The organism is Citrobacter sp. Colony219, assembly GCF_019382635.1.
Lineage (GTDB): Bacteria > Pseudomonadota > Gammaproteobacteria > Enterobacterales > Enterobacteriaceae > Citrobacter > Citrobacter youngae.
This window is the reverse complement of record NZ_CP080033.1, coordinates 2,228,244-2,318,260: the sequence shown is the minus strand read 5'-3', so window position 1 is coordinate 2,318,260 and position 90,017 is coordinate 2,228,244. Positions and strand designations below refer to the sequence as shown.

Sequence of the window (90,017 nt, the reverse complement as noted above, 5' to 3'; positions counted from 1 at the left end):
CTGACTGCATTTACCACGCTCGATCAGCATGCTCTTGAGAATTTTATTCGTTCTTACGGAACTCAGGCGGCGGTCGTTTCATTCTTCCTGATGATCTTGCAGGCCATCGTCGCCCCGCTTCCCGCTTTTGTGATCACCTTTGCCAACGCCTCGCTGTTTGGCGCATTTTGGGGCGGCATACTGTCCTGGAGCAGTGCGATGGCAGGTGCGGCGCTGTGCTTTTTTATTGCCCGTATTTTAGGTCGCGGTGCGGTAGAAAAGCTGACCGGAAAAACGGTGCTGAACAATATGGACGCTTTTTTCGAGCGCTATGGCAAGCACACCATTCTGGTCTGTCGCCTGTTACCTTTTGTACCGTTCGATCCAGTAAGCTACGCGGCAGGCCTGACCTCGATTCGGTTTCGCCATTTTTTCATCGCCACCGGCATCGGACAGTTACCCGCCACTATCGTCTATTCATGGGCGGGTAGCCTGTTAACCGGCGGTACATTTTGGTTTGTAACCGGCCTGTTCATCCTGTTCGCTCTGAGCGTAATAATTTCAGTGGCGAGAAGCCTTTATCTTGAACATCAACGAAAAAAAACCTGAGACTTCCCCCATTTTTAGCCATGGAGATACTATGCGTTACTGCTTATTGTGCCTGAGTTTAATGCTCTGTCCGCTGGCGACGTTTGCCCAGAACGACGGCTGGCAGCAAATCAAAAATGATGCCCGCGGTCAGACGGTGTGGTTCAACGCCTGGGGTGGCGACAATGCAGTTAACCAGTATCTCGACTGGGTTAGCGGTGAGATGAAAACGCACTACGCCATTAACCTGAAAATCGTACGCCTGGCAGATGCCGCCGACGCAGTAAAACGCATCCAGACGGAAGCGGCATCCGGGCGAAAAACCGGAGGCTCTGTCGATTTACTGTGGGTAAACGGCGAAAATTTCCGCACCCTGAAAGAAGCCGGGCTGCTGCAAACCCAATGGGCGCAAACGTTGCCTAACTGGCGCTATGTTGATACCCAAAAACCGGTGAGCGAGGATTTCTCCGTGCCAACGGAGGGGGCTGAATCCCCGTGGGGCGGTGCCCAACTCACCTTTATTGCCCGGCGCGATCTCACCGCGCAGGCGCCGCAATCTCCGCAAGCACTGCTTGAATTTGCGCAGGCGCACCCCGGCACGGTGACCTATCCGCGCCCGCCTGACTTTACCGGTACGGCGTTTCTGGAGCAGTTGTTAATTTCGCTCACCACGCAACCACAAGCGCTAAAACTCGCGCCAGATACAGCCACATTCGCCGACGTTACCGCGCCGTTGTGGCATTATCTTGATACACTGCACCCTGTACTGTGGCGCGAAGGCAAAGACTTTCCGCCCACACCTGCGCGAATGGATGCGCTGCTCAATTCTGGAACCCTGCGTTTATCCTTGACCTTTAACCCTGCCCACGCGCAGCAAAAAGTGACCAGCGGCGAATTACCCAAAAGCAGCTACAGTTTTGGTTTTTCACAGGGCATGCTCGGCAACGTGCATTTTGTCGCTATTCCGGCGAATGCGCGCGCCAGCGCCGGAGCGAAAGTGGTGGCAAACTTTCTGCTCTCACCTGAAGCGCAGCTGCGCAAAGCTGACCCGAGCGTCTGGGGAGATCCTTCGGTGCTTGATCCACAAAAATTACCTGTCGAACAGCGTGATGCGCTGCTGGCACGGATCCCACAAGGACTCCCTGCCGTTCTGCCGGAACCGCATGCTGCCTGGGTAAACGCTCTGGAACAAGAATGGCTACGCCGCTACGGTACGCATTAATTTTGCTACTCTGGGCCATCATGGCGGCAGTTTATCTGCCGCTGGCGCCAGCGGCTTTCTCTCTGATAGCGCCAGCCCTTAGCCTAACCCATTGGCTGGCTCTCTTTGCCGACCCTCAACTTCCGCAGGCATTACTGGCGACGCTGGTTTCCACAGGGCTGGCTGCCAGCGGCGCGCTAATCATCGCGCTGCTGGCGATCCTCGCTTTATGGCCCGGCGCAGGCTGGGCGCGACTAAGCACCCGTCTTCCGTGGCTGCTGGCGATCCCGCATGTTGCCTTCGCCACCAGCGTGCTGTTGGTTTTTGCCGAAGGCGGTAAAATCTGGCAATGGCTTCCGTTCCTCAGCCCACAACCAGACCGTTACGGCATTGGGCTTGGCGTGACGCTGGCGGTGAAAGAGAGCGCTTTTTTGTTATGGATCCTCTTGGCTCTACTGAGTGAAAAACAACTTTCGCAGCAGGTTATCGTGCTGGATTCGCTGGGTTACAGCCGACTGCAATGCCTGAACTGGCTGGTACTGCCCGCTATCGGCCCGGCATTAGGCAAAGTTATGCTGGCGATTGTTGCCTGGTCACTCTCCGTTGTGGATGTGGCAATCGTTCTTGGCCCCGGAAATCCGCCAACGCTTGCCGTGTTGAGCTGGCAATGGCTCAGTCAGGGCGATGCCGGGCAGCAGGCTAAAGGCGCGCTCGCCAGCCTGTTGCTGGTGCTGTTGCTCTTCATCATCGCGCTGGCAGGGTATCTGTTATGGCGCGCCTGGCGCCACACCATTCCTGCGGCAACCGGTGAACGCCTGCGTTTTCCATCCTGTACAATCGAACGTTCATTAGTACAACTTTTGCCCCTTAACGGTGTGCTATGCGCACTGGTTCTGGCGCTGCTCGCCAACTATTCATCGCTAAATAGCGAGGCGCTCGGCAATAGTCTGCAACTGGGACTCGTCTCCAGCCTGCTGGCGCTGCTGATACTTTTTGCCTGGCTGGAATGGGGACCGCAAACCGGACACCGTTGGGTCTGGCTACCGCTGATTTTGCCTGCACTGCCGCTGGTAACCGGCCAGTATTTGCTGGCGTTATATGCCGGGCAAGATGGACTGATGAGGACCATTGTCTGGGGACACCTGCTATGGGTGATGCCCTGGATGCTATTTGTGCTTAAACCGGCCTGGCAGCGCATTGACCCGCGATTGATTTTGATTGCGCAAACGCTGGGCTGGACGCGGGGCCGCATATTCTGGCAGGTAAAATGCCCGCTACTGGCTCGCTCGGCTCTGATTGCCTTCGCGGTCGGATTCTCTGTCAGTATCGCCCAGTATATGCCGACGCTGTGGTTAGGCGCTGGACGCTTTCCCACGTTGACCACCGAAGCGGTGGCATTAAGCAGCGGCGGTAGCACTGCGATTCTGGCAACTCAGGCGCTATGGCAGCTTCTGTTACCGCTGTTAGTTTTCGCACTCACGGCGTTTCTCGCTGCGTGGATTGGCCGCTTTCGACAAGGACTCCGCTAATGCTCATTGTGCAAAACCTTTCGTTGTACCAGGGTGCGACTGCGCTGCTGAAGAACGTTACCTTTCAGGTTAATAAAAGTGACATTGTCACGATTATGGGTTCCTCCGGCAGTGGAAAGTCTTCGCTGTTTTCGTGGATGGTCGGGGCGTTGTCACCTCAATTTCAGGCATCAGGCGAGCTGTGGCTCAACGCACGACGCGTTGACGCGCTGCCTACGGCGCAGCGCCAGATTGGCATTCTGTTCCAGGATGCGTTGTTGTTTGACCATTTCAGCGTTGGGCAGAATTTACTGCTGGCCCTACCTGCCAGCCTGCAAGGTCCCGCCAGAAGCCATGCGGTGGAAAGTGCTCTCGCACGCGCTGACCTGGCCGGTTTTTATTCGCGCGATCCGGCATCGCTCTCCGGCGGACAACGCTCGCGTGTCGCCCTGCTCCGCGCACTGCTGGCGCAGCCCCAGGCACTGTTACTTGATGAACCCTTTAGTCGGCTGGATGCGTCGCTACGCGACACCTTTCGCCAATGGGTCTTCACCGAGGTGCGTAAGCTGGGTATCCCAGTGGTACAGGTTACCCATGACGCGCAGGATGTCCCGCCAGCAGGCCGTGTATTTCAGATGGAAAACTGGGCGTGAATGTGGCGATATGCTGCGTTAACGCAAGGTTTTTACGTAACCGGCGGCACAGAATGTCGTCCTCTTTTTTTCAACGTCGGGCTATTCGATGAAACGTGTTTCTCAAATGACCGCGCTGGCACTGGCTTTAGGGCTCGCTTGCGCTTCTTCCTGGGCTGCTGAAACAGCACAGACGCTCACCCTCGACCAGTTACAGCAAAAGCAAGGCGCGGCGATCGATACCCGTCAGAGCGCTTTTTACAACGGCTGGCCGCAGTCGCTTAATGGTCCTTCAGGACACGAACCTTCCGCACTGAACCTGTCTGCCGCCTGGCTCGACAAGATGAATGATGAACAACTCAGCGCCTGGGTTAAGTCACATCAACTCAACACCGACGCGCCGGTGGCGCTGTATGGCAACGATAACGACATACAGGCTGTCAAAACCCGCCTGCAAAAAGTGGGCTTTAACCATATCTCCACCCTCAGCGATGCGCTTACGGACCCTGCCCGCCTGCAACGTCTGCCGCACTTCGAACAGCTGGTGTACCCGCAGTGGCTGCACGACCTGCAGCAGGGTAAAAACGTAACCGCTAAACCGGCGGGTGACTGGAAAGTGATTGAGGCCGCCTGGGGCGCGCCGAAGTTGTATCTGCTGAGCCACATCCCTGGTGCGGGCTACATTGATACCAACGAAGTTGAAAGCGAACCGCTGTGGAATAAAGTTTCCGACGCGCAGCTCAAAGCGATGCTGGCGAAGCACGGTATCCGCCATGACACCACGGTGATTTTATACGGTCGCGATGTCTATGCCGCCGCTCGCGTGGCGCAAATTATGCTGTACGCAGGCGTGAAAGATGTTCGTCTGCTCGACGGCGGTTGGCAAACCTGGTCCGACTCAGGTTTACCGGTCGAACGCGGCACTCCGCCAACGGTGAAACCAGAACCAGATTTCGGCGTGACCATTCCTGCCCAGCCGCAGCTGATGCTCGATATGGAACAGGCTCGCGGTCTGCTGCATCGCCAGGATGCGTCTTTGGTGAGCATTCGTTCATGGCCAGAATTTGTCGGTACCACCAGTGGCTACAGCTACATTAAGCCAAAAGGTGAGATTGCAGGCGCACGTTGGGGCCACGCAGGCAGCGACTCCACGCATATGGAAGATTTTCATAACCCGGATGGCACCATGCGCAGCGCGGATGACATCGCCGCCATGTGGAAGCAATGGAATATCCTGCCGAATCAACAGGTCTCTTTCTATTGCGGTACCGGCTGGCGCGCTTCAGAAACGTTTATGTATTCCCGTGCGATGGGCTGGAAAAACGTCTCCGTCTACGACGGCGGCTGGTATGAGTGGAGCAGCAATCCAAAAAATCCGGTTGCCAGCGGTGAACGGGGTCCGGACAGCAGCAAGTAATCTCTGATTATTCCTGGCGCTGAACTGTTTTCAGCGTCAGGTATCCGCTCCAGATCCGGGTAAACGTCGTCATCCAGCACAGCGCGCCAAAGACCCACGCCATCACGGCAAAATAGTCCGGGAACAGACACCCCAACACAAACAGCAAAATCGTCTCGGTACCTTCGGTCAGTCCCCCCAGATAATAAAACGATTTATGCGCGTAGCCCGGGTTATCAATTTGATGTTTCGCTGCCAGCGCGGCAAAGGCCAGAAAGCTGCTGCCGGTTCCCATAAAGGCGAACAGCAGCCAGCCACCAGCCAGCGAGTTAGCCACCGGATCGGCGAGCATAAAACCAAACGGCACTAAGGCGTAAAACAGAAAATCGAGCGAGATATCAATAAATCCGCCTGCGTCGGTTAGCCCTCTGCGCCGCGCCAGCGCCCCATCCAACCCATCAAAAAGCCGATTGAGCACAATGGCCGCCAGCGCTGCCAGATACCAGCCTAACGCCAGAAATGGCAAGGCCAACACGCCAATGGCAAAACCGACCAGCGTAAGCCCGTCCGGGGTAATCGCCGGTTTATCAATAATGCTTACGCAGCGATGCAAAAGCGGTTTTAATCGCGGATGAATATGACGATCAAGCATGCGGGCGTCCTATAAAGCTGTCGCACAGCCCCTGGGAAGGAATATCGAGAGCAGCATTAAAACGCGCCGAGAGATTTTGAAACGCAATCAACGCGGTCATTTCCGTAATGGCGTCCTCGGTAAAATGCTGCTTCATCTGCGCTTTCAGCGCAGCATCAACCTGTGGAGGCGTGGCAGTGACCGCATCGGCATAGGCCAGCGCTACTCGCTCTTCTGCGCTAAATAGCGCCGATTCTTGCCAGTTGGCAACCTGTAAGACTTTATCCAGCGCGCCACAGCGTTCAGCCAACCGTAAACTGTTGGCATCAACGCAGAAAGCGCAGTGGCACACCTGAGAAACGCGGGTCATCAACAGCGCGCGCATCACCGGCGTTAAGCGCGCCTTTTTACGCTCCAGAAACCCGACAAACAGCGCCACCAGCCAGAACAGAAACGGCATCCGCCCCCACCAGCGCGTGGGATGCAGCACATCACCATAATGTTTTTTCTGCGTAGCAACGAGCGGTTTTAGACTGGAAGGGGTACGCGTTAACGGCTTTACCCACGACTGAGGTTCGTTCAACGGTGGCTCCTGAATACTTTAGATAAAACAAAGATAACGATAGTATGTCATTTTCTGTCGTTAGATCTTGATGAATATAATGAAAACCCTCGACGTGGTCGCCGCTATTATTGAACGTGATGGCAAAATTTTACTGGCTCAGCGTCCGCAGCATGCGGATCAGTCAGGCATGTGGGAGTTTGCCGGCGGTAAGGTTGAGCTGGGCGAAAGTCAGCCAGATGCGCTGGCCCGAGAACTGCGTGAAGAGTTGGGCATTGAGGCAGTCGTGGGGCGCTACATTGCCAGCCATCAACGCGAGGTTTCGGGCCGACTGATTCACTTACATGCCTGGCATGTACCGTCATATCAGGGAGAACTGAAGGCGTATGAGCATCAGGATATCGTCTGGTGTTCACCCGAAGAGGCGCTGCGTTATCCGCTGGCGCCTGCCGATATCCCGCTACTGGAAGCGTTTATTCTTTTACGCGACGCCAGACCAGCGGATTCGTGCTGATGGTTTTTTCATCGCGCTGGCACTGTAGCAGCACGCCATCGGCTTTAATCACCGCCCCTTCTGAATAGTTTTGATCCTGATAAATGCAGCACTGATTACATGGCTGCGCGCGCTGGCCGCTGGAACTAAACACTTCCGGCGGCACATTCACCTGCACGTCCGGGCGATAAAGCTGATTTGCCAGCGTCGCGCTGGACATCAGTGCCAACGCACCTGCCATGATTAAACGGCGCATATTCTTTCCTTTTTAACTGACATCTATGCTCAGTATAACGGTATAAACCGGCAGAAACTTTAGCCTCTTCGATCATCGTTTTTGGTTATGACCCACGACGCAATATTAATTTACTTAGCGGGATTAATTTTTTCTTGCGTCTCGTCACAGTGCTGGTGGTATAGTCAAAAACTGCAAAACACTTAACACAAATATCAAAAATATAACCATATCAATACATAAGAGGTTCTTATATCTATGGATCAGACATGTTCTCTGGAGTCATTTCTTAACCATGTGCAAAAGCGCGACCCGAATCAGACCGAGTTCGCGCAAGCCGTTCGTGAGGTAATGACCACGCTGTGGCCCTTCCTCGAGCAAAACCCACGTTATCGTCAGATGTCATTGCTGGAACGTCTGGTTGAACCGGAGCGCGTGATCCAGTTCCGCGTAGTCTGGCTGGACGACCGCAATCAGGTGCAAGTCAACCGCGCATGGCGCGTGCAGTTTAGCTCTGCCATTGGCCCATACAAAGGCGGTATGCGTTTCCATCCGTCCGTGAACCTGTCGATCCTGAAATTCCTCGGCTTCGAGCAGACGTTTAAAAATGCCCTCACCACCCTGCCAATGGGCGGGGGTAAAGGCGGGAGCGATTTCGATCCGAAAGGGAAAAGCGAAGGCGAAATCATGCGTTTCTGCCAGGCGCTGATGACCGAACTGTTCCGCCATTTAGGTCCCGATACCGACGTTCCGGCGGGCGATATCGGCGTGGGTGGCCGTGAAGTCGGCTTTATGGCCGGGATGATGAAAAAACTCTCCAACAACAGCGCCTGCGTCTTTACCGGTAAAGGTCTCTCTTTCGGCGGCAGTCTGATCCGCCCGGAAGCGACCGGCTACGGTTTGGTGTATTTCACCGAAGCGATGCTCAAACGCCATGGTCTGGGCTTTGAAGGCATGCGCGTGGCGGTTTCTGGCTCCGGTAACGTGGCGCAATTCGCCATTGAGAAAGCCATGGAGTTTGGCGCGCGGGTGGTTACCGCCTCCGATTCCAGCGGAACCGTAGTCGACGAAAGCGGATTTACCAAAGAAAAATTGGCGCGTCTGTGTGCAATCAAAGACAGCCGTGACGGTCGCGTAGCGGATTATGCCCGTGAGTTTGGCCTGACCTACCTGGAAGGCAAACAACCGTGGTCAGTTCCGGTCGATATCGCCCTGCCGTGTGCCACGCAGAACGAACTCGATGTGGAAGCCGCGCAAATGCTGATCGCCAACGGCGTCAAGGCCGTGGCTGAAGGCGCGAACATGCCGACCACCATCGAAGCCACCGACCTGTTCCTCGAAGCTGGCGTACTGTTTGCACCAGGTAAAGCCGCCAACGCCGGTGGCGTCGCCACATCCGGTCTGGAAATGGCGCAGAACGCCGCACGTCTGGGCTGGAAAGCGGAGAAAGTGGATGCGCGTCTGCACCACATCATGCTGGATATTCACCATGCCTGTGTTGAATACGGCGGCGAAAGCAAGCAGACCAACTACGTACGTGGTGCCAACATCGCGGGCTTCGTGAAAGTTGCCGACGCGATGCTGGGCCAGGGTGTGATTTAATATCGTCTCTATAGACCCGTAGGCCGGATAAAGCACGGTTGCCGCATCCGGCAAAGCCTGATGCGCTACGCTTATCAGGCCTACAGACTTACACGCCCGCCTCTTCAGATGGCGGGCTTTTTTTCGCCGGACGTTTACGCGGCGCACTCTTTTTCTTATCACCACTACCGCCAGGTGCAGCAATTCCACGAAAGCGTCGTACCGGTGTGCTGCGCGCCTGATCGATAAGCTGATACAGCGTTCCCACCAGCGGCTGCATGAAATCCTGATAGCGACATTGCTTTTCACTGATTTGGGTCAGGACAGATTCCCAGTGCGCGGTCATATCCGGACGCGTCGCCATTTCTGGCAGCGAGTGAAAGAGCGCTTTTCCGGCATCGGTGGAATGGATATAACGCCCTTTTTTCACCAGAAATCCGCGTTTAAATAGCAGCTCGATAATCCCGGCGCGCGTCGCTTCCGTTCCCAGGCCATCCGTTGCGCGCAGGATCTTTTTCAGATCTTTATCCTGCACGAAACGCGCAATTCCGGTCATCGCTGACAGCAGCGTGGCATCGGTAAAGTGTCGTGGCGGCTGGGTCTGGCGTTCGACGACCTCTCCTTTTTCGCACAGCAGCTCGTCATCTTTTGCCACCACCGGCAACGGCGTTCCGTCGTTATCTTCGTCGCGCTCTTTATTGCCGAGCAGCGTGCGCCATCCGGCTTCCGCCAGAAAACGCGCTTTGGCAACAAACTTACCTTTGGCAATATCCAGCTCAATAACGCACTTCCTGAATACCGCATCTGCGCAAAATTGCATCAGATACTGACGGGCAATCAGGTTGTAAATTTTCGCTTCGTTGTCGTTCAGGTTAATGGATGAACTGCGCGCGGTAGGAATGATGGCGTGGTGCGCATCCACTTTTTTATCGTCCCAACAGCGGTTGCGCGTATCGGGATTGACCGCCGGTTGCGGGAGCAGATCCGGGGCATGGACGCTAATCGCGTTCAACACCGCGTGACGTCCGGCAAAGTGCTCTTCCGGCAGATAACGGCTATCCGAACGCGGATAGGTAATCAGTTTGTGGGTTTCATACAGCTTCTGGCAGATATCCAGAACGTTTTGCGCACTTAAACCGAAGCGCTTCGCCGCCTCAATCTGCAACGCCGACAGCGAGAACGGCAACGGCGCGGATTCTGATTCCCGTTTATCGTTATAGCTGGTGACTATCGCTGGTTGACCGTTAATGCGGTTCACCACGTGTTCAGCCAGCGTGCGATTCAGCAAGCGCCCTTCTTCATCCTGATACGGCTCACACGCTTCGCTCGGCTGCCAGATAGCGGTAAACCGCTCATCGGCGGGCGTTACGATATGCGCTTTCACTTCGAAGAAGTCTTTGGCGACGAAGTTCTCAATCTCTTCATCGCGACGCACAACCAGCCCAAGCACCGGCGTTTGTACGCGCCCGACCGAAAGTACGCCCTGATAGCCCGCGTTACGTCCGAGAATGGTGTAAGCGCGCGTCATATTGATACCGTACAACCAGTCCGCACGCGCTCGCGCCAGTGCCGACACGCACAGCGGAATAAACTCACTGTTGGCGCGCAGCCGCTCAATAGCCCGCTCAACGGCCTGCGGGTTGAGGTCGTTAATCAGGCAACGTTGCACCTGTTGGCGCTTTTCAGGCGCCAGTTGCAGGTAATCCAGCACTTCATCCACCAGCAGTTGCCCTTCACGATCGGGGTCACCGGCGTGAATAACTTCGCTGGCCTCATGCAAAAAGCGCTTAATGACGTTAAGTTGTTTGGTCACCGAGGGGCGCGGTTGCAGTTGCCACTTTTCCGGGACAATCGGCAGATCGACCAAACTCCAGCGAGCATAACGACTGTCGTAGGCGTCCGGCTGCGCCTGTTCAAGCAGGTGACCAATACACCAGGTCACCACTTGTCCATTTCCGCATTCAATAAAGCCGTCACCTTTGCGATGCGGCTTGGGTAGCACATCGGCGATGGCGCGCGCCAGACTTGGTTTTTCGGCAATAAACAACCGCATCGGGTTAACGGATCTCAACCATGGCGCGACCGCCACGAGCTTCCACTAACTCACCAATGGCGGTGAGATCGATACCGAACTGCGCCGCTGCCGCTTTCACTTCGGCTTCAGCTTCCGGCGTTACCGCCAGCAGTAGGCCACCGGAAGTTTGCGGATCGCAGAGCAGATCGCGTACCGACTGCGGCATTTCACCCATCAGGTGGCCGTAGCTGGCAAAGTTACGCTGGGTACCGCCGGGTACCGCACCCTGCGCGATGTACTCTTCAACGCCAGGCAGCTTAGGAATAGCCTGGTAGACAATCTGCGCCTGAACGCCTGCGCCCTGACACATCTCACTCAGGTGTCCGAGCAGACCAAAACCGGTGACGTCGGTCATGGCTTTCACGCCATCGATTTCGGCGAATGCCGCGCCGGCAATGTTCATCTGGCACATCACTTCCGTCGCCAGTCCTTTGTGTTCGTCCTTCAGCAGCGATTTTTTCTCTGCTGTCGTCAGAACGCCAATCCCCAGAGGCTTGGTCAGGAATAACTTACACCCTGCCTCTGCGGTGCTGTTTTTCTTCACGCGTTCGGTCGGCACAACGCCGGTTACCGCAAGGCCAAAGATAGGCTCAGGGGCATCAATAGAGTGACCACCCGCCAGCGCGATACCCGCCTGACGGCAGGCAAAACGTCCACCTTCGGTGACTTCGCGGGCGATTTCCGGCGCCAGCTTATCCAGCGGCCAGCCCAGAATAGCAATTGCCATAATCGGTTTGCCGCCCATAGCGAATATATCGCTGATGGCGTTAGTCGCGGCGATGCGGCCAAAATCAAACGGATTATCGACAATCGGCATAAAGAAATCGGTGGTGCTGATAACGCTGGTGCCGTTCCCCAGATCGTATACCGCCGCGTCGTCGCGAGTTTCATTACCCACCAGTAAGTTCGGATCAACAAACTTCGCCTGCTCACTGTGCAGGATGGTTTCCAGTACTTTGGGGGAAATCTTACAACCGCAACCGGCTCCGTGGCTGTATTGCGTTAAACGAATAGCGTGCTCGCTCATGGACATCTCCTGTCATTGCAATCCGGATATGGTAGCGCTCATTCCATGATGTGGTAAGAGTGACTGTCTGAATTCGGGTGTCTTTGCTCATAATCCAGACAGTTTTGCCGTTGATATCAGAAATAACGGACGAATGCGCTCGGATCGGCAAGGTTGATCGTCGTGGATGCTTTTAGCTGCGGTGTGCCCAAATAGAGGAAACCGACGATTTTATCTTGCGGGCGACAGTCGAATGCTTCACGAACGACCGCACTTTCGGTTAATGCACCACTGCGCCAGATACCGCCAAAGCCCTGGGCAATTGCGGCCATCTGCATAGCCATCACAGCACAACCGGCAGACATTTCCTGTTCCCACTGCGGAACCTTGTCGCTTTCTTCACATTTCGCCACCACGGTAATAATCAGCGGCGCGCGAAACGGTGCGCTGCGCGCTTTTTCCTGAGCTTTCTCATCGCTACCTGCGGCGATTGCGCCTTTTTCAAGCACGGCACTAAAGCGTTCGCGTCCTTCACCTTCAATCACAAAAAATTGCCACGGTTGTAGCGACTTGTGGTCTGGCGCACGCATACCAGCGCGCAGAATATTTTGCAGCTGTTCTCCCACCGGGGCCGGTTCGACAAGACGAGAAGCGCTACGACGGGTGATAAGTAATTCGAGTGCATCCATTTGCTTAACTCCAACAATGATATTTGTTCACAAAATTAACACGTGGGCGGATTTTGTTACAGCACAGGCGGCGATTCCTGCTGACAAGTGCCTGCCGGGTCATTACGATAGCCTCATCTTAACGCCTTTCTCCGGAATTTCGGGTGGCGTGTTGTTAATCGGTAGGGAGAATACATGCGAACCCTGTGGCGATTTATTGCCGGATTTTTTAAATGGACATGGCGATTACTCAATTTCGTCCGTGAATTTGTGCTTAACCTGTTCTTCATCTTGTTGGTGCTGGTGGGCGTGGGCATCTGGATGCAGGTCAGTAGCAGCAATACCAGTGAACACGCTGAGCGAGGCGCACTGCTGCTGGATATCTCGGGGGTGATTGTCGATAAGCCGTCGAGCACCAGTCGCTTAAGCGTTATTGGTCGTCAACTGTTTGGCGCCAGTTCCGATCGCCTGCAGGAAAACTCCCTGTTCGATATCGTGAATACTATTCGCCAGGCAAAAGATGATCGCAACATCACCGGCATCGTGATGGATCTGAAAAATTTTGCCGGGGCCGACCAGCCTTCCATGCAGTATATCGGTAAAGCGCTGCGGGAATTCCGCGACAGCGGTAAACCGGTCTTTGCCGTAGGCGATAACTTCAGCCAGGGGCAGTATTATCTCGCCAGTTTTGCCAACAAAATTTACCTCTCTCCACAGGGTTCCGTTGATCTGCACGGCTTTGCCACCAACGGTTTGTACTACAAGTCCCTGCTCGACAAGCTGAAAGTTTCCACGCACGTGTTCCGTGTCGGGACTTATAAGTCTGCCGTAGAACCGTTTATCCGTGATGATATGTCTCCTGCCGCGCGTGAAGCCGACAGCCGCTGGATAGGCGAGCTGTGGCAGAACTATCTCGACACGGTCGCTGCCAATCGCCAGATCCCTGCGCAGCAGGTGTTCCCGGGCGCACAGGCCATGCTGGACGGTTTGACGAAAGTCGATGGTGATACCGCGAAATATGCGCTCGACAACAAACTGGTGGATGCACTGGCCTCCAGCGCCGAAGTCGAAAAAATGCTGACCAAACAGTTTGGCTGGAGTAAAGCGGATAAAAACTACCGCTCTGTCAGCTACTACGATTACACGCTGAAAACCCCGGCAGATACCGGCGACAGCATTGGCGTTATCTTCGCCAATGGCGCGATTATGGACGGCGAAGAAACCCCTGGGAATGTGGGCGGCGACACCACTGCCGCACAGATCCGCGAAGCGCGTCTTGATCCGAAAGTGAAAGCCATTGTTCTGCGCGTTAACAGCCCTGGCGGCAGCGTCAGCGCCTCGGAAGTAATCCGTTCTGAGCTGGCAGCGGCAAAAGCGGCGGGCAAACCGGTTGTCGTTTCCATGGGTGGCATGGCGGCCTCTGGTGGGTACTGGATCTCTACGCCTGCCAGCTACATCGTGGCAAACCCCAGCACCCTGACCGGCTCCATCGGCATCTTTGGTGTTATCAACACGGTAGAAAACAGCCTGGATTCAATTGGCGTGCATACTGACGGTGTTGCAACGTCCCCACTGGCGGATATCTCCATCACCAAAGCGTTACCGCCGGAAGTGCAGCAGATGATGCAACTGAGCATTGAGAACGGCTACAAACGCTTTATCACGCTGGTTGCGGATGCGCGTAAGACAACGCCTGAGCAGATTGACAAAATCGCGCAGGGCCACGTCTGGACCGGTCAGGATGCGAAAGCCAACGGTCTGGTAGACAGCCTCGGTGATTTTGACGACGCCGTCGCGAAAGCGGCTGAGCTTGGCAAACTGAAACAGTGGCACATTGAGTATTATCAGGACGAACCAACATTCGTTGATATGGTGATGGACAGCATGTCTGGCTCCGTTCGTGCCATGCTGCCTGACGCCATTCAGGCTATGCTCCCGCCACCGCTGGCCTCTGCGGCCAGTGCAGTAAAAGCCGAAAGCGATAAGCTGGCCGCATTCAACGATCCGCAAAACCGCTATGCGTTTTGCCTGACCTGCGCCAACGTTCGCTAACTATTGACCCCTCTTCGGGATGAAGAGGGGTTTTCTTTGAGACAGAAGAAAAGTCATGCAGAAAAAATCAATTTACGTTGCCTATACCGGCGGTACCATTGGTATGCAGCGCTCAGAACAGGGTTATATTCCCGTTTCCGGTCACCTGCAGCGCCAGCTGGCATTGATGCCAGAATTCCACCGTCCGGAGATGCCAGACTTCACCATCCACGAATACGCCCCGCTGATGGATTCCTCCGATATGACGCCGGAAGACTGGCAGCATATTGCGGAAGACATTAAAGCGCACTACGACGATTACGATGGTTTTGTCATTCTGCACGGCACCGATACCATGGCGTTTACGGCTTCGGCGCTCTCTTTTATGCTGGAGAATCTGGGCAAGCCGGTCATTGTGACAGGGTCACAAATCCCATTAGCCGAGCTACGCTCAGACGGGCAAATCAACCTGCTCAATGCGCTGTACGTTGCCGCAAATTACCCGATTAATGAAGTGACTCTGTTTTTCAACAATCGATTGTTTCGCGGCAACCGGACCACTAAAGCGCACGCCGATGGTTTTGACGCCTTTGCCTCACCTAACCTTGCGCCGCTGCTGGAAGCGGGGATCCACATTCGTCGGCTGGGGACACCGCCTGCGCCACATGGCGCTGGCGAACTGGTTGTGCATCCTATTACGCCACAACCGATCGGTGTGGTCACCATTTACCCCGGCATCTCCGCTGACGTGGTGCGCAACTTCCTGCGCCAACCTGTAAAAGCATTAATTTTGCGCTCCTACGGCGTGGGGAATGCACCGCAGAATAAAGAGTTCCTGAAAGAACTTGAAGATGCGAGTTCGCGTGGCATTGTGGTGGTGAACCTTACGCAGTGTATGTCCGGCAAGGTAAATATGGGGGGCTATGCGACGGGGAATGCACTGGCGCATGCTGGCGTGATTGGCGGCGCGGATATGACCGTCGAAGCCACACTCACCAAACTACACTATTTGCTGAGTCAGGGACTGGATACGCAGACGATCCGTGAAGCAATGACGCAAAATCTGCGCGGCGAGCTTACCCCGGACGAATAAAGGAGTCTATGCCCATGGCCCGAGCCTTACTGTTGGTCGATTTACAAAATGACTTTTGTGCCGGTGGTGCCCTCGCGGTCCCACAAGGTGACAGCACAATCGATATTGCCAACCGTCTGATTGACTGGTGTGCCGTACGCGGTGACACCGTCGTTGCCAGCCTGGACTGGCACCCGGCTAATCACGGCAGCTTTGCCAGCCAGCATCAGGTTGCCCCCTACAGCCAGGGACAACTCGATGGCCTGGCGCAAACCTTCTGGCCCGATCATTGCGTACAGCACAGTGAAGGAGCAAGCCTACATCCACTGCTGAAACAGCGGGCGATATCTCAAACCTTTACCAAGGGCGAGAACCCGCTGGTCGACAGTTACAGTGCGTTTTTTGATAACGGTCGTCGCCAGGCTACTGCACTGAATGCGTGGCTTCAGCAACATCATGTTACCGACCTCATCATTATGGGACTGGCAACTGATTATTGCGTCAAATTTACCGTTCTGGATGCGCTCGATTTGGGTTATACCGTCAGCGTTATTACCGATGGCTGCCGTGGCGTCAATATTCACCCCCAGGACAGTGCAAACGCCTTTATGGACATGGCGGCGGCGGGCGCAACGCTGTATACGTTGGACGACTGGCTGGAAACCCAGCGCTAATTGATGCCGACAGGATCTCCCCTGTCGGCACGTTATCTCAGGCCAGCGTTGAAATCTCTTCCAGCGAAACTTTGCGTGTTTCGATGCCAAAGCAAAAAAGAATCAGGGCGCACAGCACCAGCATTATGCCTAGCACGATAAAGACCGTAATCGAGCCGTAGCGGGTCAACAAGATAGCGACGCCATAGGGCGTAAATACTGCGACAATTCTTCCCACGGCATTCACAAAGCCCGATCCCCGCAATCTAAGGTGTGTGGGCCACAGTTCGGGGACATATACCGCAGAGGCAAAGCACACATACATATACAAAAAAAAGATCATCACCAACCCGTAGCTCAAAATAGCCCACTCTTCGGTTTGAATCGAATAGAAATAGCCGAGCAGCGCGATAATAATCAACAAGAATGAACCAAACAATCGTCGTGGAAAACGGTCGATAATCAGTGTGGCAATAAATATCCCAACGGGTGCGCCAATCATAATTATCGCGGTCATAAAAATAGATTTCGTCACATCGATTCCCGAATTAACAAAAATCGTCGGGATCCATACCGTAATGGTATAGAGCGAAATATTCATCGCAATAAGCACAGTGATTGCCACCAGCGTACAACGCAGCATCGGTCCTTTGAACAAGAGCCAAAATGAATCACTTTCCGTGCTTATATCCGCCGTCAGGCAATCGCTATGACAGGAAGGTAAAGTAATGTTTTTTTCTTTCTCAATTTGCAGTTCCACCTGTAGAAGATGTTTTTCAGCTTCGTTTCTCTGTCCTTTGCCAGCCAACCAACGAGGAGATTCAATATAGTACTTTCCCGACAGATACCATGCTAAGAGCATTGCCATGCCACCGAGTAAAAACATCATCCGCCAGCTTAGAAAGGCGATAATTACAACGCCAATTGCCGCCGACAGCATCGGCGACCAATTGCCGACAAACGACAGGCGAGCAGACCACTTCCCACGCACCCCGGGCGGAATAAATTCAGTAAATGAGGCATAGCCCACCATAATTAGCGCTCCCATTCCGCTCCCCATCAGGAAGCGGAAAAAGATAAGCCAGTACATGTTAGGCACAAACGTTGCCGCACAGGCAGAGACCCCGACGATCAGCAAATTGAAGCGAAACGCCTTGCGTCGGCCAAGATAATCACCAATAAAGCCACCGGTTAGTGAGCCAATAAAATAGCCAAACATCAGAGCCGAGGTAAACACGGCGTTGAGGTAATTATTTGACCAACCGGTACTGACTAATTTTGCCAATACCACATTCCCGGAATAGCTGAGAAAACCGGTGACTAATAAACTAAAACTGATAATGCCGAAAATACGAAAATGAAATCGAGATAAAGGTAAGCGATCTAATCTTGCACCGATAGGGTCACATTGTTCCATCTGGATGCCTCAAATTAAGCTAAATAGAAAGTATGGCGATCGCGGCAGAATAAATTTCGCCGCGCCATCCATCATCATTAGGTTCTTATGGCATTGTCCAGGTGCAAACTAAAATAATATCGACACGCCCTACGTTAAAATTAATATACGAGTTGAATATTATTCTCTTTGCAAAATGCAATCCACTCTGCACCCGGTGCCTTATTGGTTATAAGGTAATTAATATGGCTAAAGTCCACGAGCTGGACGAACGCTTTACGATCGAACTTCGAATGATCAACTAACAGAGCTACTTCGGTCGCCTGGCGGATCATCGTCTTTTTGATTTCAGCTTCCGCTTCGTTAGAATCAAGCGCCCCGCTCTGCATATCCAGACCTTTGCAGCTCATCACCAGGATATCAACATGATAGCGGCTGATAATCTCCTTGGTGATCCTTCCCTGAAGCGACAGCGTATTTTTATTTAATTCACCGCCAGTAGAAACAACGTTAATCTCTGACTGTGCCAGCTCATGAAAAGCTTCGGCCGAGTTGGTCAGGAGCGTCAGATCGTTTCTTTCCTTCAACAGTTTTAATAATTCCATCGCGGTACTGCTGGAGTCGGCAGCCATGGTGGTCTTATTTTTAATAAACGGTAATGCATTACGGGCAATGATCTGCTTTTCTTCAAAAAAAGATTTTGCACGCTTATAAAAATGGATATTGTCGGACAACGCGGTGGTATTGAGCACTGCACCGCCATATGTTCGGGTCAAAAAACCTTCATCTTCCAGTTTTTCCAGATCGCGGCGAATCGTTTCTTCAGTCACCTGAAAGATCGAACTTAAATTAGATACCGCTACTTTCTTATCATTCGCCACCATTTGCTTAATGGCCTGAATCCTGTCTTTTGCCGCCACGATGACACCTCTGTTTCCTGCAAAGTAATAATAAGACCCAAGTATCTCACAGGCTATGTTTATTTTCAAAAGAACATGTCTGAATCACAGATTTTAATACTATTTTACACAGAAACAGAGGTAACTCCCATTTGGCTTATTTTGTATCCAACGCCTCAGCCATTCGCCTCATCAATGAAGAATCATCATCGGTTAGGGAAATCGTTAACGCCTGAACATTATCACGAACCTGTTCAGGCGCGGTTGCGCCGCTCAGCAAGGTGATTAAATTGCTTTGCTTCAAAATCCACGCCAGTGCCAACGCGGGGATTGTGCAGCGGTATTTTTCGCACAACGGCCGCCATTGCTCAAGCATGTCAATCACCCGTAGCATATTGTCCCGTTGGAACCAGACTTTGTTGGCCCGCGCCCCGCCCGGGACATAATCTCTGGCGATAGTACCGGTCAACAACCCCTGCTCGAGCGGTGAATAGACCTGCACCACGATGCCATGCTGCTGGCATAACGGCAGCAGTTCAGCCTCCAGTGCCCGGTCAAGGATGCTGTACTTGGCCTGGATGATATCCAGCTCACCGTGTTTGAGATACTCCCTGATATGTTCCGCATCGACGTTCGCCGCACCGATAGAACGAATTTTCCCCTCTTTCTTGAGTGCGTTTAGTGTATCGACGGTTTCTGCAATCGGCGTAAAACAGGGTTCGACCGACTGCCAGTGGGTCATGTAGATATCAATGCTCTCAATACCCAGTCTTTGCAGGCTGGCATCCACCTCTTCGCGAATCGACTCGGGCGTGAGGTTTTTATACAACTGCCGGTCGCCCACTTTGTTAAACAGGCTGCCTGTTCGTTCCCAGACGATGCCGCATTTGGTTTCAACAACGATATCGTTACGCGGTAGCTTTTTCAGTGCCTGTCCGACAATCACTTCACTGTTGCCAAAGTTGTAGCCTGGCGCGGTATCAATCAGATTAATACCGCAGCGATGCGCCTCAACAATGGTATCAATACATACCTGCAGATCGAGATCGCCGTTCCACGCCGGACCGCCACCAATCGCCCAGGTGCCTAATCCCATGCGGGAAAGCGTAATATCCGTACTGCCTAAAGGAATCATTTTCATCTGCCGCTATTATCCTTCATATTCATCGAGAAGTTGTTCAACCAGCTTTCTGTTCTTCACACCCGTCGTGGCCCCTACGCTCAAAACCGATATGGCTGCCGTTGCATTAGCAAACAGCGCGCACTCACGCAGGGTTTTGCCTTCAAGCAGCGCTGAAATAAATCCCGAGGCAAAATTGTCTCCCGCGCCGATAGTGTCGATGGCGGTAATTCCCGAAACGGCTGGAACCTCGATTTTCATATCGACACGCTTGATAAAGCAGCCTCTCTTGCCGGTCTTAATCACGACGGTTTTCACGCCACAGTTCAGGAAACTGTCGGCAATGTCATCCAGCGTCTCTTTCCCGGTGAGCAGTTTTGCCTCCTCAAAATTAGGAAACAGATAATCCACGTAGCTCAATGCCTGGCGAATATCTTCCAGTGTTTCATTAAGCCGCGGTTTGATCATATCCGCGCAGATAATTAACCGATGCGCTTTCGCCTGAGTGAAAATTGCCGTCAGTGCATCGCCGTCCAGTAACGGGCTATTAAAAATACTCGCCAGCGACAGCAGCTTTGCTTGAGAGAAACGGTCAAAATCAACATCGCTGATATTCAGCTTCCACAGGCTGCCGTTACGGTTAGTCACAAAAGTACGCTCGCCATCGGCGGTGACTAATCCCACGTTAATAGATGTATCAATTGCGGCATCCTGCTTCAGGCTCTGAATATCTATATTCTCTCGACGACAGTGGTCGAGAATAAAATGACCTGCTGCATCAGCCCCAACCCGGCTCATTAACGCTGTACGATGACCGAGACGAGAAATAATTGTCGCTTCGTTAATTGCGTCACCGCCGGTTGTCATCGCTATTCGTTCTAACGGATAAGAGTCAACATCAAAGATATTTTTACTCACAGGCTGTAAAGGAATATCAACAATAGCAGCCCCTATACAAATAACCTCGATATTATCCATGTTGTCATTCCGCTTTACCGTCTGAACCAAACAATTTGATTTTCTCCAGCGCGCGCGCTTTTACGGCTTTACGTACTTCACGTTCAACGTGCAGGAACGGCTGGTCCTGGTTCTCCTGCACCGCCACCATCGCAGCCTGGCACAGTTCGGTGTGAATGTTGATTTTAGAGATACCTAATGAAATGGCTTTTTTGATATCCGCATCGCTGATACCTGACGCACCATGCAACACCAGTGGAACGGATACGGCTTCGCGCACGCGTTTAACCACGTCGAAATTCAGTTTCGGCTCTGAGGTATAGACGCCGTGCTGGTTACCAATCGCCACCGCCAGCGAATCGCAGCCGGTACGCTCGACAAATTCCGCCGCCTGGTTCGGATCGGTATAGTGATAACCCGCCAGTGCTTCTTCGTACACCGTTTCATTGCCCACATGGCCCAGTTCAGCTTCGACCGGCACACCCAGTGGATGGAAAAAATCCACGGCCTCTTTTGTCAGACGAATATTCTCTTCGAAATCAAAGGCAGAGGCATCACGCATCAGCGAATTCATGCCATGAGTCCAGGCGTTATGGATAATCTCCATGCTGCGGCCGTGATCCCAGTGGGTAATAACTGGAACCGAGGCCTTTTTAGCCATTGAAACCATCATGTACGAAAAATCTTCGAACGAGGTATTCCCCACAAAACCAGTACCGAAGGAGATAATCACCGGCGATTTCGACTCTTCCGCCGCATCAATCACCCCCATTAGCATTTCTGCATTCCACACGTTAAAGTGAGCAATCGCATAATGTTTATTTTGGGCATCATTTTCCCAATATTTAATATCTGCCAGCATAGTTATTTCTCCCTTTGCGATAAATTAATGATTTACTTTAATTACGCCTTTAATAATTTCGTTTTTGTTATTAACGGATTCATCAAACGCGCGCTGAACATCTGCATAATCGTAAATATGCGTCACCATCGACTTCACATCAAAACGCCCTGAGGATATGGCTTCAATAGTAACCGGATAGCGGTTGGCGTAACGGAAAACGGTCTGAATAGACACTTCACGGTTAATTTTGAGGAAATTAATTGCGGAATCACCAGGTACTGTACCGACGATCATTATTTTCCCGCCGCGCATCACCAGATACGGCGCCTGCTTAACGGTGATGGCTGAACCGGCGGTTTCGAAAACAATGTCCGCGCCCATATCGCCAGAGAACTGTTGGCAGCGGACAATGGTGTCCTCTTTTGCAGCGTTGATCACGGTTGTCGCCCCGAGTTGTTCGGCCATAGCCAGACGTTTGTCCAGCACATCAACCACCGCGATCTCGGTTGCTCCCAAACATTTACACGCTTGCAGAGTCATTAAACCAATACACCCCGCCCCGAGAATGACGATTTTCTTACCCGGTTTAACGTCTGCCAGCATTGCAGCATGCATACCCACCGCCGCAGGTTCCACCAACGCACCTTCCAGGGTGTCCATATTATCGGGCAACTTGTAAGTGAAGCTCTCCGGATGGCACAGATAGTGGGTTAGCGCACCGCGGTAGTTGGGCTGCGTAGCCATAAAATCGACGTCCGGGCAGATGTTGTATTTCCCTTCCAGGCAGTAGCGGCAGTGACCACACGGTACACCGGGTTCAATATTCACCCGATCACCCGGTTTAAATTTGGTTACACGGTTCCCTACCGCCACCACCGTACCGGCGCATTCATGCCCCAGACCAATTTCCTGATTGGGATCTTTTGGCGGAATAAAAGGACCTGATTCAAATCCATGAACATCTGAACCGCAAATACCAACGTATTCAACTTTGATCAGCACTTCGTGCTCTTTTGGCACCGGGATATCGGCGGCAATAATTTTCATCGTGCCCGGCGTTTTTAATATCGCTTTTGAATTTTTCATTTTATTTCCCATCAATATTATTTGCTGGTAACTGCATCAATACCGAGACTTTCGACAGAGACGCCTTTGGTTTCAATTCCGATGGTAGCAATGGCGACAGCGACAATAATGGAGACCGCCCCCAGCAGTACAAATACACCCGTCACTCCATAACCGTTAAGCAATACCGCGACCGCATAAGGCGCGGCGATACCACTAATACGCCCTACCGCATTCGCCAGACCAGAACCGCGAAGTTTCGCTTCGGTTGGCCATATTTCCGGAACATACACAGCGGAGGCATAACAAACATACATATAAACAAAGGTAATCAGGAAAAAACCGATTAATGTAATTAACAGCATACTGGTTTGCAGCGAATAGATATAACCCAGTACAGCAATTAACACTAATAACCCCACTCCCATTGTCTTTCTCGGAATTTTATCCATGACCAGCATGGCGATAAAAATCCCAAACGGCGCACCGAACATGCTCATGGTATTTAAGACAATGGAGTCTTTCAGATTAATACCCTGAGTCATAAATATTGTCGGTAGCCAGTTAATTAAGGTGTACTGAACGACGTTCATGGCAATCAGAACAAAAGAACCCAAAATAACCCGCTTCAGCAATACACCTGTTAATAAGGCGGAGTACGGTACAGAACGCGGTTGTTTGCCATCATCCTTTATCACGACTGGCGGCAGTGGCTTACCGGTCTGTCGAATGACACCTTCTTCAATTGCCCGCATCACCTTTTCGGCTTCCTGGTAGCGCCCGCGAGACTCCAGCCAGCGAGGCGACTCAGGGAAACTGCGCCAGGCAATAACAGTAGCTATGAGCGACAGCACCGCAGGAATCAACAGCTGTACGCGCCAGTTCCATTCCGCGCTGATAAGTGGCGTCAGCCCCATCGCAATCAGCGAACAGAGTGGATAAGACCAGTTGCCGATAAACGAGACCCGACTCGACCATGTACCACGATTTCTGCCAGGCATATATTCGGTAAACCCGGCAAATAAGGTGACCAGCAGCGCGCCTAATCCAACTCCCATTACAAAACGGCAGGCGATCAGAAAGGTCATATTGGGTGAAAACGCACCCACGATCATAGAAATAATATGAATCGCTTCATACAGAATAAATGCGTTTTTACGCCCGATTTTATCGCCAATAATTCCCCCGCCGAGCGCACCGAGAAACATTCCAGCCGTCGTAATGGCAGAGAACGTGGCGGTGGTGGAATTATCAGTCCAGCCAAGTTCTTTTAACTGCGCGAGAATTAATCCGCCGACGGCATTACTCCAGCAAACCAGTAATCCGAAGGCAACCATGGCAAACATTGACGTATGCCAGCGACAGTCAGGCAGCCTGTCCAACCTCGCGCCGCAGTGCGGTTTTGCTATTTGTTCCATCCGGGAACCTTCCTTTAATAAATGGAGTTATTCATCAAAGTCGTAGGTCATGATGACCTTAATCGCAGTCTTATCGACCATCGCGTCAAAACCTTCTCGCCATTGCGATAAGCCGATACGGTGAGTGATCATCGGTTTGACTTTTATCGCACCGCTAGCGAGCAGGCGAATAGCATTGCGCCAGGAAGTGGAATCGTAGGCCATATGACCAATGATGCTTTTATTCCACGCAGTGATGTCGTTAATAGAAAAATCGAGAGGTTTGAAGCCCATCCCCACGCGGACGACTTCACCGTTAGGACGCAGCATTTCGATAGATTGTTTCAGGGCAATATTGGCACCGGAACATTCGATGACCAGTCCCAGATTATCTTTCCCGCAGATCTCCTGACAACGTGCAACCACATCTTCGGTCGAACCGTTGACGACAGCCGTGGCCCCCATTTCTTTGGCTATCGGGAAACGCACTGCGACATCGTCTTCCAGCCCGACCATCACGATATTAACGGCCCCCATAATGCGCGCCATTTGTACCGAAAAAAGTCCCAGCGGGCCGGTACCAAAAACCACCACATCCTGACCCGGAAGAAATTTGGATTGCTGAGCGATAGATTTGTAGGCATTGCAGATGGGGTCGAGTACAGCCGCCTCTTCATAATCAACGCCTGTTGGGATTTCCCACAGCGCATGACGGTGAATTTTGAGGATCTCCCCAGGAACCAGACAATATTTCGAAAACCCACCTCCCCAGGTATTGTTATCCAGACCTAAATTCACTTTTTCTGTACAACAAAGAAAATCACCTTGTTCGCAAGCCGGACAAACACCGCAGACATGCCCGCTGTTGTCAGAAACCACTCGCTGACCGATTTTCCAGTCCTTAACCTTATCGCCAACCTGCACAATTTGGCCGGCAAATTCGTGACCACGAATCGAATTGAACTGGTCGGATCCACTGTCGACATTGTAGTGTTTCATGTCCGCGCCGCAGATAGCTGCAGCTTTGATTTCAATCACTACGTCATCCGGGCCGCATACCGGTTCCGGGACATCAATCATTTTGTAGCCGCCAAAGGCCTTGCCAAATCTTGCCAGTGCTTTCATTGAATTTTCCTTTGTGTTTAGTTTTGCATCACCTGGCATCATACTTATCCATATAATTTTTGAGGTCAACACAAAATCTTTAAAACACAGATTGTGATCTGCATTTCACAACTTAGATCACAAATAAGTGCCAGATTGAGTCGAAAGCCAACGGCACATTGCAGCCGCTTGGCTAAAATGCCGTGAACCCCTTCGCATTTTTTCTGTTATGAAACTGTTAACCTGCAAGTGCTGTTTTTTTCGCCACGCCATTTCCGTGGCGTGTTTGCTTGTTTAAATGTCAAAGAGGAACACCGATGAAACTTTTGCCTTTGTTGGCAGCATTACCCCTGCTCTGCGCGAGCGTTGTTTCCGCCAGTTCGCTGATGTCTGTTGGCTACTTCAATGGCGGTGGTGACGTCACCGCGGGTCCTGGTGGCGATATCAATAAACTGGATGTTCGCCAGATAACCCATCTCAACTATTCGTTTGGCCTTGTCTATAACAATGAAAAAGACGAGACCAATGACGCCTTAAAAGATGCCAGCAAGCTCCACCAAATTTGGCTTTCACAGAAAGTGCAGGATGATTTGCTGAAAATTCCACAGCTGCGTAAACAGAATCCGAACCTGAAAGTTCTGCTTTCCGTCGGCGGCTGGGGCGCACGCGGATTCTCTGGGGCTGCAGCAACGAAAGAATCGCGCGCGGTGTTTATTCAGTCTGCGCAGGAGATAATTGCGAAATATGGACTGGATGGCATCGACCTTGACTGGGAATATCCGGTCAACGGCGCCTGGGGACTGGTTGAAAGCCAGCCAGCCGACCGCGCGAACTTTACCGTGCTGTTAACAGAGCTGCGTGCCGCGTTGGGTCATAAAAAACTGCTAACCATCGCCGTGGGTGCGAATGCGGAAAGTCCGAAAAGCTGGGTGGATGTGAAAGCCATTGCGCCATCGCTCGATTACATCAACCTGATGACCTATGACATGGCCTACGGTACTCAGTATTTCAACTCGAATCTGTACGATTCGACACAATGGCCAACGGTCGCCGCAGCGGATAGGTACAGCGCCAATTTTGTCGTCGACAACTACCTTGCTGCCGGTCTAAAAGCGAGTCAAATGAACCTGGGCATCGGTTTTTATGGACGCGTACCAAAACGCGCCGTTGAGCCAGGTATTGACTGGAGCAAACCTGACGCGCAGAAAAATCCTGTTACCCAGCCCTATTTCGAGCCTGCGCAAATTGAGTTGTTCAAATCACTGGGCGTCGATCTGAGTAAAGATACCTATGTGAAGTACAACGATATTGTGGCGAAGTTGATCAACGATCCGCAGAAGCGCTTTAGCCAGCATTGGGATGATGAAGCAAAAGTGCCGTGGCTATCGGTGCAGTCTGCAGATGGAAAAGCACTTTTTGCCCTCTCTTATGAAAACCCGCGCTCGGTAGCGATCAAGGCTGACTACATCAAGAGCAAGGGACTGGGAGGCGCCATGTTCTGGGAATACGGTGCAGATGACCAAAACCAGTTGGCGAAGCAGTTAGCCGATTCGTTAGGCATCAAACACTGATCCCAACGCCTGACACAATAGGTTATGATTAGCCCATTCTGCTGCGCCAGCCTTTGGCGCAGCTCTTCATTTTCTACTGGAGGCATGCGCTTTTATGGCTTTTATCCCTAAAAATTACGCCCGTCTGGAAGTCGGATACCGGGAAAAGGCGCTAAAGCTCTTCCCCTGGGTTTGTGGACGTTGTTCCCGTGAGTTCGTGTATTCAAATTTGCGCGAGCTGACGGTACATCACATCGATCACGATCACTCCAATAACCCGGAAGACGGTAGCAACTGGGAGATGTTATGCCTGTACTGTCACGATCATGAGCATTCGAAATACACTGAGGTGGATCAGTATGGTTCCACTGTAGTGGCGGGGGAAGATGCGCAGAAAGACGTCGGCGAGGCGAAATACAATCCGTTTGCCGATCTGAAGGCGATGATGAACAAGAAATAACATCAACTGCAGGCCCGACACCGATGTTTGCCGGGCCAGGTTAATCAGGATTTAAACGTCGCAATCGGTTCGGGCGTAATCCCAAATTCCATTTTAAGCTGCTGCTTACTCTTCATCACCATCTCACCGTTGGTATCGATCGTCATATGCTGTGCGTCAATATTGTTTCGCGCTTGCCATAACATCACCAGCTGTAAGCTGTTCTCTTTTTGTTCTGCCGTTAGCGCCACGCCATCCGGCCATTTTCCGAGTTCAACGGCAGTCGATAAGCGCTGATAAACTTCCGGCGTCATGCTGTTGATCATCTCATCAAGATTCATGTTAAATCCACTCTCCGTAGAATAATTTGCTGAATCGTTTCTTTAGCCCTTGGTTTGCTCGCCGTTTTCACCATCGGTGAAGTTCAAAGACGCTGAGTTAACGCAGTAACGTTCACCGGTAGGTTTCGGACCATCCGGAAAAACGTGTCCGAGGTGCGCATCACAGTTACCACAGCGAATTTCAATGCGCTGCATGCCATGTGAAGTATCTTTTATGTAACGGATAGCCTCTTCACTGACGGGCTCGTAAAAGCTGGGCCAGCCGCAGCCAGAGTCATATTTTGTCTCGGAACGAAATAGCGGTTTGTCGCAGATCAGACAGTGGTAGATGCCGTCACGCTTGTTATGCAGCAAACGCCCGGTAAATGGCGGTTCTGTCCCGTGATTCTGCGTCACGTAGAACTGCATTTCGGTTAAATTTTTTTTCAGTTCTTCTGGAGAAGGTTGATTAGCCATTTGCTCACATCTCACTTTATCTAAACTCACATTGCGAGACAGATTCTAACAAAACATTAACACCGGAGTGCGAACTTTTGTTCTAAACTTGATCCTTGCGAAATGGCAGCCTGCAATTCGTGATAAGAATCACGTTTTTATCTTAATTGCCCTTTAAAATTCGGGCCGCCGACCCCATGTGGTTTCAAGCCCAAAGGAAGAGTGAGGCGAGTCAGTTGCGCAAAGCTTAGGCAGCAGATTGATTTGTCGCAATGATTGACACGATTCCGCTTGACGCTGCGTAAGGTTTTTGTAATTTTACAGGCAACCTTTTATTCACTAACAAATAGCTGGTGGAATATATGACTATCAAAGTAGGTATCAACGGTTTTGGCCGTATCGGTCGCATTGTTTTCCGTGCTGCTCAAGAACGCTCTGACATCGAGATCGTTGCAATCAACGACCTGTTAGACGCTGACTACATGGCTTACATGCTGAAATATGACTCCACTCACGGCCGTTTCAACGGTACCGTTGAAGTGAAAGACGGTCATCTGATCGTAAACGGTAAAAAAATCCGTGTTACCGCTGAACGTGATCCGGCTAACCTGAAATGGGACGAAGTTGGTGTTGACGTAGTTGCTGAAGCTACTGGCCTGTTCCTGACAGACGAAACTGCTCGTAAGCACATCACTGCTGGCGCGAAAAAAGTGGTTCTGACTGGTCCGTCCAAAGATAACACTCCGATGTTTGTTAAAGGCGCAAACTTTGACAAATACGAAGGTCAGGACATCGTTTCTAACGCTTCCTGCACCACTAACTGCCTGGCTCCGCTGGCTAAAGTTATCAACGACAACTTCGGCATCATCGAAGGTCTGATGACCACTGTTCACGCGACCACCGCTACTCAGAAAACCGTTGATGGCCCGTCTCACAAAGACTGGCGCGGCGGCCGCGGCGCATCCCAGAACATCATCCCGTCCTCTACCGGTGCTGCTAAAGCTGTAGGTAAAGTACTGCCAGAACTGAACGGCAAACTGACCGGTATGGCGTTCCGCGTTCCTACCCCGAACGTATCCGTTGTTGACCTGACCGTTCGTCTGGAAAAAGCTGCTTCTTATGAAGAAATTAAGAAAGCAATCAAAGCTGCTTCCGAAGGCCCGATGAAAGGCGTTCTGGGTTACACCGAAGACGACGTAGTATCTACCGATTTCAACGGTGAAGTTTGCACTTCCGTGTTCGATGCTAAAGCTGGTATCGCACTGAACGACAACTTCGTGAAACTGGTATCCTGGTACGACAACGAAACCGGCTACTCCAACAAAGTTCTGGACCTGATTGCTCACATCTCCAAATAAGTTGAGATGAGTATCTGATCCAAAAAGGCGACTTCGGTCGCCTTTTTTTATGACCAAAATATTTACATACCAAGGATTGCATCATGATTAACAAAATTTTCGCTCTCCCGGTCATTGAACAGCTTACCCCTGTCCTCTCCCGCCGTCAGCTTGATGAACTTGAGGTTCTTGTTGTCGATCACCCACAGGTTAAAGCTTCTTTCGCGCTGCAGGGCGCACATCTTCTTTCCTGGAAACCAAACGGCGAAGAGGAAGTCCTGTGGCTAAGTAACAATACCCCGTTCAAAACAGGCGTAGCGCTGCGTGGCGGCGTCCCCATTTGCTGGCCGTGGTTTGGCCCGGCGGCTCAACAGGGTTTGCCTTCTCATGGTTTTGCTCGTAACTTGTCCTGGACGCTGAAAGCGCATAACGAAGACGACAATGGCGTGGTGTTGACGTTTGAACTGCAGAGCAACGCTGAAACGCGTCAGCTATGGCCACACGACTTTACCCTGCTTGCCCGCTTTAAGGTCGGTGCTACCTGTGAAATCGAACTGGAAGCCCACGGTGAGTTTGAAACCACCTCCGCACTGCATACCTACTTCAACGTGGGTGATATTGCCGCAGTGAAAGTCAGTGGTCTTGGCGATCGCCTGATCGATAAAGTGAACGATGCGAAAGAAGATGTGCTGGCTGACGGCATTCAGACCTTCCCGGACCGCACCGATCGTGTCTATCTGAATCCGGAAGCGTGCAGCGTGATTCATGATGATGCGTTGAATCGCAATATCGATGTCGTGCACCACCACCATCTGAACGTTGTCGGCTGGAACCCGGGTCCGGCGCTGTCCATTAGCATGGGCGACATGCCGGATGACGGTTACAAAACGTTTGTTTGTGTAGAAACGGCTTACGCGACCGCTTCGCAGAAAACCACCGAAGAAAAACCATCTCGCCTCGCGCAGACTATTCGTGTGGCTAAACGCTAAGACAACTCTGCGCATCATGCCGGATGCGGCTAACGCCTTATCCGGCCTACAAACCGCTCGTAGCCGTAGGCCTGATAAGCGCAGCGCCATCAGGCAAATCAGGCCATATCCAGCGCCGTTTTACCTTTTGGCGCCGGATATGCCTCATCTAACAACTTCAGTTCATCAACCGAGAGCGTGATATTCAGCGCGGCGGCATTTTGTTCGACATGCGCTACGCTTGCCGCTTTTGGAATCGCGATCACGCCCGGTTGACGAATAACCCACGCCAGTAAGATCTGGGCGGTACTGGCATCGTGTGCACGTGCAATGTCGCTAATCACCGAATGAGTGAGCAGACCACGGCGCAACCGTCCCGCCTGGGCCAGCGGACTGTAAGCCATGACCGGCATCTGCTGTTGCTGACACCATGGCAGCAAGTCATATTCAATGCCGCGCGACGCTAAATGATATAGCACCTGGTTAGTGGCGCATTGTCGTCCACCTGCAACCTGCCATAGCGCCTGCATCTCGTCATAATCGAGATTCGAAACACCCCACCGACGAATTTTCCCCTGAGCGATGAGTTTTTCCATGGCGCTGACGGTTTCTTCATAAGTAAAGTCCCCCGTCCAGTGCAGCAAATAGAGATCCAGATAGTCGGTTTTCAGCCGGCGCAGACTGCCTTCACAGGCAGCAATCGCTTTCTGGCCTCCGGCATTCCACGGATAAACTTTTGAAACCAAAAATGCACCATCGCGCCGTCCCGCTAAGGCTTCGCCAACAATCTCTTCTGCTGCACCATCAGCATACATTTCTGCCGTATCAATCAGACGCAGCCCCAGATCCAGGCCAGCCTGCAACGCCGAGACTTCATCACGACGACGGCAGGGGTTCTCCCCCATGTTCCATGTTCCCTGCCCAATAGCAGGAAGTGATACCTGTTTTGTAAACATCACTTGTTTTACTGTCATAGTTCCCCCTGAGCACATGCACCACAGTAAAGCAAAACATGGGTGATGTGTCCTGTGATGGTGCACAAATTGCACCATCCTCGTTTGGAGGGCTCGTCGTTAATCAGACACAATAAAAAACCCAGGAACAGTATTTATTTCCGGGCTCAGACAGATAACTTGTTAGCTGTACAGAGATTATTTTAAACGGCCTAAATATTTACCTTCTTTCATGGCGTTTATTTTTCCGTTCTTATACACAATAACCGAAATCAGGCCTGCACTGTAAGTTTGCGCATCTGCATTATTTTCATCATTGGCTGCCGGGCTACCATTAATGTAGGCAATGCCATCGGTACCACGTTTAAAATCAACCCCCAGTTTATTCACATGTATAGATTTTACCATACTGGCGTTAACCGGAACATTCGCTTCACTAACCATGGTTTTATGATCATGTTGCAACTGACGACGGTAAGCCTCGCTAATAGCATGAGCAGGGACAACAGTTGATGCCACCAGCGCAGCGGTAATAATTAATTTATTCATAAGTAAAACCTTAATATTTATTGTGATTATGATGATAGCTGGAATTACCGTCATTTGTGATGTACAGGTTCTGTGCATTTTCCATAGCCTGTTTTTCCGCTGCAGCATTGATTGTAGCCTGACGATTCTGCTCAGCAACGTAGCATGCATCCCGACTGACGCCCTTGTTCCCACAGTCATTCATGCGAGAGGCCTCGGTAGAACAACCCGCCAGAACCCCACCCATCACAGCTATCATGATTAATTTTTTCATTATCTATACCAGGTTTATTCTCAAAAACCTTCATCGCAGATTATATTTCTGCAAGAAAGAATTACGCTCACTACTTTCAAAGTTTGAGTAATATCTGCAATAGAATATTTAATGTCAATTTTAATTTTTTCAGACAATTACCTAAAGAATGTAAAATAAAAATTAAACGTTTTGTTTTTTAGTTTTCACATGAAAGATGACTTTCATGGTTAAATTAAACGATGAAAATAGTTATCAGATATTTTCAACACGTTTTGCAAGGTTAATTGAGATCCAGGAGTAATAACAAAACAGTGCATTTTCAGTATATTGCCGTAGTAGATTTTGTTAGTCGCTAACGATGATTGGTTCTGCGACACCTGTATTTCTTACGCTGTAAGAAAATCGATATCAGACTAATTAAATAATACGTTCCTTTTTGGTAACTACACCAGGTAAAACACGTTAATTATTCGTTGCAGCATCGCATAAGGCAGAATCAGCAGAAATCGTGAATTCTCATGCTTGAGATCAACATTCATTCCCGTCAGGCATAAAAAAGCCCGCATAACGCGGGCTCATGTTCAGCATTGGAAATGCATCAGAACTTATAGGTGATACCCGTTGAGATCAGACCCGTCCAGGATTTGTCTACCATCGGGCTGTCTGTCACTTCATCAGACAAACGGGTGTAACGCGCAGTACCGTACACGCTCCAGTCGCCTAAGAAATTATAGTTGGCGCTAAGTTCAAGGTACGGATTCCAGCTGCTTTCAGGATCGTAGCTGCGTAAACCACTGCGGGACGATTCGTGGCGCGATACACCGTAGTAGTACTGGTTCTGGTTTTCACTGTTCCACTCAACACCAATCCCCGGTGTCAGCGTCAGGCCCCCGTTGGTATAACGGTACAGCCATGCCAGATCCCATACGATACCATTACTGTTATCCAGTGCGTCTCCCGCGAGGCTGGTACGCAGGAAACCATATTGTGTGTTATGCACGTAAGAAAGCCCGGCCATCATGGTGCTCTTGCGCTTATCGAGATTGCGCAGACGACTATCGTCGCTGTCGCCCGGCTTGAAGTACAGTGGCGACCAGTACGCCATCACAGATAATTTGTCTGTATTGTCATTCCACAGGTAGTAACCGCCGCCCAGACCACGGAACCAGAAGTTGTCGCTTTCATAGGTCACAACAGGGACCGGGTAAACGTCACTATCGTAGTTTTTGTAAGGGTGTTCAACCACACCAACGCCTGCGCCCAGCGTCAGGTTGCTTTCTGCTTGCGCGACGCTCGCGGACGTGGCAATAAGCACGCCAAGTGCCAGAAGTTTGAGTTTGGTCACAATCCATAATTCCTTATTCAAATGTTTAGCGACGAAAGTGTAACCGCCAATACGCTTCAGCCCAACTATTTTACGTATTACCTGCCCAATGTAACCCCCTAATTTCTCAACGAGTGATGACATTTTGCTTGCAGTACGGTGAACACCACATGAATTCAGCCCCATTTCTTTACATAACATGTGCTTTTTTTGCTGATGAGTTATTGATATGCCATTGAAATTCATTTGCGCGTACAGGCAAGTTTTGCAAATGCCATCTACGCTTAAATTTAGAAGGTGTATCACCGAATGCGTTGATCTCCTGACCATCGAAATGGCATGAGAGTTGCTTATTTCTTCAGCAGCGACGTCGTTCAGTTTACCTCTTCAGGGGCCTCTACTATTCATATGAACGGCTCTTAACATGTGCTAAAAAACGAAAGGACGGCATACCATGAATATATTCGATCACTATCGCCAGCGTTATGAAGCTGCCAAGGACGAAGAGTTCACGCTGCAGGAGTTTCTTACCACTTGTCGGCAAGATCGCAGTGCTTATGCCAACGCGGCAGAGCGGCTATTAATGGCTATTGGTGAGCCTGTCATGGTTGACACTGCCCACGAACCTCGACTTTCTCGACTCTTTTCGAATCGGGTGATTGCACGTTATCCCGCTTTTGAAGAGTTTTACGGCATGGAAGACGCGATTGAACAGATTGTTTCTTATCTGAAACATGCGGCTCAGGGGCTGGAAGAGAAGAAGCAGATCCTCTATCTGCTGGGGCCGGTGGGAGGCGGAAAATCATCGCTTGCAGAGCGACTGAAATCGCTGATGCAAAGAGTGCCCATTTATGTCCTCAGCGCCAATGGTGAACGTAGCCCGGTTAACGATCATCCGTTATGCCTGTTTAATCCGCAGGAAGATGCACAGATCCTGGAAAAAGAGTATGGGGTTCCGCGTCGCTATCTCGGTACAATCATGTCGCCGTGGGCTGCGAAGCGTTTGCATGATTTCGGCGGGGACATCACTAAATTCCGAGTCGTCAAAGTCTGGCCGTCTATTCTCGAGCAAATCGCCATCGCTAAAACGGAGCCTGGTGATGAAAACAACCAGGACATTTCCGCTCTGGTCGGGAAAGTGGATATTCGTAAACTCGAACACCACGCCCAGAACGATCCTGACGCCTATGGCTACTCGGGTGCGCTGTGCCGCTCCAACCAGGGGATTATGGAATTCGTAGAGATGTTTAAAGCACCGATTAAAGTGCTGCATCCTCTGCTGACTGCCACCCAGGAAGGAAACTACAACGGGACAGAAGGTATCTCCGCCCTGCCGTTTAACGGGATTATTCTTGCCCACTCGAACGAATCTGAATGGGTGACGTTCCGTAATAACAAAAACAATGAGGCGTTCCTTGACCGTGTTTACATTGTCAAAGTGCCTTATTGCCTGCGGATCTCTGAAGAGATCAAAATTTACGAAAAACTGCTTAACCATAGTGAGTTGACCCATGCGCCTTGCGCACCGGGCACGCTGGAAACCCTCTCTCGCTTTACCATTCTTTCTCGCCTGAAAGAACCTGAGAACTCGAGCATTTACTCGAAGATGCGCGTTTACGATGGCGAAAGCCTGAAAGATACCGATCCAAAAGCGAAATCCTATCAGGAGTATCGGGATTACGCCGGGGTTGATGAGGGAATGAACGGTCTGTCCACGCGTTTCGCGTTTAAGATCCTCTCTCGCGTCTTTAACTTTGACCATGCCGAAGTGGCAGCTAACCCGGTTCATCTGTTCTACGTACTGGAGCAGCAAATCGAACGCGAGCAATTCCCGCAGGAGCAGGCTGAGCGTTATCTTGAGTTCCTGAAAGGCTATCTGATCCCGAAATATGCTGAATTCATCGGCAAAGAGATCCAGACGGCTTATCTCGAATCTTATTCCGAATACGGACAGAACATTTTTGACCGTTATGTGACCTATGCGGATTTCTGGATTCAGGATCAGGAGTATCGCGATCCAGATACCGGTCAGCTGTTCGATCGCGAGTCACTGAACTCAGAACTGGAGAAAATTGAAAAGCCGGCGGGTATCAGCAACCCGAAAGATTTCCGTAACGAGATCGTCAACTTTGTTCTGCGTGCCAGAGCGAATAACAGCGGTCGCAATCCAAACTGGACCAGTTACGAAAAACTACGCACGGTTATTGAGAAGAAAATGTTCTCGAATACCGAGGAGCTGCTGCCGGTCATTTCGTTCAATGCTAAAACCTCGACTGACGAGCAGAAAAAACACGACGATTTTGTCGACCGTATGATGGAAAAAGGCTATACGCGTAAACAGGTACGTTTACTGTGCGAATGGTATTTGCGCGTACGTAAATCGTCTTAACATAAGTGCCCGGTGGTGCATGCGCTTACCGGGCTTGCAAAATAATGTTCCGTAGGCCGGATAGCGCCAGCGCCATCCGGCACTTACAGACATGGCGAACAGTTGGCAGTACGGGGGGCATATGACCTGGTTTATTGACCGGCGTCTTAACGGCAAGAACAAGAGCACGGTAAATCGCCAACGCTTCTTGCGCCGTTATAAATCGCAAATTAAACAGTCGATCTCCGAGGCCATTAACAAGCGTTCGGTGACCGATGTAGATAGCGGCGAATCTGTCTCTATTCCGACCGATGATATTAGCGAACCGATGTTTCATCAGGGGCGCGGTGGCCTGCGTCATCGCGTGCATCCAGGTAATGATCATTTTGTACAGAATGACCGTATCGAACGTCCGCAGGGGGGCGGCGGCGGTTCAGGTAGCGGACAAGGCCAGGCCAGTCAGGATGGCGAGGGTCAGGATGAGTTCGTCTTTCAGATATCTAAAGATGAATATCTTGATCTGCTGTTCGAAGATTTAGCGCTGCCTAACCTGAAGCAGAATCAGCAACGTCAGTTAACGGAGTTTAAAACGCACCGTGCAGGATTTACCTCCAACGGTGTGCCCGCCAATATCAGCGTGGTGCGCTCCTTGCAAAACTCACTGGCGCGTCGCACAGCAATGACGGCGGGTAAACGTCGTGAACTGCATGCGCTTGAGGCCGATCTGGAAACCGTCGCCAAAAGTGAACCCGCGCAGTTGCTGGAAGAGGAAAGGTTACGCAAAGAGATTGCCGAACTACGGGCAAAAATCGAACGCGTGCCGTTTATAGATACTTTTGATTTGCGCTACAAGAATTATGAGAAACGACCCGATCCTTCCAGCCAGGCGGTGATGTTCTGTCTGATGGACGTCTCCGGCTCAATGGATCAGTCGACTAAAGATATGGCAAAACGTTTTTATATCCTGCTGTATCTGTTCCTGAGCCGCACTTACAAAAACGTGGAGGTTGTCTATATTCGCCATCATACTCAGGCGAAAGAGGTTGATGAACACGAGTTCTTCTACTCTCAGGAAACGGGGGGAACCATAGTTTCCAGCGCCCTGAAGTTAATGGATGAAGTGGTAAAAGATCGCTACAACCCTGCCCAGTGGAATATCTATGCCGCTCAGGCATCGGATGGCGATAACTGGGCAGATGATTCACCACTGTGTCATGAAATCCTGGCGAAAAAACTGCTGCCGGTGGTGAGATATTACAGCTATATCGAAATCACTCGCCGTGCGCACCAGACCTTGTGGCGTGAATACGAACATCTGCAATCAACCTTTGATAACTTTGCGATGCAGCATATTCGCGATCAGGATGATATTTACCCGGTATTCCGCGAACTGTTCCATAAGCAAAGTACGACCAGCAATAATTAGCCTAAACAAATCAGTCAGCGCGTATATGTGCTGACTGATTTTATAAATAGTGCCCCATCCTGTTTTTATTTTCCCTTAACAGAGCAGCAGGCAATGTAGTTTAGCTGATGACGTTGCGAACGGAAGAAGCGAAACATTTTCAGGAACCGACGGCGATTTTCGTAAGTGCGTAAACCGTTAAACATAATTTTAATCGCCCCAGTAACTCCCTCATCACGAATTAATCCTCCTGGCGACATCAGCGACATAGCGCCATTCTGCTGCATGACCTGTTCAAAACCGCAGTTGAGAAATAACTCACGCCAGCCTTGTCTGGTCATCGGACTCACGTTTGATTTCACCACCTCCACAAGCTTGCCCTGCTCGCTCGCGTCCAGTCTTTGAGTGGTGAACATAATGTCGTGGGTTAACAGACGACCGCCGGGTTTCAACACGCGATAATATTCGGCAATTAATTTCGCCTTCGCTTTATCGGCATACATTGTTAGCATGGCCTCGTTAATCACCACATCGAAGCTGTTATCCGCAAAAGGAAGGGTACTGGCATTCGCAGCCATCACATGAATGTGATTTTCCAGCCCATTTGCTGCCACATTATTTCTGGCATTTGATAGCGCGGTTTTATCCATATCGATAGCGTAGACCGTACAACCAAAGCGTTGTGCTATCTCTATCGCCGTGGTGGCCATATTACAGGCCACTTCCAGCACCTGGCTGTCGGGCGCCAGCTGTGACTGGCTGAACAACCACTCTGTTGCTTCAATGCCCCCCGGACGCAGACGGGTTTTGCCCAGGCTGGCTAAAAACGTATGGCCCGCTTTTTCAGTCGTGCTCATCTGCCTGTCTCCTTTTCTATAAGTTGCATTATAAATACAACATTAAGAGTTAAAGGTGAAGAGTACGAATGTTTTTTATTACAAAATGTCCTTCCGCGTAGCGTTAGAGAGGAGCTATACCGTGTGATAGACTGAAGTATCAGACTTACAGGGCTGTAAATCATTATGAAATTGCATCATAAAGCGCTCAGGCTCTTTATCTCCGTTAGCGTAATTGTTTTGACGTCTTCTTTTTTGGTTTATGAGCTCATTGCCAGCGATAAAGCGATGAATGCGTACATGCGCTATATCAATGAGAAAGCCGACTCATCGTTTCTTTATGATAAGTATACTAATCAAAGTATTGCCGCCCATCTGATGCGCACATTTTCATCCCCTCAGGAACCCGCGTCTGTCGAACAACAAAAAGCACTTTGCAACGCTTTCGACAGCGTTAACGGCACTCATGGACTCAATCTCACAGAGCATAACTACCCGCCATTGCACGGGACGCTGCAAACCACCTCAACGAAATGTAGCGAACAACTTGAAGACATATTCCTGCTGCCCTCTTTTGATAAGGCGGTAAACGCTAATCGTGAGCAGAAAGATTACGGTCAGGGATTAGGTACGCTGGAGTATAAATTCCGATATTACGTCGACCTCAAAAATAACTACGTCTATTTCTATGACCGAATCGACTCGCGCCAATTTGCGATACATAACTGGACTTTTTTGCAAAAAGGCACCCTGGGCATCGACCAGAATGATATTGACGGTATTTTCACGGGGCGTACGGTGATCTCCAGTATTTATCTGGATAACCTGACCGGGAAAAAGGTGATGAGCTTTTTAACGCCGGTCTACTCTACCGGTAAGTTAAAAGGTGTAGTAATGGTGGATATCAACAAAGAGAATTTAAAGAATATCTTTTATACCAGCGACCGGCCTCTGGTATGGCGCTATCTTAACGTTACGCTCTCGGATACCAGCTCCGGTAAAGAGATTCTCGTTCACCAAAGTGAGACTAACCTGTTTCACTATGTTCACTACGAGAAGGACATTCCAGGCGGCATACGCATCACTTTAACGCTTGATTTAATGTACTTTATTGTCTCATCCTGGAAAATCTTCGCTTTCTATCTGCTGGCAACAATTTTGCTGTTGAATTTGGTCAGAACGCATTTTCGCTTGTATCACAACGTCACGCGCGAAAATATCAGTGACGCCATGACCGGACTCTACAATCGGAAAGTTTTAACCCCGACGCTCGAACAACGTTTGCAGCAGTTGGTCAATACGGGCACTCTCGTCACCTTTATCGCCATCGACTGCGATAAGCTGAAAGTCATCAATGATACGTTAGGGCATAAAGAAGGTGATCGGATTATCACTCATCTGGCCAAAGCCATTCAAAGTTCCATTCGCAAAAGCGACTACGCCATCCGCCTCGGCGGCGATGAGTTTTGTATCATCCTCATCGACCATCCCAGTGATTTAACGCCCCGCCTGCTAGAGAGAATTCGCTATAACTTACAAATTATTGCGCATGATATTTCCATCAGCTTCTCCGCCGGGGTTTATAATATGCAGCCGAACGACACTATTGATGATGCTTACAAAGCATCTGATGCACAGCTCTATCTGAACAAACAGAAAAAACGCGCCGGTGCGTGATTATTTTTCTGCAGGATTTTCATTGTTGTACCAGGAGTAAGTCATGACGGAAGTGAACAAAGGTAACGCAACGCATCAGCGTTTAATTTCGCTGTTGTCAGAGCAAGGCGCAACGTACCGCGTGGTAAGCCATGAAGCCGTCGGCAAATGTGAGGCAGTTTCTGAAATTCGTGGTACCGCGCTCGGCCAGGGAGCAAAAGCCCTGGTCTGTAAGGTCAAAGGCAACGGCGTTAATCAGCATGTGTTGGCAATTTTGCCCGCTGACCAGCAGGCCGATCTCAGTTTGTTAGCAGGTCATATTGGTGGGTTAAGAGCATCGCTTGCCAGCCCGGCGGAAGTCGATGAACTTACCGGCTGTGTATTTGGCGCGATCCCGCCGTTTAGCTTCCACCCGAATCTCAAGCTGGTCGCCGATCCGCTATTGTTTGAGCGTTTTCATGAAATCGCATTTAATGCCGGGTTGCTGGAAAAATCAGTGATCATGGATACCGCAGATTACCTGCGTATCGCGCAACCTGAATTAATCCCTTTCCGCCGTGAACAATAACGGTCTGCGTTAGCAGTAAAAAACGTCGCATCGTGCATTAGCCCAAAAAAAATCATAATCATTAAAAAAAGCCTGTTCCGTCACGCGTTTACGCGTACAGTAAGCAGGCTTATTTTTTCTTTTGGCAAGGAAACTACGATGTTTGATGTCACTCTGCTGATCCTGCTTGGACTGGCAGCTCTGGGCTTTGTCAGCCACAACACCACTGTCGCCGTTTCAATTCTGGTGCTGATAATCGTCCGTGTTACTCCGCTGAATACATTCTTCCCGTGGATTGAAAAGCAGGGGCTTACCGTTGGGATTATTATTCTGACCATTGGCGTCATGGCGCCGATCGCCAGCGGAACGCTGCCCCCCTCTACGCTTATTCACTCCTTTGTAAACTGGAAGTCGCTGGTCGCTATCGCCGTCGGCGTTGTTGTCTCCTGGCTTGGCGGGCGCGGCGTCACGCTGATGGGTAGCCAACCTCAACTCGTCGCCGGTTTACTGGTGGGCACGGTTCTGGGCGTGGCGCTGTTTCGCGGGGTGCCAGTGGGACCGCTCATTGCGGCAGGTCTGGTCTCGTTGATTGTTGGGAAGCAGTAGTCAATCCTGCCAGATAACGGCCTGGCGTTTGTCCCAGGCCTTTTTTGAACATGGTGATAAACGCGGTCGTTGAATCGTAACCGAGCATTTGAGCAACCTGCTGTACATTGTGCCCGTCGATTAGAGCTTGCAGCGCCAGGATCAGCTGTAGCTGGTGACGCCAGCGGCGAAAGCTTAATCCTGTTTCTTTGACAACCAGACGAGCAAGGTTACGCTCACTCATGGCAAACACGTTGGCCCACTGCCCCAGTGTTTGCCATTGTGCAGGTTCCTGCGCCATCGTCGCCACCATCTTGCGAATTTTCGGGTGATCGGATACTGGTAACTGCATTTGCTCCTGTGGCTGCTGCGGGAGTTCGTCAAACAACACCTGCGTTAACCGCTGGGTAGCTGGTTCACAGAGCTGGGCATCCGTTTTGTTCGCCAGCGCAAGAATAAGTTCCCGACATAACGGAGCGATTTTCAGCGTACAGCAACGTTCAGGCATCACGACAGCCTGCGGCTCAATAAACAGAAAACACAATTGCGCGCCCACGGTAACGTGGTTGCTGTGTGGAATTTCGCCAGGGATCCACACCGCATATTGCGGCGGCACCATCCACATGGCGTTCTCCACTTCGCAGGTAATTGCACCATGTAACGCCAGGATTAACTGACCTTTGCGGTGTTGATGCAGTGGGCTGAAAAGTTCATCTTCCTGAGCCTGAATACAAAAAGCCACGGCGGCATCGTGGTAAAGATCGGGTTGATACCCATCCAGTCTCAGCCCCAACATCAGAATGTCCTATTTTAGCGATAAACTGTCATTTTAGCTTGATTCATCCATAGTGTAAAAACGCTAAAGTATCGCCTCGCCTGACGATATGAGAAAAAAATGATTATTACACCTTCCTCCCGCGGCAAAAGCGCAGTGCTGCTGATCGCGGGGATCCTGATGATTGCCACCACACTACGCGTCACCTTTACCGGTGCAGCCCCATTGCTGGATGCCATTCGCGCCGACTACGGCCTGAGTACCGCCCAGACGGGACTTCTGACTACCCTGCCGCTGCTGGCCTTCGCGCTGGTATCCCCCCTCGCTGCCGCCGTTGCGCGCCGTTGGGGCATTGAGCGCAGCCTGTTAGCAGCCATGCTGCTGATCTGTGTGGGTATTGCTATACGTTCGCTCCCTTCATCCGGAGCCTTGTTTGGTGGGACGGCAGTCATTGGCTGTGGCATCGCACTGGGAAATGTCCTTTTGCCGGGACTCATTAAGCGTGATTTTTCACAGCATGTGGCAAAGCTTACCGGGGCGTATTCGTTAACGATGGGCGCTGCAGCAGCGCTGGGGTCGGCAATGGTCGTGCCGCTGGCGTTAAATGGATTTGGCTGGCGCGGCGCACTGATGATGTTAATGATCTTTCCGCTGCTGGCGTTATTGATCTGGTTACCTCAATGGCGCCAGACGGCCAATGCCAGCCTCAGTAATTCGCGAGCGTTGCACTCCCGCGCGATCTGGCGCTCCAGTCTCGCCTGGCAGGTCACGCTGTTTTTGGGCATCAACTCACTCATCTATTATGTCATTATCGGCTGGTTACCCGCCATTATGATCAGCCACGGCTACAGTGAGGCACAGGCGGGATCGCTGCATGGTTTGCTGCAACTGGCGACCGCAGCTCCCGGGCTACTGATCCCCCTCGTTCTGTATCGGTTTAAAGATCAGCGTACTATCGCCGCACTGGTCTCGTTAATGTGCGCTGTCGGCGCTGCAGGGTTTGCTGTTATGCCCGGGCAGGCGGCCCTGTGGACCGTGCTGTTTGGCTTTGGCTCCGGTGCCACGATGATCCTCGGTCTCACCTTTATCGGGCTACGTGCAAGCTCAGCGCACCAGGCTGCCGCGCTATCAGGCATGGCGCAATCTGTCGGATATTTGCTGGCCGCATGTGGGCCACCGGTGATGGGGAAAATTCACGATCTTAACGATAGCTGGCAGATCCCGCTGGTTGGCGTCGCACTGCTCGCTCTCATCATGGCCGTGTTTGGCGTCTGTTCAGGACGCGACAAAGAGATCGCCAGCACGTAATACACCGGGCAGGCGAATAAGCAACCTGCCCAGTTGTTATCCTCTGGCCGCGCGCAGCAGTGCCTGGACGAGCGGTACAGGCTTTCCTGCCAGTGCCCCTCGTTCATGCTGAAAAAGCGTCCCGACATAAAACGGATGTGTCACCAGTTCAATAGCGCGAACATCACCAGCGTCATCCCAGCCCGTCACTCGCAGATCGCCGCTTTCAAGCTCAGCAGCAAAAGTTTCCGACACGCCATAGTTACAGTGATACCCCTCTGTAATGACATCCCGTCCGTAGGCTCTGGCGATCAACGTATTCGCGCGCAGTTCAATATCATCCGTCTTTTCGACCAACGAGCAGGTCAGCGGTGCAATCACCATACGGCCCGAGGTCTCTGTTTCCGCATGCGCAGCATCACGCCAGCCCAGCACATTGCGAGCATACTCGAGAATGGCATGCTGAAAACCGCCACAAGTGCCCAAAAATGGAATGCTGTTTTCGCGGGCGTAACGTATTGCCGTCAGCGCGCCTTCCTGGTGCTGGTAAGGACTGCCAGGGACCACCCAGATGGCATCATAGCCGACTAAATCTTCGCCACTACTAATATCAGATGTGGTGAGCCAGTCATAATCAGCCACTAATTCCAGAACGGCAGCAGCATCATCGATGGCAAGGGGAATAGCCTGGTGAGCCACAATATCGGGGCTGTAATCGCCCACCAGCGCAATGCGAAGCGTATCTTTAACAGGGGAAATTTCCATTAACTTTCCTTATGTCCAGACAATGAGGGACAACATAAGGAGCCTCAGCCTACCGATTTTTTGTTGTTACCACAATCCCTTAAATTGAGAGTCTATGTGGCCAAAATGCTATAATGGTCACGTTTTACGATCTTATTTAGCCGTAGTGAAGACGAGTTCAGTAGCTTAACGGAGCGGATTAAGAGATGAATATTCAGTGTAAACGCGTGTATGACCCGGCAGAAAAAAGTGATGGCTATCGTGTTCTGGTCGACAGGCTGTGGCCGCGCGGGGTGAAAAAAACCGATCTTGTTTTCAATGAATGGGATAAAGCGCTGACGCCCTCATCTGATTTACGTAAGGCATTCCACGCAGATATCATCGATTTTGCTCATTTCTCCGAGCAATACCGCGTAGAACTTGCCCAGCAACAGCAGGAAGGCAAGCGACTCGCGGACATTGCCCGGCAACAGCCGTTAACGCTGCTGTATGCAGCGAAGGATACACAGCAAAACCATGCGCTGGTTCTGGCTGAGTGGTTACGTCAATTGTGACAGCGGGTTATTTGCCCGTTGCCGGATGATCTCTGCGCCAAAGCGCCCATTCATCAATAACTTCGCCACCGGGTAGTTTGCAATCCGACCTTACACCTTGCGGTGTCTGCACCGCAACCAGCACGCCGCCCTTTTGCTCACAATATACGGATGCCGGGTTCGCCATGCCAATTTTCGGTGGTACTGGTGCTTCAGGTGATGTGGAACACCCCGCCAGCACCAAAATGCCGGGCACAACAATAGAGGCAAGTTTCATATTCACTCCTGTTAAAAACGTTACACTGGAAGAGTACCCCGACTCCCCACCTATCTCCATGTTTTACTGACGAGTTTCAATCCCATGTCTACATTTTGACCCGGATAGCGTGTTTCATCTTTCCCTCCGATGTTCTATTATGCGGGCAATACAGGACTTATCAGCATTCTGGAGTATTTGCCTCTCATGTCAGACATGATCCTTGCCCGAGTCTCACAATCATTAGCCACAGAGCAGTCTGTTGAGAGTCTGGTTCGGCAACTTCTGGAGATGCTGGAGGTAGTGACTGAGATGGAGTCGACCTATCTTACTAAGGTCGATTTAGATGCGCGTCTGCAGCATATTCTGTATGCGCGTAATAGTAAGCAAATGCAGATCCCCGAAGGGCTGTCGGTGCCGTGGGATGAGACACTCTGCAAGCGCGCAATAGACGCAAACTGTCTGTATAGCGATAACGTTCCCGCGCGCTGGCCAGAATGTACCGCCGCACGCGCGCTGGAGATCACAACCTTTCTGAGTACTCCTGTCCACCTGCCCGATGGCACGTTCTATGGCACCCTCTGCGCCACCAGTCGTCAGCAACAACCGCTTAGTGAACGAGGTGAACAGGTACTGCATCTGTTCGCGGGCCTGATAGCGCAGTCTATTCAGAAAGAATCGCTGGTTGCTCAATTACGTGAAGCGAATGCTGCGCTGATCGCCCACTCCTACACTGACGTTCTGACCGGGCTACCTAACCGTCGGGCAATCTTTGAAAATATCGAAACCCTCTTCTCGCTGGCACGCCACCTGAGGCACAAAATTATTGTCGCCTATATTGATTTAGATGATTTCAAACTGATCAACGATCGTTTTGGGCACGAAGTCGGTGACCAGTTTTTGATCCAAATTGGCCAGCGTTTACGCCGTGGATGCAGTGAGAATGATATTCTTGGTCGTCTGGGCGGTGACGAATTTTTAGTCGCCAGCCTGTCATTGGGAATCGAAATGTCGCCGTGTGTTCGTTTGCAAAGCGTGAAAAACCACTTACAGCAGCTAATTTGCGGTGACTATGACCTTGGTGATATCTGTCTGTATTATCCGGGAGCCAGTCTGGGAGTTGTAGAAATTGACCCGCTGGAGACAGACGTCAACTGTGCACTTCATCTTGCAGACAGTGCGATGTATCAGGATAAGAAACGCCAGGATAAAACCGCTTTTGTCGTACATTAAGCCCTGTTATGCTTAATCGTCTTTAAATTATTCTGGCAGATAAGCGTATGCGACTCGGTATTATTTTCCCCGTTATTATTTTCATTTCCGCTGTCGTTTTCCTGTCCTGGTTCTTTATTGGCGGCTACGCCTCACCAGGAGCATAACGATGAAAAAAACAACGCTTATTATGATTGGCGTGGCCATTATTGTCGTGCTGGGAACGGAACTGGGCTGGTGGTAATCTGAGAATAAAGGCCACTTATCAGTGGCCTTTATTGTCAGTATGTTTGCTTAGCTTTTGATTTTTCTGTAGATAAACAACACCACAATCGCACCAATAACGGCTACGACGAAACTGCCAAAGTTGAACCCATCGACTTTACCAAAACCAAAGAAGGTACTGATCCAACCGCCCACTACCGCACCAACAACCCCTAAGATAATGGTCATAAAGAATCCGCCGCCATCTTTACCCGGCATAATCCATTTTGCCAAAATCCCCGCGATAAGACCGAAAATCACCCATGAAATAATGCCCATAATATCCCTCGCTTATGTTTTTAAGTTAACGATTCACTCGTTGTATAAAAGCATAGCATAGCGCTGAAAAATTAAAATTTGTGACCAATATCACCTGTTATTTTCATCTTTTTCTGATCTTTCATAAGGTTAAACCATTCGATGGCGGCATTTGCCCTGACGTAGCTCGTCATTAATGTCGAATCGTCAGTCATTCAGGTCTACTGACTCCCCCTCAGCCCCTGCCATTGCTGGGTTTCCACTTCTGGCACACTTTATGCTTAAACAGCCTGTCACTATGACAAATCGTAGTCCGCGATGCGTATCGCGTGGCTCCGTTTACAATTCGCGCTATTTCAGCATTTAACAGGTCTGTTATTGATGAAAAAAATCACCAGTGTATGCCCTTACTGTGGGGCCGGGTGCAAGCTCAAGCTTGTTGTTGAAAATAACAAAATCATCCGCGCCGAAGCCGCAGAGGGTGTAACGAACCAAAACCAGTTATGCCTGAAAGGCTACTATGGCTGGGACTTTCTTAACGACACTCGCCTTCTTACTCCCCGTCTGACTCGTCCGATGATCCGTTATGAAAAAGGTGGGAAATTCACTCCCGTTAGCTGGGATGAAGCCATTCGTTACACCGCAAAACGCTTATCCGATATCAAAAATACCTATGGTCCTCGCGCCATCATGACCACCGGATCTTCACGTGGAACAGGGAATGAGACCAACTACGTGATGCAAAAATTCGCGCGTGGTGTTCTCCATACCAATAATGTCGATTGCTGCGCCCGTGTCTGCCATGGCCCTTCCGTTGCCGGGTTACAGGAAACGTTAGGCAATGGCGCCATGAGCAATTCCATCAGCGACATTGAAAACTCAAAATGCCTGCTGATCTTTGGTTACAACTGTGCCGACTCGCACCCGATTGTGGCTCGCCGGGTGATCAAAGCTCGCCAGAACGGGGCAAAAATCATTGTCTGCGATCCCCGCCGCATTGAAACTGCCCGAATTGCAGACCAGCATCTGCAGTTGAAAAACGGTTGTAACATGGCGCTGGTCAACGCGTTTGGCCATGTGCTTATCGAAGAGCAACTTTACGATCGCGAATATGTGCAAAAACATGCCGAAGGCCTGGAAACATACTGGGAAACCGTCAAGGATTACGCGCCTGAAGCCGTTGAACATTTAACGGGTGTTCCCGCACAGCAGGTTCGTCAGGCGATGCGTACTTTTGCCGCAGCGCCCTCGGCAACTGTGATGTGGGGAATGGGCGTCACCCAGTTTGGTCAGGCCGTTGACGTGGTTCGTGGTTTGTCGAGCCTGGCGTTGTTGACCGGCAATCTGGGACGCCCTAACGTCGGCGTTGGGCCGGTGCGTGGGCAAAATAACGTGCAGGGCGCGTGCGATATGGGGGTGCTGCCTAACCAGTTCCCAGGGTATCAGGACGTGACCGATTTCACCGTCAGGGAGAAATTCGCCAACGCCTGGGGGATTGACGTTAATCAGATGGATGACAAGGTTGGGACGCGCATCACCGAAGTTCCGCATCTGGCTATCGAAGGCAAAATTAAAGCCTACTACATCATGGGGGAAGATCCGTTGCAAACCGAGGCCGATTTAGGTCTGGTCCGCGAAGGGTTTAACGCGCTCGATTTTATTGTCGTGCAGGATATCTTCATGACCAAGACAGCGGAAATGGCCGACGTCCTCCTGCCGGCCACCTCCTGGGGCGAACACGGCGGCGTCTTTACCTGCGCCGACCGCGGATTCCAGCGGTTTGAACAGGCGATTGAACCTACGGGGGATGTCAAACGCGACTGGGAAATCATCAGTCTGCTGGCCACCGCAATGGGCTATCCGATGCAGTATCAAAGTAACCAGCAAATCTGGGATGAGATGCGCGAGCTATGCCCGCTCTTCTACGGCGTGACTTACGAAAAAATGGGTGATATGGGTCATGTACAGTGGCCATGCCCGGAACTCGATCACCCAGGTACGCCGTATCTGTATGCACACAGCCAGTTTGATACCGCCAATGGCAAAGGTAAATTGTTTGCCGCACAGTGGCGTGCTCCTGCAGAAGTACCTGATGAAAAGTACCCAATGGTATTATGCACTGTGCGCGAAGTCGGCCACTATTCGTGCCGCTCGATGACCGGCAACTGCGCAGCATTGCAGGCCCTGGCCGATGAGCCTGGGTATGTGCAAATCAATACCCATGATGCAGAAAAATTAGGTATTCGTCATCGTGACCTGGTATGGGTCAGTTCGCGTCGTGGCAAGGTTATCAGTCGGGCTGATGTCTCTGAACGCATCAACACCGGAACGGTGTATATGACCTATCAATGGTGGATTGGCGCGTGTAATGAGTTGACCCAGGATAATCTGGACCCCATCTCGAAGACCCCGGAAACCAAATATTGTGCCGTCAATATTGAGCACATTAGCGATCAAGGATGGGCAGAGAAGTATGCCGCACAAACGTATAGCGACATGAAATCACGCCTGTGCGAGGCCATTGAGTAAGTCACCGCCCAGGCCGCCTGAGTCTGACTTCCCAGACTCAGGCTTTTTCTCGTTATTTCGCCAGCTGTGGTTCACTAAAGCGAATGGCAGCTGATTCCACCTGCTTATCCCGCTGCATAAAACCGAGGTTCATCAGAAACAATCCCGCCATAAACGGGAGTTCATACAGCTCTTCAATGAGATCGCCGTACTGCGCATTGTGCAAAAAGATAGGGGCCAGCAGACGATGATGCTCTACCGTATCGGAGATCAAAAATGCACAGGTGGTGATCGCTAACAGCCATAGCGGCAGCGGTTCATTGCGTAAGCGACGGGCAATATCCTGGCGTAAGTGTTTTGATATCAGGACAGGCAAAATAATCATCGCAATCAATACCACTGAGATAGCTCTGAACAGAAGTTTAGGATACTCCGGAAAATAATCACGGCCCCAACTGGTACTGCGACCCAGCAATACCAACCACCACACAGCCGCCCAAAGCCAAAATTGTTTCTCGCCTTCAGGACGTGATAAAGGCCGAATGTAGCTGAGAGTAAAAAGCGCACCAAACAGCAGCCATAACGCCTGGCCATTCTCAATCCATCTGACGACAGTACCGTTGAGCAAAGGTAGATTCCAGTTCGCAGTGAACGGGATCGCTACGATGACCAGCCCAAGAATGAAAATGGGTAATGTTAGTCGGGTATTCAGTTTCATAAGCGAGGTTCTGTATTGTGACTGTTTCACGATCATAACCCCTGTGAATGATCCAACATTAGCAATCAATGCGGATTTCTTAAGGTATTCTTAAGAAATCTTTTTCCGGATATTTCCAGGTTTAACACGGACAAAAAAACCGCACTGCGCCATCAAAACGCAGTGCGGTTTATAAATCAAAAACGAAAATATTCAATCAGAGGCAGAGGCTAACATCTACCAGCCGCAGACTTCGTGCTCATTCTCGGTATCGTATGAACGAACCGTATTGACCAGGTCTTTAACCACTTCAGCGGCGACATCCGGAATCAACAGCGACATCGGCGTTTCAGTTTCATAATCGACAGACACGCCATTGCTGTTATTGGTGACTGTAACGGTGTAGGTTGCTTTACCCATGATTTACTCCTTGCCGGTACGCACAACTTTTCGTTGATTTGCGCTCTCCATCAACACTTCGGGCGCCACGAAAAAGTCGATATTAAAGTAGGTATCGTCGGTCATTACTTCGATGTTATGCCATTTCTCCGGTGGAAAAACGCCGAACTGACCGGCTTCGATAATCATCACCTCTTCTGGCTCCGGGCTGTGTTCATCTGCAAATCCGAGATATTTGACCGCCCCCTGCATCACAGAAAGTCGAGGATAAACCCCGGCACGGGTACCCTTATCAAGGTGGCGTTCGAAAATTCCGGCAGGTGCAGTTTCTTTGTTCCAGAACGGCGTTGAGCGTGTATGAATATGATTCTGTGGAATTTGAAGCATTTTTCTTCCCTTTTCCAGTCGACAACCAGCGAGTCTTATTGAATCGCTGCTGTGAACAGGGTACGCTTCAAAATATATATTTAAAATACCATTTATTGGTTATAACAATCCCATTTTTCAATGAAGGGAACAGCTTAATACTGAAAGCCCGCCGTCAACAGCGGGCCAATAGCGTTACGACTGAAGCGTCGCCAGACGTGCGGCAAAACCGACAAAGATCAAGCCAATGAGGGAATTCCCAACTTTAGCCAGTTTTTTCTTCGTACGAATATACTGTGTCACAAACGCACCGGAGAAAATAAGGAAGCTCAGATAGAAAAAGCTCACTATTTCAAGCGTCATCGCCAAAATAAAGAACGACAACCCTGAGTGAGTCGCGTTGACATCAATAAACTGTACGAAGAACGATACATAAAACAGAATGGCTTTAGGATTCGTCAGACTCAAAATTAATGCACGTTTGAAAATCGCACCAAACGGAACTTCTTCTGGCGCAGCGTCGCTGGCTTTCGATTTCAGTGTGGCATACAGGATCTTCGCACCGAGATACAGCAGATAAAACGCGCCGAGATAACGAACAATATTGAACAATACGGGTGTTGTTTTGATAAGCGCTGCTACGCCAGCATAGGCCAGAAACATCAATACGGCATCACCGATAAACACACCGCTTGCTGCCAAATAACCGCCCTTCACTCCACGACCGACGCTGTTCTTCAGCACAAATATCGTATTTGGCCCCGGTACCAGCACGATAAAAATAGCACCCACCAGATACGTCCAGTAATTCAGAACTCCATACTCTGCGAACACGTTAACCTCTTCCTGAAAAAACACATGCACTTGCTGCGAGACAATATGCTAACGAATGCGCCAGGGGATGGAAAGAGAAGCTTTAGAATATAGCATTCTGTTTCAGTCCGATTGCAACATCATTATTCGTTCCAGATTTGCAACGATGAAACCCACTTTTGCGCCTACCCAATGCCCCGTTTAGCCACTAATGTTTATCAGTAGATTCAGCCCGCAAGGCCCCCTCTCATCACATGGAGAAAGAAAAATGACTATTGCTTATAAACGCCTTGATAAAGATCAGGCTGCCGTACTACTGGTCGATCACCAAACGGGTTTACTTTCGCTGGTCCGTGACATCGATCCAGACAAGTTTAAAAACAACGTTCTGGCATTAGGCGATCTGGCGAAATATTTCAAACTCCCGACGATTCTGACCACCAGCTTTGAAACGGGTCCTAACGGTCCATTGGTTCCTGAGCTGAAAGAACTGTTCCCGGATGCCCCTTACATCGCACGTCCTGGCCAGATTAATGCCTGGGATAACGAAGATTTTGTTAACGCGATCAAAGCGACAGGCAAAAAGCAGCTAATTATTGCCGGGGTGGTGACCGAAGTCTGCGTCGCATTCCCTGCGCTTTCTGCCATTGAAGCCGGTTTCGACGTGTTTGTGGTCACTGATGCATCCGGTACGTTTAATCCGCTGACCCGTGATTCCGCATGGAATCGTATGTCGTCTGCCGGCGTACAATTAATGACGTGGTTCGGTCTGGCCTGCGAATTACACCGTGACTGGCGCAACGATATTGAAGGGCTGGGAACGTTGTTCTCCAACCATATTCCTGACTATCGCAACCTGATGACCAGCTACAACACGCTGACATCCGGGAAATAATGTTCCTGTCAGTGTAATACACAAAAACCCGCCAACATCGGCGGGTTTTTGTGAACAGTTTCAGTCGGGATTAATGGTGCAGCATTTCATCCACCACCTCTTCTCCCTTGAGCTGATAAGGGTAATAGGTTGGCCAGTTATCCATCTCTTCAAGCAAGGCAGCCTGCGAGGTATTACCCATAAAGATATGGAAGTGGCTCGATTTACGTGGCGCAATAATGTGATCGCTGAATTGCACGTATTTCGGCGCGTCGCTGCCAGCGTCTTTACACTCGAACAGATAACGCACACCTTTCTTGCCTGACGTATAGTTCAAAATTTTATATCCGGCATAATCATACTTACACGATGCCACCTTTTTACCGGTATGAAACTCCATTACGCCGTTTTCAATACCAATAGTGTCAACATCGGTCGCGTAGCCCTTACGGTAATAGGCTTTAACCTGCTCTGCCGTTTTGCTCTTGTCTTTCTCCGCTTTCTGTTTGAATACCGGATCCAGTTCGCCACTCACCAGATACGGATAGACAGACTGCCACATGCCATCCCAGTCGGCTAGCGTACGGTTCTGCACATTTTTGTCATCAAAAACGCCTTCTGCCGCCTTTTGTTCTATTTCGGTCATTGGTGCACCATGGGAATGGTGACCATGCGCCAGTACCTGGCTACTAACAAAAAGCATCCCCAGAACGACTGCCAATTTTTCCAAATGCATAGCCAAAATTTCACCCTCAAATCATTTGCGAGTGGAATGTTATAATATAACATATCAATTAAATCAATAGGCCAGCTGCAAGCCCTTGTTTCATTTCACGCTACAATGAGCTTGCTGGAACAAAGCTGATCAAGCAATGCCTGTTGATGGCTGATAATCAGCATAGCCAATGGCCGACGCTGACATTCTTCAAGCAGCAGCGCCCAGATATCCCTTTGAATGGAAGGATCGAGCTGGGCGGTAATTTCATCGGCAATCAGAAAACGCGTACGCGGGTCGAGCGCCCGCAGTATGGCAATTCGCGCCAGCTCACCGCCCGAAAGTTGTCCGGGACGACGCGTTAGCCACTCCGGCTTAATATGCAGTCGGGCAAGCGTTTCTGCATCTGGCCGCCATGCATCATGAACCGCATCACCGGTACTCCGTCTGGGGTTAAAGGTTAATTCCGGATGCTGCGGTACAAGCTGCACCGGGCAATATTGATGGCGCGGCAACGGTTGGTCATCAACCAGAACGTCGCCGGACGTCGGCTTTTGCCACCCCGCAAGCACACGTCCCAGCGTTGTTTTTCCGGTTCCACTGGGTGCGCAAATCCCAATGCGCTCCCCTGGTGACAACGAGAACGAGAGATTTTGCCACAGTATTTTACCTCCCTGACGAATGAACACATCACGACAGCACAGCATACCGCTCTCCAAAAAGTTGATTTCTTTCGGGCAGCGCTCGCCATTGCCGTTTTAGATGTTCACTAATTTCACCGCGTAAAAGCTGTTCCCGGCTGACATTATCCGACACCGTTCCTTGATGCAGCGCGACAATGCGATCTGCGTGACGTGCAGCCAGAGTGAGATCATGTGTCACCCATAAAACGCCCGCGCCCCGCTCACACAGGCCGCGTAGCTGTTCCAGCAGTTGATTTGCCAGAGGCGCATCAAGCCAGGCGGTAATCTCATCAGCAAGAATATAACGAGCCTGGCTGAGTGCGGCATGACACGCCAGAATGCGTTTGGCCATTCCTCCCGAAAGCTGACGCGGGAAAGCCTCTAACACGGTGGTTTCCAGATGATGACGTTCGAGCAAGTGTTCAATTTGCCCTGCATTCCACGCCTGACCGGAAAGCTGGCTGGCTCTTCGTAAATGCTTTTCAATAGACAGCAGCGGATTCAGCGCCTGCACACCTTGCGGAACATAACTAAACGTACTGCCACGGCATGCCCTGATGTCATTGTTATCCAGCATTTTCCCATTAAGGGTGATATTGCCATGAAAGCGCAAATTTTCCGGCAACAGATCGAGTAAGCATTGCAGCAGCAAGCTCTTACCCTCACCACTGCCCCCCACTAACGCCACCATCTGGCCCGGCGCAACATCAAAAGAGACATCCTGCAGCAACGAGGACCATTTTTTTGCGCCGTACCAGCGATAACGCGCCACTTCCAGCGAAATCTGCCGCAAACTCAACATGCATCACCTCTCAACCATAAACGATGTACCGCCCGGGCAAATTGATCAAATAGCATCACAAGGAGAAATAGCATCAGCCCTGGAAACAGCACCAGCCACCAGTCGCCATGACTGATAAACCGCAGCGCATCTGCCAGCAACAGTCCCAGCGAAGGTTCGTGGGGTGCCAGCCCGAAGCCAAGGAAACTTAACGCTGCACTGTGCAATACCGCATGAGGGAACATCAGCAACGTTCCCGTTAACCACTGGGGCAATAGCGTAGGTAAATAGTGATGCCGCCAGCAGTAAAAGTGGCCATGCCCCAGTCGCCAGGTGAGTGTCAGGTAATCACTGTGGGCAACGCGTTCCGCTTCAGCACGTAAAATCAATGCCAGCCGCGGCCAGTGTGTGAGCGCAACCGCCATAATCACCCCGCTTTTCCCGCCGCCCAAGGTAAAACAGATCAAAATCAGCAGCAGAAGGTGCGGCATGGACAACATCGCATCGGTGATCAGACGCATGACGACATCCAGGCGTGGGTGCAGACGGGAAATCGCCGCCATCAGTAACGCAATGAATCCGCTGCACAGCGCCGCGCCAATACCGATTTGCAGGCTGGTTAGCGCCCCCTGAAAGCAACGAACCCACAGGTCGCGCCCCAGATTGTCGGTACCAAACCAGTACAGCGCATCAGGCGGAAGATGACGCACAAGAAGATTCACGTTCAACGGATTATCCAGCATAGCTGCGCCATATACTGCAATAAATAACAGGCCGCTCACGGATAGCAGAAAACGAACAAGCGTCGGCGTCGGGTTATAGAGCATCAGGTCGCTCCAGCGCGCGATTCAGAACATGGACAAACCAGGCAGAGAGAGAGTTACCAATAAACACCAGCACGGTACTGAACAAGACAATCCCCATCAGTAACGGCAGGTCACCGCGTAATCCGGCATCGATGGTAGCCTGCCCCAGCCCCGGATAGGCAAAAACTTTCTCAGCCAGCAACGCACCGCCCAACAGTTCGCCCAACGAGGCAAACTGTAGACATAGCGCTGGCGTGATGGCGTGTCGCAGAACCTGGTGACGCAACAGCGACCACCCCTTGTCACCCTGCGAACGCGCAAAACGAACAAATTCGCTTTTCATCACGCTGGCGATACTTTCCCGCGTGTGCAACGTAATTTGCCCCAGCCCCAGCAGGCTAAGTGCGCAAACAGGGAGAACCAAATGGCGCAGACGTTCAGTCAGCGTTGCCATATCGCTGTTATTTCCCGGTTCCCACGCACAACAGACCGGGAACAGCGGCCAGCGTACCGCAAATACTGCCAACAGCAGCATGCCAATCCAAAAGGTCGGTAAGGAAGAAAGCAGATAGCTAAGTCGGCAGATGGCTTTATCCGGCCAACGGTTCAGGTAGCGGCCGGCAACAAACCCCATTGTCGTTCCCAATAAACCGGAAACCAGCCACGCACCGCTCAGCAGCGCAAACGAGGTCGCAAACCGCTCCTTAATCACGCTGGCAACAGGGGCATTAAACAACATCGAGTAACCAAGGTCGCCCTGTAGCACGCGTAAGAACCAGTGGAAAAAACGCTCCCACAGGGGTTGATCCAGGCCCCAACGAGCAGCAATACGTGCATATTGCTCCGGCGGAACATGCAGCAAATCGTTGCCAATATAGGCCCGGATTGGATCGACCGGCGAAAAGCTGAGCAAGATGAAAGTGCCAGCCGCGACCAGCACTAACAACACTATCAGCCGTAATACATGGCCTAAAACAGACTTCATCAACGGCAGGTCCAGGTCCATTCGTCCAGATTATTGAGCAGTGACCAGCTACCGTGAATTTCCGGTGCACCTTTGCCCAGATCGATGCACGGATTCGCCAGATAGGTGTGCTGAATATTCAGCAGCCATGCCCATGCGGCATCCCCTTGTACGCCTGCGCCTTGTTTACCATCCCACTCAACCTGTTGCCAGAAAGGCAACGCTTTTTGCCAGTCTGGTGCATCAATGGCCTGCTTGAGATGTTGCTCGACCACCGGATTGCTGTAGTAGCCCGGGTTGTAATACTCCACACCCGCCGCCTGCCCGCTGTAGTGATGGAAAAGCTCCATCGGATCCAGGCTCCCCCAGCCGAACAACGTAGGATTAGCATGCATATGACGTTCAACGGTTTCCCAGCTACCCGACTGCAGCGAAATCTGAATACCCACTGGCTCCAGCATCGCACGTACGGCCTCGGCTAAATCCCGGCGCGTACTGTCGCCGCTGGCGTACCACAACGTCAGACGCGCCTCTTTACCGTCTTTCACCCGTACGCCGTCTTTGCCCACTTTCCAGCCGGCCTGATCCAGAATCGTCCGGGCTTTTTCAGCGTCGCCATCTTTGAATGCCACCGAAGTCCCCTGCCATGGCAACCCCTGAACCGCGCTATACGCGGGGATCGCATGCCCCTCCATAACCTGCCCGGCAAGCTGCTTACGGTCAATGGCGTAATTGATCGCACGCCTGATAGCAATATCGGCTGTAATATCGTTCCCAACCGGATAACCATTAGCATCTTTCTTCCCAGCCGGAACCATTGGGAAAACAATACCGCGGTTTTCTACACTGTCGCGAACCCACAGTTTTAAATTCTGCTGTGCGGGCGCCACCGCCATCGACGGCGCAATACGTACCAGTCCCAGTTGGCCACTACGCGCTGCGGCGTATGCGTTATCCTCATCGAGGAATACAAACACAAGCCGGTTGAAATCATTCTTCTTACCGGCATACCACGGGTTTGCTTCCACGATCAGTTGCTGCCCAGGTTGAAAGCTCACCAGGCGGTAAGGACCTGCGCCAATCGGATTTTTGGCAAATGTTTTTTCGTCATACTGTTTTGCCGGAACAATGCCTAACGAACCGAGCACGTTCACAAAAGTGCTCTGCGGATGGCTAAGCGTAATTTCTGCCGTGCGGTTGTCTATCACGCGGGCATGGGTGAAATTCCCCATGTCAATTTTCCCACCACTTTTTGCGGCTTTGTTATAGGTGAAGACCACATCTTCAGCCGTTAGCGGCGAACCATCAGAGAATTTGAGATCGGGCTTAAGCGTCAGCGTCCAGGTTTTGCCGTCGGCACTGGTCACCACTTTTTCCGTCAGCAGGTTTCCCCAGCTCATATCCGCATTTTGCTTTAACACAGGTGCATGCAACAACAGATAGCTGCCATGACTCCAGCCCAACATTGGGTCAAATCCCTCCGTCGGCTCGGGCCCAATGGCCAGTTTTAACGTCTGGCCTTCGTCTGCATTTTGCGCAGCGAGGAGTGGTGAGGTTAATGCGAGAGTCAGTGCGCACGTCAGCAGTGCCAGCTTGCCTTTAATCATTCTCTTATCCAGATTTACGTTATTTTTATCGCGTTTAACGAACAATTTACGTTAGACGGTCTCCTGGGGAAGGGATTATGGCGGACAGTAATGTCGAAAAAAATGATGCAGCGCAGAAAAGTATGACGATTTTTAAAAAACATCATACGACTTTCTAATACCCGGTACTTTCACCTCTCACTTCGCTGAAGTGCCTAAGCAAAATCACCGTATTTACTCGCCTTTATATTAAATAAGAAGCAATAGTTGCAGGAAAAACTATTCACCAGCTTCGGTTTTTACCCACCTCAAATTCATGACAGTTTATGTATATTTATTAAAGAAAGACACAGTAAGTGACAAGTTATGTAAATATATAATGATAATTATTTGTATTATCATTTTCATCAATTATCTTACTGCCTTTGAATTTTTAACAAAGGAAGTTTGACTATGCGTTTAAAACCTGTTGCCTCTGTCGTTCTGTCCTGTATAGGGTTTACCAGCCCCTTTGTCTTCGCTGAAGACGTGATGGTAGTAACCGCTTCTGGTTACGAAAAAAAGATCACCAATGCGGCTGCCAGCGTTTCCGTTATTTCACTGCAAGAGTTACAAACCAATAAATATAACGATTTAGGCGAAGCTCTGCGTTCTGTGGAAGGTGTGGATGTCGAAAGTAGCACGGGTAAAACCGGCGGTCTGGAAATTAGCATCCGTGGTATGCCCGCCAGCTATACCCTGCTCTTGATTGACGGTATCCGTCAAAATGGTAGCAGCGACGTGACACCGAACGGCTTTTCAGCCATGAACACCAGCTTTATGCCTCCACTGGCGGCAATCGACCATATTGAAGTGATCCGCGGTCCGATGTCGACGTTATACGGTTCCGATGCCATTGGCGGCGTCGTCAATATCATCACCAAAAAGAGCACCGATAAATGGAGCACGTCCATTAATACCGGCGTTAACCTGCAAGAAAGTAATAAATGGGGTAACAGCACTGTCGCCAATTTCTGGTCAAGCGGCCCATTGATCGCCGGTGTACTGGATATGCAAGTTCGCGGCAGCACCACGCAGCGTCAAGGCTCCAGTGTCACTTCGCTGAGCGATACCTCTTCCACCCGCGTGCCGTATCCTACGGAATCTGAGAATTACAATATCGGCACTCGCCTGGACTGGAAAACCAGTGACAGCAATACGTTGTGGCTGGATCTCGATTCCGCCAGACAACGCTACGATAACGATGATGGACAGCTTGGCAATCTGACCGGCGGATATGATAAGACGCTGCGTTATGAGCGTAACAAAGTGACGCTCGGCCACGATACCGCATTAACATTTGGTACCTGGAAATCCTCTGTAGGCTGGAATGAAACCGAGAACAAAGGCCGCCAGTTGGTCTCCTCGGCACTGACACCAGAGAACGCGAGCCGGGCCGGCGACGCACGTGAACTGAAGAACACCAACGTTATTTTGGATTCCATGCTGCTGACGCCGTTAGGTGACTCGCACCTGTTGACTCTCGGGGGAGAATACTGGGATGCCCGCATGAAGGATGGTGTCGTGCTGGCCAATACCGGCGAGACATTCCACCAGAAAACATGGTCGGCCTATGCTGAAGATGAATGGCATATCCTCGATTCTCTGGCCTTAACCGTGGGGACTCGCTATGAACATAATGACGTCTTTGGTGGGCACCTCAGCCCACGTGCCTATATGGTCTGGGACGTATCCGATGAGTGGACCCTCAAAGGCGGCGTCACAACGGGTTATAAAGCGCCATCACTCAGCCAACTTCATAATGGCATCAGTGGCGTAACGGCACAGGGGACGGTCAATACCGTCGGGAACCCGAACCTTAAACCTGAAGAAAGTACCAGTTACGAAACCGGGCTTTACTATGAGAATGACGCTGGGCTGAACGCCAACGTCACGGGTTTCTATACTGAATACAAAAATAAAATCGTTTCGTATTCTATCGATGATAATACCAACAGCTACACCAACAGCGGTAAAGCAAGAACCGATGGTATCGAGTTTGCCAGTACATTCCCGCTATGGTCGGACTCGCTGAGTTTATCTCTCAACTACACCTATACCCAGAGCAAGCAAAAAGATGGCGAGAATAAAGGCGCGCCACTGAGTTATACCCCGAAACACATGGCGAACGCCCGTCTGAACTGGCAGGCAACGGAAGATATGAACGCCTGGCTGAGCGCTCGCTACCGCGGTAAGGCTCCACGCTATACGGAGAATTACGACAACCTCAGCGCCGTCCAAAAGGCGGTGTATGACGACAAAGGTGCAAATTTAAAAGCCTGGACCGTTCTGGACATGGGGATGTCTTATAAACTGACCAAAGAACTGACGCTGAATACGGCGGTGAACAACGTGCTGGATAAAGACTTTAGTGACGTCACGCTGTATCAGGTTGGCCGCAATAGTACTTATGCAGGCGACTACTATCAGACGGCACAATCCACGACCGGATACGTCAACCCGGGCCGTAACTACTGGGTATCCTTAAACTACCAGTTCTAGTTTTGCTTACCTCTGTTGGCCAGGCTATAACTGATAGCCTGGCCGCTATCAGCATGTATTCGTAAGCGGATTGTCAGTATTGCGCATACGTAAGGAGAGACAATGCCCTTTTCAACCACTGAGCGTCAGGCACTTCTGTCATTAAAAGGCGTTGGCCCCAAAGTCATCGAGCGGCTTGAGCAACTTGGTTTCCACTCGCTTGCCGATCTTAAAAACTCTACTGTCGACGATATTACCCAGCAAGCGGCGTCAATGGTCGGCTCGACATGCTGGAAAAACAGTCCGCAAGCGAAAGCGGCAATTGCCAACGTCTTAGCGCTGGCAAGTACGTTGTCGTTACGCTGATTTAGCATATCGCCAGGGCACGAGGAACGGGCGTTATTTAACCGTTTCTGATTTTCCCATTGATACCCGGCTGCGGTTTACCAAACAGATACCCTTGCGCGAAATCGCAGCCCAAAGCCTGAAGGCTCGCCAGCTGTTCCTCTGTTTCGACACCTTCTGCAACAGCTTTCATATTCAGCGATTTCGCCATACCAGTAATAAGCCTGATGATATTAAGGGCGTCTTCCTGCGTAGATATCGAATGCACAAAGGACTTGTCTATTTTGATTTTATCGAAAGCAAGCCGACTCAGTCGCGAAAGAGAAGAGTATCCGGTACCAAAATCATCGATGGAGATTTTTACCCCCAGAGCTCTGAGCTTGTTAAGCGTATTCATCGGCGTATTGCTCTCCGTAAAGAGAGAGGATTCCGTCACTTCCAGCTCGAGACGGTCTGCCGGAAGTCCGGTTTCTTTCAGAATGGACAGCACGATTCCGGCAAAGGCCTTGCTGCTTAGCTGGACAGGTGAAACATTGACTGAAATTTTAACCGGTACGGTCCAGGACGCTGCTTCCCTGCATGCAATTTCAAGCACAGATTTTCCCATCTCGTTAATCATTCCTGTTTTTTCTGCAACAGGAATAAAACTATCCGGCGACAGAAGCCCTTTTAGAGGATGTATCCAACGAATAAGGGCTTCATAGCTGTAAATTTCCTGGCTGAAAGAATCGACAATAGGCTGATAATAAACCACGAATTCTTTATTCACTATGGCCATTGCCATATCATGCTCAAGAGTTCTGCTTTCTTGCAGCTTTTCTAACATCCGCTGTCGGAAGACTTTTATTTTACCCGAGCCTTCATTTTTCGCTTCATAAAGCGCCAGATCGGCAAATTTATAAAGATAGTCGGAACGGCGTTCAGTTTCAGAGATAACAATACCAACACAAGTGGTTATATTTATAATTGCGTTATAAATAGTGTAGGGTTGGTTGATAAAATCACATATTTTTTGGGCTCGGGAAACAGCATGACTCTCTGTCAGACCGCTCGAAAGAAAAGCAAACTCATCGCCGCCTAAACGATATAGCGTGTCGGAACCCTGGCTCATAGAAATCAAACGATGGGATATCTGACGTAATAACATATCACCGGCATCATGGCCATACGTATCATTTACCTCTTTGAATCGATCTAAATCGAACAACATCACCGTCACAGAGTCATTGTTTTTTTCTGCCATCTCGATGGTTTTATTTAAATCCCCCCAGAACAACTGGCGATTGTTCATCTCGGTGAGAGAGTCGTGATAGACGTCATACTCCAGTTTTGCATTCTGGATCTGCAGTTTTTCTTTAGATTCCTGAAGTTCCTCAGCAAGGCACTTAACCTGGAGATGTGCTCTCAAAATGTTTCTGTTCTGAAAAAAAATCAGAACCCCCAGTATCGCACTCAATATTATAAGCAATACTGAAATAGCTGAATAAATATAATACAGGGTTTGAATATTAATATTTGTATTATTAATCGAGCTAACATCTTTATCTAACGCACCGGATGAAAGACGGGCTAGCGGTGCATCAAGCGCATGCATTTCTTTCAGGTATGCCTTGAGTTCTGAACGATTCATTTTCTCAAGATGAACATCCAGATAATTAAGCATTTTTTCAAGCTGTATAGCCAGTTCATAATGCGCTTGATTGCTCTCTATATAATGCCCTAAATCACCTTCCTTTATTAAATCGCTCTGGCTGAGCATAATATCGAGACGCAGGCGCACAGCATCGAGCGTCATCGTATCATCACTAATGTAGAGACCAAGCCACGATTCAAATCGGTAATATTCTGATACCATTTGAACAGCAGACCATGAGTCGGTGTAGTGAGTCAGTTTCTGTAGTTCTTGTTGTCTTTCGTGCACAAGAAAAGATATATATCCGGTAGATATAAAAAGGAAGAATATAATGCCAGCCAGTATTCTGTTCATGATGGTCCTCTGAACCCCTACTCAATTTTCATTGAGCTGACCTGCCATGCTGACCTTGAATAAAAAATCTGATTATTCAGTTCAGGAATGCTGTCATAGGGATACACGATGAATAGTGGGCCTTTATCACGGATGCGCATATATTCTCCGTTGATTTTTAGAGCAAGAATAACATTATATTTTTTGAAATCACTGAGTGGGATAACGGTGGTGTAGTCATTGAGCGCAGTGACTTTAACAACAGAACCTTTTGCCCCGACATAATCCATGAGCTTTTGCAGTGAGATACCCGTAAAGGTAGTGCGTCCATTATACCAGGGTGAGGAGGTCTGGAAACTTACCGTGCCCAGATTCTCGAGACTGGCGATATCAAAAATGGCTTTCCCGTCTTCATTGGTATTTTCTATATTACCGGACACTGTTAAAAGGACTTTACCGACAGGTTTGGAAAGTTCACCGGCCCAGGCCTGGGTAGTGACGACAAAGCTTAACAACATGACAATTAACCGCATTCTAACCTCACCAATCTATCGAATGTAAGAGAATTATAATTTAGTTATTATGCTATTTACACATGCTGCCCAGCGATTATTGATACTGTAAGCCTCCCCATCTTTTAGCCCATTAAAATCAAAGAGTTAATCTAAATTTATTTTTTGACATTGCTTAAAAAAGGCCATTGCTGTTATTTGCGACACAGTAAATTTCGCTACCACCGTACAAAAAATAAGCTGCCTGTTTAAGTGGTAAAAATAAACACACATAAATATAAAGGTCTATTTTTTCAGGCAACAGCAGGATATTGTTTTTCCGGCAGAGGGTTTCACGCCTCTCATCGAATGAGTGCTGTGCAATGAATCACCAGAACCTGGTTTTGCAGCTCATCTATAAAAAATATGATTGCTTGTCGGGTCGAGATATCCTGGCAAGAACCGCGTCATTGAGCTTACAGACCAGACGTAAATATCAATTTGTGTTCGCCAACACTAATCACAAATACCATGAGGGTAAAAAATACAAATCTGGCGTAGAGCCCCGGCAGGTTTAAAGCGGTTTTAATCGCCACCGAATTCCATTGAAAAAAAACGGGAACCWCYCGGYTCCCGTTCTCAYACAACCCASAATSTGGATTACATGTTTTCGATGATCGCGTCACCAAACTCTGAACATTTCAGCAGCTTAGCGCCGTCCATCAGACGTTCGAARTCRTARGTKACGGTTTTCGCGTTAATCGCGCCTTCCATACCTTTAACAATCAGGTCAGCCGCTTCGACCCAACCCATGTGGCGCAGCATCATTTCTGCAGACAGGATGATGGAACCTGGGTTCACTTTATCCTGGCCTGCGTACTTCGGTGCAGTACCGTGGGTTGCTTCAAACAGCGCACATTCGTCACCAATGTTGGCACCCGGTGCGATACCAATACCACCAACCTGTGCTGCCAGCGCATCGGAGATGTAGTCACCGTTCAGGTTCATACACGCGATAACATCGTACTCAGCGGGACGCAGCAGGATCTGTTGCAGGAACGCATCGGCGATAACGTCCTTAACCACGATCTCTTTACCAGTTTTCGGGTTCTTGATTTTAACCCACGGACCGCCATCAATCAGTTCACCACCGAACTCTTCACGCGCCAACTGGTAACCCCAGTCTTTGAACGCGCCTTCGGTGAATTTCATAATGTTACCTTTATGAACCAGGGTAACAGAATCACGATCGTTAGCGATGGCGTACTCAATCGCTGCACGAACCAGACGCTTGGTCCCTTCTTCGGAACACGGCTTGATACCGATACCGCAATGTTCCGGGAAGCGGATTTTCTTCACGCCCATCTCTTCGCGCAGGAATTTAATCACTTTCTCAGCATCAGCGGAGTCAGCTTTCCACTCAATCCCCGCATAGATATCTTCTGAGTTTTCACGGAAGATGACCATGTCGGTCAGTTCTGGGTGTTTAACCGGGCTAGGTGTACCCTGGTAATAACGCACCGGACGCAGGCAGACATACAGGTCAAGTTCCTGACGCAGGGCAACGTTCAGAGAGCGAATACCGCCGCCAACTGGAGTGGTCAGTGGGCCTTTGATGGCAACACGATATTCACGAATAAGATCAAGGGTTTCAGCAGGCAGCCAGACGTCCTGGCCATAAACCTGAGTGGATTTCTCACCGGTGTAGATTTCCATCCAGGAGATTTTACGCTCGCCTTTATAGGCTTTCTCGACAGCAGCATCGACAACTTTGATCATCGGTGGGGTTACATCAACGCCGATACCGTCGCCTTCAATGAACGGGATAATCGGATTTTCAGGAACGTTGAGTTTGCCGTTTTGCAGGGTGATCTTCTTACCTTCCGCCGGAACAACTACTTTGCTTTCCATTCACCTCTCCTTCGAGCGCTTCTGGTTCTGCTCGTCTGTCATCGCGCTGCATGTGCGTTTGCGTCCTGCTGCACGAATGCGTTAGAGCAATTTTTTGTTAATGTTTTGTAATGAGCATGTCAATACTACCCTAATGTTTGCCGCCATGAAAGACACTCGTTCTTAGGCTATAATGCGGCAATTGATATAATCTGAAAATACCATGCGAAAAACTTCTTTTAGAAATCACCGGGTTGAGCGATTCAGCTCACGACAAGTCACCAGGCAGCGTAAAGAAAACCAGCCAAAACGCGTGGTTTTGTTCAATAAACCCTACGATGTTTTGCCGCAATTTACGGACGAGGCAGGCAGAAGCACGTTAAAAGATTTTATTCCCGTGCCGGGAATCTATGCTGCGGGCCGACTCGACCGGGACAGTGAAGGGCTTTTGGTGCTGACCAATGACGGTGCACTGCAGGCCCGTTTAACACAACCCGGAAAGCGCACCGGGAAAATTTATTACGTCCAGGTTGAAGGTGAGCCGACGACAGAAGCGCTGAATGCGCTGCGTACCGGGGTAACGCTCAATGACGGTCCCACGCTGCCAGCAGGTATTGAAGTGGTAGAAGAGCCTGCATGGCTGTGGCCGAGAAACCCGCCCATTCGGGAGCGGAAAAATATCCCCACCACCTGGCTGAAAGTGATCTTATATGAAGGCCGCAACCGCCAGGTTCGCCGCATGACAGCCCACGTTGGATTCCCGACGCTGCGTCTCATTCGCTACGCCATGGGGGATTACACACTGGATAATCTCGCCAATGGTCAATGGCGGGATGTAACTAACTGAATAAGGAACAGGTATGTTCAAACCGCACGTCACGGTCGCCTGCATTGTGCATGCAGAAGATAAGTTTTTGGTCGTTGAGGAAACAATCAATGGCAAAGCCTTGTGGAATCAACCAGCAGGACATCTGGAAGCGGATGAGACGTTAGTGCAGGCCGCCGCGCGCGAGCTCTGGGAAGAGACAGGTATCCACGCACAGCCACAGCATTTCATTCGAATGCATCAATGGATTGCGCCGGATAAAACGCCCTTTTTACGTTTTCTGTTTTCTATCGAGCTTGCCAATATGTGCGCTACCGAACCTCATGACAGCGATATAGATTGCTGTCACTGGGTCAGCGCAGAAGAGGTTCTCTGCGCGTCAAACCTGCGCTCACCGCTGGTTGCGGAGAGCATTCGCTGCTACCAGAGCGGACAACGCTACCCGCTGGCGATGATCGGTGAATTTAACTGGCCGTTTACAGAGGGTGTCAAGTAAGGGGCTGCGTGCTAGAATATGCCGCCTTGAAGTTCAATGTCGTGAGTATTCCTATGTCTGAAAGCCCAAAAAAAGTGATCGTCGGCATGTCCGGCGGTGTCGATTCCTCCGTTTCTGCCTGGCTGTTGCAACAACAGGGTTATCAGGTAGAAGGCCTGTTCATGAAGAACTGGGAAGAGGACGATGGCGAGGAATATTGCACAGCAGCCGCCGACCTTGCGGATGCTCAGGCTGTCTGTGACAAACTCGGCATTGAGCTGCATACCGTCAACTTTGCCGCAGAATATTGGGACAACGTCTTTGAACTGTTCCTTGAAGAGTACAAAGCGGGCCGTACGCCGAACCCGGATATTCTGTGCAACAAAGAAATTAAATTTAAAGCCTTCCTCGAATTTGCCGCTGAAGATTTAGGTGCCGATTACATCGCCACCGGTCACTACGTGCGTCGCGCGGATGTCGACGGTAAAAGTCGACTGCTGCGTGGGCTTGATGGCAATAAAGACCAAAGCTATTTCCTCTATACCCTCGGCCATGAGCAAATTGCGCAAAGCCTGTTCCCGGTTGGCGAACTGGAAAAACCGCAGGTACGTAAAATTGCCGAAGATCTGGGTCTGGTTACTGCGAAGAAAAAAGACTCCACCGGCATCTGCTTCATCGGTGAACGTAAGTTCCGTGAGTTCCTCGGTCGTTACCTGCCGGCACAACCCGGCAAGATCATTACCGTTGACGGTGAAGAAATTGGCCAGCATCAGGGGCTGATGTATCACACCCTGGGGCAGCGTAAAGGTCTGGGTATTGGCGGAACAAAAGAAGGTACCGAAGATCCATGGTATGTGGTGGATAAAGACGTTGAGAACAACATTCTGGTTGTCGCTCAGGGTCATGAACACCCGCGCCTGATGTCCGTTGGCCTGATTGCACAGCAATTACATTGGGTCGACCGTCAACCGTTCACCGGCACCATGCGCTGCACGGTGAAAACCCGCTATCGTCAGACCGACATTCCGTGCACCGTTAAGGCACTGGATGCCGAGCGTATTGAAGTCATTTTCGATGAACCCGTCGCGGCGGTAACGCCGGGTCAGTCGGCGGTCTTTTACAATGGCGAAGTGTGCCTCGGCGGCGGCATTATCGAACAACGATTGCCTCTGCCGGTATAATTATTTACACATTTGATACAAGGAAGCAGTGAACGTGGCAAAGAATTATTATGACATCACCCTCGCCCTGGCAGGTATTTGCCAGTCGGCACGCCTGGTGCAAGAACTGGCGCACCAGGGGCATTGTGATGCCGATGCATTACACGTTTCACTGAACAGCGTCATTGACATGAATCCCAGCTCTACGCTGGGCGTGTTTGGCGGCAGCGAGGCCAACCTGCGTCTCGGTCTGGAAACGATGCTCGGCGTGCTCAACGCCAGCAGCCGTCAGGGGCTGAACGCGGAACTTACCCGCTATACATTAAGCCTGATGGTACTGGAGCGTAAGCTTTCAGCCGCCAAAGGCGCCATGGACACGCTGGGAGACCGTATCAACGGCTTGCAGCGCCAACTGGACCATTTTGATTTGCAGTCAGAAACACTGATGAGTGCGATGGCCGGCATTTATGTTGACGTCATCAGCCCACTCGGCCCGCGTATTCAGGTCACCGGCTCCCCGGCTATCCTGCAGAGCCCACAGGTTCAGGCCAAAGTACGCGCTTCATTGCTGGCTGGCATTCGCGCTGCCGTGCTCTGGCATCAGGTAGGTGGCGGCCGTCTGCAACTCATGTTTTCTCGTAATCGCCTGACGACTCAGGCAAAACAAATTCTTGCTCATTTAACCCCGGAGTTGTGATCTATGGAATTATCCTCACTGACCGCCGTTTCCCCTGTCGATGGACGCTACGGCGATAAAGTCAGCGCGCTGCGCGGGATTTTCAGCGAATACGGTTTGCTGAAATTCCGTGTACAGGTTGAAGTACGCTGGCTGCAAAAACTGGCCGCGCACGCAGCGATCAAGGAAGTTCCTGCTTTTGCTGCCGACGCAATCGGTTACCTTGATGCGATCGTCGCTAACTTCAATGAAGAAGATGCTGCGCGTATCAAAACCATCGAGCGTACGACCAACCATGACGTGAAGGCAGTTGAGTATTTCCTGAAAGAAAAAGTGGCGGATATCCCGGAACTGCACGCTGTTTCCGAGTTTATCCACTTCGCATGCACCTCAGAAGACATCAACAACCTGTCTCACGCGCTGATGCTGAAAACGGCGCGCGACGAAGTAGTCCTGCCGTACTGGCGCCAACTGATTGATGGCATCACCGCACTTTCTGTTGAATATCGCGATATTCCCCTGCTCTCCCGTACTCACGGTCAACCTGCCACCCCGTCAACGATGGGCAAAGAGATGGCAAACGTGGCGTACCGCATGGAACGTCAGTATCGCCAGCTCAACCAGGTTGAAATCCTCGGTAAAATCAACGGTGCTGTAGGTAACTATAACGCCCACATCGCCGCTTACCCGGAAGTTGACTGGCATCAGTTTAGCGAAGAGTTCGTCACCTCGCTGGGCATCCAGTGGAATCCCTACACCACGCAGATTGAGCCGCACGACTACATTGCTGAGCTGTTTGATTGCATCGCCCGTTTTAATACCATTCTGATCGATTTCGATCGCGACGTCTGGGGTTACATTGCGTTGGGTCACTTCAAGCAGAAAACTGTTGCCGGTGAAATTGGTTCTTCCACCATGCCGCACAAAGTGAACCCTATCGATTTCGAAAACTCTGAGGGTAACCTGGGCCTGTCTAACGCGGTTCTGCAACACCTGGCGAGCAAACTGCCGGTTTCCCGCTGGCAGCGCGACCTGACCGATTCAACCGTTCTGCGTAACCTGGGCGTGGGCATTGGCTATGCGCTGATCGCCTATCAGTCCACGCTGAAGGGTGTGAGCAAACTGGAAGTGAACCGCGATCATCTGCTGGATGAACTGGATCATAACTGGGAAGTTCTGGCAGAGCCGATCCAGACCGTGATGCGTCGCTATGGCATTGAAAAACCGTACGAGAAGCTGAAAGAACTGACTCGCGGCAAACGCGTTGACGCTGAAGGCATGAAGCAGTTTATCGATGGTCTGGCGCTGCCGGAAGACGAGAAAACCCGCCTGAAAGCCATGACGCCGGCCAATTACATTGGTCGCGCCATCACCATGGTTGATGAACTGAAGTAATCTGCACTCCGCCAGATGCTGAACAGAAGCCGGATAAGCGTAAGCGATTCCGGCTTTTTATCGCCGCATTAACATCCCTTCCCCCGGTTTATTAAATGTTTATCCCCAATGCCACATAATCAGCGTTAAACTATTCGTACCATGAATTTAGGGAGAAACAATGATGCGCGTGCTGGTTGTTGAGGATAATGCATTATTACGCCACCACCTTAAGGTTCAGCTACAGGATTTAGGCCACCAGGTGGATGATGCAGAAGATGCAAAGGAAGCAGACTATTTTCTTAATGAACACTTGCCGGATATTGCGATCGTCGATTTAGGACTCCCCGATGAAGACGGACTGTCACTGATCCGCCGCTGGCGCAGTAATGACGTTTCATTGCCCATTCTGGTATTAACCGCCCGTGAAGGCTGGCAGGACAAAGTGGAAGTGCTCAGTGCCGGTGCAGATGATTACGTCACAAAACCGTTTCACATTGAAGAAGTGGTTGCAAGAATGCAGGCATTGATGCGCCGCAATAGTGGTCTGGCCTCGCAGATAATCTCGCTTCCGCCATTTCAGGTGGACCTTTCTCGCCGCGAACTGTCCGTGAACGATGAAGTGATCAAACTCACGGCGTTCGAATACACCATTATGGAGACGCTGATTCGTAATAGCGGCAAAGTCGTTAGTAAAGATTCGCTTATGTTACAGCTCTACCCGGATGCTGAACTGCGTGAAAGTCACACCATTGATGTCTTAATGGGACGTCTGCGCAAGAAAATTCAGGCGCAATATCCGGACGATGTGATCACCACGGTACGTGGGCAAGGTTATCTTTTTGAACTGGGCTGATGAATAAATTACTGCGTCATTTTTTCCCGTTATCACTGCGGCTGCGCTTTTTGCTGGCAACCGCAGGCGTTGTACTGGTCCTCTCGCTGGCTTACGGCATGGTGGCTTTGGTTGGCTATAGCGTCAGCTTTGATAAAACAACATTTCGTCTGCTACGTGGCGAAAGTAATCTGTTCTATACCCTGGCGAAATGGGAAAACGGCAAAATCAATGTCGAGCTACCTGAAAATCTCGATATGCAAAGCCCTACAATGTCGCTGATTTATAATGAAAACGGTAAGCTGCTCTGGGCCCAACGCGACGTACCCTGGCTGGTACAACGTATTCAACCAGACTGGCTAAAGACAAATGGTTTTCATGAGATTGAAGCCAATGTCGACGCCACCAGCACATTGCTACGCGAGGATCATTCGGCGCAACAGAAGCTAAGAGAAGTCAGAGAAGATGACGATAATGCAGAAATGACCCACTCCGTGGCAGTGAACATCTACCCTGCCACCGCCAGAATGCCACAACTGACCATTGTGGTTGTTGATACCATTCCTATTGAGCTCAAACGCTCATATATGGTCTGGAGCTGGTTTATTTATGTGCTGGTTGCCAATTTACTGTTGGTTATCCCGTTGCTGTGGGTTGCAGCCTGGTGGAGCCTGCGACCTATCGAATCACTGGCGCGCGAAGTCCGTGAGCTTGAAGAGCATCATCGCGAGATGCTTAATCCTGCCACCACGCGTGAACTCACCAGTCTGGTGCGTAACCTCAACCGCTTATTAAAGAGCGAACGTGAGCGCTACGATAAATACCGTACCACGTTAACCGACCTCACCCACAGCCTGAAAACACCGTTGGCCGTATTGCAAAGCACGCTACGCTCGATGCGTAATGAGAAAATGAGCGTGAGCGATGCTGAACCCGTCATGCTGGAGCAAATTAGCCGTATTTCACAGCAAATTGGCTATTATCTGCATCGTGCCAGCATGCGCGGCAGTAGCGCCCTTCTCAGCCGGGAATTGCATCCGGTTGCACCGTTGCTGGATAAACTGACCTCTGCATTAAACAAGGTGTACCAGCGTAAAGGGGTTAACATTAATCTCGACATTTCGCCTGAGACAAGCTTTGTGGGTGAACAGAACGATTTCGTCGAAGTGCTGGGCAACGTCCTGGATAACGCCTGTAAATATTGCCTGGAATTTGTCGAGATCTCAGCGCAATTAACGGAAGACCATCTGCACATTGTGGTAGAAGATGACGGCCCCGGTATTCCACACAGTAAACGTGAAGTGGTGTTCGACCGTGGTCAGCGCGTGGATACCTTACGCCCCGGGCAAGGCGTGGGTTTGGCTGTCGCACGTGAGATCACCGAGCAATATGACGGGCAGATTATCGCTGGCGACAGTCTGCTGGGCGGAGCGCGCATGGAAGTTATTTTCGGCCGCCAACATCCGGGACAAAAAGACGAGTAATCTTTACATGTAATAAATATGTACTGACTTCACGCTTGAGGTTAAGTATCCGTTATAATCGGTTGCAGATACCAGCCTGCGGGATGCTCATTATGGAATACCAACTCACTCTTAACTGGCCCGATTTTCTTGAACGTCACTGGCAAAAACGCCCGGTGGTCTTAAAACGCGGCTTTAACAACTTTATTGATCCACTCTCCCCTGACGAACTGGCTGGGCTGGCAATGGAAAGCGAAGTCGACAGCCGGTTGGTCAGCCACCAGGATGGCAAATGGCAGGTTAGCCACGGTCCTTTCGAAAGCTATGACCATCTTGGTGAAAGCAACTGGTCACTGCTGGTCCAGGCCGTAAACCACTGGCACGAACCAACTGCCGCGCTGATGCGGCCATTCCGTGAATTGCCGGACTGGCGCATTGACGATTTGATGATCTCATTTTCTGTACCCGGCGGTGGTGTTGGCCCGCATCTGGATCAATATGATGTGTTCATCATCCAGGGAACCGGTCGCCGTCGCTGGCGTGTGGGTGAAAAACTGCAGTTGAAGCAGCACTGTCCGCACCCTGACCTGCTCCAGGTTGATCCGTTTGAAGCCATCATTGATGAAGAGCTGGAGCCAGGCGATATTCTGTATATTCCACCTGGATTCCCGCACGAAGGTTACGCGTTAGAAAACGCGATGAATTACTCGGTAGGTTTCCGCGCACCGAATACCCGGGAGCTGATCAGCGGATTTGCTGATTACGTTCTGCAACGCGAACTGGGTAGCACGTACTACAGCGATCCAGATCTACCGCCGCGCGACCATCCAGCAGACGTGCTGCCACAGGAAATGGACAAGCTGCGCGAAATGATGCTGGGGCTCATTAACCAGCCGGAGCATTTTAAACAGTGGTTTGGCGAGTTTATCTCTCAGTCGCGTCATGAACTGGACGTTGCGCCGCCTGAGCCGCCTTATCAGCCTGACGAAATCTATGATGCCCTGAAGCAAGGCGATGTCCTGGTTCGTCTGGGTGGATTGCGTGTACTGCGCATTGGCGATGACGTTTATGTAAATGGTGAGAAAATTGACTCCCCTCACCGTCCGGCGCTGGATGCGCTCGCCAGCCATATTGTTCTGACAGCGGAAAACTTTGAGGATGCACTGGAAGATCCGTCTTTCCTCGCCATGCTTGCCGCACTGGTGAATAGCGGATACTGGTTCTTCGAAGGATAACCTATTGAAAGTGCGCCGGAWGGCGCTTCGCTTATCCGGCCTACGGGATASSSTATTTGTAGGCCGGATAAGCGAAGCGCCWTCCGGCATCTACCGGCAAAAGCGGCTACTGTTTCGCCGTCAATTCCGCAATTCGCACAATCACCTGCACGGCTTTTTCCATGCCTTCCAGTGTCACAAACTCATGCTTACCATGATAGTTATAGCCACCGGTGAACAGATTCGGGCAAGGTAATCCCATGAACGACAGTTGCGCGCCGTCGGTACCACCACGAATGGGTTTAAGATCCGGCTCAATGTCACAATCGCGCATTGCCTGCTGGGCGATATCCAGCACATGCGGATGCTCGATCACTTTTTCACGCATATTGTAGTAGCTGTCTTCAATCACCAGCTCGATATAGCAGTCCGGATGTAACCCTTTACCGACCTTTTTGGCAATATCCATGATTTTGCGTTTACGCGCTTCAAACTGCTTACGGTCAAAATCGCGGATAATGTAGTGCATATCAGCCCGATCAACCGTCCCTTTCATGCTTGCCAGATGGTAAAAACCTTCATAGCCTTCCGTCGCTTCCGGGCTTTCATCGGCGGGAACTTCGGCATGGATGCGAGCCGCCAGCGACAGCGCGTTCACCATCACCCCTTTTGCCGTACCCGGATGCACATTGTTACCGACGATCTTGATATTGACCGACGCGGCGTTGAAGTTTTCAAACTCCAGTTCGCCCACGCCGCCACCGTCGACGGTATAGGCCCACTGCGCATCAAATGCTGCAACGTCGAAATGCTTCGCGCCTTTACCGACCTCTTCATCTGGCGTAAAGGCCACGCGGATATCGCCATGCGGAATATCTTTTTGTATCAACACAGCCAGTGCGGTCATGATTTCGGCGATACCGGCTTTATCATCCGCACCCAGCAGCGTTTTGCCATCTGTGGTGATCAACGTCTGACCCAGAAGTTGATGCAGCACCGGGAACATCACCGGCGACAAAACCTCATCGCCAATACCGAGCGCAATATCGCCGCCGCGATAGTTTTCGACAATTTGCGGATTAACGTTTTTACCGCTGAAATCCGGTGAGGTATCCACATGGGAAATAAAACCGATCGCGGGAATATTGCCTGCAAAGTTAGCGGGCAACGTTGCCATCAACGTCCCCTTGTCGCTCAAGGTAATATTGACCAGCCCCATCTCTTCGAGTTGCTGCTTAAGCAACTGCAATAACTTCCACTGTCCTTCAGTGCTGGGTACCTGCCGCACGCCCGATTTTGATTGGGTGTCCAGCGACACGTAGTGTAAAAAACGCTCAAGTAGTTTATCCATGCAGTCACCCTCACTTTTTGTGACAACATTATCAATAAGCAACAAAAGACAAATATTGCGTCAGGTCACTTTTATCCCCGCAAGTGAGAATATTTCTCCCTGACATCCCCTCTGACTATAGGGTTAAGTCAGTAATTCGCAACAAGGATTGGCGATTACAATGGTTTGCCGTAGAATAACCGCCCTCATTAAGAGTCATCAAGGTGGTTAACCACAAACCCCGCATCGGTCAGCCATCCGTTGCGTTTACATGGGACAGAGTAAAAAATTGAATAAACAACCGCGTTCGCTTTCTCCACTGGTGCAATTAGCGGGAATTCGCAAAAGTTTCGATGGCAAAGAGGTGATTTCCAGCCTGGATTTGACCATCAACAATGGCGAATTTCTCACGCTGCTCGGCCCCTCTGGCTGCGGTAAAACAACCGTTCTTCGCCTGATTGCCGGTCTGGAAACGGTTGATTCCGGTCATATTATGTTGGACAACCAGGACATCACTCACGTTCCTGCGGAAAACCGCTACGTGAACACCGTCTTCCAAAGCTATGCGTTATTCCCCCACATGACCGTGTATGAGAATGTGGCCTTTGGTTTACGCATGCAGAAAACCCCCGCAGCCGATATTCCTCCTCGCGTTACTGAAGCCCTGCGCATGGTGCAACTGGAAGAGTTCGCTCAGCGAAAACCGCATCAACTCTCCGGTGGCCAACAGCAGCGCGTGGCGATTGCCCGTGCGGTGGTCAATAAACCGCGTTTACTCCTGTTAGATGAATCTCTCTCTGCGCTGGACTACAAACTGCGCAAGCAGATGCAGAACGAACTGAAAGCGTTACAGCGTAAGCTGGGTATCACTTTCGTCTTTGTCACTCACGATCAGGAAGAAGCGCTGACGATGTCAGACCGTATCGTGGTGATGCGTGACGGCAAGATTGAGCAGGACGGTACACCGCGCGAGATCTACGAAGAGCCGAAAAATTTGTTCGTTGCCGGATTTATCGGCGAGATCAATATGTTTAACGCCACGGTGATAGAACGTCTGGACGAGCAGCGTGTTCGTGCTAACGTTGAAGGCCGCGAGTGCAATATTTACGTCAACTTCGCGGTGGTTCCCGGACAGAAACTGCACGTTCTGTTACGCCCGGAAGATCTGCGCGTGGATGAAATCAACGACGATAATCATATCGAAGGCCTGATCGGCTACGTGCGCGAACGCAACTACAAAGGCATGACGCTGGAGTCGGTTGTGGAACTGGAAAATGGCAAGATGGTGATGGTCAGTGAATTCTTCAACGAAGACGATCCTGACTTTGACCACTCGCTCGACCAGAAAATGGCGATTAACTGGGTAGAAAGCTGGGAGGTCGTACTGGCTGATGAAGAACACAAGTAAATTCCAGAGTGTGGTGATCGTCACCATTGTCGGTTGGCTTGTGTTGTTTGTCTTTCTGCCCAACCTGATGATCATCGGTACCAGCTTTTTGACCCGCGACGACGCCAATTTCGTCAAAATGGTCTTTACGCTGGAAAACTATACACGCCTGCTCGATCCGCTCTATTTTGAGGTGCTGGTTCATTCCCTCAATATGGCGCTGATTGCCACGCTCGCCTGCCTGGTACTCGGCTACCCGTTTGCCTGGTTTTTGGTGAAACTGCCGGAAAAAGTGCGCCCGCTGCTGCTGTTCCTGCTGATTGTTCCGTTCTGGACCAACTCACTTATCCGCATCTACGGACTCAAAATTTTCCTCAGTACCAAAGGCTATCTCAACGAGTTTCTGTTGTGGCTCGGCGTTATCGATACTCCTATTCGTATCATGTTTACACCCAGCGCGGTGATTATCGGCCTGGTGTACATCCTGCTGCCGTTTATGGTGATGCCGCTCTATTCCAGCATTGAAAAACTCGATAAACCGCTACTGGAAGCCGCGCGTGATTTGGGTGCCAGTAAACTTCAGACCTTCACCCGCATCATTATTCCGTTGACGATGCCGGGAATTATCGCCGGATGTCTGTTGGTTATGCTGCCAGCCATGGGGCTGTTTTACGTATCCGACTTAATGGGCGGGGCGAAAAACCTGCTGATTGGTAATGTGATTAAAGTGCAGTTCCTGAACATCCGCGACTGGCCGTTTGGTGCCGCCACCAGCATTACGCTGACCATTGTGATGGGGCTGATGCTGCTGATCTACTGGCGCGCCTCGCGCTTGCTGAACAAGAAGGTGGAACTCGAATGATCGGTCGGCTGCTCAGAGGCGGTTTCATGACCGCTATCTACGCGTATCTGTATATTCCAATCATCATTTTGATTGTGAACTCCTTTAACAGCTCGCGCTTCGGCATTAACTGGCAGGGTTTTACCACCAAATGGTACGGGCTGCTGATGAACAACGACAGTTTGCTGCAGGCGGCACAGCACTCACTGACGATGGCCGTGCTCTCCGCGACCTTTGCCACCCTGATCGGTTCACTGACTGCGGTCGCTTTATATCGCTACCGTTTTCGTGGCAAACCATTTGTCAGCGGCATGTTGTTTGTGGTGATGATGTCGCCGGATATCGTGATGGCAATTTCGCTGCTGGTGCTGTTTATGCTGATTGGCATTCAACTGGGCTTCTGGTCGCTGCTGTTTTCACATATCACGTTCTGCCTGCCTTTTGTGGTCGTAACGGTCTACTCACGTTTGAAAGGCTTTGACGTACGTATGCTTGAAGCAGCTAAAGACCTGGGTGCCAGTGAAGTGACCATTCTGCGCAAGATCATTCTGCCACTGGCCATGCCGGCGGTAGCTGCAGGTTGGTTGCTAAGTTTTACGCTGTCGATGGATGATGTCGTGGTTTCGTCCTTCGTCACCGGACCCGGCTATGAGATTTTGCCATTAAAAATCTACTCAATGGTTAAAGTCGGTGTATCACCAGAGGTGAATGCACTGGCAACCATTTTGTTGGTTCTGTCGCTGGTTATGGTGATCGCCAGCCAGCTTATTGCACGTGATAAAACCAAGGGCCGTTAAGGCCCTTAATTCAGGGGACGTTAAATGATGAAAAAATGGTCACGCCACCTGCTCGCGGCGGGTGCTCTGGCACTGGGCATGAGCGCCGCTCACGCGAATGACAACAACACGCTTTATTTCTACAACTGGACCGAATACGTTCCGCCAGGATTACTGGAACAGTTCACCAAAGAGACCGGCATTAAGGTAATCTATTCGACCTACGAGTCGAACGAAACCATGTACGCCAAGCTCAAAACCTATAAAGACGGTGCGTACGATCTGGTGGTGCCTTCCACCTATTACGTCGACAAAATGCGTAAAGAAGGCATGATCCAGAAGATCGACAAGTCGACGTTAACCAACTTCCACAACCTCGATCCGGAAATGCTCAATAAGCCGTTTGACCCGAATAACGACTACTCAATCCCGTACATCTGGGGTGCAACGGCCATTGGTATTAACAGTGATGCCATTGATCCCAAAACCGTGACCAGCTGGGCTGACCTGTGGAAACCGGAATACAAGGGCAGCCTGCTGTTAACGGATGATGCCCGCGAAGTGTTCCAGATGGCGCTGCGCAAGCTGGGATACTCCGGGAATACCACCGACCCGAAAGAGATTGAAGCTGCGTATAACGAGCTGAAGAAGCTAATGCCTAACGTTGCGGCGTTTAACTCTGACAACCCGGCCAACCCGTATATGGAAGGTGAAGTCAATCTGGGGATGGTGTGGAACGGCTCCGCATATGTTGCGCGTCAGGCAGGTACACCGCTGGAAGTCGTCTGGCCGAAAGAAGGGGGTATTTTCTGGATGGACAGCCTGTCTATTCCGGCAAATGCTAAAAACAAAGAAGGTGCGCTAAAGCTGATTAACTTCCTGCTACGCCCGGACGTGGCGAAAGAAGTGGCGGAAACTATTGGTTATCCAACGCCAAACCTGGCGGCACGCAAGCTGCTAAGTCCGGAAGTCGCGAATGATAAAACCCTGTACCCGGATGCAGAAACCATCAACAAAGGGGAATGGCAGAACGATGTTGGTTCCGCCAGCGCCATCTATGAAGAGTATTATCAGAAGCTGAAAGCAGGACGCTAATTGCCCTCCTCGTAGGCCGGATAAGACGCGCCAGCGTCGCATCCGGCGCATCATCACTGCCCGATGGCGCTGCGCTTATCGGGCCTACGCCATCCGTGATCACAATCCCTTCAATAACTTCTCTACAAACTCGGGCACCACCTGGCTTGCCGGGCCGTAATGCTTCTCTTCGAACTCGCTACCCACCTGGCTTGGCTCCAGATTTAACTCCACCGTATGCGCCCCATGCAGACGCGCTTCGTGGACAAAACCCGCAGCCGGATAAACATGCCCTGACGTGCCAATGGCAATGAAAACATCTGCCATCGCCAGCGCCATATAAATTTCATCCATCCCCAGCGGCATTTCGCCAAACCAGACAACGTGCGGTCGCAGGGGCGCAGGGAACTGGCAGCAATGGCATTTGTCTTCTGGCGTGACGTCCCCTGTCCAGTCTAAAATCTGCCCGCTTTGCGAACAGCGAACCTTAAGAAGCTCGCCGTGCATATGGATAACGTTCTGACTTCCCGCACGTTCGTGCAGATTATCGATATTTTGCGTTACCAGTAGAAAGCGATCACCCAGCTCGGCTTCGAGTTTTGCCAACGCAATATGCGCCGCGTTTGGCTGAATTTCGGGCTGTTGCAACTGGTGACGACGGGCGTTATAAAACGACTGAACCAGTCCAGGATTACGACTAAATCCTTCCGGCGTTGCCACATCCTCAACCCGATGTTCTTCCCAAAGACCATCCGCAGCACGGAAGGTACGAATCCCTGATTCAGCGGAAATTCCCGCGCCAGTCAGGACTAACACCCTTGGTTTTTCCACCAGTTCAGGCACCACTCTGTCTCTGAAAAAGATCCGTTGACGCAGGCGATCGCGCAAATGGCGTTTATTTTTACGAAAACGGCTTAATCGATGACCCCGACGCGACAGCATAACAACCTCTTTGTATTAATCGGTAAGATGTAGGAAAGCGGCTCCGCGCATCCCACCCGCATCACCGTGTCGTGCCTGCTCAATACGCGGCACACGGGCAACGGGCAGCAAATGACGTGGCAGCCTGCCCGCCAGTTGCGTCGTAATAGCGGTAAAGTTCGACAAGCCACCGCCAATCACCACTAAATCTGGATCGACGATAGTCAGGATATTCCCCAGGCAAACGGCCAGCAAATCCAGATAACGCTCTACATGCGCATGCGCGTGCTCATCGCCTTGCTCCCAGAGGGTGATAATTTCACGGGCATCCAGAGGTTGATGGTAGTAATGCTGGTACAACCACGCAAATCCGCCACCGGAAAGATAACTTTCGATGCACCCCAGTTGACCACATCCGCAACGACGCAGCGGGAAATCAAATCCCATCAACGTCAACGCATCAACAGGCAAACGGATATGACCGAACTCGCCGGTAATATAGCTACGTCCAGTGATAGACTTTCCGTTAAGCACCAGGCCACCACCGACACCGGTGCCGAGGATTAAGCCCATCACTAACGGATACTGGGTGAACTCATCGTCCCAGGCTTCGGAGAGTGCAAAACAGTTGGCGTCATTATCCAGACGCACATCACGATCCAGTCGTGCGCTGAGATCGGCCCGCAGCGGTTTGCCACTGGCAGCAGGAACGTTGGCTGCATACAGCGTACCGTCCTCCGTTTCCGGCATACCAGGAATGCCGATGCCAACCGAACCTTTAATGCCAAACCGCTGGTCTGCTTCCTGCACCAAATTGCACACCGCATCAAGGAAAGCGTCATAACTGTCACGCGGCGTAGGGACGCGCGTTTCCCATTGCAAACGACGTTGATTATCGAATACGCCTAACGCAATTTTAGTCCCACCGATGTCAAATCCGTAATACATCACCGCTCCTTGATGCAGCATGAATGCTTTAGTGTATATATTGTTATTGGCCGCTAAGTACTCTCGCAGGATCAATATTGCTGGCGCGACGCGCCGGATACCAACTCGCCAAAAGACTCAGCACTAATGCTGTCACCAGCACGTAAATCACATCCAGCCAGTGTAATTCCGATGGCAGGAAGTCAATGAAATAGATATCGCCGGAGAGGAACTGATGGCCGATAAGCGCCTCAATACCATTGATAATCGGTGTGAGCTGTAGAGAAACAACAACACCAATAACCACACCTATCAGGCTACCGAACAGACCCGCCAGCAGTCCATACCAGACGAAGATGGCGCGGATCAGTCCGTCTTTCGCTCCCAGCGTTCTTAATACCGCAATATCGCCGCTTTTGTCTTTTACCGCCATCACTAACGTTGAAACGATATTAAAGCAGGCTACGCCAATCACCAGCACCATCGCCAGATACATAATGGCGCGGATCATCTGGATATCGCGATACATATAGCCGTAAGTACCGATCCAACTCTTAATATAAACATAGTTATTGGTCACTTCGCCCGCATCTCGCACCAACTTATTGGCGTTAAAGACATCGTTGACCTTCAGGGCAATCCCGGAAACGCTGGAACCCATATCCAGGTACTGCTGCGCGTCTTCCATTGGGATCATGGCGAAGCTGTGATCGAGCTGACCGCTCAGTTGCAGAATACCGGTAACGTGCAAACGCACGCGTTTAGGCTGCTGTAACTTATGATCCGCGCTGGCATTGGGGATCATAATCGACACCCAATCCCCCTGCTTCACCTTCAGCGCGTCCGCAATCCCCTTGCCAATAATGACCTGCTGCTCACCGGCTTTGAAATTATCCCAGGCGTGGTTTTGCACGAAGGATGGCAGTGCGCTTAAACGCTGTTCCTGTTTCGGGTCAACGCCCTTCACCTGCACCGCGCGCAAGTTCGCCCCACTCTCCACCAGCCCGGTGAAATTGATATAAGGCGCAGCAGCGACAATGCCAGGCACTTTCTGAACTTTGTCGAGTGCTTCCTGCCAGTTGTTCCACGGCTGATTTACCGCCTCTATCTCACCATGTGGCACAACCGCCAGAATACGGTTGTTCAACTCTCGCTCAAATCCGTTCATGGCGCTTAGACCGACGATCAACACCGCCACACCCAACGCAATACCGACGGTAGAAATCACGGAAATCAGCGACACCATGCCACCGCGTCGCCGACCGCGGCTAAAGCGCAGACCAATCAATAATGATAAAGGCGATGCCATTACTCAGCCCCCATCAGGCTCAGTTCAGCCGTCAGGCGACCATCGCGCATTTCAAGCTGGCGGCTCATGCGCTTCGCCAGTTGCAGATCGTGCGTCACCACCAGAAATGCCGTGCCCTGAGAGCGGTTCAGCTCACCCAGCAGTTCGAAAATGCTGTCCGCGTTTCGCGCATCAAGGTTACCCGTTGGCTCGTCTGCCAGTACCAGGCGCGGGTTATTCACCAGCGCACGGGCAATCGCCACACGTTGACGCTCGCCGCCTGAAAGTTCGGACGGACGGTGGCTGGCACGGTGATCCAGCCCAACCGCTTTCAGCATGTCACGTGCGCGCTCGGTAATTTCAGCCGGCTTCCTCTTGCCAATCAGTAGCGGCATCGCCACGTTTTCCAGCGCGGTAAAGTCTGGCAACAAATGGTGGAACTGGTAAATAAATCCTAGCTTCTGATTACGCAGTTCCGCTTTCGCCGCTGACGAGAGTTTGCTCATCGGCTGACCGCTAAAAATGACGTCGCCGGAAGTCGGTGTATCCAGCCCGCCGAGCAGATGAAGCAGTGTACTTTTGCCGGAGCCTGAGCTGCCGACAATCGCCATCATCTCACCCTCGCCGACGCTAAAACTGACATCGTGCAGAACATCAGTCTGCACCGTGCCTTCCTGATAGCGTTTGCACAGGTCGTCGCATTGCAACAGGATCTTATTCATAACGTAAAGCCTCAGCGGGTTGAGTGGCGGCAGCGCGCCAGGAAGGATAAAGCGTAGACAGCAGCGCGATGGCCATCGCCACCAGCGCAATGACGATCACCTGCAGCGGCTCAATAGCAACCGGCAACGCGGCACCGTCCAGCAGCACGCCGATAATCGGCATCAGGTTGTTCAGTTGGCTGGCAAGCAATGCGCCCAGCACCGCGCCCAGCAGCGCGCCGATAATTCCGGCACTGGCCCCCTGAACCATAAACACCATCATGATTTGCCGCGGCGTTAGCCCCTGCGTTTGTAGAATCGCCACTTCCCCTTGCTTCTCCATTACCATCAGACCCAACGAGGTAATAATATTAAAAGCCGCAACTGCCACGATCAGGCTAAGCAGCAGCCCCATCATGTTTTTCTCCATGCGCACGGCCTGGAACAGTTCCCCTTTGCGCTCGCGCCAGTCCTGCCATTTGGTGCCCTGCGGCAGCGTTTGCTGGCTCAGCGTGTCAACTTTTAACGGTTCGTTCAGCCACAGACGCCAGCCGGTAATATTGCCCACCGGATAGCGCATCAGGCGGGAAGCATCCTGAATGTTGGTCAGCATCTGGTAGCCGTCTACTTCGCTGTTGGCGGCGAAGGTGCCAATCACCGTAAACAGACGCTGGCTCGGCAAACGCCCCATCGGCGTAAACTGGCTGGCCGAAGGCACCATCACGCGAATTTGATCGCCGCGATTGACGCCCAACTGCCCGGCAAGCTGCTCACCGAGGATGACATTATACTTACCCGGCTGCAGATCTGTTTGCTTCACATTGACCAGATACGGCGTGAGAGGATCTTTTTGCGCCGGGTCGATGCCCAGCATCACGCCGACCGCCACGCTACGCGCACTTTGCAGCACCACATCCCCCGTAGTTATCGGTGCGACGCGGTTGACGCCGTTCAACACCACCGCTTTTTCCGGCAGTTGCTGCGGGTTCAGAGAACCCTGTTCAGACGAGAGAACGGCCTGAGGCATCAGGCCAAGGATATTGTTTTGCAGCTCGCGCTCGAAACCGTTCATCACCGACAACACCGTGACCAGCGCCATTACCCCGAGGGTAATGCCAATGGTGGAGAGCCAGGAAACGAAGCGACCGAAGCGATCTGCTGCACGCCCACGCATATAACGCAGGCCAATGAATAGAGCGACAGGTTGGTACATGAAATCCGTCTGGTTGCTGTTAGCAAAGTCACGAGTATATAAGCGAAAGCGGAATGGGTAAATGACTGAACCGTAAGTGTTCGTCAGCACTTGTCCTAAAAGTATAAAGAAATCAATCCGCTAAAGTTGTCCCTCTTTTCTTAAGTCCAGATCCCTGATCTTTATCTTAAAAAAACAAAATGCAGACAGTTACGCATTACAGCCCACCGCGAGTTGCGCAGGATGGCAGGCTATAGCAATCAATATGGATACGCAGTCTCGATGATTAAAAAAGAACTATGGATTAACCAGATCAAAGGGTTATGTATTTGTCTGGTGGTAATTTATCACTCGGTAATCACGTTTTACCCGCACCTCACTACTTTTCAGCATCCGCTTTCAGAGATACTGAGCAAATGCTGGATTTACCTGAACTTGTACCTTGCGCCGTTTCGCATGCCGGTGTTTTTCTTTATTTCGGGGTATCTGATCCGTCGCTATATCGATAGCGTCACGTGGACCACCTGCCTGGATAAACGAATCTGGAGCATCGCCTGGGTGTTGGTGCTTTGGGGGGTGGTACAATGGCTGGCGTTAGTCGCGCTCAATAACTGGCTGGCCCCGCAGCGCGATCTGAACCATACCGCCAACGCCGCCTATGCCGATTCGATCAGTGATTTTACCCACGGGATGCTCACCGCCAGCACCAGCTTGTGGTATCTGTACGCACTGATTGTTTATTTTGTTTTGTGTAAGCTTTTCAGCCGCTGGGCGGCGCCATTGTTGGCGTTATTTGTCGTGTTGAGCGTGGCGATCAATTATGTCCCGACACCGTGGTGGGGAATGAACAGCGTCATTCGTAACCTGCCATACTACAGCCTCGGCGCGTGGTTTGGTGCAACGCTGATGGCATGGATCAAAGAGGTTCCCCTGCGCCGCCATTCTGTGCTTTTTCTGGTTAGTACAATCGTCGCCGCCGTTGCATGGCTGGCAAATGTTTCACTATTACTTTCTCTTCTTTCCATTGTGCTGATCATGAAGCTGTTTTATCAATTTGAGCTGCGCTTTGGTATGCGTGAGTCCGGCCCGTTAAGCGTGATTGGCGCCAATACCATCGCCATCTACACCACCCACCGTATTCTGGTTGAGCTGTTCAGCTTAACGCTAATCCCCAAAATCAATCATGCCGCCTGGCCTGCATATGCAGAGCTGGCCCTGCTGCTGGTGTATCCGTTCGCCTGCCTGCTGCTGTGCACCTTGTTTGGCCTGTTGGTGCGTAAAATTTCACAAAAAACAGTGGCCGACCTGCTATTTTCCCCGCCTTCTTTATCGACCGCCTCGCGCTAACTTCAACGCGTTTTTGCCCCCCTTCGGGGGCGAATCAATTTGCTTATGAGAAACGATCACGGATAATAAAGAAACATTGCTTATCAGACGTATATCCAAACGAGATCCTGACAACCGAATGCCTGAACAACATCGTTACACGCTTCCAGCAAAAGCTGGCGATCAGCGCCAGTTGGGTGAACTTACCGGTGCCGCCTGCGCGACGCTGGTCGCCGAAATCGCTGAACATCACGCGGGGCCAGTGGTGCTGATCGCGCCGGACATGCAAAATGCACTGCGTTTGCATGATGAAATTCGTCAGTTTACCGACCAGATGGTGATGAATCTGGCTGACTGGGAAACACTGCCCTATGACAGTTTTTCCCCACATCAGGAAATTATCTCCTCGCGACTATCCACGTTGTATCAACTGCCTGCGATGCAACGCGGTGTGCTGATCGTACCGGTCAACACGTTGATGCAGCGCGTCTGCCCGCACAGCTATCTACACGGTCATGCACTGGTGATGAAAAAGGGTCAGCGCCTGTCGCGTGATGCCCTGCGTGAGCAGCTGGACAGCGCCGGCTATCGCCATGTTGATCAGGTCATGGAACACGGCGAATACGCCACGCGCGGCGCGTTGTTGGATCTGTTCCCGATGGGCAGCGAGCTGCCTTATCGCCTTGATTTCTTTGATGACGAAATCGACAGCCTGCGTCTGTTTGATACCGACACCCAGCGCACGCTGGAAGAAGTCGATGCCATTAATTTGCTTCCCGCGCACGAATTCCCGACTGACAAAACGGCCATCGAGCTGTTCCGCAGTCAGTGGCGCGACACCTTTGAGGTGAAACGCGACGCCGAACATATTTATCAGCAGGTCAGCAAAGGCACGTTACCTGCGGGTATTGAATACTGGCAGCCGCTATTTTTCAACGAGCCGTTGCCGCCGTTGTTCAGCTACTTCCCGGCCAATACGCTGCTGGTGAATACCGGCGATATCGAGACCAGCGCTGAGCGCTTCCAGGCCGATACCCTGTCACGTTTTGAGAATCGCGGCGTTGATCCGATGCGCCCGCTTCTGCCACCTGAATCACTGTGGCTGCGGGTGGATGAGCTGTTTTCTGAACTGAAACGCTGGCCGCGCGTTCAGCTAAAAACCGAGAGTCTGGCGAACAAAGCTGCGAATACTAACCTCGGGTTCCAGAAACTGCCGGATATCGCCGTGCAGGCGCAGCAAAAATCACCGTTAGATGCGTTACGTAAATTCCTTGAGAGCTTTACCGGTCCGGTAATTTTCTCAGTGGAAAGTGAAGGTCGCCGGGAAGCGCTTGGCGAACTTCTGGCTCGCATCAAAGTTGCGCCGAAGCGGATATTGCGTCTTGATGAAGCCGCAGACAATGGTCGTTATTTGATGATTGGTGCAGCCGAGCATGGCTTCATCGATAGCAAACGCAATCTGGCGCTGATTTGTGAAAGCGATCTGCTGGGTGAACGCGTGGCGCGCCGCCGCCAGGATTCTCGTCGTACCATCAACCCGGATACGTTAATTCGTAACCTTGCAGAGCTGCATCCAGGTCAGCCGGTGGTGCATCTGGAGCACGGCGTGGGTCGCTATGCCGGTATGACCACGCTGGAAGCGGGCGGCATTACCGGCGAATACCTGATGCTCACCTACGCCAACGACGCCAAATTGTATGTACCGGTGTCATCGTTGCATTTGATAAGCCGCTATGCCGGAGGCGCGGAAGAGAATGCCCCGCTGCATAAACTTGGCGGAGATGCCTGGTCGCGCGCCCGGCAGAAAGCCGCCGAGAAGGTACGTGACGTCGCGGCGGAGTTGCTGGATATTTACGCCCAGCGTGCGGCAAAAGAAGGTTTTGCCTTTAAACACGACCGCGAGCAGTATCAGCTGTTTTGTGACAGCTTCCCATTTGAAACCACACCCGATCAGGCGCAGGCCATCAACGCGGTACTCAGCGATATGTGTCAGCCGCTGGCCATGGACCGCCTGGTGTGTGGCGATGTCGGCTTCGGTAAAACCGAAGTCGCGATGCGCGCCGCCTTCCTCGCCGTAGAGAATCACAAGCAGGTTGCCGTGCTGGTGCCGACCACCCTGCTCGCCCAGCAGCACTTCGACAACTTCCGCGATCGTTTTGCCAACTGGCCCGTGCGCATTGAGATGCTGTCCCGTTTTCGTAGCGCCAAAGAGCAAGCGCAGATTCTGGAGCAGGTTGCCGAAGGTAAAATCGATATTCTCATCGGCACGCACAAACTGCTGCAAAGCGATGTGAAACTCAAAGATTTGGGTCTGCTGATTGTCGATGAAGAGCACCGCTTCGGTGTCCGTCACAAAGAGCGTATTAAAGCAATGCGCGCCGATGTCGATATTCTGACGCTGACCGCAACCCCGATCCCGCGTACGCTCAATATGGCGATGAGCGGCATGCGCGATCTGTCAATTATCGCCACACCGCCAGCGCGTCGTCTGGCGGTCAAAACCTTCGTACGCGAATACGATAGCCTGGTGGTACGCGAAGCTATCCTGCGTGAAGTGCTGCGCGGCGGGCAGGTCTACTATCTGTTCAACGATGTTGAAAACATCCAGAAAACCGCTGACAGGCTGGCAGAGCTGGTACCGGAAGCGCGAATCGGGATTGGACACGGACAAATGCGCGAACGCGAGCTGGAACGCGTGATGAACGATTTCCACCATCAGCGCTTCAACGTGCTGGTGTGTACCACCATCATCGAAACCGGGATCGACATTCCAACCGCTAACACCATTATTATCGAGCGCGCTGACCATTTCGGGTTGGCACAATTGCACCAGCTACGCGGCCGCGTGGGACGTTCACACCATCAGGCCTATGCCTGGCTGTTGACGCCGCATCCAAAAGCGATGACCACCGATGCACAAAAACGCCTTGAGGCAATTGCATCACTGGAAGATTTGGGTGCAGGTTTTGCGCTAGCCACTCACGACCTCGAAATTCGCGGCGCGGGGGAACTGCTGGGCGAAGATCAGAGCGGTTCGATGGAAACCATCGGCTTCTCACTATACATGGAACTGCTGGAGAACGCGGTTGACGCGCTAAAAGAGGGACGCGAACCGTCACTCGAAGATCTCACCAACCAGCAAACTGAAGTCGAGTTGCGGATGCCGTCACTATTGCCAGATGACTACATCCCCGATGTGAATACGCGACTGTCGTTCTACAAGCGCATTGCCAGTGCGAAAGGCGAAAACGAGCTGGAAGAAATTAAGGTCGAGCTGATAGACCGTTTTGGTTTGTTGCCTGACCCGGCCCGTACGTTGCTGGATATTGCCCGTTTGCGCCAGCAAGCGCAAAAACTGGGTATCAGAAAGCTAGAAGGCAATGAAAAAGGCGGGACGATTGAGTTTGCCGAGAAGAACCACGTCAACCCGGTGTGGCTGATTGGCTTACTGCAAAAGCAACCCCAACACTTCCGTCTGGATGGCCCAACCCGACTTAAATTCATGCAGGAATTGGGCGAGCGTAAAACCCGTATCGACTGGGTCCGCCAGTTTATGCGTCAGCTTGAAGAAAACGCCGTAGCATAGTGAACAGGCCGGGTGAGCACACCACTCACCCGGCCGATGAATTTACAAACTCTTTGCACTTCCCTGCACTTCCCGACACAGCAAACCGCCATAATTCCTGTTTACTTTTACATAATAAAAACCACGTAAAAACAATGGATTTAGGTGATGTTAAACAATAAACGACTCTCTCGCTGGCTAACGCTTTTTACGCTCGCGGCGACCGTCGCATTAGCGCTCCCGGCTCAAGCGAATACCTGGCCGCTCCCGCCGCCAGGCAGCAAACTGGTGGGCGAAAATGCCACTCACGTTGTCGAAAACAACGGCGGATCGCTGGAAGCCATTGCGAAAAAATACAACGTCGGCTTTTTAGCGCTGCTGCAGGCTAACCCCGGCGTCGATCCATACGTACCTCGCCCGGGCAGTGTTTTAACCATCCCATTGCAAACTCTGCTACCGGATGCCCCACGCGAAGGGATTGTCATTAACCTCGCCGAACTGCGTCTTTACTATTACCAGCCAGGGACAAAATCGGTGACCGTGTATCCCATTGGCATTGGCCAGTTAGGCGGTGACACGCTAACCCCGACAATGGTAACCACCATTTCGGATAAACGCGCCAACCCCACCTGGACACCAACAGCGAATATCCGCGCACGGTATAAAGCCAATGGTATCGACCTCCCTGCCGTAGTACCTGCCGGGCCGGATAACCCGATGGGCCATCATGCAATCCGCTTAGCGGCTTACGGCGGTGTGTATTTGCTGCATGGAACCAACGCGGATTTTGGCATCGGTATGCGTGTTAGTTCCGGGTGTATTCGCCTGCGTGACGGTGATATTGAAACCTTATTCCGTCAGGTTACGCCGGGAACCAAAGTGAACATCATCAACACGCCGATTAAAGCCTCCGTTGAACCTAACGGTATGCGCCTGGTTGAAGTACACCAACCGCTGTCAGAAAAGATTAATGACGACCCGCAGTTACTGCCAATCGTGTTGAATTCATCAATGCAGAACTTTAAAAATGCGGCACAAACAGACGCAGCTGTGATGGAGCATGCAATGGAGCTACGTTCAGGCATGCCTGTAGACGTGACGCGCCATCACGATGCTCCTGCACAAACGCTGTAAATTCAGGCCATAAAAAAACCCCGCCGGTTTGTTCCCGCGGGGTTTTTTATTGAATTCGCAGTGGCATTGCGAGGGCTTACAACTTATTTATAGATAACTGCAGTCCCGTGAAGGGTGTTAGGACCGGTAACAGAAGTAATACGGAATGACTTCGCCCCCATTTCATCTGCTTTCTGTGCCAGTTGATCTTCCAGAGAACCTAAATTAGTCCCGGCGTCGGCGGAGATAATACCGACTTTCTGTTGGCCTGCAGGTGTAGCCTGAACTTCAACAGCGGCAAAGCTTGCAAATGAAAGTGAGCTCAGGACAGCAGCGACAAAAAGAGTTTTTACGTTTTTCATGATAGTGACCTTTAGCAGATGAATGTGTGCCGTAAGCGATTAACTTAACGATCGATAGATAAATCATAGATGCGATCCAGGTCACACGTCAACATTTTTTTATAACGATTGTTATTTAAAGTACAAAGGTCTTATTTTTCATATCAATAGCATTGAATTATTTTTATCTTGAATGCACTAGAGTGTCTGCGCGATTATTTTTATAATGGTTATTCAATAAACCCAACCAGGTACAACGGCACCATGACAACTGAAACGACAGGTTGTGCAAAAAAAAGCCGTGGCCGACCAAAAGTGTTCGACAGGGAAGCCGCGCTTGATAAGGCCATGACACTCTTCTGGCAGCACGGATATGAAGCGACATCGCTCGCCGATCTCGTAGAAGCAACCGGGGCAAAAGCGCCTACGCTGTATGCAGAATTTACCAATAAGGAAGGACTGTTTCGTGCCGTGCTGGACCGCTATATCAGTCGCTTCGCGGCAAAACACGAAGCCCAACTGTTTTGTGAAGAAAAAAGCCTCGAATCTGCACTTGAGGACTATTTCACCGCCATAGCGACCTGCTTCACCAGTAAAGACACGCCTGCGGGATGTTTCATGATTAACACATCCGCTACGCTGGCCGCCTCCTCCCGGGACATTGCGCACACGGTTAAATCCCGTCACGCCATGCAGGAACAGACGCTGGCTCAGTTTCTGCATCAACGACAGGAAAAGGGTGAAATACCGGCACACTGCGATGTACAAAAGTTGGCTGAATATCTGAACTGTATTTTGCAGGGTATGTCGATCAGCGCCCGCGAAGGAGCCTCGTTTGAAAAACTGATGCAGATCGCGC

Annotated in this window: 88 protein-coding genes and 1 pseudogene; 44 read left to right on the top strand and 45 right to left on the bottom strand. The window is 51.1% G+C overall.

The annotated features are described in order from the left end of the window. The 5 genes from JTI85_RS10185 to JTI85_RS10165 all read left to right on the top strand — a co-directional run. The coding region (locus JTI85_RS10185) for a TVP38/TMEM64 family protein (protein ID WP_219352534.1) at positions 1-588 on the top strand (588 nt) is incomplete at its 5' end. A 31-nt stretch (positions 589-619) separates the two neighbouring features. Then, a complete protein-coding gene (locus tag JTI85_RS10180) occupies positions 620-1,789 on the top strand; it encodes an ABC transporter substrate-binding protein (RefSeq protein WP_219352532.1) in 1,170 nt (389 codons plus the stop codon). Next, positions 1,762-3,297: a thiamine ABC transporter permease gene (locus tag JTI85_RS10175; RefSeq protein ID WP_219352530.1), complete on the top strand. Its 1,536-nt coding sequence runs from the start codon at positions 1,762-1,764 to the stop codon at positions 3,295-3,297. Before JTI85_RS10180 ends, JTI85_RS10175 begins: the two co-directional genes overlap by 28 nt. Further along, positions 3,297-3,929 (top strand): ATP-binding cassette domain-containing protein, encoded by a 633-nt coding sequence (locus JTI85_RS10170; protein ID WP_116360170.1) that lies wholly within the window; start codon positions 3,297-3,299, stop codon positions 3,927-3,929. Before JTI85_RS10175 ends, JTI85_RS10170 begins: the two co-directional genes overlap by 1 nt. A gap of 88 nt (positions 3,930-4,017) precedes the next feature. Then, complete coding sequence (locus tag JTI85_RS10165) at positions 4,018-5,325, top strand: sulfurtransferase (protein WP_219352528.1); 1,308 nt, start codon at positions 4,018-4,020, stop codon at positions 5,323-5,325. Positions 5,326-5,332: 7 nt separating this feature from the next. Here the strand turns inward: JTI85_RS10165 and JTI85_RS10160 are convergent, their stop codons facing one another. Continuing rightward, a complete protein-coding gene (locus JTI85_RS10160) occupies positions 5,333-5,956 on the bottom strand; it encodes a CDP-alcohol phosphatidyltransferase family protein (RefSeq protein ID WP_061067770.1) in 624 nt (207 codons plus the stop codon). Next, positions 5,949-6,518: a carboxymuconolactone decarboxylase family protein gene (locus JTI85_RS10155; protein WP_219352526.1), complete on the bottom strand. Its 570-nt coding sequence runs from the start codon at positions 6,516-6,518 to the stop codon at positions 5,949-5,951. Before JTI85_RS10155 ends, JTI85_RS10160 begins: the two co-directional genes overlap by 8 nt. 79 nt (positions 6,519-6,597) lie before the next feature. Between JTI85_RS10155 and JTI85_RS10150 the strand changes: the two genes are divergently transcribed. Next, positions 6,598-7,011, top strand: coding sequence for a pyrimidine (deoxy)nucleoside triphosphate diphosphatase (locus tag JTI85_RS10150; RefSeq protein WP_048211902.1), 414 nt, complete (start codon positions 6,598-6,600; stop codon positions 7,009-7,011). On the opposite strand, the gene JTI85_RS10145 is transcribed toward JTI85_RS10150, so the two are convergent. Next, complete coding sequence (locus tag JTI85_RS10145; protein WP_061067768.1) at positions 6,971-7,246, bottom strand: YnjH family protein; 276 nt, start codon at positions 7,244-7,246, stop codon at positions 6,971-6,973. The genes JTI85_RS10150 and JTI85_RS10145 overlap by 41 nt on opposite strands. Before the next feature lie 237 nt (positions 7,247-7,483). Between JTI85_RS10145 and gdhA the strand changes: the two genes are divergently transcribed. Then, positions 7,484-8,827 (top strand): NADP-specific glutamate dehydrogenase, encoded by a 1,344-nt coding sequence (gene gdhA, locus JTI85_RS10140; protein WP_040233659.1) that lies wholly within the window; start codon positions 7,484-7,486, stop codon positions 8,825-8,827. Positions 8,828-8,915: 88 nt separating this feature from the next. Here gdhA and topB read toward each other — a convergent pair whose 3' ends face one another. From topB to JTI85_RS10125, 3 genes are all read right to left on the bottom strand, one after another. After that, on the bottom strand, positions 8,916-10,859 hold the full coding sequence (gene topB / locus JTI85_RS10135) for a DNA topoisomerase III (RefSeq protein ID WP_115643506.1): 1,944 nt from the start codon (positions 10,857-10,859) through the stop codon (positions 8,916-8,918). Between the two features lie 4 nt (positions 10,860-10,863). Continuing rightward, positions 10,864-11,907, bottom strand: a complete 1,044-nt coding sequence (gene selD, locus JTI85_RS10130; RefSeq protein ID WP_048211905.1) for a selenide, water dikinase SelD — start codon at positions 11,905-11,907, stop codon at positions 10,864-10,866. A gap of 116 nt (positions 11,908-12,023) precedes the next feature. Continuing rightward, the gene (locus JTI85_RS10125; protein WP_121584536.1) at positions 12,024-12,575 is read right to left on the bottom strand and encodes an NAD(P)H nitroreductase; all 552 of its coding nucleotides are present in this window, start codon (positions 12,573-12,575) and stop codon (positions 12,024-12,026) included. Between the two features lie 174 nt (positions 12,576-12,749). On the opposite strand from JTI85_RS10125, the gene sppA reads away from it, so the two are divergent. From sppA to pncA, 3 genes are read left to right on the top strand one after another with little or no spacing between them, the layout of a single operon-like run. Continuing rightward, on the top strand, positions 12,750-14,606 hold the full coding sequence (sppA, locus tag JTI85_RS10120) for a signal peptide peptidase SppA (protein ID WP_121584535.1): 1,857 nt from the start codon (positions 12,750-12,752) through the stop codon (positions 14,604-14,606). Between the two features lie 55 nt (positions 14,607-14,661). Next, a complete protein-coding gene (gene ansA, locus JTI85_RS10115) occupies positions 14,662-15,678 on the top strand; it encodes an asparaginase (protein ID WP_219352525.1) in 1,017 nt (338 codons plus the stop codon). Positions 15,679-15,692: 14 nt separating this feature from the next. Next, positions 15,693-16,331: a bifunctional nicotinamidase/pyrazinamidase gene (gene pncA / locus JTI85_RS10110; protein WP_116360178.1), complete on the top strand. Its 639-nt coding sequence runs from the start codon at positions 15,693-15,695 to the stop codon at positions 16,329-16,331. Positions 16,332-16,368: 37 nt separating this feature from the next. On the opposite strand, the gene JTI85_RS10105 is transcribed toward pncA, so the two are convergent. From JTI85_RS10105 to JTI85_RS10070, 8 genes are all read right to left on the bottom strand, one after another. Further along, entirely contained in the window at positions 16,369-17,727 is a 1,359-nt protein-coding gene (locus JTI85_RS10105; RefSeq protein ID WP_048211910.1) for an MFS transporter, read from the bottom strand. A 140-nt stretch (positions 17,728-17,867) separates the two neighbouring features. Next, positions 17,868-18,626 carry a DeoR/GlpR family DNA-binding transcription regulator gene (locus tag JTI85_RS10100; protein WP_048211911.1) on the bottom strand — a complete coding sequence of 253 codons (759 nt, stop codon included), beginning with the start codon at positions 18,624-18,626 and terminating at the stop codon, positions 17,868-17,870. Positions 18,627-18,762: 136 nt separating this feature from the next. Next, entirely contained in the window at positions 18,763-19,746 is a 984-nt protein-coding gene (locus JTI85_RS10095; protein ID WP_048211912.1) for an aldo/keto reductase, read from the bottom strand. A 9-nt stretch (positions 19,747-19,755) separates the two neighbouring features. Then, positions 19,756-20,703: a carbohydrate kinase family protein gene (locus tag JTI85_RS10090; RefSeq protein WP_199954637.1), complete on the bottom strand. Its 948-nt coding sequence runs from the start codon at positions 20,701-20,703 to the stop codon at positions 19,756-19,758. A 4-nt stretch (positions 20,704-20,707) separates the two neighbouring features. Next, complete coding sequence (locus JTI85_RS10085) at positions 20,708-21,544, bottom strand: ketose-bisphosphate aldolase (RefSeq protein WP_199982113.1); 837 nt, start codon at positions 21,542-21,544, stop codon at positions 20,708-20,710. Between the two features lie 24 nt (positions 21,545-21,568). After that, entirely contained in the window at positions 21,569-22,612 is a 1,044-nt protein-coding gene (locus JTI85_RS10080; RefSeq protein ID WP_199982114.1) for an NAD(P)-dependent alcohol dehydrogenase, read from the bottom strand. A 17-nt stretch (positions 22,613-22,629) separates the two neighbouring features. Continuing rightward, positions 22,630-24,009: an MFS transporter gene (locus JTI85_RS10075; RefSeq protein ID WP_121584532.1), complete on the bottom strand. Its 1,380-nt coding sequence runs from the start codon at positions 24,007-24,009 to the stop codon at positions 22,630-22,632. Positions 24,010-24,036: 27 nt separating this feature from the next. Next, entirely contained in the window at positions 24,037-25,113 is a 1,077-nt protein-coding gene (locus JTI85_RS10070) for a zinc-binding dehydrogenase (RefSeq protein WP_061067759.1), read from the bottom strand. Positions 25,114-25,409: 296 nt separating this feature from the next. Here JTI85_RS10070 and JTI85_RS10065 point away from each other — a divergent pair, with 296 nt between their 5' ends. Together JTI85_RS10065 and yajD are read left to right on the top strand one after the other, a co-directional pair. Then, a complete protein-coding gene (locus JTI85_RS10065; RefSeq protein ID WP_199982115.1) occupies positions 25,410-26,663 on the top strand; it encodes a glycoside hydrolase family 18 protein in 1,254 nt (417 codons plus the stop codon). 94 nt (positions 26,664-26,757) lie between these two features. Beyond that, positions 26,758-27,102 carry an HNH nuclease YajD gene (gene yajD / locus JTI85_RS10060; RefSeq protein ID WP_003030690.1) on the top strand — a complete coding sequence of 115 codons (345 nt, stop codon included), beginning with the start codon at positions 26,758-26,760 and terminating at the stop codon, positions 27,100-27,102. Positions 27,103-27,146: 44 nt separating this feature from the next. On the opposite strand, the gene JTI85_RS10055 is transcribed toward yajD, so the two are convergent. Continuing rightward, a complete protein-coding gene (locus tag JTI85_RS10055) occupies positions 27,147-27,422 on the bottom strand; it encodes a YeaC family protein (protein WP_048211919.1) in 276 nt (91 codons plus the stop codon). A gap of 42 nt (positions 27,423-27,464) precedes the next feature. Further along, positions 27,465-27,878 (bottom strand): peptide-methionine (R)-S-oxide reductase MsrB, encoded by a 414-nt coding sequence (gene msrB / locus JTI85_RS10050; protein ID WP_061067757.1) that lies wholly within the window; start codon positions 27,876-27,878, stop codon positions 27,465-27,467. 341 nt (positions 27,879-28,219) lie between these two features. Between msrB and gapA the strand changes: the two genes are divergently transcribed. Continuing rightward, positions 28,220-29,215, top strand: a complete 996-nt coding sequence (gene gapA / locus JTI85_RS10045) for a glyceraldehyde-3-phosphate dehydrogenase (protein WP_003030697.1) — start codon at positions 28,220-28,222, stop codon at positions 29,213-29,215. An 83-nt stretch (positions 29,216-29,298) separates the two neighbouring features. Then, on the top strand, positions 29,299-30,183 hold the full coding sequence (locus tag JTI85_RS10040; RefSeq protein ID WP_048211921.1) for a D-hexose-6-phosphate mutarotase: 885 nt from the start codon (positions 29,299-29,301) through the stop codon (positions 30,181-30,183). Between the two features lie 98 nt (positions 30,184-30,281). On the opposite strand, the gene JTI85_RS10035 is transcribed toward JTI85_RS10040, so the two are convergent. The 4 genes from JTI85_RS10035 to JTI85_RS10020 all read right to left on the bottom strand — a co-directional run bounded on the left by JTI85_RS10035 (position 30,282) and on the right by JTI85_RS10020 (position 33,244). Then, complete coding sequence (locus JTI85_RS10035) at positions 30,282-31,136, bottom strand: aldo/keto reductase (RefSeq protein WP_048211922.1); 855 nt, start codon at positions 31,134-31,136, stop codon at positions 30,282-30,284. 177 nt (positions 31,137-31,313) lie between these two features. Continuing rightward, on the bottom strand, positions 31,314-31,664 hold the full coding sequence (locus JTI85_RS10030; protein ID WP_048211923.1) for a hypothetical protein: 351 nt from the start codon (positions 31,662-31,664) through the stop codon (positions 31,314-31,316). Between the two features lie 10 nt (positions 31,665-31,674). Next, positions 31,675-31,917 (bottom strand): hypothetical protein, encoded by a 243-nt coding sequence (locus tag JTI85_RS10025; RefSeq protein WP_233605491.1) that lies wholly within the window; start codon positions 31,915-31,917, stop codon positions 31,675-31,677. Positions 31,918-32,497: 580 nt separating this feature from the next. Further along, a complete protein-coding gene (locus JTI85_RS10020; RefSeq protein WP_048212595.1) occupies positions 32,498-33,244 on the bottom strand; it encodes a MipA/OmpV family protein in 747 nt (248 codons plus the stop codon). 433 nt (positions 33,245-33,677) lie between these two features. Here JTI85_RS10020 and yeaG point away from each other — a divergent pair, with 433 nt between their 5' ends. Together yeaG and JTI85_RS10010 are read left to right on the top strand one after the other, a co-directional pair. Further along, complete coding sequence (yeaG, locus tag JTI85_RS10015; protein ID WP_005120355.1) at positions 33,678-35,612, top strand: protein kinase YeaG; 1,935 nt, start codon at positions 33,678-33,680, stop codon at positions 35,610-35,612. Between the two features lie 121 nt (positions 35,613-35,733). Further along, positions 35,734-37,017 (top strand): YeaH/YhbH family protein, encoded by a 1,284-nt coding sequence (locus JTI85_RS10010; RefSeq protein ID WP_219352522.1) that lies wholly within the window; start codon positions 35,734-35,736, stop codon positions 37,015-37,017. A gap of 65 nt (positions 37,018-37,082) precedes the next feature. Here JTI85_RS10010 and JTI85_RS10005 read toward each other — a convergent pair whose 3' ends face one another. After that, entirely contained in the window at positions 37,083-37,853 is a 771-nt protein-coding gene (locus JTI85_RS10005; protein ID WP_048211927.1) for a class I SAM-dependent methyltransferase, read from the bottom strand. Positions 37,854-38,018: 165 nt separating this feature from the next. Between JTI85_RS10005 and dgcJ the strand changes: the two genes are divergently transcribed. The 3 genes from dgcJ to JTI85_RS09990 all read left to right on the top strand — a co-directional run bounded on the left by dgcJ (position 38,019) and on the right by JTI85_RS09990 (position 40,641). Continuing rightward, positions 38,019-39,509 (top strand): diguanylate cyclase DgcJ, encoded by a 1,491-nt coding sequence (gene dgcJ, locus JTI85_RS10000; RefSeq protein ID WP_048211928.1) that lies wholly within the window; start codon positions 38,019-38,021, stop codon positions 39,507-39,509. A 43-nt stretch (positions 39,510-39,552) separates the two neighbouring features. After that, positions 39,553-40,056, top strand: coding sequence for a YbaK/prolyl-tRNA synthetase associated domain-containing protein (locus JTI85_RS09995; protein WP_048211929.1), 504 nt, complete (start codon positions 39,553-39,555; stop codon positions 40,054-40,056). Positions 40,057-40,194: 138 nt separating this feature from the next. Further along, a complete protein-coding gene (locus JTI85_RS09990) occupies positions 40,195-40,641 on the top strand; it encodes a DUF441 domain-containing protein (protein WP_042308914.1) in 447 nt (148 codons plus the stop codon). Here the strand turns inward: JTI85_RS09990 and JTI85_RS09985 are convergent. Then, positions 40,624-41,416, bottom strand: a pseudogene (locus JTI85_RS09985) (helix-turn-helix transcriptional regulator); the annotation flags it as partial. The gene JTI85_RS09990 and the pseudogene JTI85_RS09985 sit on opposite strands and share 18 nt — an antisense overlap. Before the next feature lie 99 nt (positions 41,417-41,515). On the opposite strand from JTI85_RS09985, the gene JTI85_RS09980 reads away from it, so the two are divergent. Further along, positions 41,516-42,703 (top strand): CynX/NimT family MFS transporter, encoded by a 1,188-nt coding sequence (locus JTI85_RS09980; protein WP_115602165.1) that lies wholly within the window; start codon positions 41,516-41,518, stop codon positions 42,701-42,703. Between the two features lie 36 nt (positions 42,704-42,739). Here JTI85_RS09980 and JTI85_RS09975 read toward each other — a convergent pair whose 3' ends face one another. After that, positions 42,740-43,447 (bottom strand): CTP synthase, encoded by a 708-nt coding sequence (locus JTI85_RS09975; RefSeq protein WP_121584526.1) that lies wholly within the window; start codon positions 43,445-43,447, stop codon positions 42,740-42,742. Positions 43,448-43,632: 185 nt separating this feature from the next. On the opposite strand from JTI85_RS09975, the gene JTI85_RS09970 reads away from it, so the two are divergent. After that, positions 43,633-43,980 carry a DUF488 domain-containing protein gene (locus tag JTI85_RS09970; RefSeq protein WP_048211933.1) on the top strand — a complete coding sequence of 116 codons (348 nt, stop codon included), beginning with the start codon at positions 43,633-43,635 and terminating at the stop codon, positions 43,978-43,980. Positions 43,981-43,987: 7 nt separating this feature from the next. Here JTI85_RS09970 and JTI85_RS09965 read toward each other — a convergent pair whose 3' ends face one another. After that, on the bottom strand, positions 43,988-44,236 hold the full coding sequence (locus JTI85_RS09965) for a DUF333 domain-containing protein (RefSeq protein WP_005120367.1): 249 nt from the start codon (positions 44,234-44,236) through the stop codon (positions 43,988-43,990). A gap of 186 nt (positions 44,237-44,422) precedes the next feature. On the opposite strand from JTI85_RS09965, the gene JTI85_RS09960 reads away from it, so the two are divergent. The 3 genes from JTI85_RS09960 to yoaJ are packed head-to-tail and all read left to right on the top strand — an operon-like array spanning position 44,423 to position 45,671. Continuing rightward, a complete protein-coding gene (locus tag JTI85_RS09960) occupies positions 44,423-45,448 on the top strand; it encodes a sensor domain-containing diguanylate cyclase (RefSeq protein WP_121584525.1) in 1,026 nt (341 codons plus the stop codon). A 47-nt stretch (positions 45,449-45,495) separates the two neighbouring features. Then, positions 45,496-45,594 carry a YoaK family small membrane protein gene (locus JTI85_RS09955; RefSeq protein ID WP_086523648.1) on the top strand — a complete coding sequence of 33 codons (99 nt, stop codon included), beginning with the start codon at positions 45,496-45,498 and terminating at the stop codon, positions 45,592-45,594. A 2-nt stretch (positions 45,595-45,596) separates the two neighbouring features. Continuing rightward, positions 45,597-45,671: a protein YoaJ gene (gene yoaJ / locus JTI85_RS09950; RefSeq protein WP_099530266.1), complete on the top strand. Its 75-nt coding sequence runs from the start codon at positions 45,597-45,599 to the stop codon at positions 45,669-45,671. A gap of 50 nt (positions 45,672-45,721) precedes the next feature. Here the strand turns inward: yoaJ and JTI85_RS09945 are convergent, their stop codons facing one another. After that, a complete protein-coding gene (locus tag JTI85_RS09945; protein WP_005120370.1) occupies positions 45,722-45,970 on the bottom strand; it encodes a GlsB/YeaQ/YmgE family stress response membrane protein in 249 nt (82 codons plus the stop codon). Positions 45,971-46,330: 360 nt separating this feature from the next. Here JTI85_RS09945 and fdhF point away from each other — a divergent pair, with 360 nt between their 5' ends. Continuing rightward, positions 46,331-48,478: a formate dehydrogenase subunit alpha gene (fdhF, locus tag JTI85_RS09940; protein WP_048212596.1), complete on the top strand. Its 2,148-nt coding sequence runs from the start codon at positions 46,331-46,333 to the stop codon at positions 48,476-48,478. Between the two features lie 52 nt (positions 48,479-48,530). Here fdhF and JTI85_RS09935 read toward each other — a convergent pair whose 3' ends face one another. The 4 genes from JTI85_RS09935 to leuE all read right to left on the bottom strand — a co-directional run bounded on the left by JTI85_RS09935 (position 48,531) and on the right by leuE (position 50,753). After that, positions 48,531-49,175: a hypothetical protein gene (locus tag JTI85_RS09935; protein ID WP_101741754.1), complete on the bottom strand. Its 645-nt coding sequence runs from the start codon at positions 49,173-49,175 to the stop codon at positions 48,531-48,533. Positions 49,176-49,391: 216 nt separating this feature from the next. Further along, a complete protein-coding gene (locus JTI85_RS09930; protein WP_048211936.1) occupies positions 49,392-49,574 on the bottom strand; it encodes a DUF1869 domain-containing protein in 183 nt (60 codons plus the stop codon). A gap of 3 nt (positions 49,575-49,577) precedes the next feature. Beyond that, on the bottom strand, positions 49,578-49,940 hold the full coding sequence (gene yeaR, locus JTI85_RS09925; RefSeq protein WP_045441926.1) for a DUF1971 domain-containing protein YeaR: 363 nt from the start codon (positions 49,938-49,940) through the stop codon (positions 49,578-49,580). A gap of 174 nt (positions 49,941-50,114) precedes the next feature. Continuing rightward, the gene (gene leuE / locus JTI85_RS09920; protein ID WP_048212597.1) at positions 50,115-50,753 is read right to left on the bottom strand and encodes a leucine efflux protein LeuE; all 639 of its coding nucleotides are present in this window, start codon (positions 50,751-50,753) and stop codon (positions 50,115-50,117) included. Between the two features lie 247 nt (positions 50,754-51,000). Between leuE and ycaC the strand changes: the two genes are divergently transcribed. Further along, positions 51,001-51,627, top strand: a complete 627-nt coding sequence (ycaC, locus tag JTI85_RS09915) for an isochorismate family cysteine hydrolase YcaC (protein WP_005120379.1) — start codon at positions 51,001-51,003, stop codon at positions 51,625-51,627. Between the two features lie 70 nt (positions 51,628-51,697). Here the strand turns inward: ycaC and zinT are convergent, their stop codons facing one another. From zinT to JTI85_RS09885, 6 genes are all read right to left on the bottom strand, one after another. Next, the gene (gene zinT / locus JTI85_RS09910; protein ID WP_167469988.1) at positions 51,698-52,342 is read right to left on the bottom strand and encodes a metal-binding protein ZinT; all 645 of its coding nucleotides are present in this window, start codon (positions 52,340-52,342) and stop codon (positions 51,698-51,700) included. Positions 52,343-52,437: 95 nt separating this feature from the next. Next, positions 52,438-53,028 carry an ATP-binding cassette domain-containing protein gene (locus JTI85_RS09905; RefSeq protein ID WP_048211938.1) on the bottom strand — a complete coding sequence of 197 codons (591 nt, stop codon included), beginning with the start codon at positions 53,026-53,028 and terminating at the stop codon, positions 52,438-52,440. After that, positions 53,012-53,806, bottom strand: coding sequence for an ATP-binding cassette domain-containing protein (locus tag JTI85_RS09900; RefSeq protein WP_115643515.1), 795 nt, complete (start codon positions 53,804-53,806; stop codon positions 53,012-53,014). The genes JTI85_RS09905 and JTI85_RS09900 overlap by 17 nt, the downstream gene beginning before the upstream one ends. Next, positions 53,800-54,612: an ABC transporter permease gene (locus JTI85_RS09895; protein ID WP_219352520.1), complete on the bottom strand. Its 813-nt coding sequence runs from the start codon at positions 54,610-54,612 to the stop codon at positions 53,800-53,802. The genes JTI85_RS09900 and JTI85_RS09895 overlap by 7 nt, the downstream gene beginning before the upstream one ends. After that, positions 54,602-55,576, bottom strand: coding sequence for an ABC transporter permease (locus JTI85_RS09890; protein WP_061068819.1), 975 nt, complete (start codon positions 55,574-55,576; stop codon positions 54,602-54,604). Before JTI85_RS09890 ends, JTI85_RS09895 begins: the two co-directional genes overlap by 11 nt. Next, on the bottom strand, positions 55,576-57,162 hold the full coding sequence (locus JTI85_RS09885; RefSeq protein ID WP_048211941.1) for an ABC transporter substrate-binding protein: 1,587 nt from the start codon (positions 57,160-57,162) through the stop codon (positions 55,576-55,578). The genes JTI85_RS09890 and JTI85_RS09885 overlap by 1 nt, the downstream gene beginning before the upstream one ends. 432 nt (positions 57,163-57,594) lie before the next feature. Here JTI85_RS09885 and JTI85_RS09880 point away from each other — a divergent pair, with 432 nt between their 5' ends. Together JTI85_RS09880 and JTI85_RS09875 are read left to right on the top strand one after the other, a co-directional pair. Further along, a complete protein-coding gene (locus JTI85_RS09880; protein WP_219352518.1) occupies positions 57,595-59,682 on the top strand; it encodes a TonB-dependent receptor in 2,088 nt (695 codons plus the stop codon). 102 nt (positions 59,683-59,784) lie between these two features. Continuing rightward, entirely contained in the window at positions 59,785-60,027 is a 243-nt protein-coding gene (locus tag JTI85_RS09875; RefSeq protein ID WP_048211943.1) for a helix-hairpin-helix domain-containing protein, read from the top strand. 37 nt (positions 60,028-60,064) lie between these two features. Here JTI85_RS09875 and JTI85_RS09870 read toward each other — a convergent pair whose 3' ends face one another. The 3 genes from JTI85_RS09870 to icd form a co-directional block, all read right to left on the bottom strand. After that, the gene (locus JTI85_RS09870) at positions 60,065-61,993 is read right to left on the bottom strand and encodes a bifunctional diguanylate cyclase/phosphodiesterase (protein WP_048211944.1); all 1,929 of its coding nucleotides are present in this window, start codon (positions 61,991-61,993) and stop codon (positions 60,065-60,067) included. A gap of 17 nt (positions 61,994-62,010) precedes the next feature. After that, a complete protein-coding gene (locus JTI85_RS09865) occupies positions 62,011-62,505 on the bottom strand; it encodes a molybdopterin-dependent oxidoreductase (RefSeq protein ID WP_115602172.1) in 495 nt (164 codons plus the stop codon). 618 nt (positions 62,506-63,123) lie between these two features. Next, positions 63,124-64,374 (bottom strand): NADP-dependent isocitrate dehydrogenase, encoded by a 1,251-nt coding sequence (gene icd, locus JTI85_RS09860; RefSeq protein WP_003030769.1) that lies wholly within the window; start codon positions 64,372-64,374, stop codon positions 63,124-63,126. Between the two features lie 202 nt (positions 64,375-64,576). Here icd and rluE point away from each other — a divergent pair, with 202 nt between their 5' ends. From rluE to roxA, 8 genes are all read left to right on the top strand, one after another. After that, entirely contained in the window at positions 64,577-65,200 is a 624-nt protein-coding gene (gene rluE, locus JTI85_RS09855) for a 23S rRNA pseudouridine(2457) synthase RluE (RefSeq protein ID WP_200036747.1), read from the top strand. Positions 65,201-65,213: 13 nt separating this feature from the next. Then, positions 65,214-65,675: an NUDIX hydrolase gene (locus JTI85_RS09850; RefSeq protein ID WP_116360193.1), complete on the top strand. Its 462-nt coding sequence runs from the start codon at positions 65,214-65,216 to the stop codon at positions 65,673-65,675. 53 nt (positions 65,676-65,728) lie between these two features. Further along, positions 65,729-66,835, top strand: coding sequence for a tRNA 2-thiouridine(34) synthase MnmA (mnmA, locus tag JTI85_RS09845; protein WP_048212599.1), 1,107 nt, complete (start codon positions 65,729-65,731; stop codon positions 66,833-66,835). A 34-nt stretch (positions 66,836-66,869) separates the two neighbouring features. Next, entirely contained in the window at positions 66,870-67,511 is a 642-nt protein-coding gene (hflD, locus tag JTI85_RS09840) for a high frequency lysogenization protein HflD (protein ID WP_016153409.1), read from the top strand. A gap of 3 nt (positions 67,512-67,514) precedes the next feature. After that, on the top strand, positions 67,515-68,885 hold the full coding sequence (gene purB, locus JTI85_RS09835; protein WP_005120992.1) for an adenylosuccinate lyase: 1,371 nt from the start codon (positions 67,515-67,517) through the stop codon (positions 68,883-68,885). A 163-nt stretch (positions 68,886-69,048) separates the two neighbouring features. Beyond that, positions 69,049-69,720, top strand: coding sequence for a two-component system response regulator PhoP (gene phoP, locus JTI85_RS09830; RefSeq protein ID WP_219352575.1), 672 nt, complete (start codon positions 69,049-69,051; stop codon positions 69,718-69,720). Further along, positions 69,720-71,183 carry a two-component system sensor histidine kinase PhoQ gene (gene phoQ, locus JTI85_RS09825; RefSeq protein WP_048211949.1) on the top strand — a complete coding sequence of 488 codons (1,464 nt, stop codon included), beginning with the start codon at positions 69,720-69,722 and terminating at the stop codon, positions 71,181-71,183. The genes phoP and phoQ overlap by 1 nt, the downstream gene beginning before the upstream one ends. Before the next feature lie 92 nt (positions 71,184-71,275). Continuing rightward, positions 71,276-72,397 carry a [50S ribosomal protein L16]-arginine 3-hydroxylase gene (gene roxA / locus JTI85_RS09820; RefSeq protein WP_061067742.1) on the top strand — a complete coding sequence of 374 codons (1,122 nt, stop codon included), beginning with the start codon at positions 71,276-71,278 and terminating at the stop codon, positions 72,395-72,397. Positions 72,398-72,503: 106 nt separating this feature from the next. Here roxA and pepT read toward each other — a convergent pair whose 3' ends face one another. Next, positions 72,504-73,727 (bottom strand): peptidase T, encoded by a 1,224-nt coding sequence (gene pepT, locus JTI85_RS09815; protein ID WP_219352516.1) that lies wholly within the window; start codon positions 73,725-73,727, stop codon positions 72,504-72,506. Positions 73,728-73,977: 250 nt separating this feature from the next. On the opposite strand from pepT, the gene potA reads away from it, so the two are divergent. Genes potA through potD form a run of 4 tightly spaced genes read left to right on the top strand, consistent with a single transcriptional unit; the run spans position 73,978 to position 77,805 of the window. After that, entirely contained in the window at positions 73,978-75,114 is a 1,137-nt protein-coding gene (gene potA / locus JTI85_RS09810; RefSeq protein WP_048211951.1) for a spermidine/putrescine ABC transporter ATP-binding protein PotA, read from the top strand. Continuing rightward, entirely contained in the window at positions 75,098-75,955 is an 858-nt protein-coding gene (gene potB / locus JTI85_RS09805; protein WP_003030793.1) for a spermidine/putrescine ABC transporter permease PotB, read from the top strand. The genes potA and potB overlap by 17 nt, the downstream gene beginning before the upstream one ends. Continuing rightward, positions 75,952-76,731 (top strand): spermidine/putrescine ABC transporter permease PotC, encoded by a 780-nt coding sequence (gene potC, locus JTI85_RS09800; protein WP_003030794.1) that lies wholly within the window; start codon positions 75,952-75,954, stop codon positions 76,729-76,731. Before potB ends, potC begins: the two co-directional genes overlap by 4 nt. Before the next feature lie 27 nt (positions 76,732-76,758). Further along, complete coding sequence (gene potD / locus JTI85_RS09795) at positions 76,759-77,805, top strand: spermidine/putrescine ABC transporter substrate-binding protein PotD (protein ID WP_029139492.1); 1,047 nt, start codon at positions 76,759-76,761, stop codon at positions 77,803-77,805. A 99-nt stretch (positions 77,806-77,904) separates the two neighbouring features. Here the strand turns inward: potD and cobB are convergent, their stop codons facing one another. Genes cobB through lolC form a run of 5 tightly spaced genes read right to left on the bottom strand, consistent with a single transcriptional unit; the run spans position 77,905 to position 82,834 of the window. After that, a complete protein-coding gene (gene cobB, locus JTI85_RS09790) occupies positions 77,905-78,726 on the bottom strand; it encodes a Sir2 family NAD+-dependent deacetylase (RefSeq protein ID WP_199985233.1) in 822 nt (273 codons plus the stop codon). Positions 78,727-78,741: 15 nt separating this feature from the next. Beyond that, positions 78,742-79,653: an N-acetylglucosamine kinase gene (gene nagK, locus JTI85_RS09785; RefSeq protein ID WP_048211952.1), complete on the bottom strand. Its 912-nt coding sequence runs from the start codon at positions 79,651-79,653 to the stop codon at positions 78,742-78,744. A 43-nt stretch (positions 79,654-79,696) separates the two neighbouring features. Then, positions 79,697-80,941 carry a lipoprotein-releasing ABC transporter permease subunit LolE gene (gene lolE / locus JTI85_RS09780; RefSeq protein WP_137364587.1) on the bottom strand — a complete coding sequence of 415 codons (1,245 nt, stop codon included), beginning with the start codon at positions 80,939-80,941 and terminating at the stop codon, positions 79,697-79,699. Continuing rightward, a complete protein-coding gene (lolD, locus tag JTI85_RS09775; RefSeq protein ID WP_219352514.1) occupies positions 80,941-81,642 on the bottom strand; it encodes a lipoprotein-releasing ABC transporter ATP-binding protein LolD in 702 nt (233 codons plus the stop codon). Before lolD ends, lolE begins: the two co-directional genes overlap by 1 nt. Continuing rightward, the gene (gene lolC / locus JTI85_RS09770) at positions 81,635-82,834 is read right to left on the bottom strand and encodes a lipoprotein-releasing ABC transporter permease subunit LolC (RefSeq protein ID WP_003030806.1); all 1,200 of its coding nucleotides are present in this window, start codon (positions 82,832-82,834) and stop codon (positions 81,635-81,637) included. Before lolC ends, lolD begins: the two co-directional genes overlap by 8 nt. Positions 82,835-83,095: 261 nt before the next feature. Between lolC and JTI85_RS09765 the strand changes: the two genes are divergently transcribed. The 3 genes from JTI85_RS09765 to JTI85_RS09755 all read left to right on the top strand — a co-directional run bounded on the left by JTI85_RS09765 (position 83,096) and on the right by JTI85_RS09755 (position 88,838). Then, the gene (locus tag JTI85_RS09765; protein ID WP_061067738.1) at positions 83,096-84,160 is read left to right on the top strand and encodes an acyltransferase family protein; all 1,065 of its coding nucleotides are present in this window, start codon (positions 83,096-83,098) and stop codon (positions 84,158-84,160) included. A 118-nt stretch (positions 84,161-84,278) separates the two neighbouring features. Further along, positions 84,279-87,725, top strand: coding sequence for a transcription-repair coupling factor (gene mfd / locus JTI85_RS09760; protein WP_200036657.1), 3,447 nt, complete (start codon positions 84,279-84,281; stop codon positions 87,723-87,725). A gap of 147 nt (positions 87,726-87,872) precedes the next feature. Next, positions 87,873-88,838 carry a L,D-transpeptidase family protein gene (locus JTI85_RS09755; RefSeq protein ID WP_061067736.1) on the top strand — a complete coding sequence of 322 codons (966 nt, stop codon included), beginning with the start codon at positions 87,873-87,875 and terminating at the stop codon, positions 88,836-88,838. A gap of 83 nt (positions 88,839-88,921) precedes the next feature. Here JTI85_RS09755 and bhsA read toward each other — a convergent pair whose 3' ends face one another. Next, entirely contained in the window at positions 88,922-89,179 is a 258-nt protein-coding gene (gene bhsA, locus JTI85_RS09750) for a multiple stress resistance protein BhsA (RefSeq protein WP_219352512.1), read from the bottom strand. Between the two features lie 243 nt (positions 89,180-89,422). Between bhsA and JTI85_RS09745 the strand changes: the two genes are divergently transcribed. Next, the coding region (locus tag JTI85_RS09745; RefSeq protein ID WP_219352511.1) for a TetR/AcrR family transcriptional regulator at positions 89,423-90,017 on the top strand (595 nt) is incomplete at its 3' end.

Excerpts from the sequence above, each read along its gene's own strand:
- JTI85_RS10180 (WP_219352532.1), top strand. The coding sequence starts at position 620 with ATGCGTTACTGCTTATTGTGCCTGAGTTTAATGCTCTGTCCGCTGGCG.
- JTI85_RS10175 (WP_219352530.1), top strand. The coding sequence starts at position 1,762 with ATGGCTACGCCGCTACGGTACGCATTAATTTTGCTACTCTGGGCCATC.
- JTI85_RS10170 (WP_116360170.1), top strand. The coding sequence starts at position 3,297 with ATGCTCATTGTGCAAAACCTTTCGTTGTACCAGGGTGCGACTGCGCTG.
- JTI85_RS10165 (WP_219352528.1), top strand. The coding sequence starts at position 4,018 with ATGAAACGTGTTTCTCAAATGACCGCGCTGGCACTGGCTTTAGGGCTC.
- JTI85_RS10160 (WP_061067770.1), bottom strand. The coding sequence starts at position 5,956 with ATGCTTGATCGTCATATTCATCCGCGATTAAAACCGCTTTTGCATCGC.
- JTI85_RS10150 (WP_048211902.1), top strand. The coding sequence starts at position 6,598 with ATGAAAACCCTCGACGTGGTCGCCGCTATTATTGAACGTGATGGCAAA.
- JTI85_RS10145 (WP_061067768.1), bottom strand. The coding sequence starts at position 7,246 with ATGCGCCGTTTAATCATGGCAGGTGCGTTGGCACTGATGTCCAGCGCG.
- gdhA (WP_040233659.1), top strand. The coding sequence starts at position 7,484 with ATGGATCAGACATGTTCTCTGGAGTCATTTCTTAACCATGTGCAAAAG.
- topB (WP_115643506.1), bottom strand. The coding sequence starts at position 10,859 with ATGCGGTTGTTTATTGCCGAAAAACCAAGTCTGGCGCGCGCCATCGCC.
- selD (WP_048211905.1), bottom strand. The coding sequence starts at position 11,907 with ATGAGCGAGCACGCTATTCGTTTAACGCAATACAGCCACGGAGCCGGT.
- JTI85_RS10125 (WP_121584536.1), bottom strand. The coding sequence starts at position 12,575 with ATGGATGCACTCGAATTACTTATCACCCGTCGTAGCGCTTCTCGTCTT.
- sppA (WP_121584535.1), top strand. The coding sequence starts at position 12,750 with ATGCGAACCCTGTGGCGATTTATTGCCGGATTTTTTAAATGGACATGG.
- ansA (WP_219352525.1), top strand. The coding sequence starts at position 14,662 with ATGCAGAAAAAATCAATTTACGTTGCCTATACCGGCGGTACCATTGGT.
- pncA (WP_116360178.1), top strand. The coding sequence starts at position 15,693 with ATGGCCCGAGCCTTACTGTTGGTCGATTTACAAAATGACTTTTGTGCC.
- JTI85_RS10105 (WP_048211910.1), bottom strand. The coding sequence starts at position 17,727 with ATGGAACAATGTGACCCTATCGGTGCAAGATTAGATCGCTTACCTTTA.
- JTI85_RS10095 (WP_048211912.1), bottom strand. The coding sequence starts at position 19,746 with ATGAAAATGATTCCTTTAGGCAGTACGGATATTACGCTTTCCCGCATG.
- JTI85_RS10090 (WP_199954637.1), bottom strand. The coding sequence starts at position 20,703 with ATGGATAATATCGAGGTTATTTGTATAGGGGCTGCTATTGTTGATATT.
- JTI85_RS10085 (WP_199982113.1), bottom strand. The coding sequence starts at position 21,544 with ATGCTGGCAGATATTAAATATTGGGAAAATGATGCCCAAAATAAACAT.
- JTI85_RS10080 (WP_199982114.1), bottom strand. The coding sequence starts at position 22,612 with ATGAAAAATTCAAAAGCGATATTAAAAACGCCGGGCACGATGAAAATT.
- JTI85_RS10075 (WP_121584532.1), bottom strand. The coding sequence starts at position 24,009 with ATGGAACAAATAGCAAAACCGCACTGCGGCGCGAGGTTGGACAGGCTG.
- JTI85_RS10070 (WP_061067759.1), bottom strand. The coding sequence starts at position 25,113 with ATGAAAGCACTGGCAAGATTTGGCAAGGCCTTTGGCGGCTACAAAATG.
- JTI85_RS10065 (WP_199982115.1), top strand. The coding sequence starts at position 25,410 with ATGAAACTTTTGCCTTTGTTGGCAGCATTACCCCTGCTCTGCGCGAGC.
- yajD (WP_003030690.1), top strand. The coding sequence starts at position 26,758 with ATGGCTTTTATCCCTAAAAATTACGCCCGTCTGGAAGTCGGATACCGG.
- JTI85_RS10055 (WP_048211919.1), bottom strand. The coding sequence starts at position 27,422 with ATGAATCTTGATGAGATGATCAACAGCATGACGCCGGAAGTTTATCAG.
- msrB (WP_061067757.1), bottom strand. The coding sequence starts at position 27,878 with ATGGCTAATCAACCTTCTCCAGAAGAACTGAAAAAAAATTTAACCGAA.
- gapA (WP_003030697.1), top strand. The coding sequence starts at position 28,220 with ATGACTATCAAAGTAGGTATCAACGGTTTTGGCCGTATCGGTCGCATT.
- JTI85_RS10040 (WP_048211921.1), top strand. The coding sequence starts at position 29,299 with ATGATTAACAAAATTTTCGCTCTCCCGGTCATTGAACAGCTTACCCCT.
- JTI85_RS10035 (WP_048211922.1), bottom strand. The coding sequence starts at position 31,136 with ATGACAGTAAAACAAGTGATGTTTACAAAACAGGTATCACTTCCTGCT.
- JTI85_RS10030 (WP_048211923.1), bottom strand. The coding sequence starts at position 31,664 with ATGAATAAATTAATTATTACCGCTGCGCTGGTGGCATCAACTGTTGTC.
- JTI85_RS10025 (WP_233605491.1), bottom strand. The coding sequence starts at position 31,917 with ATGAAAAAATTAATCATGATAGCTGTGATGGGTGGGGTTCTGGCGGGT.
- yeaG (WP_005120355.1), top strand. The coding sequence starts at position 33,678 with ATGAATATATTCGATCACTATCGCCAGCGTTATGAAGCTGCCAAGGAC.
- JTI85_RS10010 (WP_219352522.1), top strand. The coding sequence starts at position 35,734 with ATGACCTGGTTTATTGACCGGCGTCTTAACGGCAAGAACAAGAGCACG.
- JTI85_RS10005 (WP_048211927.1), bottom strand. The coding sequence starts at position 37,853 with ATGAGCACGACTGAAAAAGCGGGCCATACGTTTTTAGCCAGCCTGGGC.
- dgcJ (WP_048211928.1), top strand. The coding sequence starts at position 38,019 with ATGAAATTGCATCATAAAGCGCTCAGGCTCTTTATCTCCGTTAGCGTA.
- JTI85_RS09995 (WP_048211929.1), top strand. The coding sequence starts at position 39,553 with ATGACGGAAGTGAACAAAGGTAACGCAACGCATCAGCGTTTAATTTCG.
- JTI85_RS09990 (WP_042308914.1), top strand. The coding sequence starts at position 40,195 with ATGTTTGATGTCACTCTGCTGATCCTGCTTGGACTGGCAGCTCTGGGC.
- JTI85_RS09980 (WP_115602165.1), top strand. The coding sequence starts at position 41,516 with ATGATTATTACACCTTCCTCCCGCGGCAAAAGCGCAGTGCTGCTGATC.
- JTI85_RS09975 (WP_121584526.1), bottom strand. The coding sequence starts at position 43,447 with ATGGAAATTTCCCCTGTTAAAGATACGCTTCGCATTGCGCTGGTGGGC.
- JTI85_RS09970 (WP_048211933.1), top strand. The coding sequence starts at position 43,633 with ATGAATATTCAGTGTAAACGCGTGTATGACCCGGCAGAAAAAAGTGAT.
- JTI85_RS09965 (WP_005120367.1), bottom strand. The coding sequence starts at position 44,236 with ATGAAACTTGCCTCTATTGTTGTGCCCGGCATTTTGGTGCTGGCGGGG.
- JTI85_RS09960 (WP_121584525.1), top strand. The coding sequence starts at position 44,423 with ATGTCAGACATGATCCTTGCCCGAGTCTCACAATCATTAGCCACAGAG.
- JTI85_RS09955 (WP_086523648.1), top strand. The coding sequence starts at position 45,496 with ATGCGACTCGGTATTATTTTCCCCGTTATTATTTTCATTTCCGCTGTC.
- JTI85_RS09945 (WP_005120370.1), bottom strand. The coding sequence starts at position 45,970 with ATGGGCATTATTTCATGGGTGATTTTCGGTCTTATCGCGGGGATTTTG.
- fdhF (WP_048212596.1), top strand. The coding sequence starts at position 46,331 with ATGAAAAAAATCACCAGTGTATGCCCTTACTGTGGGGCCGGGTGCAAG.
- JTI85_RS09935 (WP_101741754.1), bottom strand. The coding sequence starts at position 49,175 with ATGAAACTGAATACCCGACTAACATTACCCATTTTCATTCTTGGGCTG.
- JTI85_RS09930 (WP_048211936.1), bottom strand. The coding sequence starts at position 49,574 with ATGGGTAAAGCAACCTACACCGTTACAGTCACCAATAACAGCAATGGC.
- yeaR (WP_045441926.1), bottom strand. The coding sequence starts at position 49,940 with ATGCTTCAAATTCCACAGAATCATATTCATACACGCTCAACGCCGTTC.
- ycaC (WP_005120379.1), top strand. The coding sequence starts at position 51,001 with ATGACTATTGCTTATAAACGCCTTGATAAAGATCAGGCTGCCGTACTA.
- zinT (WP_167469988.1), bottom strand. The coding sequence starts at position 52,342 with ATGCATTTGGAAAAATTGGCAGTCGTTCTGGGGATGCTTTTTGTTAGT.
- JTI85_RS09905 (WP_048211938.1), bottom strand. The coding sequence starts at position 53,028 with ATGCTGTGCTGTCGTGATGTGTTCATTCGTCAGGGAGGTAAAATACTG.
- JTI85_RS09900 (WP_115643515.1), bottom strand. The coding sequence starts at position 53,806 with ATGTTGAGTTTGCGGCAGATTTCGCTGGAAGTGGCGCGTTATCGCTGG.
- JTI85_RS09895 (WP_219352520.1), bottom strand. The coding sequence starts at position 54,612 with ATGCTCTATAACCCGACGCCGACGCTTGTTCGTTTTCTGCTATCCGTG.
- JTI85_RS09890 (WP_061068819.1), bottom strand. The coding sequence starts at position 55,576 with ATGAAGTCTGTTTTAGGCCATGTATTACGGCTGATAGTGTTGTTAGTG.
- JTI85_RS09885 (WP_048211941.1), bottom strand. The coding sequence starts at position 57,162 with ATGATTAAAGGCAAGCTGGCACTGCTGACGTGCGCACTGACTCTCGCA.
- JTI85_RS09880 (WP_219352518.1), top strand. The coding sequence starts at position 57,595 with ATGCGTTTAAAACCTGTTGCCTCTGTCGTTCTGTCCTGTATAGGGTTT.
- JTI85_RS09875 (WP_048211943.1), top strand. The coding sequence starts at position 59,785 with ATGCCCTTTTCAACCACTGAGCGTCAGGCACTTCTGTCATTAAAAGGC.
- JTI85_RS09870 (WP_048211944.1), bottom strand. The coding sequence starts at position 61,993 with ATGAACAGAATACTGGCTGGCATTATATTCTTCCTTTTTATATCTACC.
- JTI85_RS09865 (WP_115602172.1), bottom strand. The coding sequence starts at position 62,505 with ATGCGGTTAATTGTCATGTTGTTAAGCTTTGTCGTCACTACCCAGGCC.
- rluE (WP_200036747.1), top strand. The coding sequence starts at position 64,577 with ATGCGAAAAACTTCTTTTAGAAATCACCGGGTTGAGCGATTCAGCTCA.
- JTI85_RS09850 (WP_116360193.1), top strand. The coding sequence starts at position 65,214 with ATGTTCAAACCGCACGTCACGGTCGCCTGCATTGTGCATGCAGAAGAT.
- mnmA (WP_048212599.1), top strand. The coding sequence starts at position 65,729 with ATGTCTGAAAGCCCAAAAAAAGTGATCGTCGGCATGTCCGGCGGTGTC.
- purB (WP_005120992.1), top strand. The coding sequence starts at position 67,515 with ATGGAATTATCCTCACTGACCGCCGTTTCCCCTGTCGATGGACGCTAC.
- phoP (WP_219352575.1), top strand. The coding sequence starts at position 69,049 with ATGCGCGTGCTGGTTGTTGAGGATAATGCATTATTACGCCACCACCTT.
- phoQ (WP_048211949.1), top strand. The coding sequence starts at position 69,720 with ATGAATAAATTACTGCGTCATTTTTTCCCGTTATCACTGCGGCTGCGC.
- roxA (WP_061067742.1), top strand. The coding sequence starts at position 71,276 with ATGGAATACCAACTCACTCTTAACTGGCCCGATTTTCTTGAACGTCAC.
- pepT (WP_219352516.1), bottom strand. The coding sequence starts at position 73,727 with ATGGATAAACTACTTGAGCGTTTTTTACACTACGTGTCGCTGGACACC.
- potA (WP_048211951.1), top strand. The coding sequence starts at position 73,978 with ATGGGACAGAGTAAAAAATTGAATAAACAACCGCGTTCGCTTTCTCCA.
- potB (WP_003030793.1), top strand. The coding sequence starts at position 75,098 with ATGAAGAACACAAGTAAATTCCAGAGTGTGGTGATCGTCACCATTGTC.
- potC (WP_003030794.1), top strand. The coding sequence starts at position 75,952 with ATGATCGGTCGGCTGCTCAGAGGCGGTTTCATGACCGCTATCTACGCG.
- potD (WP_029139492.1), top strand. The coding sequence starts at position 76,759 with ATGAAAAAATGGTCACGCCACCTGCTCGCGGCGGGTGCTCTGGCACTG.
- cobB (WP_199985233.1), bottom strand. The coding sequence starts at position 78,726 with ATGCTGTCGCGTCGGGGTCATCGATTAAGCCGTTTTCGTAAAAATAAA.
- nagK (WP_048211952.1), bottom strand. The coding sequence starts at position 79,653 with ATGTATTACGGATTTGACATCGGTGGGACTAAAATTGCGTTAGGCGTA.
- lolE (WP_137364587.1), bottom strand. The coding sequence starts at position 80,941 with ATGGCATCGCCTTTATCATTATTGATTGGTCTGCGCTTTAGCCGCGGT.
- lolD (WP_219352514.1), bottom strand. The coding sequence starts at position 81,642 with ATGAATAAGATCCTGTTGCAATGCGACGACCTGTGCAAACGCTATCAG.
- lolC (WP_003030806.1), bottom strand. The coding sequence starts at position 82,834 with ATGTACCAACCTGTCGCTCTATTCATTGGCCTGCGTTATATGCGTGGG.
- JTI85_RS09765 (WP_061067738.1), top strand. The coding sequence starts at position 83,096 with ATGATTAAAAAAGAACTATGGATTAACCAGATCAAAGGGTTATGTATT.
- mfd (WP_200036657.1), top strand. The coding sequence starts at position 84,279 with ATGCCTGAACAACATCGTTACACGCTTCCAGCAAAAGCTGGCGATCAG.
- JTI85_RS09755 (WP_061067736.1), top strand. The coding sequence starts at position 87,873 with ATGTTAAACAATAAACGACTCTCTCGCTGGCTAACGCTTTTTACGCTC.
- bhsA (WP_219352512.1), bottom strand. The coding sequence starts at position 89,179 with ATGAAAAACGTAAAAACTCTTTTTGTCGCTGCTGTCCTGAGCTCACTT.